At 60.6% G+C, this 115,343-nt stretch carries 99 protein-coding genes, 2 tRNA genes and 2 pseudogenes (2 of these 103 running past the window's edge); 43 read left to right on the top strand and 60 right to left on the bottom strand.

Annotated elements, in window-relative coordinates; translation table 11 throughout:
* Together HUU46_03735 and HUU46_03730 are read left to right on the top strand one after the other, a co-directional pair.
* On the top strand, positions 1-232 hold the 3' portion of the coding sequence (locus HUU46_03735; protein ID NUM52733.1) for an ABC transporter permease. 1,025 nt of this gene lie to the left of the window's left edge; the window shows 232 of its 1,257 coding nt (coding positions 1,026-1,257); its start codon lies beyond the left edge, outside the window; it ends in the stop codon at positions 230-232.
* A gap of 64 nt (positions 233-296) precedes the next feature.
* Positions 297-833, top strand: coding sequence for a hypothetical protein (locus HUU46_03730; protein NUM52732.1), 537 nt, complete (start codon positions 297-299; stop codon positions 831-833).
* 73 nt (positions 834-906) lie between these two features.
* On the opposite strand, the gene HUU46_03725 is transcribed toward HUU46_03730, so the two are convergent.
* The 4 genes from HUU46_03725 to HUU46_03710 all read right to left on the bottom strand — a co-directional run bounded on the left by HUU46_03725 (position 907) and on the right by HUU46_03710 (position 5,171).
* Positions 907-2,391 (bottom strand): cytochrome ubiquinol oxidase subunit I, encoded by a 1,485-nt coding sequence (locus HUU46_03725; GenBank protein NUM52731.1) that lies wholly within the window; start codon positions 2,389-2,391, stop codon positions 907-909.
* 144 nt (positions 2,392-2,535) lie between these two features.
* A complete protein-coding gene (locus HUU46_03720) occupies positions 2,536-3,630 on the bottom strand; it encodes a cytochrome b N-terminal domain-containing protein (protein NUM52730.1) in 1,095 nt (364 codons plus the stop codon).
* The gene (locus HUU46_03715) at positions 3,602-4,072 is read right to left on the bottom strand and encodes a Rieske (2Fe-2S) protein (protein ID NUM52729.1); all 471 of its coding nucleotides are present in this window, start codon (positions 4,070-4,072) and stop codon (positions 3,602-3,604) included. The genes HUU46_03720 and HUU46_03715 overlap by 29 nt, the downstream gene beginning before the upstream one ends.
* Positions 4,065-5,171 carry a hypothetical protein gene (locus HUU46_03710; protein NUM52728.1) on the bottom strand — a complete coding sequence of 369 codons (1,107 nt, stop codon included), beginning with the start codon at positions 5,169-5,171 and terminating at the stop codon, positions 4,065-4,067. Before HUU46_03710 ends, HUU46_03715 begins: the two co-directional genes overlap by 8 nt.
* Before the next feature lie 274 nt (positions 5,172-5,445).
* On the opposite strand from HUU46_03710, the gene HUU46_03705 reads away from it, so the two are divergent.
* From HUU46_03705 to HUU46_03675, 7 genes are all read left to right on the top strand, one after another.
* Positions 5,446-6,600 (top strand): thiolase family protein, encoded by a 1,155-nt coding sequence (locus HUU46_03705; protein NUM52727.1) that lies wholly within the window; start codon positions 5,446-5,448, stop codon positions 6,598-6,600.
* 453 nt (positions 6,601-7,053) lie between these two features.
* The gene (locus HUU46_03700) at positions 7,054-7,266 is read left to right on the top strand and encodes a type II toxin-antitoxin system HicB family antitoxin (GenBank protein ID NUM52726.1); all 213 of its coding nucleotides are present in this window, start codon (positions 7,054-7,056) and stop codon (positions 7,264-7,266) included.
* Positions 7,267-7,273: 7 nt separating this feature from the next.
* On the top strand, positions 7,274-8,173 hold the full coding sequence (locus HUU46_03695) for a sugar phosphate isomerase/epimerase (GenBank protein NUM52725.1): 900 nt from the start codon (positions 7,274-7,276) through the stop codon (positions 8,171-8,173).
* On the top strand, positions 8,148-8,696 hold the full coding sequence (locus HUU46_03690; protein ID NUM52724.1) for a hypothetical protein: 549 nt from the start codon (positions 8,148-8,150) through the stop codon (positions 8,694-8,696). Before HUU46_03695 ends, HUU46_03690 begins: the two co-directional genes overlap by 26 nt.
* A 209-nt stretch (positions 8,697-8,905) precedes the next feature.
* Complete coding sequence (locus tag HUU46_03685) at positions 8,906-10,438, top strand: Gfo/Idh/MocA family oxidoreductase (protein NUM52723.1); 1,533 nt, start codon at positions 8,906-8,908, stop codon at positions 10,436-10,438.
* A 199-nt stretch (positions 10,439-10,637) separates the two neighbouring features.
* The gene (locus tag HUU46_03680) at positions 10,638-11,987 is read left to right on the top strand and encodes a HAMP domain-containing histidine kinase (GenBank protein ID NUM52722.1); all 1,350 of its coding nucleotides are present in this window, start codon (positions 10,638-10,640) and stop codon (positions 11,985-11,987) included.
* Positions 11,988-12,042: 55 nt separating this feature from the next.
* Positions 12,043-13,383: a sigma-54-dependent Fis family transcriptional regulator gene (locus HUU46_03675; GenBank protein NUM52721.1), complete on the top strand. Its 1,341-nt coding sequence runs from the start codon at positions 12,043-12,045 to the stop codon at positions 13,381-13,383.
* Between the two features lie 4 nt (positions 13,384-13,387).
* Here HUU46_03675 and HUU46_03670 read toward each other — a convergent pair whose 3' ends face one another.
* Positions 13,388-13,984 carry a sigma-70 family RNA polymerase sigma factor gene (locus tag HUU46_03670; protein NUM52720.1) on the bottom strand — a complete coding sequence of 199 codons (597 nt, stop codon included), beginning with the start codon at positions 13,982-13,984 and terminating at the stop codon, positions 13,388-13,390.
* 507 nt (positions 13,985-14,491) lie between these two features.
* Between HUU46_03670 and HUU46_03665 the strand changes: the two genes are divergently transcribed.
* Positions 14,492-15,103 (top strand): hypothetical protein, encoded by a 612-nt coding sequence (locus HUU46_03665; GenBank protein ID NUM52719.1) that lies wholly within the window; start codon positions 14,492-14,494, stop codon positions 15,101-15,103.
* Between the two features lie 1,019 nt (positions 15,104-16,122).
* On the opposite strand, the pseudogene HUU46_03660 reads toward HUU46_03665, so the two are convergent.
* The 7 genes and pseudogenes from HUU46_03660 to HUU46_03630 form a co-directional block, all read right to left on the bottom strand.
* Positions 16,123-16,242: pseudogene (locus tag HUU46_03660) on the bottom strand (prepilin-type N-terminal cleavage/methylation domain-containing protein).
* Between the two features lie 79 nt (positions 16,243-16,321).
* Positions 16,322-22,126, bottom strand: a complete 5,805-nt coding sequence (locus HUU46_03655; GenBank protein ID NUM52718.1) for a hypothetical protein — start codon at positions 22,124-22,126, stop codon at positions 16,322-16,324.
* Between the two features lie 14 nt (positions 22,127-22,140).
* Positions 22,141-23,793, bottom strand: a complete 1,653-nt coding sequence (locus HUU46_03650; GenBank protein ID NUM52717.1) for a hypothetical protein — start codon at positions 23,791-23,793, stop codon at positions 22,141-22,143.
* Entirely contained in the window at positions 23,790-25,862 is a 2,073-nt protein-coding gene (locus tag HUU46_03645) for a hypothetical protein (protein ID NUM52716.1), read from the bottom strand. Before HUU46_03645 ends, HUU46_03650 begins: the two co-directional genes overlap by 4 nt.
* Before the next feature lie 9 nt (positions 25,863-25,871).
* Positions 25,872-28,130: an NAD(P)-binding domain-containing protein gene (locus tag HUU46_03640; GenBank protein ID NUM52715.1), complete on the bottom strand. Its 2,259-nt coding sequence runs from the start codon at positions 28,128-28,130 to the stop codon at positions 25,872-25,874.
* Positions 28,131-28,264: 134 nt separating this feature from the next.
* Positions 28,265-28,465 carry a hypothetical protein gene (locus HUU46_03635; GenBank protein NUM52714.1) on the bottom strand — a complete coding sequence of 67 codons (201 nt, stop codon included), beginning with the start codon at positions 28,463-28,465 and terminating at the stop codon, positions 28,265-28,267.
* 289 nt (positions 28,466-28,754) lie between these two features.
* Positions 28,755-28,846 (bottom strand) — tRNA-Ser (locus HUU46_03630).
* Positions 28,847-29,232: 386 nt separating this feature from the next.
* On the opposite strand from HUU46_03630, the gene HUU46_03625 reads away from it, so the two are divergent.
* Positions 29,233-29,589: a GntR family transcriptional regulator gene (locus HUU46_03625; protein ID NUM52713.1), complete on the top strand. Its 357-nt coding sequence runs from the start codon at positions 29,233-29,235 to the stop codon at positions 29,587-29,589.
* A 222-nt stretch (positions 29,590-29,811) separates the two neighbouring features.
* Complete coding sequence (locus HUU46_03620) at positions 29,812-30,348, top strand: NUDIX domain-containing protein (protein NUM52712.1); 537 nt, start codon at positions 29,812-29,814, stop codon at positions 30,346-30,348.
* Positions 30,349-30,569: 221 nt separating this feature from the next.
* On the opposite strand, the gene HUU46_03615 is transcribed toward HUU46_03620, so the two are convergent.
* The 3 genes from HUU46_03615 to HUU46_03605 all read right to left on the bottom strand — a co-directional run bounded on the left by HUU46_03615 (position 30,570) and on the right by HUU46_03605 (position 35,371).
* On the bottom strand, positions 30,570-31,637 hold the full coding sequence (locus tag HUU46_03615) for a cellulase family glycosylhydrolase (GenBank protein NUM52711.1): 1,068 nt from the start codon (positions 31,635-31,637) through the stop codon (positions 30,570-30,572).
* A gap of 291 nt (positions 31,638-31,928) precedes the next feature.
* Positions 31,929-34,832 carry a VWA domain-containing protein gene (locus HUU46_03610; GenBank protein ID NUM52710.1) on the bottom strand — a complete coding sequence of 968 codons (2,904 nt, stop codon included), beginning with the start codon at positions 34,830-34,832 and terminating at the stop codon, positions 31,929-31,931.
* Positions 34,833-34,846: 14 nt separating this feature from the next.
* Positions 34,847-35,371 (bottom strand): sigma-70 family RNA polymerase sigma factor, encoded by a 525-nt coding sequence (locus HUU46_03605; GenBank protein ID NUM52709.1) that lies wholly within the window; start codon positions 35,369-35,371, stop codon positions 34,847-34,849.
* Between the two features lie 470 nt (positions 35,372-35,841).
* Here HUU46_03605 and HUU46_03600 point away from each other — a divergent pair, with 470 nt between their 5' ends.
* Both HUU46_03600 and HUU46_03595 read left to right on the top strand, forming a co-directional pair.
* The gene (locus HUU46_03600; GenBank protein ID NUM52708.1) at positions 35,842-36,033 is read left to right on the top strand and encodes a hypothetical protein; all 192 of its coding nucleotides are present in this window, start codon (positions 35,842-35,844) and stop codon (positions 36,031-36,033) included.
* On the top strand, positions 36,024-36,254 hold the full coding sequence (locus HUU46_03595) for a hypothetical protein (protein ID NUM52707.1): 231 nt from the start codon (positions 36,024-36,026) through the stop codon (positions 36,252-36,254). Before HUU46_03600 ends, HUU46_03595 begins: the two co-directional genes overlap by 10 nt.
* Positions 36,255-36,326: 72 nt before the next feature.
* On the opposite strand, the gene HUU46_03590 is transcribed toward HUU46_03595, so the two are convergent.
* Positions 36,327-37,643: a hypothetical protein gene (locus tag HUU46_03590; GenBank protein NUM52706.1), complete on the bottom strand. Its 1,317-nt coding sequence runs from the start codon at positions 37,641-37,643 to the stop codon at positions 36,327-36,329.
* 195 nt (positions 37,644-37,838) lie between these two features.
* Here HUU46_03590 and HUU46_03585 point away from each other — a divergent pair, with 195 nt between their 5' ends.
* Positions 37,839-38,720 (top strand): ThuA domain-containing protein, encoded by an 882-nt coding sequence (locus HUU46_03585; GenBank protein ID NUM52705.1) that lies wholly within the window; start codon positions 37,839-37,841, stop codon positions 38,718-38,720.
* A gap of 121 nt (positions 38,721-38,841) precedes the next feature.
* Here HUU46_03585 and HUU46_03580 read toward each other — a convergent pair whose 3' ends face one another.
* From HUU46_03580 to HUU46_03560, 5 genes are all read right to left on the bottom strand, one after another.
* Positions 38,842-39,099 (bottom strand): hypothetical protein, encoded by a 258-nt coding sequence (locus HUU46_03580; GenBank protein NUM52704.1) that lies wholly within the window; start codon positions 39,097-39,099, stop codon positions 38,842-38,844.
* 62 nt (positions 39,100-39,161) lie between these two features.
* Positions 39,162-39,335: a hypothetical protein gene (locus HUU46_03575; protein ID NUM52703.1), complete on the bottom strand. Its 174-nt coding sequence runs from the start codon at positions 39,333-39,335 to the stop codon at positions 39,162-39,164.
* 26 nt (positions 39,336-39,361) lie between these two features.
* Positions 39,362-39,607 carry a type II toxin-antitoxin system HicB family antitoxin gene (locus HUU46_03570; GenBank protein NUM52702.1) on the bottom strand — a complete coding sequence of 82 codons (246 nt, stop codon included), beginning with the start codon at positions 39,605-39,607 and terminating at the stop codon, positions 39,362-39,364.
* Between the two features lie 200 nt (positions 39,608-39,807).
* Complete coding sequence (locus tag HUU46_03565; GenBank protein NUM52701.1) at positions 39,808-40,296, bottom strand: hypothetical protein; 489 nt, start codon at positions 40,294-40,296, stop codon at positions 39,808-39,810.
* Complete coding sequence (locus HUU46_03560; protein ID NUM52700.1) at positions 40,293-41,717, bottom strand: hypothetical protein; 1,425 nt, start codon at positions 41,715-41,717, stop codon at positions 40,293-40,295. The genes HUU46_03565 and HUU46_03560 overlap by 4 nt, the downstream gene beginning before the upstream one ends.
* Positions 41,718-42,049: 332 nt before the next feature.
* Between HUU46_03560 and HUU46_03555 the strand changes: the two genes are divergently transcribed.
* The 3 genes from HUU46_03555 to HUU46_03545 all read left to right on the top strand — a co-directional run bounded on the left by HUU46_03555 (position 42,050) and on the right by HUU46_03545 (position 46,149).
* Positions 42,050-44,449 (top strand): 3-hydroxyacyl-CoA dehydrogenase/enoyl-CoA hydratase family protein, encoded by a 2,400-nt coding sequence (locus HUU46_03555; GenBank protein ID NUM52699.1) that lies wholly within the window; start codon positions 42,050-42,052, stop codon positions 44,447-44,449.
* 105 nt (positions 44,450-44,554) lie between these two features.
* Positions 44,555-44,911, top strand: coding sequence for a GxxExxY protein (locus tag HUU46_03550; GenBank protein ID NUM52698.1), 357 nt, complete (start codon positions 44,555-44,557; stop codon positions 44,909-44,911).
* A gap of 77 nt (positions 44,912-44,988) precedes the next feature.
* On the top strand, positions 44,989-46,149 hold the full coding sequence (locus tag HUU46_03545) for a thiolase family protein (GenBank protein ID NUM52697.1): 1,161 nt from the start codon (positions 44,989-44,991) through the stop codon (positions 46,147-46,149).
* A gap of 51 nt (positions 46,150-46,200) precedes the next feature.
* On the opposite strand, the gene HUU46_03540 is transcribed toward HUU46_03545, so the two are convergent.
* Positions 46,201-46,704, bottom strand: coding sequence for a DNA-binding protein (locus HUU46_03540; protein ID NUM52696.1), 504 nt, complete (start codon positions 46,702-46,704; stop codon positions 46,201-46,203).
* 499 nt (positions 46,705-47,203) lie between these two features.
* Here HUU46_03540 and HUU46_03535 point away from each other — a divergent pair, with 499 nt between their 5' ends.
* Positions 47,204-48,070 (top strand): zinc metallopeptidase, encoded by an 867-nt coding sequence (locus HUU46_03535; protein ID NUM52695.1) that lies wholly within the window; start codon positions 47,204-47,206, stop codon positions 48,068-48,070.
* Positions 48,071-48,264: 194 nt separating this feature from the next.
* On the opposite strand, the gene HUU46_03530 is transcribed toward HUU46_03535, so the two are convergent.
* From HUU46_03530 to HUU46_03520, 3 genes are read right to left on the bottom strand one after another with little or no spacing between them, the layout of a single operon-like run.
* Positions 48,265-49,998 carry an MBL fold metallo-hydrolase gene (locus HUU46_03530; GenBank protein ID NUM52694.1) on the bottom strand — a complete coding sequence of 578 codons (1,734 nt, stop codon included), beginning with the start codon at positions 49,996-49,998 and terminating at the stop codon, positions 48,265-48,267.
* Positions 49,999-50,012: 14 nt separating this feature from the next.
* Positions 50,013-50,546 carry an ATP-dependent protease subunit HslV gene (gene hslV / locus HUU46_03525; protein NUM52693.1) on the bottom strand — a complete coding sequence of 178 codons (534 nt, stop codon included), beginning with the start codon at positions 50,544-50,546 and terminating at the stop codon, positions 50,013-50,015.
* A 45-nt stretch (positions 50,547-50,591) separates the two neighbouring features.
* Complete coding sequence (locus HUU46_03520) at positions 50,592-51,113, bottom strand: helix-turn-helix domain-containing protein (GenBank protein NUM52692.1); 522 nt, start codon at positions 51,111-51,113, stop codon at positions 50,592-50,594.
* An 88-nt stretch (positions 51,114-51,201) separates the two neighbouring features.
* Here HUU46_03520 and HUU46_03515 point away from each other — a divergent pair, with 88 nt between their 5' ends.
* Positions 51,202-51,546 carry an antibiotic biosynthesis monooxygenase gene (locus tag HUU46_03515; GenBank protein NUM52691.1) on the top strand — a complete coding sequence of 115 codons (345 nt, stop codon included), beginning with the start codon at positions 51,202-51,204 and terminating at the stop codon, positions 51,544-51,546.
* Between the two features lie 583 nt (positions 51,547-52,129).
* Here the strand turns inward: HUU46_03515 and HUU46_03510 are convergent.
* The 4 genes from HUU46_03510 to HUU46_03495 all read right to left on the bottom strand — a co-directional run bounded on the left by HUU46_03510 (position 52,130) and on the right by HUU46_03495 (position 56,916).
* Positions 52,130-53,257, bottom strand: a complete 1,128-nt coding sequence (locus tag HUU46_03510) for a peptidyl-prolyl cis-trans isomerase (protein NUM52690.1) — start codon at positions 53,255-53,257, stop codon at positions 52,130-52,132.
* The gene (locus tag HUU46_03505) at positions 53,254-53,577 is read right to left on the bottom strand and encodes a hypothetical protein (GenBank protein NUM52689.1); all 324 of its coding nucleotides are present in this window, start codon (positions 53,575-53,577) and stop codon (positions 53,254-53,256) included. The genes HUU46_03510 and HUU46_03505 overlap by 4 nt, the downstream gene beginning before the upstream one ends.
* 108 nt (positions 53,578-53,685) lie before the next feature.
* Entirely contained in the window at positions 53,686-54,567 is an 882-nt protein-coding gene (locus HUU46_03500; protein ID NUM52688.1) for a metallophosphoesterase, read from the bottom strand.
* A 9-nt stretch (positions 54,568-54,576) separates the two neighbouring features.
* On the bottom strand, positions 54,577-56,916 hold the full coding sequence (locus HUU46_03495; protein ID NUM52687.1) for an acetylxylan esterase: 2,340 nt from the start codon (positions 56,914-56,916) through the stop codon (positions 54,577-54,579).
* A gap of 159 nt (positions 56,917-57,075) precedes the next feature.
* On the opposite strand from HUU46_03495, the gene HUU46_03490 reads away from it, so the two are divergent.
* The 3 genes from HUU46_03490 (at position 57,076) to HUU46_03480 (ending at position 60,695) form a co-directional block, all read left to right on the top strand.
* Complete coding sequence (locus HUU46_03490; GenBank protein ID NUM52686.1) at positions 57,076-58,149, top strand: hypothetical protein; 1,074 nt, start codon at positions 57,076-57,078, stop codon at positions 58,147-58,149.
* Positions 58,150-58,755: 606 nt separating this feature from the next.
* Positions 58,756-59,049, top strand: coding sequence for a hypothetical protein (locus HUU46_03485; protein NUM52685.1), 294 nt, complete (start codon positions 58,756-58,758; stop codon positions 59,047-59,049).
* The gene (locus HUU46_03480; protein ID NUM52684.1) at positions 59,046-60,695 is read left to right on the top strand and encodes a TolC family protein; all 1,650 of its coding nucleotides are present in this window, start codon (positions 59,046-59,048) and stop codon (positions 60,693-60,695) included. The genes HUU46_03485 and HUU46_03480 overlap by 4 nt, the downstream gene beginning before the upstream one ends.
* 21 nt (positions 60,696-60,716) lie before the next feature.
* Here the strand turns inward: HUU46_03480 and HUU46_03475 are convergent, their stop codons facing one another.
* The 5 genes from HUU46_03475 to HUU46_03455 all read right to left on the bottom strand — a co-directional run bounded on the left by HUU46_03475 (position 60,717) and on the right by HUU46_03455 (position 66,939).
* The gene (locus HUU46_03475; GenBank protein ID NUM52683.1) at positions 60,717-61,598 is read right to left on the bottom strand and encodes an S-methyl-5'-thioadenosine phosphorylase; all 882 of its coding nucleotides are present in this window, start codon (positions 61,596-61,598) and stop codon (positions 60,717-60,719) included.
* A gap of 67 nt (positions 61,599-61,665) precedes the next feature.
* The gene (locus HUU46_03470; GenBank protein ID NUM52682.1) at positions 61,666-63,498 is read right to left on the bottom strand and encodes a DUF4340 domain-containing protein; all 1,833 of its coding nucleotides are present in this window, start codon (positions 63,496-63,498) and stop codon (positions 61,666-61,668) included.
* On the bottom strand, positions 63,495-65,186 hold the full coding sequence (locus HUU46_03465) for a GldG family protein (GenBank protein ID NUM52681.1): 1,692 nt from the start codon (positions 65,184-65,186) through the stop codon (positions 63,495-63,497). The genes HUU46_03470 and HUU46_03465 overlap by 4 nt, the downstream gene beginning before the upstream one ends.
* A gap of 2 nt (positions 65,187-65,188) precedes the next feature.
* Positions 65,189-66,013: an ABC transporter permease subunit gene (locus HUU46_03460; GenBank protein NUM52680.1), complete on the bottom strand. Its 825-nt coding sequence runs from the start codon at positions 66,011-66,013 to the stop codon at positions 65,189-65,191.
* Positions 66,010-66,939 (bottom strand): ATP-binding cassette domain-containing protein, encoded by a 930-nt coding sequence (locus tag HUU46_03455; protein ID NUM52679.1) that lies wholly within the window; start codon positions 66,937-66,939, stop codon positions 66,010-66,012. The genes HUU46_03460 and HUU46_03455 overlap by 4 nt, the downstream gene beginning before the upstream one ends.
* Positions 66,940-67,284: 345 nt before the next feature.
* Between HUU46_03455 and HUU46_03450 the strand changes: the two genes are divergently transcribed.
* Entirely contained in the window at positions 67,285-67,482 is a 198-nt protein-coding gene (locus HUU46_03450) for a hypothetical protein (GenBank protein ID NUM52678.1), read from the top strand.
* A gap of 110 nt (positions 67,483-67,592) precedes the next feature.
* Here the strand turns inward: HUU46_03450 and HUU46_03445 are convergent, their stop codons facing one another.
* The 7 genes from HUU46_03445 to HUU46_03415 all read right to left on the bottom strand — a co-directional run bounded on the left by HUU46_03445 (position 67,593) and on the right by HUU46_03415 (position 77,086).
* On the bottom strand, positions 67,593-68,375 hold the full coding sequence (locus tag HUU46_03445) for a phytanoyl-CoA dioxygenase family protein (GenBank protein ID NUM52677.1): 783 nt from the start codon (positions 68,373-68,375) through the stop codon (positions 67,593-67,595).
* 143 nt (positions 68,376-68,518) lie between these two features.
* The gene (locus HUU46_03440) at positions 68,519-69,199 is read right to left on the bottom strand and encodes a hypothetical protein (protein ID NUM52676.1); all 681 of its coding nucleotides are present in this window, start codon (positions 69,197-69,199) and stop codon (positions 68,519-68,521) included.
* Between the two features lie 42 nt (positions 69,200-69,241).
* A complete protein-coding gene (locus HUU46_03435; protein ID NUM52675.1) occupies positions 69,242-72,463 on the bottom strand; it encodes a DUF2341 domain-containing protein in 3,222 nt (1,073 codons plus the stop codon).
* Positions 72,464-72,506: 43 nt separating this feature from the next.
* Positions 72,507-74,030: a glycine hydroxymethyltransferase gene (locus HUU46_03430; GenBank protein ID NUM52674.1), complete on the bottom strand. Its 1,524-nt coding sequence runs from the start codon at positions 74,028-74,030 to the stop codon at positions 72,507-72,509.
* A gap of 165 nt (positions 74,031-74,195) precedes the next feature.
* A complete protein-coding gene (locus HUU46_03425; protein NUM52673.1) occupies positions 74,196-74,600 on the bottom strand; it encodes a type II toxin-antitoxin system VapC family toxin in 405 nt (134 codons plus the stop codon).
* Positions 74,597-74,824, bottom strand: a complete 228-nt coding sequence (locus tag HUU46_03420) for a hypothetical protein (GenBank protein NUM52672.1) — start codon at positions 74,822-74,824, stop codon at positions 74,597-74,599. Before HUU46_03420 ends, HUU46_03425 begins: the two co-directional genes overlap by 4 nt.
* Before the next feature lie 120 nt (positions 74,825-74,944).
* The gene (locus HUU46_03415; GenBank protein NUM52671.1) at positions 74,945-77,086 is read right to left on the bottom strand and encodes a hypothetical protein; all 2,142 of its coding nucleotides are present in this window, start codon (positions 77,084-77,086) and stop codon (positions 74,945-74,947) included.
* A 347-nt stretch (positions 77,087-77,433) separates the two neighbouring features.
* Between HUU46_03415 and HUU46_03410 the strand changes: the two genes are divergently transcribed.
* The 6 genes and pseudogenes from HUU46_03410 (at position 77,434) to HUU46_03385 (ending at position 84,508) form a co-directional block, all read left to right on the top strand.
* Positions 77,434-78,036, top strand: coding sequence for an NYN domain-containing protein (locus tag HUU46_03410; GenBank protein ID NUM52670.1), 603 nt, complete (start codon positions 77,434-77,436; stop codon positions 78,034-78,036).
* Positions 78,037-78,286: 250 nt separating this feature from the next.
* A complete protein-coding gene (locus HUU46_03405; protein ID NUM52669.1) occupies positions 78,287-78,580 on the top strand; it encodes a hypothetical protein in 294 nt (97 codons plus the stop codon).
* Positions 78,573-79,136 carry a nucleotidyl transferase AbiEii/AbiGii toxin family protein gene (locus HUU46_03400; GenBank protein NUM52668.1) on the top strand — a complete coding sequence of 188 codons (564 nt, stop codon included), beginning with the start codon at positions 78,573-78,575 and terminating at the stop codon, positions 79,134-79,136. The genes HUU46_03405 and HUU46_03400 overlap by 8 nt, the downstream gene beginning before the upstream one ends.
* Before the next feature lie 86 nt (positions 79,137-79,222).
* Positions 79,223-81,343, top strand: coding sequence for a hypothetical protein (locus tag HUU46_03395; protein NUM52667.1), 2,121 nt, complete (start codon positions 79,223-79,225; stop codon positions 81,341-81,343).
* Between the two features lie 84 nt (positions 81,344-81,427).
* Positions 81,428-82,243, top strand: a pseudogene (locus tag HUU46_03390) (PQQ-binding-like beta-propeller repeat protein).
* The gene (locus tag HUU46_03385) at positions 82,187-84,508 is read left to right on the top strand and encodes a DUF4091 domain-containing protein (GenBank protein NUM52666.1); all 2,322 of its coding nucleotides are present in this window, start codon (positions 82,187-82,189) and stop codon (positions 84,506-84,508) included. Before HUU46_03390 ends, HUU46_03385 begins: the two are co-directional and overlap by 57 nt.
* A 23-nt stretch (positions 84,509-84,531) precedes the next feature.
* Here the strand turns inward: HUU46_03385 and HUU46_03380 are convergent, their stop codons facing one another.
* The 4 genes from HUU46_03380 to HUU46_03365 all read right to left on the bottom strand — a co-directional run bounded on the left by HUU46_03380 (position 84,532) and on the right by HUU46_03365 (position 88,613).
* Entirely contained in the window at positions 84,532-85,527 is a 996-nt protein-coding gene (locus tag HUU46_03380) for a hypothetical protein (GenBank protein NUM52665.1), read from the bottom strand.
* Positions 85,520-85,855 (bottom strand): helix-turn-helix transcriptional regulator, encoded by a 336-nt coding sequence (locus tag HUU46_03375; protein NUM52664.1) that lies wholly within the window; start codon positions 85,853-85,855, stop codon positions 85,520-85,522. The genes HUU46_03380 and HUU46_03375 overlap by 8 nt, the downstream gene beginning before the upstream one ends.
* Positions 85,856-85,920: 65 nt before the next feature.
* Complete coding sequence (locus HUU46_03370) at positions 85,921-87,657, bottom strand: hypothetical protein (GenBank protein NUM52663.1); 1,737 nt, start codon at positions 87,655-87,657, stop codon at positions 85,921-85,923.
* A gap of 122 nt (positions 87,658-87,779) precedes the next feature.
* Positions 87,780-88,613: a hypothetical protein gene (locus HUU46_03365; protein ID NUM52662.1), complete on the bottom strand. Its 834-nt coding sequence runs from the start codon at positions 88,611-88,613 to the stop codon at positions 87,780-87,782.
* 436 nt (positions 88,614-89,049) lie between these two features.
* Here HUU46_03365 and HUU46_03360 point away from each other — a divergent pair.
* From HUU46_03360 to HUU46_03350, 3 genes are all read left to right on the top strand, one after another.
* A tRNA-Ala gene (locus tag HUU46_03360) sits at positions 89,050-89,125 on the top strand.
* Between the two features lie 45 nt (positions 89,126-89,170).
* Entirely contained in the window at positions 89,171-89,320 is a 150-nt protein-coding gene (locus HUU46_03355; protein ID NUM52661.1) for a hypothetical protein, read from the top strand.
* Positions 89,321-89,339: 19 nt separating this feature from the next.
* On the top strand, positions 89,340-89,537 hold the full coding sequence (locus HUU46_03350) for a hypothetical protein (GenBank protein NUM52660.1): 198 nt from the start codon (positions 89,340-89,342) through the stop codon (positions 89,535-89,537).
* 164 nt (positions 89,538-89,701) lie between these two features.
* Here the strand turns inward: HUU46_03350 and HUU46_03345 are convergent, their stop codons facing one another.
* Positions 89,702-90,238: a hypothetical protein gene (locus HUU46_03345; protein NUM52659.1), complete on the bottom strand. Its 537-nt coding sequence runs from the start codon at positions 90,236-90,238 to the stop codon at positions 89,702-89,704.
* A gap of 216 nt (positions 90,239-90,454) precedes the next feature.
* On the opposite strand from HUU46_03345, the gene HUU46_03340 reads away from it, so the two are divergent.
* Positions 90,455-92,599, top strand: a complete 2,145-nt coding sequence (locus tag HUU46_03340; GenBank protein ID NUM52658.1) for a carboxypeptidase regulatory-like domain-containing protein — start codon at positions 90,455-90,457, stop codon at positions 92,597-92,599.
* 65 nt (positions 92,600-92,664) lie between these two features.
* A complete protein-coding gene (locus tag HUU46_03335; protein NUM52657.1) occupies positions 92,665-94,158 on the top strand; it encodes a DUF1501 domain-containing protein in 1,494 nt (497 codons plus the stop codon).
* A 321-nt stretch (positions 94,159-94,479) separates the two neighbouring features.
* Here the strand turns inward: HUU46_03335 and HUU46_03330 are convergent, their stop codons facing one another.
* Both HUU46_03330 and HUU46_03325 read right to left on the bottom strand, forming a co-directional pair.
* Positions 94,480-95,562 carry a methylated-DNA--[protein]-cysteine S-methyltransferase gene (locus HUU46_03330; protein NUM52656.1) on the bottom strand — a complete coding sequence of 361 codons (1,083 nt, stop codon included), beginning with the start codon at positions 95,560-95,562 and terminating at the stop codon, positions 94,480-94,482.
* Positions 95,528-96,298 carry an alpha/beta fold hydrolase gene (locus HUU46_03325; GenBank protein ID NUM52655.1) on the bottom strand — a complete coding sequence of 257 codons (771 nt, stop codon included), beginning with the start codon at positions 96,296-96,298 and terminating at the stop codon, positions 95,528-95,530. Before HUU46_03325 ends, HUU46_03330 begins: the two co-directional genes overlap by 35 nt.
* 180 nt (positions 96,299-96,478) lie before the next feature.
* On the opposite strand from HUU46_03325, the gene HUU46_03320 reads away from it, so the two are divergent.
* The gene (locus HUU46_03320) at positions 96,479-97,432 is read left to right on the top strand and encodes a serine/threonine-protein phosphatase (protein ID NUM52654.1); all 954 of its coding nucleotides are present in this window, start codon (positions 96,479-96,481) and stop codon (positions 97,430-97,432) included.
* Between the two features lie 84 nt (positions 97,433-97,516).
* Positions 97,517-98,659, top strand: a complete 1,143-nt coding sequence (locus HUU46_03315; protein ID NUM52653.1) for a VCBS repeat-containing protein — start codon at positions 97,517-97,519, stop codon at positions 98,657-98,659.
* Positions 98,660-98,811: 152 nt separating this feature from the next.
* On the opposite strand, the gene hemW is transcribed toward HUU46_03315, so the two are convergent.
* Together hemW and HUU46_03305 are read right to left on the bottom strand one after the other, a co-directional pair.
* Positions 98,812-99,906 (bottom strand): radical SAM family heme chaperone HemW, encoded by a 1,095-nt coding sequence (hemW, locus tag HUU46_03310; GenBank protein ID NUM52652.1) that lies wholly within the window; start codon positions 99,904-99,906, stop codon positions 98,812-98,814.
* 79 nt (positions 99,907-99,985) lie between these two features.
* Positions 99,986-101,677, bottom strand: a complete 1,692-nt coding sequence (locus HUU46_03305) for a carbamoyltransferase (protein NUM52651.1) — start codon at positions 101,675-101,677, stop codon at positions 99,986-99,988.
* Positions 101,678-101,784: 107 nt separating this feature from the next.
* On the opposite strand from HUU46_03305, the gene HUU46_03300 reads away from it, so the two are divergent.
* Positions 101,785-102,081, top strand: a complete 297-nt coding sequence (locus HUU46_03300; protein NUM52650.1) for a hypothetical protein — start codon at positions 101,785-101,787, stop codon at positions 102,079-102,081.
* A 47-nt stretch (positions 102,082-102,128) separates the two neighbouring features.
* A complete protein-coding gene (locus HUU46_03295) occupies positions 102,129-102,353 on the top strand; it encodes a DUF4926 domain-containing protein (GenBank protein NUM52649.1) in 225 nt (74 codons plus the stop codon).
* Here HUU46_03295 and HUU46_03290 read toward each other — a convergent pair.
* The 9 genes from HUU46_03290 to lexA all read right to left on the bottom strand — a co-directional run bounded on the left by HUU46_03290 (position 102,350) and on the right by lexA (position 110,118).
* Entirely contained in the window at positions 102,350-103,201 is an 852-nt protein-coding gene (locus HUU46_03290) for a GNAT family N-acetyltransferase (GenBank protein NUM52648.1), read from the bottom strand. The genes HUU46_03295 and HUU46_03290 overlap by 4 nt on opposite strands.
* Before the next feature lie 56 nt (positions 103,202-103,257).
* Positions 103,258-103,983, bottom strand: a complete 726-nt coding sequence (gene rlmB, locus HUU46_03285; GenBank protein ID NUM52647.1) for a 23S rRNA (guanosine(2251)-2'-O)-methyltransferase RlmB — start codon at positions 103,981-103,983, stop codon at positions 103,258-103,260.
* Between the two features lie 19 nt (positions 103,984-104,002).
* Entirely contained in the window at positions 104,003-104,455 is a 453-nt protein-coding gene (locus HUU46_03280) for a hypothetical protein (protein NUM52646.1), read from the bottom strand.
* A 9-nt stretch (positions 104,456-104,464) separates the two neighbouring features.
* The gene (locus tag HUU46_03275; protein NUM52645.1) at positions 104,465-104,815 is read right to left on the bottom strand and encodes a hypothetical protein; all 351 of its coding nucleotides are present in this window, start codon (positions 104,813-104,815) and stop codon (positions 104,465-104,467) included.
* Positions 104,816-105,215: 400 nt separating this feature from the next.
* Positions 105,216-105,977, bottom strand: a complete 762-nt coding sequence (locus HUU46_03270; GenBank protein NUM52644.1) for a hypothetical protein — start codon at positions 105,975-105,977, stop codon at positions 105,216-105,218.
* Complete coding sequence (locus HUU46_03265; GenBank protein NUM52643.1) at positions 105,977-106,606, bottom strand: RNA polymerase sigma factor; 630 nt, start codon at positions 106,604-106,606, stop codon at positions 105,977-105,979. Before HUU46_03265 ends, HUU46_03270 begins: the two co-directional genes overlap by 1 nt.
* A gap of 120 nt (positions 106,607-106,726) precedes the next feature.
* Positions 106,727-108,250, bottom strand: coding sequence for a hypothetical protein (locus tag HUU46_03260; protein ID NUM52642.1), 1,524 nt, complete (start codon positions 108,248-108,250; stop codon positions 106,727-106,729).
* Positions 108,251-108,435: 185 nt separating this feature from the next.
* The gene (locus HUU46_03255) at positions 108,436-109,104 is read right to left on the bottom strand and encodes an OmpA family protein (GenBank protein ID NUM52641.1); all 669 of its coding nucleotides are present in this window, start codon (positions 109,102-109,104) and stop codon (positions 108,436-108,438) included.
* A gap of 396 nt (positions 109,105-109,500) precedes the next feature.
* Positions 109,501-110,118, bottom strand: coding sequence for a transcriptional repressor LexA (gene lexA / locus HUU46_03250; protein ID NUM52640.1), 618 nt, complete (start codon positions 110,116-110,118; stop codon positions 109,501-109,503).
* A 155-nt stretch (positions 110,119-110,273) separates the two neighbouring features.
* Between lexA and HUU46_03245 the strand changes: the two genes are divergently transcribed.
* Positions 110,274-110,957, top strand: coding sequence for a hypothetical protein (locus HUU46_03245; protein NUM52639.1), 684 nt, complete (start codon positions 110,274-110,276; stop codon positions 110,955-110,957).
* A 437-nt stretch (positions 110,958-111,394) separates the two neighbouring features.
* Here the strand turns inward: HUU46_03245 and HUU46_03240 are convergent, their stop codons facing one another.
* Positions 111,395-112,897 carry a multicopper oxidase family protein gene (locus HUU46_03240; protein ID NUM52638.1) on the bottom strand — a complete coding sequence of 501 codons (1,503 nt, stop codon included), beginning with the start codon at positions 112,895-112,897 and terminating at the stop codon, positions 111,395-111,397.
* A 135-nt stretch (positions 112,898-113,032) separates the two neighbouring features.
* Here HUU46_03240 and HUU46_03235 point away from each other — a divergent pair, with 135 nt between their 5' ends.
* The 3 genes from HUU46_03235 to HUU46_03225 form a co-directional block, all read left to right on the top strand.
* Complete coding sequence (locus HUU46_03235) at positions 113,033-113,569, top strand: NUDIX domain-containing protein (GenBank protein NUM52637.1); 537 nt, start codon at positions 113,033-113,035, stop codon at positions 113,567-113,569.
* 113 nt (positions 113,570-113,682) lie between these two features.
* Complete coding sequence (locus HUU46_03230; GenBank protein NUM52636.1) at positions 113,683-114,090, top strand: transmembrane 220 family protein; 408 nt, start codon at positions 113,683-113,685, stop codon at positions 114,088-114,090.
* 2 nt (positions 114,091-114,092) lie between these two features.
* Positions 114,093-115,343, top strand: the 5' portion of a protein-coding gene (locus tag HUU46_03225) for a hypothetical protein (GenBank protein NUM52635.1). 111 nt of this gene lie beyond the right edge of the window; the window shows 1,251 of its 1,362 coding nt (coding positions 1-1,251); its start codon is at positions 114,093-114,095; its stop codon lies beyond the right edge, outside the window.

The following is a 115,343-nucleotide window of genomic DNA, read 5'->3' as shown; positions in this document are numbered from 1 at the left end:
GATCGCGTTTATCGGATCGGTGATCGGTTTCTTCGTATACGGAGCGATCTTCGGCGCGGCGACCGTTGTGGTGCAGGCGCAGACCGGCGTCCTGCTCGATATTAGGTCGGTGCATCCGGCGTTGTACCTCACGCCGTTGAGCATGACCATCATCGGCGCCTGCGCGGGAATTTTGCCGGCGTATAAAGCGTATTCCACTGATGTCGCCACAAACCTGACACCGGCGAGTTAGGAATATAACGACACAGGCAACGCTACCCAACCACGGAGAAATGGAGTTCACGGAGAGTATGAGAATGCGCGTTTCTACTGCGATCGTCTTGCTGTGTGTTGTCGCAATAGCCGGCTGCTCCCAGCAATCGTCGGCGCCGCAGCCGCCACCCGCGCCGCCGCCGGCAGCCGCGCCGACAGGCTCTGTAGAAGCAAGGGCCGAACCGGAGCACGACGATCACGAACATCACCACACCGCACCACACGGCGGCACGTTAATCTTAGTAGGCGATCACGCCGGTCAATTGGAGTTCGTTCTCGAGCCGGCGACGGGCGCGCTGACGATGTACGCACTCGACGGCGAGGCTGAGAACGCCGTCCGCCTTAATTCCCTCGGTATCGCGATGAACATCACGATCCCGGGCAAGCCGGCCTTCGACATCCAACTGAAACCTGTCGAGAACGTGCTCACCGGTGAAACTACAACCTCGACGTCGCAATACGCCGCGCAATCGGACGACCTGAAAGGCGTGACCGAGTTCGGCGCGGTGATTCCCGAACTTTCCTTCCGCGGCATGGAATTCGAGAATGTCGAGATCGCTTTTCCGGAAGGAAACGAATAGGTTTCGCCGCATGGCGAAGTGATGTGCCCGCGCCCGAGTGCGGCGGGCGCGGGCGTTGCATCGTAAACGGCGGTCAGGGTTGTGTGGCAAGCGCAACCTTGTCCACGCCGGTAGCCGCATCGGCAGCTTTCGTTTCAACGAGTCTTGCGAGGCAATCGCCGAGCGCCTCGATTTCGGACGATGTACCGACAAGCGGCGGCATGTACGCCTTGTACGGTGAATCGTCTTTGTAATCGTGCAGCATCTTCAGAATGTTGCCAATGGATTCGCGATCGCGGCCGGCGAGCAGCGACTTAAACGCTCGGTATGCGTCGCGCGTGTGGCACGCGAGGCATTGCCCGCGCAGCATTAATTCACCCCGTTTCAATTGCGCGGCGGCCAACTCTGGCGCCGTCGAATCCGCGGCCAGTACTGCGCCGGCCCCCGCTGCGTCGATCTTCGCCCACAGTTCCCGGTCTGCATCCGTCGCCCACGGCGAGTGCGTGAGGTATCCTTCTGAATTGAATTTTGCAACATCCGATTTGCGGATGCCGTTCGAGAACATGTGCTCGGCAATTACGTACGGCTTGCGAAGCATCTCGCGCGCATGTTCGGTCGACGCCGTCGCGGCGAGCGCGAGCAGCAACACGCCGAATGCGTGCCCGAACCCAAAGCTCCGCGGGCTGCGGTACGCGAGGAAGTACACGACAACCGCGATGGTGGCCGAAGCCATAACCGACACGAGGACGGCGCGCGTCACGTGCGTAAACACGCCCTGTCCAATCGTGCCGATCCCGATTTGCAGCAGTTCGCGACGCCCCTCCGGGACCATGTACAGGTACCACATCATGGACGCAGGAAGCAGGATGAACGATGGCAGCAACCATTTGCACGACCAGCGCACTACGTCCGTTTTGAGTTCCGGTTGTTTGTATCCGTCCAGCCGGCTCGAGGTCAACAGCGCCCACACGCCGGCGAGCGAAATGCAGATGAGCGTGCGCACGATCAAGCTTGGCCAATATGTGGGATTGAAAAACGCGTTCCAAAACATGCTCGCCTCGTTGCCGGTCCCTGCGACAGACAACCAACCGGGCCCGGGCGTGAGCATGAACGTCAGAATTCCATTGATAATTACGAGGCTTAGCCACGCTGAAATGGCATAAATCCAGCCAATCGTCATGTGCAACCGATCGGATACTCGGCCCCAGGTGTAGTAATAGACCGCAGCCGCCGTGGCCGTGATCTCCGTGATGAAGAAGGTCCACTCGATCGCCCAACCGAACACGAAATTGTGGATGAGCGTGCTTGTGCCCTCGGGATTGGCGAGGCCGATCGAGAACCAAATGCCGACGCCCGTTACCGCCCCATAGACGCCGGTGAGGATGAAGAAAAACTTTGAGTGGCGCCGGAGTGCTTCGAACCAATCCGCACGCTTATTGCGCAACAGTTTCCGCTCGGCGACCACCAGATAGAAGCCGCCGCCGATCGCGAAATGCGACACCAGCACATGGAAGATCGCGATTAATCCAATCACCCATCCGCTGCCGATGTGCGGGACGTCCCAAAACGGGTAGTTCATGTGCGTGCTCCTGAACAAAGATAGGCGGGTCGGAATTGATACCCGCCGCCGGATTCGCCGCCGTAAACGCAAAAGGGAAATGCGACGACGGTCGCGCTGAGTCCACGATTACGAAGAATCGCGGGCGTGCGAAAGTAGCATTGCCTAGACATCCGCATATCCCCAAATCGTCAGCGCAATCAAGCCCACCAACATAAACCAGCCGAACCACGTCGCGGTGCGCGCGCGTCGCTCGAACGCGCTGTTGCGGTCAAACAATGGGATCAATGCCCACAACAATCCCGCGATCGTGAACAACACGAGGCCCGCCACTTCACCCGCCAGGCCCGGAAGCCATTGTCCAACGACCTTTAACAACTGAAACTGGCTCATGAAATACCACTCGGGGTGAATGCCGGCCGGCGCGGGGGCCGCGGGGTCCGCTTGCACGCCGAGCGGCCACGGGTAGAGCGTGGCAAGAATCGTGAGCACGTTCAGCGAAATTAGCCAAAGCGCCAAGTCCTTCGCGAAAAAGTCCGGGAAGAACGGCATCGAGCGGCGGTCCGGCGCGGGCTTTGCCTCCTCTGACGGCGGCAGCGCATTGCCGTGTTTCTGCACGAGCCATAGGTGAAACGCGAGGAACGCCATGAACACGATCGGAAGAACTGCGGCGTGCAGTGCGAAGAAGCGTTGTATGGTTACGCCCGTGACGCCTTCGCCGCCCTGGACGATCTCGACGATGAACGGTCCCACGCCGGGAATGATCCGGGGAATTTCGAGCCCGACTTTTGTCGCGAAGAACGCGAGTTCATCCATCGGAAGCAAGTAGCCGCTGAATCCGAACACCAGTGTGAGGCCGGCCAGAACGCAACCCGACCACCAGCCGAATTCGCGCGGTTTGCGGTAGGCCTTCATGAAATACACCGAGAACATGTGCACGAACACGGCGAGGACCATCAGGTTTGCGGCCCACGAATGTGCGGAGCGAATGAGCCAACCGAACTCGACGTCGTAGGTTATTTGTCGTACGGACTCGTACGCCTGGTCGCCCGGACGGTAATACACCAGCAACAGAAAGCCGGTGAGCAATTGAACGATAAACAGAAACAGTGAAATCCCGCCCCAGTAATACCAGAACGAGTGCGCGTGGACGGGAACCTCTTTCTTCGACGCGAGTACGCTTATCGCGTCGAGATCGAGGCGGTCGTCCAGCCACGTGTAAAACCGCGACCTAGACGCGGGTGACGATAATCTGGCCATCGCGCTGCTCCACATTGTGCTGCCGCAGAGGCTTCGGGGGCGGCCCCGCCACGTTCTTGCCGGTCGCTGGGTCGTACACGCCACCGTGGCAGGGGCAGAAGATGCGCCCGTTCTGCGGCTGGTATTGCACCGTGCACGCGAGGTGCGTACACACGGCGTCGAAACACGCCACTGTCCCGTCTGCGTGATGGATCAACACTGCCGGACGTGTACCGAACATGAAACTCAGCGCCGTGCCCGGTTTCGGCATGGTTGCCTCGGGAAGTGCCACTTCGGTGACGGCCGGTGCAGAAGCTTCGCGCCGCGCGGGCGTCGCGAGATAGCGGTAGACGGGGTAGGCCACCGCCGCTGCGTAGCCCGCGCCGACGACTCCGACCAATGTTTGTACAAATATCTTGCGCGGCACCGGCACGGCCGGTCCATCCGCCATCGAATCAGCCATAGTGCGCACTCTCCCGTTGCGCCGACATCAGGACCTTGCCCATCCAAAGGACAAGACCTACGGCGATGACAAACAAGATCAGAAACAAGCCGATCGTGGACCAGTTCGCCACGACTTCCCGGTCCCACACATTCATCCCATGCGCGTCCAACGCCACATCGCGGATACCGTCCCGCACCAACACCATCGCGAGAACGTTTACGAAGGAAAACGCCGCGCATACAATCGCCGTGGCGTATCCAGCGCGGTACGTCGCGGCCATTCCACCGCCTATCGTCGCGAGGGCTGTGACGAACCACAGACCAATAAAGATCAAATAAATGGAGTTTTCGGTGAGCCCCGCGCGAACGGCGTCGGGCTGCGAGCAGAACACCCATGCGCCCAGCGCGATCTGGATCGTCGTGAATATGGCGAGGATTCTTCCGCCCCACGCGCGCAGCAACGTGCGCGCCGCGTGGTCCGCATCGAGGCGCGCGGGCAAAAACATCAGTGCGATTCCCGTCACGCCGACTGACCCCAGCATCATATACAGCCAGCGCGGCGCCAACGTGGGATCGCCACTTGGAAGATAAAGCCCTCCGCCGCTCGCCGAATACATCGCGTTCCATGCCTCGGGACGAAGCATCAGTGTCATGTTCGAGGAATAAATCGCGCCTATCTTGATCACGACGATCAGCGCGACGAGCGCGATCCATCCCCATGCCCCGTTGGTGTCCGCACGCTTCGCCATCGCGTAAAGCAGCGCATACGAGAAAATGACCATGAAGACGACACCTATCCACCAGGCGCCGATCAGGACACTACTCGTGTACAGTGCGCGGCCGTAGAGCACTTGTGTGAACAACAGCGGCGGGATGCCGAGATTGATCACGTAGGTCATCGCCAGCGGCAGGCGGCGCACAATCTCGTCCGACCCCGTTAGCATCGGCGCCGACGCGCGCCGGCTCCCCAGCATGCGCCAAAGCAGCGCCACGAACAGTCCGCCTACGAGAAAATGGACTGCATAGAAATGAAGGACCAGCGTGACGACGTTCAAGAGTTTGAACAGCCAGACGGGCGCCGGCAATGGGATCGGGTCGACTGCTGGAAACGCCCCCATATCGAACCTCCATAATTCGGATGCGGCCGCGCATTGTTCGGTCCCCCGACCGAAGCGGGATAGTCGCGGCAACTTTATAGTGGACGGGATAGGCCGAATTCAAATTCGTGAAAGATTTCACGATTATACATCTTTATGCGCTCTTCACTTGTGATTGGCGGAGGTGGCGAAGATCGACATGCCCGTGGTAGCATGGCTCGATTACGACCGAACTACCGGTCGATAGACTGGGCTGCCACCCTGCCGGGCCAGGCATTTTTGAGGAGGTATTTCCATGCGTGACGTGTTTATCGTTGAGGCGGTGCGGACACCCATCGGCCGGGGCCGGGACGACGGCGCGTTGCATTCGGTCCATCCCGTCGATTTGTTGGCGCAGACCCTTGGCGAATGCGTGAAGCGCGCCGGCGTTCAGAAGTCCGACGTGGAAGACGTGATCGCCGGGTGCGTAACGCCGATGGGCAAGCAGGGTGCAAACGTCGCGCGGCTCGCCTTATTGAAGGCGGGATTTCCGATCGAAGTGCCGGGGGTGCAACTTAACCGCATGTGCGGGTCCGGCCAGCAGGCGGTCCACTTTGCCAGCCAGGCGATTTCCGCGGGTGACATGAATCTCGCGATCGGCGGCGGCGTCGAGATGATGGGCACGGTGCCGATGGGCAGCGATTGGGGAGTGCTCGACGACGAATTCCTGGCCAGCTATCCCTATTCGCTCTCGCCGATGGGCATCTGCGCGGAGAAACTCGCGGAGAAGTGGAACATCACGCGCAAGGAATCGGACGAGTTCTCCGCGAACAGCCACATCAAGGCAGGGAATGCGATCGCGCAGGGATATTTCAAGTCCCAGATTATGCCGGTCGAAGTGAAAATCAACGGGTCGACAAAGATCGTCGACACCGACGAAGGCGTTCGCACACCGAACCTCGAGAAGATGGCGCAACTCGCGACCGTGTTCAAGGAAAATGGCACGGTGACGGCCGCAAACGCCAGCCAGATTTCCGACGGCGCGGGCGCGGTGCTGCTGGCGTCGGCGGAAAAAGCCGATGCGCTGGGCCTCAAGAAACGCGCCAAGATCGTCGCGCGCGTGGTCGTGGGCAGCGATCCCGATCTCACGCTCACCGGCCCGATCCCCGCGACGCAGAAAGTGCTCGAACGCTCGGGTATGAAGATCGGCGACATCGACGCGATCGAGATCAACGAGGCCTTCGCATCGGTCGTGCTCGCGTGGGCGCGCGAGATTAAGCCCGACATGAAGCGCGTCAACCCGAACGGCGGCGCGATTGCCCTCGGGCATCCGCTCGGCGCGACGGGAGCGATCCTCATGACCAAGCTCGTCCACGAACTCGAACGCACGGGCGCCCGCTACGGCCTGCAAACCATGTGCATCGGCCACGGTATGGCCACTGCGACGATTATCGAAAACTGCGCGGCGTGACGCAGCAGGACAAGATTATCGCCGCGGTACTATCCCGCATTTCTCACCGCCGCACGACGCCGCAGTGGATGCAAAATCCTTCGGTGCGGTGAGAAATGCTCACGAGTAAGCCCTCGAGCGCATGGCGAGAGGATTTTTCACGCGAACAGCCTGTATAGACCGGGAGCCTATGGAACTTCATGTGACGCAACGGATAGCACACGTTTTGGCTGTTCGCGTGAAAAATCCGGGCTACCCGGCGATTCCGATGCGAGCATTGGGTTCGAGGATTAGTGCGCGCTCTTGAGGCAACTTGGATTTGTGGAACGCACGCGTGGCAGCCATCATGTCTTTCGTCGCCCCGGTATACGCGGTCTGATTAACCCTGCAGTCCGATAAAGGCAAAGCAAAACCGTATCAGGTGAAGCACGTACGTCGAATCCTGATAAGATATAGGCTTGGAGAGCAGCGCTAATGCACCGGTACGAAATCATCATCTACTGGAGCGACGAAGATGACGCGTTTGTTGCCGTTGTGCCCGAACTGCCCGGGTGCATGGCGCACGGCGATTCACGCGATTCGGCCCTTGAGAATGTGAACGATGCCGTACAGCTTTGGCTGGATACGGCCCGCGAATTCGGGGATCCGATCCCTGAACCAAAAGGTGAGCGCCTGATGCTGGCGTGACTCGGTTATGTACCTCTCCATCCGCGACGCCATGATCGCCGGCGGGGACTTCGAGACCCCGGTCGCGGGGTTGCGCCACTTGGGCATCGACGCCGTCGAGATTCGGCTCGACGACGAATTCCGCGCGATTGCGCTGGACTCCCCCGACAGCTACGTCCTGTATGATGCGACCGAGGCGCAGGCCTACCGCTCGCACCTCGATGGTCTCGGCATCCGCTGTTGCAGTCTCCTCACGGCGCGTGACCTGTCCGTCGGAAAACAGGACGAGCATGTCGAATGGCTCAAACGGGCCGTCGAGACCGCGGGCCCTCTCGGCTGCGACTCCATTCGCATCGACTCTATGTTAAGCCGCGAGAAAGACTTAGCGTATGGATTCCGGGTCGAGCTTTTCTGTTCCGTACTGGGTGAGGTCATCCAGGAGACGGGAACAAGTGCCGTCGCCCTCGCCATCGAAAATCACGGCGTGGCGGGGAACAGTCTCGGGTTCCTGCTCCACATACTCGAGGAGGTCGATTCCGATCGCCTTGGCCTGACCTTGGATACCGCCAACTTTTATTGGAGGGGGTATCCTTTGAGCGAGGTGTATGGTATCCTGAAACTCTTGGCACCGTATGCCCGGCATACGCATGTGAAGAATATTGCGTATCCTCCGGATAAGCGGGAAGTGCACCGCGATATTGGCTGGGAGTACGGTACCTATACGTGCCCGATGGACGAGGGTGACATCGATCACGGGCGCGTGCTGCGACTGCTCGCGGGAGCGGGCTACAGCGGCGATGTATGCATCGAGAACGAGTCGCTCGAGAAGTTCGCGCCGGGCGCGGAACGCATTCGGGTACTCGAACGCGATGCCGCGCACGTCAGGGAGTTGATCGCGAGCTGTGAGCAACGAGGTCCCGACAGGTAGCTATCTCGCCAGGAACTGGATGCAACTCGCCATGATGGCGGTCGGCGTCGCGCTGGTCATTGCCGCCGCGTGGATCGGTAACAAGAACAATATCGTCCGCCAACTCACCCTTGAAGCGACCGGTACCCACGGCATGGCCACGGCCGAACCGCTTGCCGCCGGGGAATACCGGCTGCGGCTGTCGCTCGAGTCCGCGATATACGCTCGTAGCTATAAAGGAGAACTCCGCGGCGGCGACGCGAACAGCAACGCGGAGTTTTCCGTACCCGTCGTATTCGATCCAACCGATCCCGCGCGGTTTCTCCCCTCCGGGCAATCCTATGCCCCAGCGATCGTGACTGCGCTGCTCTTTGTTTTGGGGATGACCTGCGCGCTACTTGCCCGACGCGCCGCGTTCGCGGCGCAACGCGTTCAGCGGCTCGCGCGCCTCAAGGCCGAGGAAGACCGCAAGCACAAGAAGCACCGGCACAAGCATCGGCATCAACACGGACACCATCACGGGACCTCGAACCGGCCAGTCTGATTCGACTGTCTTATGGCGGGTGTTCATCGCCGCGGTTGCGGCGAACTTCGGCGATCGTTTCCGGCTGAAGCGGTAACCGAAACGATGGGGGACGCCAGGAGGCATTGCAGCTTCTCCGCGCCTTTATACTCACCTCAGTCTTCGGAGGAATTCCCATGGGACACCAACCTTCGCGTCCCGAGCGCAGCAGGGTGAATCGCGGAAGCGCCCTGCCGGACAGCATTTCACGGCGGCAATTCATACGGACCGGCGGCGCGGCCGCAGCCACGTTCACGATCGTTCCGCGCCACGTCTTGGGCGGAGCGGGACACGTCGCGCCGAGCGAGAAGATAACGCTCGCATGCATCGGATTCGGTACCCAGGCCATCCGCGAAATCGGCGGCATACTCGCCAGTCCGGAGATTCAGGTCGTAGCCGTCTGCGACGTCGAGAAGGATGGCCTCAACTATCTCGAATGGGACAGGGGAGAGGTGCGCAACAATGTTCGACTGCTTCTCAAGGACCCCGCGTGGCGCGAGGGCAGCGACGTTCCTCCCGGCGGCCGGGACGTGGGCAAAGAAATTGTAGAAACGTATTATGCGCAACAACGCGGCAGGAGAAGATTCAAAGGCTGCGCGACGTACGTCGATTTCCGGGAACTGCTCGAGCAAGAAAAAGACGTAAGCACGGTGAAAGTGATGACGCCGGACCACACGCACGCGGCCATCGCGGTCGCGGCGATGAACAAGGGCATGAATGTGATCATGCACAAGCCGTTGGGAAATCGCGTGCTCGAAGCAAGGGCCGTCGTCCAGGCTGCGCGCGCGAAGAACATCGCCACGCACTTCCTGGCTGCGAGCGACGGATCGCGGTTGAAACCGGTGTTGGACATGATCAGGAACGGTGCGATCGGCACGTTGCGCGAAATTCACAATTGGTCCTCGCGCCCGATGTGGCCGCAATTCGCAACAGTGCCTGCCGATACACCTCCGGTGCCGGCGGGGTTTGACTGGGACCTGTGGCTTGGTCCCTCCACGGACCGTCCGTATCACCCGAACTACACCCATACCAACTTTCGCGGCTGGTTCGAGTTTGGCGGCGGGGCCATCGCGGATATGGGACATTACAGCCTGTGGCCCATTTTCCAGCTTCTCGAACTGGATTCTCCCTTCAGTGTGGAATCTTCACCCAGTCACCTTTGCACTGCGTCGGACCACGTCTGCCGGCGGATCAAGAACGACTTTTCGTTTCCCGCGGCGTGCACCGTGCGCATGCGATTCGCTCCGAAGGGCGACCGCGGCGCGCTGGACATTTTCTGGTACGACGGCGGCGTGAAACCTTGCACTCCCGAAGAGCTAATCGCAGACAACAAGGAGCTGGACGGAGAAGGAATGTTGTTCGTCGGCGATCGGGGTAGAATTCTGGGTGGGTTCCACGGCGAAGACTCACGGTTGATTCCCGAATCGAAGATGCTCGCGTATCGCGCGGCGCGCGACATCGCCCGGGAGACGTCGAATCGGGACGATGCAAGGCGCCGGCGTGATCGAAACGCCGACTGGATTAAGGCGTTTCGAGGAGGCCCGCTGAGTCCCGGCGACTTCCGGCTCGCGGGCCCGATCTCCGATGCCATCAATCTGGCAGCGGTCTCCTTGCGAATGGGCGGGCGCAGGCTGCTTTGGGATTCTACCAACGCGAAAGTCACCAACATCCCCGACGCAAACTGGTATCTGACCCGCGAGTATCGACCGGGTTGGGAGATGTGATCGGCGGACTGCCACCGCTTCGGTGGCTGTCCCTACAAGGGCCGCACCAACCATTCGCCGTGGGATGGACCAGGAGGCGTGCAGCGAATCGGGGCCACGATCCGTTGTCTACCGGTATAGAGCAATGTTGCAGCGGCGCCCTCGAACTCGCCCGTGCGGAAACGCCGGCGCGAACCCGCGTTCACGGTATTGGCGGTCAATGCGATACACTCTCTCGGGGGCAAGCCTGGTTCCGATGGGGGACGCATTATTGTCCGGGAAATACGATGCTGGCTCGTCCGGCGCGCGCGTGGAAGAGTTCCGATACCAGGAACTCGTCTTTATTGGGCTGAACGTCTGCGCGCTGGGATTCATTGCGCTAATCCATCTCGCATTCGCGCATTGGGTTTCCGCGACGCGCTCCGTGCTCGTCTATGTCTTGTTGCTGTCGCGCATGTCGGAGCAGGGCATCGAAGCATACCTGCTTTGGCGGCGCGTGTTTGCGTTGACGAAACGCGGCGCCGCCACGTACTCGTTCGTCTCCTTGTGCGCAAACACAGCATTCGCGTTCACCGTGAGCATTCTTTCGGAGACGGACGAAGCGCACTTCATCGCATTACTGATGGTACCGCTCATCCAGGCCTGTTTTCGTTACAGGCTGCGGACCGTGATCGCCGTGGCGTTGATGGCTATGGTCCTGAATTTCCTCGAACTGTGGACATTCTATTATCTCCACCCGAAGGCGTTTCCCACCCATAAGCCTCTTGAACATCAATTCGAGTTGGCAACAATGGCGCTGATCTATCCCTTCGTCGGGATTCTGGTACATATTCTCGTTCAGAGGACTGTCAAGTATGCGGACGACTCGCGCCGGATGCTCGACGATCTCCGCGCGACGCAACGCCATCTGCTCGAGAAGGAAAAACTTGCTGCGGTGGGGCAATTGGTCAACGTCATCAGTCACGAATTGCGGCACCCCGTCGCCGTCGTTACGAACGCATTGGACGCGGCGCTGCGCAAGGGGGACGCGTCGGACCCGGAGCGTCAATTCATTGGACTAGCGGCCGTCGAGTCCAAGCGGCTTGACAAACTTACAAAGGACTTGTTGACGTTCGCGCAACCGAAGGAGCCGCAGAAGAAGCCGACTTCCGCCCGATTGACGTTGACCTACGTGCGTGATCTGTTGGCTGCACAACTGCCGGCCGAAGGACCGCGAATCGACGTCGCTTGCGACGAAGATTTCGATATCGAAATCGACCCGTTTCAGATGCACCAGGCGTTGCTGAATTTGGGAATCAATGCGATCAATTACACCGAACCCGGCGGACGCGTACTGCTCGGGGCCGATCGGGCGGCGGACTGCGCCAATCTCTTTGTCGAGAATTCCGGTTCTCCAATACCCGACGAGATCGCGGAACGAATCTTCGAACCGTTCTATACGACGCGGCAGGAGGGCTCGGGTTTGGGGTTGGCGATCAGCAGGAAGATCGCGGAAAGTCACGGCGGCGGCATAACGCTTGCCGCAAACAAGCCGGGCCAGGTGCGATTCGTCGTGAGCGTTCCGCTCTAAAGGCAAAGTGACATAAACAGTGGCGCGAATTCTATTAGTCGATGACGAAGAAAGCATGCGGCGCGTGCTCGCCCTGCTGCTGGCGGAGGACGGCCATACGATCGTGCAGGCCGAGGGCGCGCAACAGGCCCTGCGGTTCCTGTCCCAGGAAATGTTCGATGTTGTGCTCACAGACCATCGCATGCCCGATGGAAAGGGGTTGGATGTCATCGACGCGTGCACGGACGTGTCTCCTTATCTGCCCGTCATCATGATTACTTCCTTCGCGTCCATCGATCTTGCCGTGGACGCGATGCGTCACGGCGCGTTCGATTTCATCGCGAAGCCGTTCGAACCGGACGCGGTGCGCGCCGCGGTGCGCCGGGCAATCGATCACTGCAAGGTGCAGCGCGAAAACTCTCTCCTTCGTTCGGAGGTACACCGCATCAAGTCGGGTGGCGACGAATTCCTCGGAACGAGCGCGCCCATACGGTGTCTGCGCGAACAAATCGTTCGGGTCGCGCCTACGGATACAACGGTCCTTATTCTTGGCGAGACAGGAACAGGGAAAGAACTCGTGTCGCGCACGATCCACGCGATGAGTCTGCGGGCGCAAATGCCGTTCATCGCCGTGAACTGCGCCGCGATGCCGGAGTCGTTGCTCGAAAGCATTCTCTTTGGCCACGAGAAAGGGGCTTTCACCGGCGCGAACCAGGCGAAGCAGGGCTTGTTCGAAGCGGCCCACGGCGGCTCGCTGTTTCTGGATGAAATCGGCGAAATGCCCTTTGCCCTCCAGGCGAAATTGCTCCGCTTCTTCACGAACGGCGAGGTGCTACGCGTCGGCGCCCATACACCGCGCCACGTTGACGTCCGATTACTTCTCGCTACGAATCGAAACCTCGAGGACATGGTTAAGACCGGTGGCTTCCGGCAAGACCTGTATTATCGAATCGCCGTAGTCCCGCTTACGGTTCCGCCGCTGCGCGATCGGCGAGACGATATACCGGGTTTGGTCGAACACTTCCTGCGCATCGTGCGCACGGAACTGAACCTGCCGGTTCGATCGATCACACCGTCCGCGCTCGCCGCGTTGCAGGCATACTCGTTCGCGGGCAATGTTCGCGAGTTGCGCAATCTAATCGAGCGCGCGTATATCCTGGGGTCCGGCGACGAGATTACGCTCGAAGATTTGCCAATTCCGCAAGCGGCCGGCGAGGATGGGGAAGCGCCCGCGAGCGAACCGCCCGAGGGGGAGATCAATCTCCGCGAGTACATTGACCGCACCGAACGCACGATCGTCGAACGCACGCTGCGCGAGTGTGCGGGCAATCAGTCCGAAGCCGCGCGGCGTTTGTGCCTTTCGCGAAGCGACATGAACTATCGCGTGCGCAAGTTTGGGCTGCACGGCGTCCGTTAACGCGCTACTGGACCGTTTCAACCGGTGCAACGAGTTGCAGCGCAACGAACTTGCGCATGCGGTCCAACGCGCGCGAGTTCTCTACCGACACAGTACCCATCGGCCGATTCGTCAGTTCCGCGATCTCCTTCAGGGTCTTTCCGCCGAGCCGCAGCCTGACAATCGTCGCTTGTTTGTCCGAGACCGCGCTGAGAGCGGAAAGCACGGTCTGTTCGCGCAAGGCGTCCCACTCGCGCTCCTCGACCGGATTGCGGTACGGCACATGGTCACGGTCCGCCAGGGACAATTCTTCGCAACGCAGGGACCGTGCGCGAGCGGACGTGCAATAGTCTCGCACCAGATTACGCGTCACGACGACGAGATACGTCGAAAACCGGGATTGAAGGCGCCACGCGCGCAAGCGGTGACAATCGTTCTCGAGCAACTTCTCGTATACGTACGACTCGAGTTCGTCGGCGTCCGCGCCGACTACACCCAGTTTGACGCCGGCGCAACATGCGCTCGCGCGAATCGTGCTCCGGTACGTTTCGACAAAGCGCTCCCACGCGCCATCGTGTCTTAGAATGCAGGCTTCGATAAGCCCCCGATCGCGTTCTGGCATTCCGCTCCCCATTCGAGCGCGCGATACAACTGTGGACCGAGATCGAAGATTTGCGTGTTCCGGCTGCGCGCACGCGTGGCGTGCGAAAACGAATCAGCAGGTCAACGATTCACCCGTTCGGACCAGTCAGTCCTATCGCCGTGTTGGCAGGCCCCCGCACCACACGAGCAAATTAGGTGCCATGGTGAAAGCTGCGATATGAAAAGAATGTTCCGCAGATTCAGGGGCTCGAGCGGACACAATGTACGAAGTTTGCGACAACGCGTATGAAATTTCGGATGTAAGAAGCCCGCCGGCCAAACCATTCGCGTTACGGAAGTGGGGTGGAGGAATTCTCGAGGAAGCAAGCCGGTGACGCCATCCACGGACTCGATTCCGGAACGGTGTAATCGTTGTTCCGTACGTGACCCGAATTGCCCTCTTGTAAGAGTCAAGCTCCAGCCGTAGAATCAGCAGCGAACGTTCCGGGGCACATGGCAGAAGGGGCCGTTTTTGGGGGAGGCACGAATGGGGGCGAATTCCGGCGGCGGGGGTGGCGATTCCGATTTCCAGCAACTCGTGAATAAGGCGATGCAGGAGCTTGACAGCACCAAACGCTCCAACGCCGAAGCAGCATTGCCAAGCGCCACATCAACATTTCTGAGACGCGCCATTCTGGCGTCCGCGATCATCGTGAGTGCAGGCGCCTGGTTATTCGTGATCGCATATTGGCTGCGCGCTTCGGGTTCGGGTCTGACGGGTCCAAACGAAGTAGCCGCCCGAGACGAAGTGGAGGCAATTGTCGCGGCGGAAATTCGCTTCCGCACTAATCGCTACTACGATGCAAATAACGATGGAATCGCAGACTACGGGAAGCTACATCAACTCGTCGACCCGAGTGGTGTGGGAAAAGGCCCGGCCTTGATTGATTCCGTGCTCGCCTCGTCTGAAGCGCACGGATACGTCTTCACCGTGCTGACCCGGGATAGCGCGCCTGGCCGCGATCCCACGTTCAAGGTAATCGCCGCGCCGCTGCTCACTGCGACAAACGCGCGCGCCATACTCGCTGACGAATCCGGTAACGTCCGAACGCAGGACGCGTCGGCGGGCAAGAAGCGACACGATATTGCCGCGGAATAGTCCCACTTCTCGACCGACAATGACCGCGCGGCATTGCGCCGAATCAACTGCCGAATCCCTGAAGTAGGAACGGGGTCGCCGCAATGTGCGGCGGAACGCTAAAGCTGTTTGGAAGCCGCATTTGGAAAGGTGCCATCCGATGTTTGCCGAATGACACCAGATGAGTCAATGTAGAAACCTCGACCCCCATTGCGCGGATTCGCCGGCTTGCACGTCACTTCATACCAACCCGGGTCCTGGTCTGACTGCACCATAGTGGTGAATTGAAACCGATAACCGTAAAGGATTCCGTTTTCTAGGAGGGATGAACTTACACCCTGTAGGAACGCGGGGCCCGTAGCTCCGGCGCCGCCACTTGGCCCGCTGTTGTCACCTTGGTCGCCGCCGGACCCGCTGCTTCCGTCGTTACCGCCCTGACTTCCGCCTGCGCCCGGATCGTCTGCCGGCTGATCGCCCGAAGGATCGTCGGGCCGGTCATTGTCGTCGTTGTCCCCTCCAGTGTCCGGCTTGTCGCCATCATGTCCGCCGCCCGGTTTATCGCCATCATGTCCGCCGCCCGGTTTGTCGCCGGTATGTCCGCCGCCCGGGCCATTGTCATTATCGTCGTCTTCGCCATGTCCGCCGGAGCCCGGCTTTCCACCCTCATGGTCGTTATCGTTGTCGTTTTCAGGTTTCTCGCTCTCTGGATTCTTGTCTTTCGGGGGCTTCTCTTTCTCCTTCACCGGCTTTGGGTCCTTGCCCGGTTTGGAGTCGGCGTACGCGGCTGGAAGACAGAAATCGCGCAGCAACGAGCCGGCGCGGGCCAGAGCCGGTCTTGATGCAACGGAATCCGAATGATCCATTGACCGGGCATAGATGTTTGCGTCGAGAAGGTCTTGCAGCGTACCGAAATCGCCAATGCTGTCGCTGTTCGTGTCCTTTATGCCGGCAGCCTGAAACTGAATTTGCGCGATATGGTATTGCCGCAGGAAACCGATTACTTGCGCCTCTCGCGCTTGTGTCCGGGATCGCGCAACACTCGGAACGCTAAGGGCCACCAGCGCGGAAATGATGGCGACTACGATCATGAGTTCCAGCAGTGTGAATCCGTGCCGTTGCGAGTATCTCATGCCGCGATGTCCTTGCGTCCTTATCCCCATTACCGGCTGGCGAAATCGATTATCGCACGACCGACAACCGGCGTCCAGGGTCTTGGCGCGTGTGAAAAAATAGTAGTGTTCATTTGCGCTTCAAAATCAACTTGAACAGTTCCTGCAACCCATCCGGGTCCGGTCCGGTGAGACTGTCGTCAACTGGCGATGACAGGCCACGGCTGCGGCCAGCATCCGGGTTCGTCAACGAGCGGCTGCGGCCCCGATCAGGACCCGTCAACCCGCGGCTGCGTCCCGGGACCTTGTCGCGCAGGTTGTTTATTGCCCGGCGGCGCCCGGCGCGATCCTCCATGTTTTCAGGCACGATGCCCCCGGCTTTATGGCGACCGTTGGGATGGCAATCTAGGCAGGCGGAGCTTTGCCAGACGTATCCGTCCACGTCCTTGTGTTCTTTATCCGCCTCGGACTTGCGGTGTTCGTGGCAATGCGTGCAGCTAAAGATCGACGAATTGCCCGGTGTCGTATGGCAGTCCGCGCACTCGAGGCGGCTGTGCGGTCCTGACGTAATCGGGAACGGGTGGTTGAAGACCGCACCTTGCCACGTCGTAGTCGTATGGCACTCCGTACAATCGAGCGGGAACCCCGATGCCGCGTGATTGGGGTCGGTCGCCTGTTGATAGTCCGTCAGGTGGCAGCTCTGACAATCGGTCGGCAGCGGGCCGATTCCACCCTGATGGCATTGCGCGCAGTCGAGGCCTCCGTGGCCGCCGGTCAGCGGGAAACTGGAGGGATGGATAAATGACGCCCCTTCCCACGATGTCGTCGAGTGACACTGGGTGCAGTCCTGTGGGAAGCCGGAGGCTTCGTGATCCGGATCCGTCGTCTGCTGGTAGTCGTCCAAGTGACAGTTCGCGCAGTCCGATGGCAACGGCCCGATTCCGCCCTCGTGGCACGTCGAACATGCAATGGCAGCATGCCCGCCCGAGAGCGGGAAACTCGCCGGATGCTGGAAAGTCGCTCCGTCCCAGGTCGTCGCGGTGTGGCACTGCGCGCAATCCGTTGGGAAACCCGCCGCGGCATGGTTTGGATCGGTAGTCGACTGGTACTCGTCAAGATGGCACGCGCTGCAATCAGTCGGCAGCGGCCCAATCCCATTGGTATGGCAATCCGTGCAGTTTAATCCGCCGTGTGCGGCCGTCAACGGGAAGCTGGTGGGATGCGTAATCGTCGCACCCTGCCACGCCGTTGTCGAGTGACACTGCGTGCAATCCGTGGGGAACCCGGACGTAGCGTGGTTTGGATTGGTTGCCTGCTGGAAATCGTCCAAATGACACGATTCGCAATCCGTGGGAAGCGGCCCGATCACGCCGACGTGGCACTCCGCGCAGTTCACGTTACTGTGACCGCCGGTCAATGGGAAGCCGGCCGGGTGCACAAAACGCGCCCCTTCCCAAGTTGCCGTCGTGTGACACTCGGTGCAGTCCGTCGGGAACCCGGCCGCAACGTGGTTCGGGTCCGTCGTAGCCTGGTAATCCTCAAGATGGCAACTGGCGCAGTCCGTCGGCAACGGTCCGAGCCCGCCTTGGTGGCACGCATTGCACTCCAGTGCGCCGTGTCCCTGGGTCAATGGGAAGTTCGTGGGATGCACAAAGGTCGCGTCATCCCACGACGTCGTCGTATGGCACTGCGTGCAGTCCGTTGGGAACCCCGATGCTGCATGGTTCGGATCGGTCGCGCTCTGGTATTCGTCCAAGTGACAGCTCGCGCAGTCCGCCGGCAACGGCCCGACCGTGCCCTGGTGACACTCCGCGCAACTGAGGCCACCATGGCCCGCCGTGAGTGGGAAGCTCACCGGGTGCTCGAACGTCGCGCCTTCCCACGACGTGGTCGTATGGCATTGCGTGCAATCGGTCGGGAAGTTCGTTTGCGCGTGGTTTGGATCGGTTGCGCTCTGATAGTCGTCGAGGTGACAACTCGCGCAGTCCGCCGGCAACGGCCCGACATTTCCTTCATGACACTGCGAGCAATTCAACCCGCTGTGTCCGCCTGCCAGCGGAAAACTCGAGGGATGTGTGAATGTGGCGCCCTGCCACGTGTTCGTCGAGTGGCACTGCGTGCAGTCGGTCGAGATTCCCGTTGCCGCATGGTTCGGGTCCGTCGTTGCCTGATAGTCGTCCAGGTGGCAGCTCGCGCAATCCGTCGGCAACGGCCCGATACCCCCTGCGTGGCACGCCGCGCAGGTTACGCCGCTATGGCCTCCCGTGAGCGGGAACGTCGATGGGTGGACGTACGTTGCCCCTTCCCACGTTGACGTGGAATGGCACTGCGTACAGTCGGTCGAGAAAGCCGCCGATTGGTGATCGGGGTCGGTCGTTGCCTGGAATTCGTCGAGGTGGCAACTGGCGCAGTCCGCCGGCAAGTCGCCGAGTTGGCCGACGTGACATACCGAACACTGCAATCCGCCGTGGCCTGCCGTAAGCGGGAAGGTCAGCGGATGTGCGAAAAGCGCCTCGCCCCAGTTCGACGTGCTGTGACATTCCGTGCAGTCCGTCGGGAACCCGGCGGCTGCATGGTTCGGATCGCCCACGTCTTGGTAATCGTCCATATGACAGCTTGCGCAGTCCGTGGGTATCGCGCCAATGGTTCCCGTGTGACATTGCGAACATTCCTGTATTCGATGTCCCTTCGTCAGCGGGAACGAATTCGGATGGGCGAACGTGGATTCGCTCCAGTCGCCGGTTCGGTGACATTGCGCGCAATCGAGCGGAATACCCGCCGCGGTATGGTTTGGCTCAGACGCCGCGTCGTAGTCGTCGCGGTGGCAGCTCGCGCAATCCGCGGGGATCGGTCCGGTGCCGTTGACATGGCATTGCGAGCATTCCAGGTTCTTGTGTCCGCGCGTCAATGGGAACGACGCGGGATGGTCGAAGACCGCCCCTTCCCAGCTTTCCGTCGAATGGCACTGCGTGCATTCCGTTGGGTAGCCGGAAGCTGCGTGATTGGGATCGGTCGTGGCGTCGAAATCGTCGCGGTGGCAGCTCGCGCAGTCCGATGGTATGGGGCCCGTACCGCCCTCATGGCATTGCGCGCAATCGAGACTGCCGTGGCCCAACGTCAATGGGAACGACGCCGGGTGCTCGAAGTCCGCACCTTCCCATGAACGCGTCGAATGGCATTCGGTGCAGTCGGTCGAGAATTCCGATGCTGCGTGATTGGGGTCCGTCGTGCCGTTGTAGTCGTCGCGGTGGCAGCTCACGCAGTCCGTCTGCAACGGACCAATCCCGCCCGTATGGCATTCTGCGCAGTCAAGGTTCTTGTGCCCGCGTGTCAATGGGAACGTGGCGGGGTGCGCATACGTCGAATTCTCCCAATTCTCGGTTGTGTGGCATTGCGTGCAATCCGTAGTGAAGTTCGACGTTGCGTGGTTCGGCTTTGTGACCGAATCGTAGTCGTCACGGTGGCAACTCACGCAATCCGCGGGAATCGGTCCGGTTCCGCCTTCGTGACACTGCGCACAGTCGAGATTGCCGTGGCCCAAGGTCAGTGGGAATGACTCGGGGTGCGTGAATTCCGCACCTTCCCACGAGCGCGTCGTGTGACACTCGGTACAGTCTGTCGAGAACTGTGACGCCACGTGGTTGGGATCGGTCGTTTCGTCAAAGTCATTGCGATGGCAACTTACGCAGTCCGTCGGTAACGGCCCGATGCCGCCTTCGTGGCATTGGTTACAGTCGAGGTTCTTGTGGCCGCGCGTGAGCGGGAACGTCGTGGGATGCTCGAATGCCGCCCCCTCCCAGCCTTGCGTCGTATGGCACTGCGTGCAGTCCGTTGGGTACCCGCCCGCCGCGTGGTTCGGATCGTTCGTGGCGTCGAAGTCGTCGCGATGGCAACTCACGCAATCGGATGGGATTGGTCCCGTGCCGCCCTCGTGGCATTGTGTGCAACCGAGGTTGTCGTGACCCAACGTCAACGGGAACGACGCCGGATGCTCGAAATCCGCGCCTTGCCACGATCGCGTCGAATGGCATTCCGTACAATCGGTGGAAAATTCCGATGTCACGTGGTTCGGATCGGTGGTCGCGTCGAAGTCGTCGCGATGGCAGCTTACGCAGTCGGAGGGAAGCGATCCGATCCCGCCTTCGTGGCATTGCGAACATTCGAGATTGCGATGCCCCTTCGTCAACGGGAATGACGACGGGTGATCGAATTCGGCGCCTTCCCAGGTCCGCGTCGTGTGGCACTCGGTGCAATCCGTCGAAATCTCCGCCTGCGCATGGTTTGGCTCGGTCGTAGCGTCGTAATTGTCGCGGTGACAGTTCACACAGTCCGTTGGCAAGGGCCCGATGCCGTCGGTATGGCACTGTGTGCATTCCAGGTTTTTGTGGCCTTTCGTCAACGGGAAAGTAGACGGGTGCTCGAACGTCGCGCCCTCCCAACGCTCCGTCGTGTGGCATTGGGTGCAGTCCGTCGAGAAATCCGACGTGACGTGGTTCGGTTCGGTCACGCCGTCGTAATCGTCACGGTGGCAACTCACACAGTCCGCGGGAATCGGGCCGATGGGTTCGTCGTGGCACTGCGCACAGTCGAGGTTGCTGTGGCCCAGCGTCAGCGGGAACGTGTCCGGATGGGTGAAGGTCGCGCCTTGCCACGTCCGCGTCGTGTGGCACTCCGTACAGTCCTTCGAGAAGTTTGCGGATTCGTGGTTGGGATCCGTCACCGCTTGATAATCGTCGAGATGGCAACTCGCGCAATCCGCGGGGATCGGGCCCACCTCGCCTTCATGACACTGAGCGCACTCGAGTCCGCCGTGTCCCAGGGTCAGCGGAAACGTCGACGGATGGTCGAATGTAGACCGCGTCCAGGAAGTCGTACTGTGACACTGTGCGCATTCGGTCGAGAATTGCGATTCCACGTGGTTCGGATCGTCCGCCCGCTGGTAATCGTCCATATGGCACGCGGTGCAGTCCGTCGACAAACCCGGCGCGATACCCTGCGTGTGACACTCCGAACAGTCGATGTTCTTGTGCCCGCCGCGCAGGGGGAACGTCGCGGGATGTTGAAACGATACGGCGTTCCACGCCGTCGCCGTATGGCATTCGGTGCAGTTCGTGCCGAAATTGTTCTTCTGGTGATTGGGATTGGCCGCGCGCACAAAATCCTCGAGGTGGCACGCCGAACACTGGTTCGATATGGTCTCGAGATTCGCTTCCTTGTGGCAGGCGGCGCACCGCACCGACTTGTGCGCGTCGCGTAACGGAAACGACGCGGGGTGATCGAACTTCGCGCTGTCCCACCCGAATTGCGTGTGACACTTCTGGCAGTCTTCCGTGAATCCGACCGAATTGTGATTGATCAGCGCGACGCGGTTAGCGTCGTCGATGTGGCAGCTCGCACATGCCGTATCGAGACCGGTGTACTGGCCCCGTTCCGCACCGTCGTGACAAAGCACACACTCGACCGCGGTGTGCGCGCCCACGAGCGGAAACCGCGTCATGTCATGCTTCGCGATCGATGCACGCGGCCTCCAGGTTTCCTCGTTGTGGCATTCCAGACACGCCGCCCCAAGCTCGCCCTTGTGAACGTCTTCGTGGCAACCCGCGCAACCGCGCGCGGCGAACGTTTCCACCGGCCCCCGATCGTTGTGACAACGCAGGCACGAAGCGCTTTGGTGCGCGCCGCGAAGCGGATACTCGGTTTCCTTCTCGTGATCGAACGCAAAGTCCGCGCGCAGTTCGTGCCAGTCCTCCGTTGTATGGCATAGCGAACAATCGGCGGGAAACGTGTCGTGCGGAACGACAGGACCAAACGCCGCGTCCCACTCCTGCGGTTTCAACACGTACGCGCACGAAGCGGCAATCAGGAGAAGAATGCACACGGTCCCGGCCACTCGAGCGGTGCGTCGTTTGGCTGGTTCGTTCCGCAGGTCGTCCATGTTCCACCCTCTTCCTAGAAGCGGTACTCGAGGTACAGTTCGGTCCCAAACGCGTCGTCGTCATCGCCGAAGTCGTAGTGTTCGCTGAGATTCAGCGCCCAGTTTCCGAAGCGCCAATCCAGCCCGCTGCGAAGCGTCTGGCGTGTGTATTCGCTGCTCGTGTCGTCTGTGTTGATCGTTTCGTAGTCGTAGCGGTCGTACGCGAGATACGTGTAAATGTTCTTGAAGTTCTTCCGCAGTTCGAGACGGTAACCTAGCCCTTCCGTGAACGATCCCGTCGTGTACCGCACGGAGGAATGGAGGGAGAAGTCGTAACGCGAGATGTTGGTCCAGTCAAAACCGATCTGCCCGCCGTATCCGTGGTCGCGATGATCGTTCCACGCGTTGACGCGGCCGGTTACGCGAAAATCGGGCGTGAGTTTGTACCATGCGGAGAGCTCCGCGCGGTCGACGCGGCCTTCGTCAATCAGTTCGGGGTCCGGTTCCCCATACTCTTCGCGCAGGATATCCGGCCACTCGAAGTGCGATAGCGACAAGCCAAACCCGTACCTGTCGGAGGGCGTGTACCGCGCCTGAAGATATGCCTGCGTCAGGCCGATACCGCTGTTGTACGCGTCGCCCGACGAGTAGATGTCTGCCTTGAACGAGCCATACAACCAGAGCGACTGCGTCGGTTGCAGGCTGATACGGCCAAGAATCAAGTCGCGATCGGCTTCACCCTTGTGCCACGTCTTCTCGTACGCGAGCATGTACGACAGCGAATCGCCGCGTTTGGGCTGCTTCGCAAGAAACACGTTGACGCTGAAGTCGTCGCCCGTCTTGCGTTCGCCCGACGGTAGCGGCAGGAAGCCCATCGATCCGCCGATGCGCAGTCCGTTTGGATACAACACGGCCGCTTCGGCGCCATCGAGTAAACCGATTTCGGGTACGTCGGCGGGATAGAAGCGTCCGAGTTCGAGCCGGTACGGCGAATACTCGTAACCGCCAAGCATCAACGAAAGGCGGTCAAGCCGCCAGCGCCGATCCGTTTCGCTTCCGCCGCCGGATTCTTCATCCCCTTCCTGGTCGTATCCGCGGACCGACGCTTGTGTCGAAAGCTGAAACCGTTCGCCCCAGCCCAATTGGTTCGTCGCGGACATGGTCACGCCCATGCGCGCGTAGTAATACTCCGCGAGCCGGTCGTCGCCGCGGTCCCACGTATAGTCGAACTGCGTGTACGCGCGGCCATCGATCTCCGGCGGCCGGTCCGACGCTTTCTGCCGTTGCACCGGCGACAACAGCGGCACATTGGGATCTTGCGGTTCCATTTGCCGCGTCCATGGCGCGTGGCTCGGTACGCCCGGTTTCGTCGCTTCCTTCGGTTTGGTGGGCGTACCCTCTGGGACGCCTATTTCACCCTGCGTGCCAATCGGGATGGCGATGTCGTCCCAAACCTCGACACGCGCCGTATCCGGCAACGCCCCGCGCACGACACCTTCGACCTCACCCGCGCCCGCAGGGAAAAACCGCGCAACCTGACCAGGCCGTATTCCGTCGTTGCGTCCGCGATCGACAAATACGCTCTTGCCCGAAACAGCGGTAACGGTTACTTGCGCCGTCGTATCTTCGGCCGACCCCTGCACCGCCAATGCGGCCATTAAAAAAATGCTCAAGGACATTCGCGTCATTTCGGCGCGCCTCCCACCGGTTCGGTGAAGTTGTGGCAGTCCTGGCATTTGAAGCCGAGGGGCCTGTACCGGATTGCCGAACCTCCATCGTCCAGCCGGAACGGCTGATGGCATTCCCCGCAGTCGAGCTTTCCATGCTGGGCATCGAGTGGGAATCGAGAGTCTTGTTCGTGGTTGAAAATGGACTTGCGGAACGGTTGAGCGATCGAGTGACACCGCGCGCAGTCGTTCGTGCCGTCCACAGCGAACTGGCCGGCGTGCACGTCTCTGTGGCACGTCGCGCACGCCTTCGAGGCGACGCCAAATCTCCGGTTCGCGAATCCCGTTGTTGTGGACGGTGGGTGGCACTGCGCACAGTCCACCCGCGCATGCCCGCCTTCCAGCGCATATCCTGTCCACGTTGCATGGTCCTGCTGCGTCCATCTCACGCCGGCGAAATCGGCCGTGGTGTGGCACCGCGCACAGTCGCTCTTTCCTGTCGCCGCTTTTGCAGCAGCGAATATGCCGCGATGCACGTCGTCGTGACACGCCGCGCACTCCTTTGGCGTGGATGCAAACTTCTCCGCATACGGTTGGCCGGGTTTGTGACAGTCCGCGCACGACGCCGTACCGTGTCCGCCTTCCAGCGCGTACCCTGTCCACGCAACGTGATCGGCGGCGCTCCATTTCACCGCATCGAAGCGTTCCGTTGTGTGACACTTCGCACAATCCGCTGCCGGACCCGCGGCGCCGAACCGGCCCTTGTGAATGTCGTCGTGGCATGCCCTGCATTCGGTGGGCGTTGGGATAAAGCGATCGATGCCGCGCGCGGTGTCGTGACATGCATCGCACGCGATGCGTCCGTGAGCGCCACTCAACGCGAATCGCGTCTTCGCGTGAACCGCCGGCGTCATACCGGACGGCACAAAGTGCGTGAGTTCGTGGCACTGCGCGCATTCGCCCTTCGAAAAGCCCGCGTTAAACCCGCCCTTGTGCGGGTCTTCATGGCACTGCCGACAATCCCTTTGGGCGCGCCCGGGGTAGATTTCCAAGAAGCGCTGCCTGGCATCCGCCGCTGCGTCCGGCGCCTCGCGTTGACCGTAGGACTTATGGCACGCGGCGCATTCCACCTTCTCGTGGGGCGCCGCAAGCGAGAATCCGGTCGCGGCGTGTTGTACTACTGTCAACGTTGCCGACGGAGCGAGAAACGTCTGGTGTTCCGCGTTATGGCATGCCGCGCACGTTTCCGCTTCGCTTGAACGCCGTTCCGCCGCAATGGCCGCGATGAACGATGGACGGTGCGGCGATTCGTGGCACTCGCCGCACCCGCGCGCTACGCCTCCTTGCACCGCCATGAGTGCCGCAACGGACCGGTCCCCATCCGCCTCGTGGCACTCGGAACATTTCAAGCCGGCATGGCCTCCCGCCAGCGGGAAGGCTTTCGTATGATCAAAGGCCGCGACGATGTCGAATGCCTTTTCCTGACCGTGACACGACGCGCAGTCCGCGCTGAACGTGCCCTTATGAACGTCCTCGTGACACGCCGTGCAGGCCTGCGAAAGCCCGAGATAGCGCTTCTCGCCTTCCTTCAGCTCCGGCGCCCCGGAAAGCGAGTGGCACTTGCCGCACGCCAACGTCGCATGCGCGCCCGTTAGTACGTACGACGCTAAGCGTGAATGGTCAAACGACCCGGAAGAGGTCGCGCCGGCTTCTGTAAAGCTCTCGGTCGTGACAAGAGCGACCTCGCCGCCCGTGTGCTCCACGTGACACGCCTTGCATTCGCGCAATTGCTCCGGCGCCAATCGTCCGTGCAGCCCGACTGTACGCGCGCGCTGCTCTTCGATGTCCTTGTGGCAGGCGTTGCACGCGTGATCCATCGAAACGTGCTCGTCACCGTGGCATTGAATGCATCCATCGTTGCCCCGAAGCCGTGCGATGCCGATATGGCTCGGATGAATGTCGCCTGGCGAAATCCGCTCCTGTGATTCCCACCAGGCGACCAACACGACCGCCGCGAACGAGAGCCCGCCCACAATTACACCGAGAACTTTGTCTCGTGTGCGCCAGTGTTTCTTCTTCTCGTGACTCACGCTGTCATCTCACCGTGTCACGTGTCCGAGCCAGGCAAGGTCCGCAAAGCGCAGCGCCACGTAAATGTGTATGAGCGCGAGAAGGACCATGAGCACTGCCAACCACCGGTGGTAATAGCGCCACGTCGCGAGGATCGCGCGGATGTCCTCGAAGTGACTTGTCTGCAAGGTAAGCCGATACGTATTTCGCGCGAGATCGAGGAAGTGCCTCGCTTCGTCGTCCGGCACGCTCTCGCGCCGCGCTTCTTCGCGCAATTCGCGAACCAATCGCCGCAACCGAAATTGCCCATTGATCAGCGCGTAAATGCGCTCGAAGAAACTGCCGCGCCATCGCGCGGAACCGGCAAGCCGATCGATTTCCCGCCGGACTTGAACGCCGAAATTGCGGCCGCTTCGGTCCCAATCCGCGGATAGCGCGGCCAGTTCGGATCGCAGTGTATCGAGATTGGCTTCGGCGCCGTTGACCGCGCGCGGCACAAACGCGTACAGGTACCGGCCGATACTCCCCGCGATGACCACAATGAACAATGCAATCAAGGCATGGCCGCCGCTCGTGTTCTTGATGGTGAACCCGGAGTGCGCGAGCACGCACAACAAGGCAAAAAGCCCGGTGAAAACGTGCGAGCCCATCCATACCTTGAGCGACCCGCCGAGGAACGATCCCCAGCGCAACGATCGCCGTACCAGGTACAGCAGGTTCCAAATGAACAGTGCACACGCAAGGCACGCCAACACGAGCCCGAACGGTCCCGCGGGCCGCAGGTAATCATGCATCGGCGACATGGCGCGCAAGTACGCTCCGAGCTCGTAGTAGCTGCCGTACCAGTGCGTCCACACCATCATCCCAATTGCGCAGGCGAGCGCCAGGCACAATGGCACGAGGAGCCCCGTCCCCTTGTCGACCGTCTCTACGACGGCGGGGCGATCGGCTGGGTCGAACGAGACTCCCGCTTTCTCGAGTAGTTCGAACGGCGGTATCCCTCCCGCGAAAATGAACACCTCGCCGTTCGGAATGGAAATCGTCCTTGCGCGCTCGCCTTCGCCCACCGCGAGCACGACAGCGTCTTCCCGAATCTCCGTCGGTTCGCTCTCGAAAATGCAGTCCAGTTGGCCGCGTTGAATCGCATTCTCGATGGCCACGATATTGCGCGACTTGAGGCGAAAGAACGCTTTCTTCCGGTACGAAAGCGTTACGCGATTGCCCGGTTGGCTCGAAAGCCCCACCGCCGCTTCAACCGCGCTGTCGCCGCCCCCCACAACGAGAATGTTGAGGTCCCGATACGACTCGACATCCAACAGGCTGTACGAGACCTTGGGTAGTTCTTCACCGGGTATTCCAAGCTTCCTGGGGGTCCCGCGGCGTCCCAGCGCAAGACAAATATTCTTCGCGACGATGTTTCCAATCGATGTCGACGCGGCGAGGAGACCGTCGGCGCGCCGTGCGACACCGGCGACTCGCACGCCCGTCTCAATGGGCAGACCGTGTTTGTCCTTGAGCTGGTACCAAAGGTCGATTAGCTCTTCCTTCTGGTACGTAAGGCGTGGCAGGCGCCCATGAAGCGGCAAATCCACGGGTTGCGTCATCACCATCTTGCGCCGCGGATAACACGCCACCGTCCCGCCAAGGCGCTCCGCCTGATCGATCATTTGATAGGGTATGCCGAGTTCCTTGGCGCGCAGCGCGCACGCCACCCCCGCGGGACCCGAACCGACGATCAGCAAGTCGAGCGGCGCGGCCGACTTTCCATTTGTGTTGGGCCGCGCCGCCAGACGTCTTGCGACAGCGTCCGCAACCGCAACCCCTTGCGTCACTGCTGTCCGCACCAAGGCAAAGCCGGTAATTTCGCCGGCCAGAAACAGCCCCGGCACGCCCACCGCCTCGAAGTCAGCCTGCACCGCGGGCAGGTCACGCCGCTTGGACAGGTCCCCCAGCGTCACAGCAATGGCTGCGGCCGGGCAGGCCTCGGCGCAACGCGCGTGGCCCACGCACCGAGCTCCATGAACAACGACCGCCTGTCCATACACAATGTCCAGCACGCCGTCTTCCGGACATGCGGCGACACACAGACCGCAGCCAATGCATTTCGACAAATCGATATTGGGATGTTGCAGACGCGCGGCGTGGCTGCCGTGTTCCTTCGCGATCGAAAGCTCGCGGACGCTGTCGCTGAATCGCTTCAATTCCGCGCGGCGCCGCAACAACAACGCACATGCCAGAGATAGCGCGAGGACCGGCAGCGCCGACAATATCCAACTCGAACTAAGCATCAACGGGCTTCACCTTTGCTGACGCTGCTTCTCGTCAGTGTTCGTGGGAAAGCACGGTGTGCCGGTACCGCTGACTTGGCCGGCCAAGCCGGCCCTACCCCCAGAGTCACTGGTCAATCGAAAGGAATTCGCGCTTAGTTCGTAGTGTCGGGCTGAAATCTCTGCAAGAAATCCAAAATGGTGCCCACATCCGGAAACAGGTTCGTAACGACCCCCACCAAACTGAACACCCGCGTCAACAAATCGACAATGTTGAACAGAATCGAGAACACATCGTCAACGCTCGATGCCATCGCGGGTTTAGTACGCCGCCCGCCAGCCCTGCCTGGTTTCATATCCGTATTCCCTCTCATCCCACTACGATGCTCAGTCAACCGGTGTGCCGCCGATCGCCTGCGTAACACGCTCTCCAAAATCGCCAGAATCGCTGGCGTAACCCCCTATCTCTCCGCAAGCAACATAGGGGCCGCCCCGCCGCTCGGACGGGACAAAACTCTACCTGCACTGGAATAGACGGGAAACACGGGCCGACTCTTACATCCGGCGGAGCGGGCCACCCGAGATATCAGGCAGGGACGCACATGCAGAACTATCGGGATTGGCTTAACGACGGGGAAAACAGTATGGCGGAGAGGGCGGGATTCGAACCCGCGGTACACCTTTCAGCGTACACACGCTTTCCAAGCGCGCGCCTTCAACCACTCGGCCACCTCTCCGCACGGTGGAATTAAGGCGGGAAACACAGGATTGTAGTCTCCGCACGCCAAAATTGTCAAAGGGACAAGACCCTTTTGAGCAATCCGATGCCGGAGCCGCCTGCGATCCTGCGATTTCGTGCTCGTTCTCACGATCGTCATCGTAACCGTAATCGTAATCGGGCGCCTGACTTACGCACCAACAGCACGCGGTTTCTCCAGTGAACAGCGCCAACACCACTCCGTTCATCGCCACGGTTCGCGTATGACGGGTTAGCTTGTGACGAATATGTTGACAATTTACTGTATATACCTTATATATACAGATAATGCAATTGCAGAACAACCAAAAACTTCTACTACCGCCGATTTCCTCCGCTGCGCCGGGCACCCTGTACGAGCAGGTCGTGGACGGCGTAAAACGCGAGGTCGCCGAGGGCCGCCTTCTTCCCGGCGCCGCGCTGCCCTCGTTCCGCGCCCTCGCCGAGGACCTCCTCGTCAGTGTCATCACCGTCAAACGCGCCTACGAAGAACTCGAACGCGAAGGCATCATCTACCGCAAACAGGGCCTTGGCACCTTCGTCGCTGACCGGGGCGGCGAAACGGCCCGCGAAGCCAAACGATCGGAGGCGATGGCGCAACTCCGCGAAGCGCTGACCGCCTGCGCGGACCTGGAGGTACCGCTTTCCGAAATCGTACGCGACGCGCACGCTCTTTACGACGAACACGCCGCGATGCGAAACGATCCGGCCACCGGGGGATAGCCCTCCTCAACGGCCTCCGGGCCGAGAACGGATCGGCGTCGTACCCACTGAATTCGTGTCCGTGGCGTCGTGCGGTCTTCCTCCTCACCCTATTGCCCACCGTGTTGCATTGGCGCGGGCGGATTGCCACACTCGGCGGATTGGATGTTGGGCGTCTTGGACATGTCGGACGAGCTGGAATCGTCGGACAGGCTGGACTGTGCGTGAGCGAAGGAAATCAGCGTGAAGTTTACGTTTCGCTATTGTCCGCGGTGCGGCGCGGAGTCGGAGGAGCGGGAGGTTGGTGGGCAGGTGGCGCCGGTGTGCACGAGCGATGCGTGCGGGTACATCTTCTGGCAGAACTCGAAGCCGTGCGCGTGCGTGGTGTTGGAGAACGACCGGGGCGAGGTGCTGTTGTGCGAGCGCGCACACGCGCCGGACAAGGGCAAGCTCGATCTGCCGGGCGGGTTCCTCGAGTGGGCGGAGCATCCGCTCGATGCGATTCACCGCGAGGTCGAAGAAGAACTGGGCGTCCAGATCGAGGTCGAGGCGTTTCTGGGGTTCGTCATGGACCGCTACGACCACGAGGAAGTGGCGACGCTAAACATTCCGTTTCTGGGACGGATTGTCGAGGGCGAGCCGGCGCCGGCGGACGACGTGGCGGCGGTGCGGTGGCGGAGGCTGGAGGACATTGACCGCGGCCGGCTGGCGTTCCGAAACAACGAATTCATCCTGTTCGACCTCTATGCGAAGTATCGGGCCGGGCGGGAGGCAACGTAGGCGCGCCTGTGGAATCAGCGTCCTTCACTGTTGCTACCGTGTTGCGCTGGCAATCAACCGCGGAGACACGGAGATCACGGAGCCGGGCGTTCCCCGCGCGAAACGACCTGTAAGAGCAAAGCGGAGCTTTTCAAGAGCGCGTTACCTAGTGGAAACTAGGTAACGAGAAGCCGTTTCACGAGCGCGTTACCTAATGGAAACCAGGTAACGAGAAGTAGTCCCTAATTCGTTTGCAGCAGTTGGAGCATGGCGCGGTCGAGTTTGTGCCCTTGAAAGTCCTCGTAGGTCACGTCGGCGCGCTCGGAATCGACGATGCCCATGCTGCCGCGCAGGTTCCACATGGCCCAGCCCCAGCCAGCCTCTTTCCACAGGTCGAGGAAGTCGCGCATCCATGCGAGCGTGACGGCGTGCGGCGTCTGGTTGAACGCGCCGAACTCGCCAACGTGTACACCGACGCCCTGCGCCTCGATCTTCTTCCACGGATCGACGTGGAACTTCCGCAGGCGGTCTTTGTTCCACTCGCCGCTTTCCGCGGGGAACGGCCACGTGGGCACGGGCCACTTGTCCGCGCCATTGATCCAGCTCGCCTTGTAGTGCGAGATGCGCATCGGCTCGTAGCCGCGCGTGCTCTGGGCCACGTCGTGGTTCGCGAGCGACGGAATGGGCACACGCGCCCACTGACGCCCGTCGGCGATGATCAGGCGCGTGGCGTCCTCTTCGCGAATCGCCTCGATGGCACGGAGCAGCGGTCGCACGCATTTGTCCTCCGCAATGAGGTCGGGTTCGTTGACAAGGTTGAAACTGACGCGGGCGTTCGGCACGCCGGCGTAACGCTTCGCGAAGGCCCGCCAATGGTGCGCGAACGCCGCCTGCGCGGGTTCGTCGTGCCACAGCGATAGCGTTTCCGGCGCGGCCTTGTTCACCGAGTAGCCCGGCGCGCGGTGAAACGCGACGTTCACGTGCACGCCGTACTTTTCGCCAAGCGCGACCGCATCGTCGATCTGTTTCAGTTCCGCGTCGTCGATGGTGAGCCAATCATCCTGCCGGGCCCAACAGCGGTAATCCAACGGGAGACGGACGAAGTCGAACCCCCATTCCTTGATCCATGCGAAATCGCGTTCGACGAAGGGTTGTTTCGTCTCCGCCACAAACTTCTCGAGCAGGTTAAACCCGCGCCAGCGGGGCAGCTTCGACGGGGTGACTTCCGCCGCCGGATTCTCAGCAGCATGCGAAGACGTAGCGACAGATGCCGTTGCGAGTGCGGCGCGCAGAAAGGTACGGCGGTTCATGTTGGCTCCCCCGGTAGGCCCAGACATTGTAGCAGGAATCGCACGGCGGCCGGCGTGCGATCTGCTGTACGCGGCAAAGCAGCGAGCATACGAAGTCAATTTGGAGTGCGGTAGCAGAGTCCGCTTCGGACGGCGCTACCGCTTTGGCTTCCCGCGGAGCCGGAGTCCTTGGCGATAGCCGCCGGCAAGCTACCCGACGCAGCGCCGTGAGAGCCAAAGCGGCAGCGCCGAAGACTCTGCTGCCGCACTCCAAAATGGCACCAATGCTTTCTTATTGCGTTTGGCGGAACGCTACCGCACCTTGAGTTCGAATGACTTGTCGTGCGCGCTGGAATATATCGTAACTGACCTGTTCGCTGGGTCTATCGACATCAGCTTAAAGTTCTCGAATACTTCACCTTCTTTGTATCGCTTCGATTTTCCCGTAAGCTTCGTCGTTATTTCCGCACGATATGCGCCGTCGGACCACTTAATGATGTTATCCAAAGTCACATCAGTCGATAGACTGTAGTTGTCGCTTCCAACAGATCCGTAGATACTAAATGGGTTTTCGCGCACCAACGATCGATAGCTCGGCGTAGACTTGGAAAGCTGCGACAACTGTCGCGATATTAGGGGCTTCGCGGCGACGACGAGCGAAACGAATTCCGTGCGGTCCGCCGTGCCAGAGGCCGACGCTTCGGCGATCTGTTGCACCATGTCAAGTGTTGCGCTTCCTGCATACTGCGAGTTGCGGAGGAGCATGGCGAAGGCCGCAGCGGCGGACGCGAACTGGAAATCGCCCGGCGTGTTCTCGAACTGTAAACCGGTGTCCGTGAGCGGCAGATCGATGCGTTTGCTTTCGTTGGCGTTGGGTTCTTTGTAGCGCAACTTCACGGTCATTGTTTCGGGATTGTCGTTCGTGGGCGGCACGGGCGTGGGCTGATATTTCAGATCGTCTACGCCCGGCGCGCCAATGGACACGCCTACGGGAACGAGTTCGTACAGCGCGGTGACGGTATGCCCCGCGCCGAGGTCGCCGGCGTCCTTTCGGTCGTCGTTGAAATCCTGCGCGGCGAGCGCGCGATTCTCGTAGCCAAGCAACCGGTACGCACCGATCTTCGCGGGATTGAACTCGACCTGAATCTTCGCATCTTTCGCGGCGACGGAAATGGTGCCCGCCATGCGATCGACGAGCACCTTGTTCGCCTCCGCGAACGAATCGATGTAGTAGTAGTTGCCATTGCCCTTGTTGGCGAGCCCTTCGAGACGGTCGTCCTTGAGATTGTCGATTCCGAACCCCAACACGGTGAGGAACACACCGCTCTTGGCGTGTTCTTCGATGCGGCGGATCAATTCCGCGTTCTCCGTTTCGCCGACATTGAAATCGCCGTCCGTCGCGAGGATGACGCGGTTCAAGCCTTCCACGTTGAACTGTTCCTTCGCGGCGGCGTAGGCGAGTTCGATACCGCCCGCGCCATTAGTCGATCCTTCCGCACACAGCGAATCGATCGTCGCGCAGATGCTCTCCGCGCTGCTGCACGGCGTGGGACTCATCACGCGCTGCGCCATGTCGCGGTAGGTGACAATTGCGATTTGGTCGGAGGGACGCAGCTTCCGCGTGAGCGCCTTCATCGACTCGCGCAACAGCGGCAGCTTGTTGTTGTCCTGCATCGATCCGGACACGTCGATGAGAAAGGTCAAGCGCAGCGGCGGCTGCGACTCGAACGGAATTTCCCTCGCTTTTACCGCAATGCGCGCGAGCCGGTGCTCGGGATTCCACGGGCACCCCGCGATTTCGCCGCGCACCGCAACCGAGTGCCCATCCGTCGGCGTTGGATACTCGTACTGGAACGCGTTCACAAATTCTTCAACGCGCACCGCATTCGGCGGCGGCAACTGCCCGTCGTTCAAGAACCGCCGCACGTTCGCGTACGAGGCGGTATCGACATCGAGCCCAAACGTCGACAACGGTAGCTGAGAAACCTGGATGAACTGGTTCTCGACGATTGGCGCGTAGCTCTCGCTTTGCCTATTGGCGTCCTGCCGCGCCAAGAACGAAAGAGTTTCAGGCGGGTTCACATAGAGCTCCACTCTTTCATTTATCCCATCTCCGTCCAGATCCGTCACGGCATAGCCGGTAATCTTACGGTGGAGATTTCGTGACTCCGCTTCGTTTCTATCGCCGAAATAGCCAAGCGATTCAAGCTTGCTCATCTCCTCGAGCCCCAGCGCTCGCGCGCCGGAACTGTCGTAGGCCCAGCCGCTTTCCGTCTTGTTGGCGTTGGCACCCAGACTCCCCGCCGCGACACCGGCGTTCGTCGTCCCGCCGTACCCACCACCGCCCAGGCTGTCGACCGCTTCGCTTACAGCACCAACGCTTGGTTTCCCGAAGAGGTTTGCTTCGTTTCCCGGGGCAGGAGCAGCGCCGCCTGGCCGTCCGTTCGCGGTAACGCTCGGATCGAATTGTCCGTTCGCGTCTGTTTTTGCGTCTGGGGTAAGATTCGAGTAGTAGCTCCCCCGAATCCGACTAGACCCTCCTACCTGGACATTCTGAAGGTTCCCTTTGGCAATTCGCGGCTGTGCCTGTGGCTCCTCTAGTTGTCCTACTCGTGTTTCCAGACTTTCTGTTTCCACGGACAGGCCATCGCGCCCTCCACTGGCGCTGCTGCCGCTTGCACTTAATTGAAACTCATCTAAACTCCCCAGCGCATCATTGGGAGTCGCCGCCGGAGCATCGGCAGGTCCGCTCGCCGGTGATCTGAGCAGTCCCAGAGATGAAGGTTCGGAAGCTCGCGGAGCGGGAGAGGCAGCCGGAAAGCGCGCCGGCTTTGCGCCCGCGACGCGCAGGTCCTGGCCGACTTTGGCACGTTCGATAACGCCCGGCACCGTGAGCGCAGTGACAATCGTCAGTGACGCGGCAACAGCAAGCGTGGCGTACACGAGTCTTCGGCGCACGCGCGCGCGCCGCGGTCGTGCCACCGCCGCGCGCAACTCGACGTCTGCCCGCTGCTCCGGCACCAAACAGTCGTCCACCGCGCTCGCATTCTTCAATGTGTGTTCCAGCGTGCGAGACGCGTTCGCCAATTCATCCATCGCCGCGCGTAATGCAGCGTCGTTTTCCAATGCCGCATCCATCGCCGCGCGCTCGTTCGGGTCGTCCATCTCATCGAGCACATACGCGGTGAGGCGCGGGTCGTTGTTGTCGAAACTCATGTTCGTGTCCTCGTTCACGGCGCGGCGCTGTGCGCACGCAGCCGTTCGGCAATGCGCGTAAGTAGCGCGTGCATTCGGTAGTTGATCGTGGCGACGGGCGTGCCGGTGATTTGGCTGATCTCGCGGTAGGTCAGCCCGTCGTGAAACTTCAGCAAAATCGTTTCGCGTTCGTTCGCGGGCAGGCGGTTGATTTCGTCGTACACCAACGAACGCGATTCGTCGGCCTCAAGCGCGGCGCCGGGCGGCGGCATGGGACTCTCGATGTGCCGCTCGACGGCCGGGTCGAGCGGTACGCTGCGGCGGGCCTTGCGCCGCATATCGAGGGCGCGGTTCCGGCAGACGGTGAACAGCCAGCCGGCTAGTTTGCCGTTCAGCGCCGCCGGGTCCGCCAGGCAGAGTTTCAGGAACGTGTCCTGCACGGCGTCCCGCGCGGACTCGAGGTCCCCGGCGTAACGCAGGGCGTAACGCACGAGCGGCCGCTCGTAGCGGTCCAACGTTTCCCGCACCCACGCCGCCTGGTCTGGATTCTGCCTGTCCATTCGCCGGCCCTTACCGCGTTCTGTTGGTATAACGTGTGGCGCGGCGATTTGTACAACCGGGGCAACGCGTAGCAACACTTCTTACTTCATAGCCCACGGCGTTGCATTCGCGAGTGCGAAACGCGGAACTACGGATCTCGCGGATCACGCGGATGGGGATCGCGGGAATGCGAATTCAATTGGCCGCGGAAGATCAGAAGGAGTCCAAAAAAGGGACTTGGCGCCGCATGCGAAGCGACCCCCGTTTGATTGACAACTTTACGAATACTTGTTGGTCGATTCGGGGAACGAGGGTGATTTATATGACAGATGGCGGGGTGAGGTAAGTAAATCGGAGAATCTTGTGGGCGAGGCATGCCCGCCCCGCGAAAATCGTTGAGCAAACGATGCACGCGATCAAGTACGCTCAAGTAGCTCATGTACTCGCGGATGTATTGCGGACGAGGGAATTGCATGCGGAGGTGTCAGCAATGGTTCGAATGATCGGGGCCGTTGCGGCAGGTTTGGTAGTCCCCTTCGTACTCGCCGCGTGGTTTCTGGTGGGACGGACGCCGGAACCCGTTCCACCCGCGGCCTTACCCGCGCTGGCGCGGGAATCGACAAATCCCGATTCAGACCTGTCTGCCACACCGGAGCCAGCGGTGGACGCCGAGTGGACATAACCGCGCGCCTTATTGATAGCGGCCGGCTGACACCAAACAATCCTCTGAGCGAACTCAGCGAGAGCTATCTCCGCAGCATTACTCCGCTGGTGGCGGGGCAGTACGACGCGCCCGTCACCGGCGATACGCTGGCTGGGCGCAATGTACTTTTCGTCGATGGGCACGTCGAGTATGTGCGAAACAACGAATGGGCCGCGCGCATCGCCCCGTTTGAAATGTGAGCAACCGTTGCGGTGGGCAACGTACGGACGAACCGCGACGTTCACCCAACGAGGGATTGAAATGGACGATACTTACTCGTCCCCCCCGACGATTCCCTCGTACCGCAGCAGCCAGTAGCCGATTAGGTAGTCGTGGCCATTGTATTCCTGGCCGGGGTTGGGGTTGCGCTCGCCGGCCTCGTAGGGATTTTGGACCCACGTGGACCAGGTGTTGGCGCGTCGGTCGATGGGGACGACTTCGCCGGGGCCCGGTTCGGGGCTTTGTACGGAGGGGTCGTCGGTGAACCCGAATTGGTCTTCGTAGTCCTCGATGGTTGCCGCGGACCACTTGATGCCGAAGGGGAACCAGTTGAGCGTGTTCACTGCGTCCATATTGCCGCTCGTGTCGTCGAGGAAGACGTCTGCCGTTGCCGCGTAGAGGGGACACTGCTTTTCGCTCAGGCCGGCGAATCCGTCCGCGCCGTCCCACGAGCGTTGAAGGCTTGCGATGTATTTCGCGCGAAGCGCGGGATCGGTCTCGAGCTTAAGTAGCGGGTAGTAGGCAAGGAACTGCAGCACGTCGTCGGAGTGGTTCACGTCCTCAATCGGATCGCCCATGACGCGGGCGGTGATCGCGATATCCGCGTAGCCTTTCTTGATCGCGTACTTTTTGTAGAGTTTGCGGTATTTCTTCTTGCCGGTGACGTGTTCGGCGATCTTGAGGTGCTGCAAGAGCAGCAGCGCGTTCATGTTCTCGTAGTTCATCACGTATTCAGGTTCGTAGTGGCCCCAGGTGGTCGGTTCGCCGTCGATATCGATGATGCTCAGATCGCACGCGACGAGGTAATCGATTAGGTTCTCTACGTTCTTCCGAATCTTCCGCTTCTGGTCGTTGTCCGCGACGTGGTCGTACGCGAGGGCGAAGCCGAAAAACACGCCATCCATCTGATCGCTGCTGACGTTGCCGCGCCAGACGTATTGGTTGTCCGGCGACAGGCTCCATTCGCCATCGTCCTGAATTGCCGCGGGCAGCTTTACCGCCGCTCGCGCGAGCAGGCCCTCGATGCCGGTGACGTTGCAGAGCAGGTCGAGTGCTTTGAGCGCGTCTCCCGCCTGTTTGCGGGTGTCGGCGTCCTGCGTAACCGCGTATTTCAGCGACAGCGCGCCGAGGTAGATGCCGGTCATGTACGCGTTGTCCGGCATGTTGTACGTGACGAAGGGCGTCTGGTCGGTGGGCACGTTCAGCTTGCACATGGCCTGGCCCTTGATGACGAAACGGTCGAGCATGTCGGCGAGGTAAATGCGTTCCTTGAAGGCAAGGGGGCCTTCCTGCCCTTTCGCCGGATCGGCCCAAGCGGGACCGCAACCAATGACGACGGCAAATGAGATCAATACAAGTGTGCGTTTCATGGCGATGACGCTCCCATTACGGCCGATACCGATCCGAAGCAAAATGTGGTTCCTGACATGCGCCGGGCCGGCGGCCAACGCGTCCGCACCCCACATTGACGTGTGCGCCGCCGCATCCCTAAGATAGCACGGCCTGCTTGGGCCAGGCTATCGCACCATTTCGTAGGACAGCGCACCTGACGCGAGGGACACACCATGATACTGCGACTGCTGACTTCACTCGGACTTGCCACCACGCTCGTTGTTGCGGCCGGCGCCGCGGAAGGCAAGACCAAAATCCTGTTCATCGCCGGCAACCCGAGCCACGCCCCCGGTGACCACGAACACCGCGCGGGCTGCATGTTGCTGGCGAAGAAGCTGATGGAAGCCATGCCAAGCGTGGACGCGCAGGTGACCTGGTACGGCTGGCCGAAGGATGCGAAGATTTTCGATGGCGCGTCGTCGGTGGTGATGTATTGCGACGGCGGGGACGGGCATTACGTGAACCCGCATCTGGACTTCGTGCAAGGCCTCGTGGACAAGGGCGTGGGCGTGGTGTGCATTCACTACGCCGTCGAAGTGCCGGCGGACCCGAGCGGCAAGAAGTTTGTCGAGTGGATCGGTGGATACTTCGAGAAGGACTGGTCCGTGAACCCGCATTGGACGGCCACCTTCGACAAATTCCCGGACCACCCGATCTGCACGGGCGTCGCGCCGTTCACGATCAACGACGAGTGGTACTACCACATGCGCTTCCCCGAGGGCATGAAGAACGTCACGCCCATCCTCACCGCGTTGCCCGGCCCCGACACGCTTACGCGGCCCGACGGCCCGCACAGCGGCAACCCACACGTGCGCAAGGCCATCGAGAACAAGGAACCTCAGCACGTGGCCTGGGCCATCGAGCGACCCAATGGCGGCCGCGGCTTCGGCTTCACCGGAGCCCACTTCCACCGCAACTGGAAAGACGACAACTTCCGCAAGATTGTACTTAACGCGATCGTCTGGACGGCGAAGTTGGATGTGCCGGCGGAGGGCGTCGTGACAACGACGCCGACGGATGAGGAGATGAAGGCGAATTTGGATGAGAAGAACTAGTAGGCGATTGTCTGTGACAGGACAAGAAATTCACGATACAATTTAGTCAACTTACCAGCCAGTGCTCGCCAAAGGCTTCGGCCGAGGGGACTGCTGGCGTTTCATTTTCGCGGGGAAAAACCTATGACGACACCGAACCCGCCGCGTGCGCCATGGACTGCTCATCGAACTGGTAAACAGGGGTCTCGACGGTATGGTGCGGCGGCATACCGCTCAGAATGGCTTCTTGAAGTCGTTCCACTGTTTCGGGCGCGAAATATTCCTCGCCCGTCTCCACGTCTACGCGCGCAGGCACATTCTCGACGATGTAAAAACAGCCCCGATGGTGCAAAGTATAGGTTACGGACCGCTTGACCAGCCTTTCTTGAGGATAATTCATCAGACTCCTGTACCTCACAAATAACGGCCTGTGTACATCGTTGAGTTGATATAACTCGAATCCTATTTGGGATCGGTATCCTGCAACTGCGCCGACGATTTTCGTGGGCGCAGTTTGATGTTTTTCTTGCGCCAGTACTCGACCTGCTCGTCCCGTGATTTGCCCTTCAGGGCGTCATAGATGCGCTTTGAGCCTTCGCGTTTCATTTCTACGCAATCAAGTCTCTTCGTTTTCATCTATAATCACCTCATTATGAGCGTTATTAATGGAGTGCCATCGCGGGTTGGTTCTGAATCAAAATCGTTGGATTTGAATTTTGATCGGGCACTTGCTGTCCCTGCTCGCGCATAATTTGTACGTGTTCGGCCATTCCCGCCCGGGCGCGAAATACACAATCTTCTATGGAGTGGCCTATGCCCGCGAAGCCTTCAAGATCGGGCGAATAGAAACCAAAGAAATCGTCCTCATCCGTGGCTTCAATTACGAGTGAATACGGCAACTTGATCATGTCATTTCCTCGATATGCCTGCTGGTCTAAGGATAGCATGGTCGGAATTTCTTTTGAATCGTGACCGTCACGGGTGTGCGTACCGCGGCACGAGGCCCTTATATGCGATTATTGGGCTGCGATGCTTGGCTTCCGGTGATGTGATTCGCCGCTAGGGCTTCAGCGCCGCCGACATTGGACGAGAAAAGAAGTAGTGGAACTCAGTTGGGTCGCACAATGCGAACTTGTTTGCGCTGGACTAATTCCACTGACGGATAACAAATATCAAAACTGCAGACCTGACACTTGACGTGCACGGCAAGATCGCGAACTTCGCGGTCGATTTGTCCGTCTAGCCTGAATGATTGCCGAAATGAAACCGTCTGAGGCTCATCTTCATCGCGTTCTATAATGACTGCGCTTGTAGCCGTAGCGTTTTCCAATTCAAGGCCGTTAATCCCCGAATTTGCGGTAGTGGAAATTGGTTCGGACGTATCGACACTAATTTTCAGTCCCGGAGCGAGTACAAGTTTGACTGTCACGCTAAAGTCATTTGAAATGTTTATTGGCGATGGGATTATTTCAATTGAGTCGATACGGACTCGCTGATTCGCAGCGTCTGATTTTGGGGTTTCGCCTTGTAGAGCTGCACAACCGGTCAGCAAACTAGTGCAAATCATTCCAGACAGTAGTAAATAGTAGCGAATCATTGCTTAGTCGTGCCGGGCGCAGGCCGTGACGCACGCAATGATCCACGGAGCGTTGCGGTCGGAACATTTCTCTTTGACGCGAGCGAATCGATGTACCACTGGTATCCACCGCAGTCACTAAAGAAAACAAAATCTCGGTTTGTTTCCCACCACGAGGCCCATTGAGCCGCGGTTGCAGATGCATCCAGTGCATTGTGTACATAGTGGGCCAGAAGTTGTCGTGCACGTTGCTCGCCGTCTGCTCCCACTTTAATTGCGTCTATGTTTCGCGGAATGAATTCCATTGAATCAATGGGTACGCCTAGCTCTTGCGCATTATTATCGAGTGCAAGATGGCCGTCTATTTCTGCATAAAGAAATGGCCGGTTCGCTTCGTACCACGCCACTAGGGCCGGTTTGTCCATTGATGCAAGCGCGGGACTAAGTGATTCGTGAAATATTTCCAAGCATTGTTTTGTGTCGAGTTCAGGCATGCGAAGTATCGATGCCACGCGTTGACGCAGTTGCGGGGCTTGATCGTCTTTGAAAATTGAGGAAGCAATCGCTATGGGGCGGTCTTCGGTAAAGCCACTAATATAAACAATCGAGTTTATGAGTAATGCCTTTCCGGCGTCATTGAGCTGCGGCGGAGTCTGATGAAATCCGAAATGCATTAGATTGCCCTGACGCCAAAGGGCACCATGATAGGGCGTTTTACTGTTAATACCGCCGGACATCACTTCCACATCAGGCGCCTGTTCAAACTGATAGGGCGCGGTACACCAACCGGCTTCATAAGAATTGACCGAGGGTTGTCCATCCGGGCGTTGAATCGTGACGCCTGGCCCGGGAATACCGCGGCGAACCGGCCTGGCCCCAGCTGTATTTTCCTGAGCAAGTTTGAGTACAGCAATGGTGCCGTCTGGCTTAAGTAAATCCCCCAAATCTTTCTCCTGTCCCTTCCAATCTTCGTATAGAGGTATCGTTTCCATCTTTGACATGTCGATCGGAAGCGGTGTCTTAAAGACGTCGTGGTCGCGCATATGAAACGCAAACGGATATAAACATGTGCAACCGTAGCCGCCAAGTGTATCCGCGGCGACCGCATGTTGAAGACTTGCACTACCCAAGAGCACTACCGGTACGGATATTTCGCCATGTTTACCTAGCGGCGAGTATTCGGGAGGAAATTCTTCTTCCCCTTGTGGCCAGTCCAGGAGAACGACATCCGCGCGCTTGGCATCGGACAACTTGAATGCATGCCGACCGATCGACTCTACGCTTAAAAATTGTTGCGACAGAAAATCCAAGTACTCGGGCGTACGCTTTGAATCGAGGTTACTTACGAGGATTAATTTAAGCGGAAATCTTGTCGCTGGTTCCTGCGCCACCGCCGAGACGAATATGGATACAAAAACCAGAACCCATTTGAATGATCGCATAGCTTATGCTCCTCAGCGCAATTTTGTCTCATAGATGGCCAATTAGGGAAGAGCCGATCAGAGATTGTTGTAATTCCAGAAGGCAAGGGTGTCCAGTGCCGTTCAATCGGTGGTTTGGAAGGGCGAGACGCAGTCCCTACAGACCTCCCATCATGATCCGATGGTACTGGATCACTCGAATGGCAGATTTGCTTTAGTGGTCGAGTTTGACTATACCTATCGGTAGGTCTGCGAGACCGGGCGATCGGGTATATTTATGTGTTAGGGATATTTGTGTGCGTTTGGCGTGTTCGCGCGGGGTGCGCGAACGCGTGCAGCGGTTGGAGGTGTATATGAGGGACATACGGCGGGTCGCGGTGTTGGGGTCGGGGGTGATGGGGGGCGCGATTTCGGCGCACCTGGCGAATTGCGGGATTCCGAGCGTGATGCTGGATATCGTGCCGCCGAACCTCGATGAAAAAGACAAGGCGAATCGAAAGAAGCGGAACTCGATTGCGGACGGGAGCAAGGCGAATCTGCTGAAGATCAAGCCGTCGCCGATTTATTCGAAGGGCGTGCTCGAACTCATCGAGACGGGAAACTTCGAGGACGACATGCACCGCGTGGCGGAGGCGGACTGGATCATCGAGGTGGTGAAGGAAGACCTGGCCATCAAGAAGAAGGTCTTCGAGCAGGTGAAGAAGCACCGCAGGCCGGGGACGATCACTACAACGAACACAAGCGGCATTCCGATTGCCTCGATGCTTGACGGGATGGACGACGATTTCAAGAAGCATTTCTTCGGCACTCACTTTTTCAATCCGCCGCGGTACCTGAAGCTGCTCGAGATCATTCCGCATCCGGGCACGGACAAAGCGGTCATCGCGTTCATGGCGGATTTCTTTGAAAACGTACTGGGCAAGGGCGTGGTGTACGCGAAGGACACGCCGAATTTCATTGCGAACCGCATCCTCACGTTTGGCTGCCAGTACATTGTGCACGAGATGACGAAGGACGGGCTTTCCGTTGAGGAAGTCGACGCGGTCACGGGCCCGGCGGTGGGGCACGCGTCGTCGGCGACGTTCCGCACCTTCGATCTCGTGGGACTCGACACCTATCTCAACGTGCTGGGAAACGTCGCGAACAATTGTCCTAATGACGAGCGGCTCGACCTGATGGTGGCGCCGGAGTGGTTGAAGAAGATGGTCGAGAAGGGCCTGCTGGGCGCGAAGTCCGGCAGCGGGTTCTACAAGGCGACGAAGGAGAAGGACGAGAAGGGCAAGCGCATTATTCTTGGCCTCGACCTGAACACGCTCGAATACCGCGCGCCAATCAAGCCGCGTTTTGAGTGCACCGGCGCGGTGCGCAACGCGGAGACGATCGAAGAGAAGATCAAGATTATGAACAACGGCACGGACAAGGGCGCCGTATTTGCCTGGAAGTGTTTTGCGAACACTGCCATCTACGCGGCGAACCGCATTCCCGAGATTGCGGACGACATCGTGAATATCGATAACGCCGTGAGGTGGGGCTTCGCGTGGGAGATCGGCATTTTCGAGTCGTGGGACGTGCTCGGCTTCGACGAGGTCTGCGCGCGCATGGAGAAGGACGGCCTGAAGTTGCCGCCGATCGTCGCGGCGATGAAGTCCGCCGGCGCGAAGTCGTTCTACAAACGTGAGAACGGCAAACAGCTCTATTTCGATCTCGCGTCGAAGTCGTACAAATCGGTGCCGAGGAATCCGAACGAGATTTCGCTCGCGAGCGTGAAAGCCTCCGGTGGCGTGGTGAAGGAAAACGAGAGCGCGAGCCTCATCGATCTCGGCGACGGCATCCTCTGCGCCGAGTTTCATACCAAGATGAACGCGATCGACACGGACCTCGGATTGATATTGCAGGACGGCGTGAACCTGTTGAACGAGGGCACGTTCGAGGGCATGGTTGTTGGGAACCAGGGGCCGCATTTCTGCGCGGGCGCGAACATCTTCGTGGTGCTCGGCGAAGCGATGCAGGAAAACTGGAAAGCGATCGACGAGGCGGTGAACGGGTTCCAGCAGATCAACCAGGCGATGCGGTTCTGCCGCAAGCCGGTCGTGTCCGCGCCGCACCACTACACGCTCGGCGGCGGCACGGAAATCTGCCAACACACGGCGAAGGCGGTCATCGCGGGCGAGACCTACGGCGGGCTGGTGGAGGTCGGCGTTGGGCTGGTGCCCGGCGGCGGCGGGTGCAAGGAAATGCTGCGGCGCGCGCTGGCGTATTTACCCGCGGGAGTCGAGGACACCGATCCGCTGCCGTACCTGCGCCGCGCGTTCGAGAACATTGCGACCGCGAAGGTGAGCACGAGCGGCGGCGAATACGTCGAGTTGGGCTACCTGACCGACGACAACCCGATCGTTGCGAGTTTCGACCAGCAAATCAAGCGCGCGAAGGACGTGTGCCTCGGCCTGAACAAGATGGGTTACCGCCCGCCGAAGCCTGCGTCGCTCGTCGCCTTCGGCGAACCCATGCGCGCGGCCTTCCGCGTGGCGCTCTACGGATTCAAACTCGGCGGCTTTGCGAGCGACCACGATGTACTCATCGCCGAGAAGATCGCGCACATCCTCACCGGCGGCGACCGCGCCCCGGGAACGAAAATCACCGAACAGGATGTTCTCGATCTTGAACGCGAAGCATTCCTGAGCCTGGTCGGCACGGAAAAAACGCAGCAACGGATTCAGGCCATGCTGACAACAGGCAAGCCGCTAAGAAATTGAACCACGGAGACACGGAGAGCACGGAGGCGATACAACACTACGAACTTCTTCAAATGCAGAAAGGAAAGGGAAACGCAGCAACCGCTAGTTGAAGCGTCCGATGAATTGATCGAACGAGTACTCGGCGCAGCCATTGCCGCGCACGCCGAGCTTGGGCCTGGGCTTTTCGAGACAATATATGAACACGCACTGCTCATTGAACTGGAAGAGCGGGGTGTTTCAGCGAAGAACCAGGTACCGATTAACGTCGTTTACAAGGGCAGGGACCTTGGAATCGGCTTTAAGGCGGATATCATTGTGGACGGGCAGTTGCTTCTCGAACTCAAAGCCGTAGAGGAACTTAATGATATTCATATGGCGCAGGTGATTACTTACTTGAAGCTTTTGGGTATCAAACGAGGATTTCTGCTGAATCTTAATGAAAAGCTGTTAAAGGACGGCGTGAAGCGAATCTCAATTTGAAGCGATCGGCGATTTCGGTGGCAGGTTTTACTCCGTGTTTTCCGTGTCTCCGTGGCTAAATCTTGGAGGTGATGGCGATGAACGATGTATACGTGGTATCCGGTGCGCGGACGGCGGTGGGCAAGGCGAACCGCGGGACGCTGGTGAATTACCGTCCGGACGATATGGCGGCGGAGGTCATTAAGGCGGCGGTCGAGCGCGCGGGCATCAAGCCGGAGCAGGTGCAGGATGTCGTGCTCGGCTGCGCGATCCCGGAGCAGGCGCAGGGCATGAACATGGCGCGGATCGCGGCGTTGCGCGCGGGGATGCCGGACACGACGAGCGCGTTGACCATTAACCGCTTCTGTTCGTCCGGGCTCGAAGCGATGGTCATCGCCGCGGCGAAAATCAGCAGCGGGCTGTTCGACATCGCGATCGGCGGCGGCGCGGAGAGCATGAGCATGGTGCACGGCCCCGGCGCCCGGCCTGCGCCGAATCCCTACCTCACGAAGAACTATCCCGAGATTTACATCGCGATGGGCAACGCGGGCGACAACGTCGCGCGCGATTTCAGGATGACGCGCCAGGAACTCGACGAGTGGGCGCTGATGAGCAACCAGCGCGCCGTCGCGGCAATCGACCTCGGCAAGTTCAAGGACCAGATCGTTCCGCTGCAAGTGCCGGTGAACGGGAAAACGATCACGTTTGACACTGACGAAGGCCCGCGCCGCGATACGACGATGGAGGGGTTGCTCGCGTTGAAGCCCGCATTTGCGGCGTCGCCGGAACTCGGTTTTCACACCGCCGGCAATTCGAGTCAGATGAGCGACGGCGCGGCGGCCTGCGTGCTCATGAGCGAGAAGGGTCTGAAAGAAACCGGCGCGAAACCGCTCGCAAAGCTCATCGGCTACAACGTCGCTGCCGGTTCGCCGAAGTACCTCGGCCCCGCGCAATTGACTGCAATCCCAAAAGCCATCGAGATCGCGGGTATCAAACTCAGCGAGGTCGGCCTCTTCGAGATTAACGAAGCCTTTGCGTCCGTAGTGAAGTTGGTCGTGCGCGAACTCAAGCTCGATCCGGAGAAGGTCAACGTCAACGGCGGCGCAATCGCGCTCGGGCACCCGCTCGGCTGCTCCGGCGCGAAGCTCTCCGTCCAAATCATCGACGAAATGCGCAAACGCGGTGTGAAGTACGGCGTCGTCACCATGTGCATCGGCGGCGGGATGGGCGCGGCGGGCGTGTTTGAGTTGTGCGAGTAGTTGCCGAACACGCTTCGGTTTTGTTGCACATTGGTATGCCTTGCTGGCTTCCTATTCGAGAGCTTTAATTGCGTCCAATAGGAGGTCGCGCTTGATGTGAAGCGTGGTGCGGAAGGGAATATCATGAAGCAATTCTACTGCCGCTGATCGGCTGCGCTGCCCGCGTCGAACGGCGCGCAACAGTACTCCAAGTGTCCCGTGCACGCGGATGCTCAGGTTGGTGGCCGCTAGTCGCGCTGCGTTATCGTCCGTGAGCAACAGCGAATTCTCCGTCGATTTTGCGAGTGCAAGTGCATCTATTTCGCCCTGATGCAAAGACAGGAGACGGCCCAGTCTGACGGCAGCGCTTGCCGCAGATTCGGGAGGTGCTACACAACGTATCGATACAGATTTCTGTGTAAAGACAGTCGGACGGTGGCGACGGACTTCGCTGCAAAATGAATTTGGCGCCAATATCCGATCAAAATCGGCTAACAAATCCAGCGCGTTCAACTCGTCGAGGTGAATCAACGGCCCCGCGTCGCATATAACGACGACCGGTGCGACATTACTCACTCCCGCGCATACCCCACTCTATATCGTCGCGTACATGCTCCTCGGCGATTCGCGGCCCGTGAGAATCGAGAAATCGGCGAAGCGCCTCTGTAAGTACGGCGTCAAAGTCACCCGCCCACCCTTCATCTACAAACTCACGAGCTTGCTGCACCAGTTCGTCGGGCAAGTTGGCTTGAATCGTTGTCATGGTTTAATGATAGCACACTCGCAACCGTCGGCCTGCGGCTTTGTCGGGTGTGTTACAATCGGATCGCTGCTTTCGTGCGAATGGCTGTGCCCTTGGAGACAGGAGAGGTGAAGGGAATTTCCTACATTTGTTGACGCCGGAGGCCGCCGCATCGGCGTCATTATCGACCTCAAGCGGCATGGCGCATTATGGGAAGGTTTCTACGACAGTCTCCACGTAGAGCAACGCAAGAATGAACCGCGCGTGCCGTTGGCATCGGTGCAGCGAAGAGAGAGTAGGAAGTCCGTCCGCAAGTAGGTTTGGAGGCCCGCCATGCGTTGGAAAGGACGGCGCGCGAGCGCGAATGTCGAGGACCGGCGGTCGATGCGGGGGCCGGGGCTGGCGGGCGGCGGCATCGGCACGCTGGTTATCATCGGGCTGATGCTGTACATGAGCGGCGGCGACCCGACGGTGTTGCTCGAGTCGGGCCTGCTCGAGGAGCAACTCGGGGGTGGGCAGATTCTCGACGGGCCGGTCAGTCCGCAGGACGACGAACGCGCGGAGTTTGTGAAGGTCGTGCTTGCGGACACGGAAGACGTGTGGCACGCGCTGTTCCAGCAGGCGGGCGACGACTACATTGAACCACGACTCGTTCTGTTTCGCGGGCGCGTGCAGTCCGGTTGCGGCGGCGCGAGCGCGGCGGTGGGGCCATTCTATTGTCCAGCCGACCAGCAGGTCTATCTCGATCTTCAATTCTTTGACGAGTTGCACCAACGATTTGGCGCGGCGGGCGATTTCGCGCAGGCGTATGTCATTGCGCACGAGATTGGGCACCACGTGCAGAAACTCATCGGCACGAGCGACGAAGTCCACACGGAACAACAGCGCCTGGACGAAGTGGAAGGGAACCGGCTTTCCGTGCGGTTGGAGTTGCAGGCGGACTATCTCGCGGGCGTGTGGGCGCACCACATTCAAAAGACGAAGCAGGTGCTCGAGCCTGGCGACATCGAAGAAGCGCTCGATGCGGCAAACGCAATCGGCGACGATCGTTTGCAGCAACAAAGCCAGGGAACTGTGGTGCCCGATTCGTTCACGCACGGAACGTCCGCGCAACGCATTCGTTGGTTTAGGGAGGGGTTTGAATCCGGCGATTTCCGCGCCGCGGATCGGTTGTTTACGGAGGGGTACAAGCAGCTATAGGTATACCCGGCACGCACAGGGACGCCGTTTGGGAGGTGCAGTAGGGGCGCTACCGCTTTGGCTCACACAGCACGACGTTTCGACGTGAACCTGCGTCATTTGCCAGGGATCCGGCTCCGCCGGAAGCCAAAGCGGCAGCGCCGTCCGAAGCGGACTTTGCTGCCGCACTCCATACGCCGTGTTGAATGGTTGTGTTACCGCTCGAAGTAGCGTAGAAACGCGATCACATTCGCGACGCCGCCATCGACCTGAATTTCGCCCGACGCATACGCGCCTGCAGGGTTCGTCTTCTTGCTCGCAATCCGTTTCCACGTCTTCGCCGTCGTCGTGATCTTCATCGCTGGGTTCGCGACAGTGCGCTTGCGGACTTCCGCGACGCAGTTGCGCACGTGTACGGTGTAATCCGTCGCGATGTCCGTGAACGAGAATTGAACGAGTGTGTTGGCGTCCTTCGCCGCTTCGGGATTCAGCCGAACGGCTAGGCCGCGCATAAATCCGTCAATGGGCAGTTCGTCAATGAACGAATCGGGCACGCTCGAGGGATCGTTCGGCTCGACTTCGAGATCGCCGCGCCACTCGAGCGCTTGCGTCAGGTAATAATTGCGCGCGTTTGCGTTCGATTGCGCCGCTCCCAGCGCACGGAAACAATCCGCGAGCGTGTCGCGCGCCTCGACGGAATCCGGCTCCACGCGCGTCCATTCCCGTGCAAGCTCCGCGGCCCACTGGTAGTCCTTCGCGGCGAGGGCACTCTTCGCCTGTTCCGAGATTGGCTTTCCCAGCGCCAGCGCGTCGGCAAGTTTTCGCGCGCGTTCGGTTGGTTCCGATGGATTTAGCGTTGTCGCATCTCCGTTGAACCAGCCGAGATATCCATCGTAGATGCCGCGTACGGACCACGCGACGGTTCCATAATACTGACCGAGCCACGGGTGGTTCGCGAGGTTCGCTGGCAGTTTGACGGTCGCAACCAGTTCATCCGGCGTCTTGCCTTGGTTGAGCCCGCGGACCGTCTGATCGTGAACATACTGAATCGCGTCGCGGTACGCAGTGAGCACGTCCGCTACGGCTTCTTTACCGGCGACCGGCCGCGTATGCGACGGCACGAGGAACTCCGCGTCGAAGTCGCGCATCCGGTCGATGCTGTCCACCCACTCCATCACGTCGCGGTACGATGTCCCGCGAATCGTGTACAGGTTCGGGAACGCCTGGTACACGTTGTCCGCGGGCAGCAGCACTTTCTTGTCCGGCAGCCACACGACGATTTGGTCGGGCGTCTCGCCGGGCGCGTGAACGAGATGGAAGCGGACGCCGGCGATCGTGATGTCGAGCGTGTCCGAGAATGTCTGCGTAGGCCGCGCAAGCGCGATGTTCTCGGGCCGATAGTCGAGCCGCATGCCGATGCCGCTGTTCGCTTCGTCTACGGGCGGCAACAACTGTCCGAACATCCGCATGCTGCGCACGTAGATGTCGTCACGGACGACGTTGATGATGCGGTCGATGTGCGATGCGGTGGACTCGTGCGCGATCACGGGGACGTTCGGATCGCCGCCGGTGAACACCGCACCGCCAAACACATGGTCGGCGTGATTGTGCGTGAGGATGACGGCCTTCACCGGTTTCGAGGTGATTCCATCGAATGCGGCTTTCACCGCTTCCGCCTGCGGGCGGCCTTCGAGCGTGTCGACGACGATGACCCCGTCGTCACCTTCGATCAGGATCGAATTGGCAAGCCCGAATCCGATTGCGACATAGATTCCGTCGGCAACCTTCTCGACACCTTTGCGAAACAGTTCGGATTGCGCGGCGAGATCGGGCGGTTTTGGTGGAGTTGGGGTCGGCGCGGGTTGGCCACCCCCGCAGCCCGCAAGGAGAAACAGTGCACTGAACGCGAGAGTTCCCGCGGCGCAACGCATTCGATCGGTCTGCCGCATCCGCTGCGCTCGCGCTACAACATCTCGACGGTGATGTTGGTATTCGTGTAGATGCAGATGTCCGCGGCGGTCGACAACGCTTCGCGCACGATCGCGTCCGCGGGCAAGTCGGTGTGCTTGAGCAGCGCACGCGCCGCCGCGAGCGCGAACGGCCCACCCGATCCAATCGCCATGATGCCGTCCTCCGGCTCGATGACTTCGCCGCTGCCGGCGACGACCAGCGAGGTCTCCGAATCGCACACCGCGAGCAGCGCCTCGAGATTGCGCAGGTACTTGTCCGTACGCCATTCCTTGCCCAGCTCGACCGCCGCGCGCACGAGGTTCTTGTTAAACTCGTTGAGCTTTCCCTCGAACCGGTCGAAGAGCGTAAACGCGTCCGACACGGCGCCCGCGAACCCTGCCAAGACCTTGCCTTCCGCAAGCCGGCGAATCTTGGTTGCGTTCTTCTTCATCACCGTGTTGCCGACGGTCACTTGTCCGTCGCCGCCGAGGGCGACCTTGCCGTCTCGCCGAACGCCAATGACGGTTGTTGCGTGCCACTGCTCCATGCCGATGATCAACTCCGACTGCGCAACCGTTGTTGCGGCGTTGTATTAGAAGAAATCCCAGATCGCCTGACCGGTCTTCGCGTCGTCGCCCTTTTGAGCGTCTTTATCGACGGTGGGTGCGCTCGCTGACTTTTTCGCCGGCGCTGGCGCGGGTTCTATGCGCGAAGGTTCCTTGGGCAAGGCCGGTTCGGGTGAGGGTTGGGTCTTTTCCACCGAGGGCGCGACGCGGGCCGGTTCTGCAACCGGCGGGGCCGCTGCCACGCTCGGCTCGCCGACCGGCGCAGCAGGCGCCCGCTTCTTGCGTCCACGCTTGGGCCGGTTCGCGTTTTCGCGGGCCTCCTGCTCATAGTCGAACCCGGGCTGCAAGTAAAAAATATAGTCCACCGGCTCACGCAGCAGCTTCGCGATCTTCAGGGAGATCAGAATAGAAGGGTTCAATCGGCCCTTTTCGATCGCAATGATCGTCTGGCGCGTGACCCCGGCCTCGCGCGCCAGCTCGGACTGGCGGACGTTCAATCGTTCGCGGAGTTCTTTGACCCGGTTGCGCAGCGGCGTGTTGCGAGACATGCCGGAAGGATACCGGCCTGCAGATGAAACATCAAGAGGATGGCGTCATGTAAACTGTACCATCGCATTTGCTGGAGGAGGACAAACCATGAGCGAATCTCCGTTTGCCATTCTGCCCGAGCCGCCGTACTACGCCGTCATATTTCCGTCGCAGCGGACGGACGGGGACAACGGCTACGAAGCGATGGCCGCGCGCATGGTCGAGCTGGCGAAACAACAACCCGGCTACCTGGGAATCGAAAGTGCACGCGGCGCGGATGGCTTCGGCATCTCGGTCTCATACTGGGAATCGCTCGAAGCCATCGCCGCGTGGAAGCGCAACGCCGAGCACCGCGCCGCGCAAGATTCGGGCAAACGAATTTGGTACAGCCGGTTCGAACTGCGCGTCGCCAAAGTTGAACGGGCACACGGATCGAGTGAAACAGCTACGTGACCCCCTCCCGGTTGACGCGGCGCCACGGGTGGCTGCCGAATCTGCAACACCACTTCCGCGACTTCAGCCAAACGCGTTGTGCTTGAAGTTGCGAGCCTGCATCATTACGAAGCAGTAGGGATGCCAAGCCATTTCCAGCAATCCCTCCGCGTGGGCCGGCGTTCTGGACTCGAGATCACGCGGATGGACCCTCTGAACGCATCGTGAGAATGGGCGAATTCTGCGAAGAACAGAAACTGTTCGGAAATGTGCGAACCAGAGGCGCGCCGCGCCGTTCTTCGCCGTCCCCTTCCGGGATGCGGGAGTTGCCGTTCAAATTTGTCCGTGGTCGATTTTGAATCGCCGACTTGATACTGTGCCGCAGCCGAACAGCAACCGGGTGGTGCTGAACACAACACTCTGCTCGCGCCCGCGACAGGATGAAACGCTTAGCTGCGCACTGCTGGGGAGCCTGCTGCGAACGCTCGTTCGAGTCCGCAAGTTGATTGGCGGCAATGCATTGGTGGACAGTACGACCGTTCGTACCGAAAATGAATTCGCGATCATGTAGGATCTCGTTCGCGAAAAAAGCGATCAGCCCGACTTAATTCTCGCGGTTGCGGCGATTCTCAGAGGGGGGCGTGGCGGACGCCTGGGTTTCGTTCCCGAGGCGCTGCACCAGGTCAGGCCGGAGTCTGAGCTGGGTTTCGAGGTCGAGGTAGACCTGCACCTTGGCTGGGTCGCCGGTGACGATGCTGCAAAAATCGTTGATAGCGCGCGCGCCCTTTTGGGCGAGCAGCATCTGATGGATTCTGTCGCGGGCCTTATCGAGGGTCCCTTCTTCGCCGGGGATAGCCTCGACCAGTTTGAGGATATGCCAGCCGTCCTTACTTTCGATTGGCTCGCTGATGTCGCCGGCCTTCATCTTGGCGACAGCGGCCTGAACAAAGGGCGGGAACTGGTCGGCGGGAAGGACAGGCCACTCGCCGCCTTTGTCCTTGTACTGCCCTTCGGACATTTGGCGGGCAACGCCCTCGAAGCTTTGGCCCGACTTGATCTTGTTGTAGGCCTCCGTGGCCTTCTGTTTCGCGACCGACTGTTGTTTGTCCGAGCGGGACGTGTCAGGCCTAAAATAAATCTGCTGGATACGGAGCATGTCCGGCCGCCGCGTCAGGTTCTTGTTCTTCTCAAACCACTCCGTCACTTCCTGATCGGAGACGGTGATACCCTTCTCCTCGATGATGGCGTCACGAACTTTATCCACCATCATGGCCTGCCGGAGTTCGGTAAGCGCTTCTTCACGGGTTGTATGCGCCTTCTCGAGAATTTGCGCCTCGCTCAGCGGCGGGTCTCCCTCCTTGGTGACCCGCTTTTTCAAGTCTTCGAGTTGCTCGGCCCATAGGGCCTGTAATTCCGCATCCGTTACGGTCAATTTCCGGCGCACCGCTTCCTGATACAGGACTTCCCGCTCGACGAGCATGCGCAGGGAGTTAATCGCGATACCCAAGCGCTCGTCGTCGGGGACGTTGCGGCCGTTGAGCTGCGCCCAGCCCAACACGTCTCGCATGTACACGTCCTTGAACATCTCCGCCGGAATGGGGCTTCCATTTACGACAGCGACCGGACCGTCCGGCACGGACTTGAGGACGATGTCCATCTTCGACAAATCGGGCGCCTGTGCCAACGCTATCCACGCGCCGGCCAGCAGCGCGAAAACCACAGTGCGAATCATTCCTGATGCTCTCCTGGAGGCTGTTCCGGTCCGGGGGTTTCGTCCAACCCCATTGGACCAAGCGGACGGATGGAGCGTTTCGGCGTCAGCTCCGGCCCCGCAACCTGTTGAAACACGTAGACCAAGAAGAATGCCGCCAGATAGGCGACGGCAAACGTCAGTCCGACCCGGAACACGATTTCGTAAATGTCCGCGTACGACCAAAACACACACGCCGCTAGAACGATCAATCCGAAAAACGCGCCTGAAAACAGACCTACCCGGTCCTTGTCCATGTGCAAGATAAGACGCGCTTTGCGGGCCGCTCGCGATTCCGGCATGCGGCTATGCTACCACATTTTGCGGTGCGGACGCATGGATGGAAGAAGTTGATAGGCGAGAAGGTTTGGTCGTCAGGAAGCAAGAGGAAAAACGACGTGAAGACACCGTTAGCCGCAATTGATCTCGCGGCGATGCCAGGTCTGGGCGTGGGTATGGCGGAAGAGTGCGAAACTGCTTTCAGACACATGAAGCTCCGAAAACTCGCCGTCGATGTTTTCGCGGGGGTTGCGGCCGAAGAAGGTGCCGGTGGTGAGGTGGGTGAGCGTGGGGTAGACGGCGTCAACGACGTAGCTGAACCGATGGACATGGCCGGCGATATACAGGATGCGTTTGCCGGATTCGCCGAGGGCGCGGCGCAGGGCATCGGCGTTGCGGAGGCGACGGTCGGGGTTCGTTTCGTACGTCGGTGTCTTATCGAGTACCGGATAGTGGCCCGCGACCACGATTGGTTCCGGGGCATCAGCCAGAAGCGCTTTCACTTGGGCGACTTCGCGGTCGCCGATGCGCCCGCGCGACGAGACGAGGTTTGGGCAGACGGTGGGCACAAGCACGAGCGGGGTCCCGCCGGGCAGCGTGACGCGCGCGGGAAAGCTTTCTCCCGGAAGCCACTCTGAAAAGTATTTCTCGAAGCGGCGCTTGCGCACCGACTCGAAGGTGTACACGTCGTGGTTGCCGGGTAAGAGATGGATCGCGAATCCCCGATCGCGCAACGCATTGACGAAGTGGCGCGCGCGCACGAATTCTTCGTCGAGCGACGTAGACGCGGAATCGCCGGTGAGCAGGAGCGTGCGCGGGCCGGCTGCATCGAGCGCGTCGACGAACGGCAGCGCGTTACCCATGACAAACTGATGGCGCCGCCGCCACCAAACATTAAGATTACCGAGTGCGCGCTTGTTGAGCAGGCGCAGCGGATTGGCAGTGACGTGCCAGAAGTGCAGGTCTGCCACGTGCAATAGCGCGTCGCGAATATCCGAATTGCCTCCTGGCACCACGAACTCTTATTGAAGTGCGGCCACGATGGACTCCGGCGTCGTTTCGCCGGAGACCACCACGGCATCCGCGGCCTTGCCGGTGATCGTTGCGTACGGCTGCGCCGCGGCGAGCCATGCCTCCGTTGCGTTGAACACCGCCAGCGCGCGCGGCGCCGCCAACGTCAAGGCCGTCGCGATATCGCCAAGCGATCGAATGCTCGGAATGTACGGGCCCGCGGCCCACGCCGCGTCGTCGTCCGCAGCAAAGCGGTTTGCATCCACAACAATTGCGCGCACCTCGCTGTCCACGGCCGCCGCGAACGCGCACCACAAACCGCCGTTGCCAATGCCGATCAGATCGACAGGACCACGCGCATACTCGCCGCCGCGCGCATACGCAATCGCAGTTAGCGTGTCCTGCACGCAGTAGGCCGTGTCGGTGGGAAGGAACGTATCGGGAAAACTCTTCTTGAGCCGGTCGGTGCGCTTGCCCGGCGCGTGATGTTCGCCGGTGAGGAACGCATCGAACGCAAGCACGGCGCGGCCATCGGCGAGCAACGCCTTCACGAGCGGGCCCGGACCTCCGTTTTCGAGATCGGCCAGTGCGGCCTTGCCCGCGCCATGCGCGATCACGACGGTGCCCTTCATGGCCTTGCTTGCGGGCACATACAGCAGAACCGGCAGCGCCTCCTTGCGCGCATTCGCGCCGATACGGAGGCGGACGAGCGTGTAGTCGCCGCGCTCTTCCTTGCCGACCGGGCGCACATTCAGTTCGCCCACGTTCGGCAATGTCAGCCCCATCGCATTCACGAGCGCGGGTTGCGCAACGCGCCGGAACGTTTCGAGTCCTGCGGCGTCCTTTGGAAGCGTTGCGGCCCACTTTGCGCGCCGCGAATCCTTGATCCGCGCGACGATCTGCTCGTAGGCCGGATATCCCTCCGGCGCAGCCTCGCCGGGGAAAACCTTCAGCGTGTCGACCGCCTCCATTTCAAACGGAGGTTCGGTGAAGTTCCCCCAGTTGTCGCCGCCGAGGAGGTGCTTTCCGAAGAAACGATAGACTCCTTCGCGGCTGTCCTTGTTGTAATTGTGGCCCGCGTCGATCTGAATACTTTCGACGTTGTCCGCCGCGCCATAGAGCGCGTAGACACTCTTGATCGCAGGAAACTCGACCGTTGGCGTATCGCGCGTCCAATCGCCGGTCGCGGCGATCATCATCATCGGTCGCGGCGCCATGAGGCTGCCGACCTCCATGTTTGACGCGTTGAACCGGATGATGGGCGCGTTCTCGCAGGGGCAACCGCCCTGCATCGAATGCGAGATCATATTGACGGGCGCGGAGACCTTCACGCGATCGTCAATAGCACACAACGCAAACGTCTGCGTGCCGCCGCCGGACGCGCCGGTGCACGCGAGCTTTTCTTTGTTCACGTACGGCAGCGATTCCATGAAATCGAGTGCGCGCACGGCGGACCACAATTGCATCGCGAAGGGATGAATGCCCCAAAGCCCCTCGAGCCGCCGCGTTTCTTCGCTCACATTGCCGCCGGAATGCCCCCACCCCTTCGGGAACTGGTGGCTGTCGTTGTAGCCGACCATGTCGTAGCTGAACGCGGCCATGCCCATGCGCGCAAACGTGATGCAACGTGCGGACACCGAGCACGTCTCCGTATTCTCGAAGCGGCCGGTTGCCCAATGTCCGTGCGGACAAATCACGCCGGGGTACGGGCCGTTACCCACGGGCCGATACAAGTTACCCGTGACGAGGAAACCGGGATAGGCCTCGAACGAGACTTTCTCGACGATATAATCCGGATGCTTTGCGACGTCTTCGATCTTCGCGTTCAATGGCGTGCGATCCGGCAGCGGTATGAGACCGCAGGAAATCAAGAACTTTTCGCGCAACGGCGCGGCAAACCGCTCCCAATCCTCCTTCGACCTGAAATCGGTCATCGTGTAGAGCGTGTTTGTATCGCGATCGATGGATGCGCGCCCATCTCCGATGGCGTTGGGCTGATCGTTCACACGCATGTCCGCGGCGGCTTTTGCAGGGTCGAATGCATCGAGCGTTGTGAGCGCAATGGCGGCGACATTGCTCGAAAGTGCCACGCCGATCTTCCCCTGCGGGAGAGTTGCGGTCCCGGCGCGTTTCCATTGGTAGCCGCTCTGCGCAGGGTCGGCGGCGAGCGAAAGCGTCACGGTGCCCAGCGTGATCTCCGAGGCGTCTTTCAGCTCGGCCCACGCCCACACCTGGTACGTCTGCGCCGCGCCGAGGAGAATCCCGCTCTCGCGCGCCTCGAACGCGTCGGCCCAAATCACATTCGGTGTTTGCAGCGCCGTGCCAAACAATGCGAGCAACATGGGTATCATCGCAGCCTCCCTTCAGGATAGAAAGCGTAATCCTAATACGAAAAGGTAGGCCAATGAAATCGGGCGTTACCGAGGCATAACCAACGCCGGGTGAATGTTATGCCCGGTGGCCGGACGCCATATTGGCATCGTGTACACTTGCGCAGAAGACTTACAAACGTGGCCGCGGAACTCGGCGAGGCTTTCGTGAACAGATTCATGTTGGCGCACCTGATCTGGGCCGTTGCGGCCAGTGCCGATGGCGCGAAAAGCGTGGACCCCGGCGCCTGGGTGCCCGTCGCGCCGATGAATCTGGCGCGGCAAGAGATCGGCGCGGCGCGTGTCGGGACCAATGTGTACGTCGTGGGCGGGATTATCTCCGGCCCGCCGTCGGTAAATACCTCGACGGTCGAGCGCTACGATACGACGCTCGACCAATGGGACTTCGTCGCGCCCTTGCCGGAAGGCCGCGATCACACGGGCTGTGCGGCTGCGCGCAGCGAGGTATACTGCGTCGGCGGCTTCAATGCCGCTCGCGAGCCAACCGATACCGTTTACGTGTACTCGCCCGGGCCGGACATGTGGCGCGAATCAACGCCGCTCCCTCTTCCGCTCGCATCGTGTTGGGCAGTGGGTTTCGAGGACAAGATATACGTATTCGGCGGGATCAGCACCGCCCGCGTCGCGCTCGCGTCGGCGTACCGCTTCGATCCGTTAACCGGCGAGTGGGAACAACTCGCCGATATGCCCACGCCGCGGGAACATCTCACCGCGGTCGCGCTGAACACGCACATCTACGTCATCGGCGGCCGCGCGTCGGGCGTGCCCACCACGGCGAACGAACGCTACAACCCCCGCAACGATCGATGGCGCGTACAGGCGAGCATGCCTACTGCGCGCGCGGCCATGTTCGCGGGATCGTACGACGGCCGCCGCATATTCGTCGCGGGAGGCGAAACCCCGGTTCTCCACAGCGTGAACGAAGTCTACGACGTTAAGACCGATACGTGGGAAAACAACACAGCAATGGCAGTGCCACGGCACGGTCTCGCCGCCGTGCCCATTACGGGCGGCATCCTCGCGCCGGCGGGAGGCATCGTGCAAGGTCACGGCGCGACCAATTATGTGGACGTGTTTGTTCCCTCGGAAGCAGTCTTGCCTGCGGCATCGGTCATCGCGCTTGCGCTGCTCGCCGGTGTTGTCGCGTTTGCCGGGGCGTGGATTCGATTGCGCGCGCGACGGACCCGCTTCTGACGGTCCGCCTTTACTAACGCGGAAACTTCGTATATTCTGCCCCTTACTATGCGCAAGTGCAGATTGCAGAAATGGTTTGCATTCGCCGTTGCGACGGCGATGGCATTCGGCGCGGTCCTCATGCCTGCGTGTGCGTGCGCAGCGCGATCCGGGCAAGACGCCAACGCCTCGTGTTGTTACGGCGATGGTAGCTGCTGCGAAAAGTCGGACGCGGCATGCTGCTGCGGGCCGGCCGAAGCACCGGGTCAGGAAAGCGCATCAAACTGCGAAAGCGGCTGCGCGTGTACCGGAGCCCACCCCGAGATCGCGTTGATGTTGCGTGACCTCAATGACCGAACGTACGAGCCGAAGTCCAAACAAATCCCCGCGCAGTACGGTCCGGCGTGTTTCGCTGCGCACAGCAATTCAGTCGCTGTGCACTCGCCGATCATTGCCGGTGCGGGCGCGTACCCCAGCCCCCCTGTCGCACCACAGACCTGCGCCCTGCGCTGCTAAGCGCGACGAGGCGTGCGCCGCGCGTACCGCCGTGCGCTTCTTGATTCAATCGAATTGCCTTAGGGCCGAACTGCATGCGCCGCAGTTCCAGCAACGCAGAGGTCGAATGTCATGCGTTACGTACCACCAGTAGTTCGTTACGGTCCCACCGCGGACGGGTGCGCCGGCGACGGCACGACGCTCGCGACGCCGGCGTTAGCGCCTTTCAGCCGCAATTCCGATATCATGATTCCGAGAGCGGTATCGTCGTGGGGAGGAACGCGTATCGCGCCGCTTACAGCGCCAAATGTGTCCGCCGCGTACTATTTGGCCCGGGCCGCGAGATTCCGCTGGCCGATCGGCCGATACGCGCACGCGGCGGACGATGCGATAAGCGCGCCACAAGAGGAGCACGACCAGTCGTGATCGCCGTTAGCCTGTTCCTGATTCTCGCGGCCGCCGAGCCGGAGGCCGCGCAATTCTACGCGCCCAACGAGGAACTTCGCGCGTACTTGCTCGAAGCGGGCGAGAACCATCCGGAGTTGCGCGCGCTCCACGAAGAGTGGCTGGCTGCGCTCGAGCGTATCCCGCAAGCAAAGTCGCTCGACGATCCGATGTTTGGGTTCACCTACATTCTGCAAGCGCCCGCGGGATGGGGCCGCTACTCCGCCATGCTGTCGCAGATGTTTCCGTGGTTCGGCACGCTGCGCAAGCGCGGCGAGAAGGCCGCCGTCGAAGCGGACGCCGCGCTCGCACGGTTTTGTACCGCGCGTAACATGGTGTTCGGCGAGGTGAAGAAGGCGTACTTCGACTACGCGTACCTCGCCGAAAGCGTTCGCGTCGTCGAGGCGCAGGTCGAGGTATTGAAATTCACCGAGGACATCGTGCGCTCGCGGTATTCGCTGGGCATCAGTCCGCAGGAGGATTTGCTGCGCGTTCAGATCGAACAAACCAAACTGCAAGACCGCTACGACGAGTACAACCAGTACCGCCCGGCCCTATCTGCGCGCCTGTGCGCCATGATCGGTCGCGAGCCCGGCGAAGACCTTCCGTGGCCGCAGGCGGCGGACCTGCCGGCGCCTCCGCCGCCCGCGCCGATCATTCTGGCGCGCATGCGCGTCGCGAACCCGACGCTGAACGAAGCCGACCTGAAGATTGAGAGCAGCGAAATCGAAATCGAACTCGCCAGGAAGAAGCGGTTCCCCGACGCCAAACTCGGCATCGAGTATATGGACATGACGGACGTGCGCAATATGTCCCGGCCCGGCCCGTTTCTCGACGCGGTCGAGGCATCACGCGAATTGTCCATGCCCGCCCGTGTCGCGCTGCCCTCGCTTCCCGACCCGAACGCGACGCCGGTCGAGCGTATCGTCGGCGCAGTCGACGGTGTGCGCACGTTCCGCACGGAAGCCTTCGAACGGTCGATTGGCGGCACGATGAACCTGAACGATCTTGTCATGCTCGAGAACGCGTTCGACAACATCAAGATGAAAGACCAGGTCGGCGTGACACTCGAGTTCAACCTTCCCATATACCGCAAGCGCATCAAGGCGGCGATCGAAGAGGCGCGGCACATGCACGCCGCTTCCCAACACGACAAACAAAAGCGCACTCAAATGCTGAACGCGGAAGCGAAGATGGCGCTCTTCGCCTACCAGGACGGCGCGCGGCGCCTCAAACTTTACGAGGAAAGCCTCATTCCCCAGGCGGAGAAGACCTACGAGGCCGTGCAGGTGACTTATTCGAGCGGCGACATCAACGCGGACTTCCTCGACCTGTTGATGAGCGCGCAAACGCTGCTCGACTTCGATCTCGAGAAGGCCCGCGCCGCGCGCGACGTACAGATTGCCGCCGCCGATCTTGAAGTTGTCATGGGCGGCCCGTGGGAAGCGGCCGTCGCCGATGCGGAGGCGGATTCAATTGCGACAACTCATGAATCCACTACGGATACCAAGCCGGCGGACGAAGAGAAACCCGCAGCTTCTGCCGATACCCAGCCCGACAACAAGTCTGCCGGCGTCTCGAGCGAAGATTCCCCAGAGCCGGTTGCGGAGCCGGAAACAACGAAGTAGCGCCGCGAACACGGCGCGCGTTCATTTCCCGATCACGCGCCCCGCGACGGCGTCGAGCTTTTTCAGTATTTGCGGATCGCGCGCATCCGGCGCGGTGATAAGCGCAAACTCGAGCGCCGTCTGGCACCCCTTCGTGCAAACGCACCCCGGACGCTTCAGAACCGGAATAAGTTTCTTGATGAGGTCTCGCGCGTTGTCCGCGTTGGCGTGCAGAATCTTGACGATTTGATCGACCGTCACATGATCGTGGTCCGGGTGCCAGCAATCGTAATCCGTCACCATGGCGACGGTTGCGTAGCACATCTCCGCTTCCCGCGCGAGCTTTGCCTCCGGCATGTTCGTCATGCCGATCACGTCGCAGTTCCACGAACGATACAGGTGCGACTCCGCCATTGACGAGAACTGCGGACCCTCCATGACCATGTACGTTCCGCCGCGTTCGACTTTCACCGCCAATGCTTTCGCCGCGTCCTCGACACAGTCGCCGAGGTGGCCGCACACAGGATGCGCCATCGATACGTGCGCGACCATGCCCGTGCCGAAAAACGACTTGTTCCGCGCGAAGGTGCGATCAATGAATTGGTCGACGATCACGAAATCACCGGGGTGCAGGTTCTCCCTCAGCGATCCCACGGCGCTGATCGAAAGGACCTGCGTCACGCCCGCACGCTTGAGCGCGTCGATGTTTGCGCGGAAATTTATTTCCGATGGCGGGATGCGGTGGCCGCGCCCGTGCCGCGGTAAGAATACAAGCTGTTCGCCCTCGAACACGCCAAACAAGAGTTCGTCCGACGGCTCGCCGAACGGCGACTCGACCTTCACCCAATGGCGGTCTTCGAGCTCGGCGAAGTCGTATACTCCGCTCCCGCCGATGACGCCCAGCAATGGTTTGCGTTTAGACATGCCCGGTAACCCAAACAATTCCCATTGCTCCCATATCTCCCATTGCTCCCATCAAGAAACTGCGCGGCTACTGACCCACGACCCCGCGCAGTGCACTCCGCACTGCGCTCACAGGCAATTGCTTCACACGGTACACCTGCGGGCGTCCCGAAACCATTGCGTACCGCAAGTGGTCGTCGTCCGGGCACAGTTTTCCGATCGATACCGGCCCAATCGTCGCCGGCTCGCTCGCACCTTCCTCCTGGGCCGTCGCCGACACCGTAAGCGTCGGCTTATCCAGCCCGAACACCGACAGGTCTTCCGGCGCTGCCGCGGCGTCGACGGATTCCGCGCTGAAGTTCGAAAACACGTCGATCAGGCCCTGCATATCGTCCTGGCTTTCCCAGACCTTGCCCGCGGGCTCGAGAATTTTCCACGCCTGCTCGCCGCGCACGAACACGTACGACACGTCGTCCAAGGTCAATCGCATCTCGCGCACCGCGTTCTTCTTGAACGACATCAGCCCGCGCGCCATGAAGTCCTTCGGCGCTTTCGCCAACTTCTCCGCGGAAAGATTATCGAGCGTAGTCGCCACGCCCGAATCCTGCGTGACGTAATACCGATCCGAGTTCGGCATTGCCGCGCCGACAAGAATCTCCGCGGGCGTATCGACGTCTTTGTACGTCAGCCCGATTCGTATTGCCGGCACGTCGAAACCGAAATCCGGCTTTCGCTCTGCGAACGTCGAGCTGCCTTTCATCTCGAGCATGTCGCCGATGAACCGAGATACCGCGGCCTGGTCCGTCGCCTCTTCCTGCGGCTCCTTCAGTTTCCACCCGCCTTCCTCTTCTTTCACAAGCAGGAACTGCTGCGGGCCCGCCTGATACTTGATCGATGTAATATCGCTGCCCTGTTTCGTAATGAGCCGCTTCTCGCGCCACGCGTCCGGGCCCGATTGCGGGAACCCGTTCACGATGTGCGCATCGACAACAAACACCGACGGACGCCCCTCCTGCATCACGTACACGCCCGCGTTTTCTTTGCTCGACGGCTCGAACCCGCCGAAGAGCGCCGTTTGCATCTCGCCGGCAGGCCCGCTGCGCACGCGCACGCGCGCCATGGGTGGATCGAGCTTGTAGTCCTTCAGGCTTTCCGGCGCGTCGATGTAATCGCGCCCGCGCGCGAACTGCAGGTCGGTCGCGAGTTGGCTGAGCATCGCCTGATCGGCCGTGCCCGGGTGCGGCGCAACAATCGACCACGTTCCCGCGGCGTCCTTCTCGGCAATGACGGAGATCGCCGTCTGCACCTCCGCGTTCTCGCCTTGCGTTCCGGGCTTCACGCGCATGGGGGTGAACTCGACATAGGTGATTCCCGCGTCGCCTTCGTTAAACAGTTCGACGTCACGCAGCCACGTCAGGTCCCGGTCGAGTTCGAAGAACTGGTCCGGGCTGACGAGAAACACTGCGCCGTCGCCGAGTTGCGCGTACCGAAATTTTTGCGTGGGGTCCATCTCGCCGAACCGCACGCCAATCTTCTCGCCGCCCTTGATTTCGGCGGTCACTTTCAGGCGCGGTTCGCTCAACTTGTATACAGCGAGGTCTTTCGGCTCGTCCTCGACGGGACGCTGGTTCGACAACTCGGCGATGTTCTTCGCGACGCGTTCCCAGATCATCGCGTTCGCCGGTACTTCGAGCGGGGCCGTCACGCGCCACGCTCCGCCCTCGCCACGCGCGCCGGTGGTTGCGCGCTCGGCTTCCCGCTGGATTGTGATGCTCGTTACGTCGGCGGGCGCAAACGAAAAGAGCTTCTTGGCCTCGATCACCGCGGCCTTGCGCTCTTCCCCGCTACGCACCATGAACCAGTAGCCCGCGCACAATGCGAGCAACACTGCAAGCAGGACGATGTTCGTACGCATCTTCACGCGTAGCGCCTCCGCATGAAATACACGACGAGCGACGCGATCAGGACGATTTGCACGACGCCCATGCCCGCGATCCACGCGATGGCGGTCTCGTCCGCCGGCGTCAGCGGAATCGGCTGGTTTTCTTTTCCGGTGGGCCGCATGGCGATTAGTTGTTCGCGCTCGGTCAGCCACGCGATCGCGTTCATGATGAAATTCAGGTGACCTCCCAACACCAGGGAATCGCCTTTGATGAAATCCGTATCGCCCACAACAACGGCACGCGCCGCCTTCATCTGTCCCGAGTCGCCGATAGGTATTTCCGTCTGCAGCGTCACCGCGGCAGCCACGCCGATGGACCCCGATTTTTCATGTGGATCGAGCGTAGGCGCCGCTCCTTGCTTCAACGCCAACAGATTCGTTTCCGCGAAGCAGTATGGCAGCGTGCGCGCGATCACGTTGCCGGTCACTCGATCGGGGAGCGTATCGGCCAATGTCACGGAGCGCGCGGCTTCAAGCTGAATCATCTTGTTAAAATTGCGGGTAATTGGATTGCTCTGTTCATAACATCCGGCGAAGTCCACGTCCGGCACCGGGACCTGCCGGAACACGCTCGTCGCGTCCGCATCGGACATCAGCGAGACTCTCCCAAGGCGATCGTCAACGCGCGATACGATCAGATCGTCGCCGACGACAATTCCGAACCGCTGCTGTAACCAGTCCAATATCCGTTTTCGAGGAGTGCCCGGCACATCGGCGAACTGCGGATCGGCCAGCACCATCACGCGCCCGCCACTCATGACGAAGGCATCCAGCGCGGCCAATTCGTCGAGCGTCAGATCGCCACCCACTTCGGCGTTCAATCCATTAATCACAACGAGATCGTAGTCGCCTTCAATCCCGCCTTCGCCGGGACGAATCGCCAAGCTCTCCGCGACGTAGCCTTCACCGGCCAGGAACTGCGAAAGCCCTTTCATCTCGGGCCTTGTGATGTCGGCTTCGCCGTGCCCCGCGAGGAATCCGATCTTCGGTTGGGCCTCTTGCATGATGTTGATCAGCGTGTTCGTGAAGTCGCGCTCTTCGAGACGCGGCTGCGCTTTGCCGCCGCCGAGCGGTATCGTGCGCGTGCGCGACCCCGCTTTCAGCGCAACGGTTCCGCGCGGGTCCGCGTAGGTCATACCCAACGCCTGCAACCGCGCGCGCTCGACCTGCGGATCGATGAACTCGACGGACAAATGCGGCGTCAGCTTCGCGCACTTGTCGAGAAACAGCCGCGCCTTTTCGCGCGCCACCTCGAGTTCGCGCTGATCGGAAGGGATATCGGTGTTAAACAACCCGTAGGCGGTAACGTCTTGTGTCAACCCCTGCAAGACCTGCACGGTCTGCGGCGCAAGGTCCACGCGGCCCTCCTCCGTCAGGTCCCACGCCTGGTCCCATCGGCTGACAAAGGCATATAGCACAATGCAGATGCCGAGGAACGTGAACGACGCGAACACACCGCCGAGGCTCGACGTTTTTCGCTCCGCCGCGCCCTTGCCCGCGCGGTCCACAAGGGCGAGAGCGAGACTCAGCAGGCCCAGCACGACCGCGCCGGCCAGCGGCCACAGCACGGCGGCCGTAAACGCGTCGCGCCGGATCGCGACGACATTCATCGCAAGGATGAACAGCAGGAGCGCGCCAACGCCGGTTATCGCGCGTACCTTTCCCATGCCTAGGCCCTCCACCGGCGCGATTCGAGCGCGCGGAAGGTCAGGAACAGGAAGAACGCAACGAACAGGATGTAGTACGCGATGTCCTGCGGGCGTACGATGCCCTGCGCCATTTGTTCGCAATGCCGGTCGAGCGGCAATTCAATGACGAGCTGGCGGAAGATGCCCCAGAAGAAGTTCACGCCCCGCGTGGCAGTTTCGCCCCACGGCGCGTTCAACGTCGCCGGCAGGTCTTTGCCGTAAGTGCCGAGCACGTACGAAATGAACCAGAGCGCGAAAGTCAGCACGCCCGCCGTCACCGGGGATCGCGCCAATGCGGAGACGAATAACCCAAGGCTCATGAACGCCGCGCTCATCAGGAACAACGAGATTAGACCGAAGACGAGTACCGCCGGCTCGACGTCGGTGTAGTACGCCACCATCGCCATGTGCGCGCCGACGACGGCGATCAGCGTAATGACGATTCCCAATGCCGCGAAATACTTTCCGAGAATGATCTCGCGGTCGCGCAGGGGATAGGTGAGCAGCAACTCCATCGTGCCGCGGCTGCGCTCCTCCGCGAGCAAGCGCATCGTGATGAGCGGACCGATGAACATGATCAATTGGCCGCAAAAGACGAGGTAGGGGCTGAGCATCAACTCTTCGAGTTTCGGTATGCCTTCGTACGCGTATTCGGTCGGCGACACCGTGATGCGGCAAAACAGGATGAACGTCGCCGCGAAGGCCATTCCGGAGATTGCCGTGAAAGTGCCGAGGATAACGTATCCCACCGGCGTCGTGAAGAAGCTCGACAGTTCGCGGCGGCATACGGCAAACGTGCTTCTCATTCGACGCTACCTCGGTCCGCCGCGACGGCCTCGACGAACACGTCTTCGAGCGTCCGCCCTTTCCGCTGCACGCCCACGAGCGAACACTCCGCGTCCGCGAGCGCCTGCACAATTGCGCCGCGCACGTCCTTTCCACGCGGCGACAATACGCGGTACCGTCCGCCGCCAAGCGTTTCGACAGACGAAATTCCGTCGACGCCCTTGAGCCGCGCAACGATCGTTTCCGTCACGCCGAGCGCCTCGACCTCGAGCGATTCCACGTCGCCACCGGTGAGGTTGTGCATCGTGTCCTGCGCGACGATCTGCCCGCGGTTAATGATGATCACGCGCTCGCACACCATGCTCACTTCCGGGAGGATGTGCGTGCTCAACAGAACCGTGTGCTCCGGCGCGAGCCCTTTGATCAGCGCGCGTATATCGACGATCTGTTTCGGATCGAGCCCCGACGTCGGTTCGTCGAGAATCAGTACCGGCGGATTGCCGATGAGCGCCTGTGCGAGACCCAGCCGTTGCCGATAGCCCTTCGAGAGGTTGCGCACGATCCGGTTCGCCATGTCGCGCAGCCCCGCGCGCTCCATCACGCGCTCGACTTCCTTCTGCACTTCGCCGCGCGGCACCGCCTTCACCGTCGCCACGTACCGCAAGAACGAATTCACCAGCATCTCGCCGTAGGCGGGGACGTTTTCCGGCATGTATCCGACCCGGCGCTTCACCTCGATGGGGTGGTCTTCGATATGAAAGCCGGCGACCTTCGCGACGCCGCTCGTGGCCGGGGTGAACCCGGTCAGAATCCGCATCGTTGTGCTCTTGCCGGCGCCGTTCGGCCCCAGGAAGCCGATAATCTCCCCCAGTTCGACACGGAACGACAGGTCACGAACAGCCGTAATGCTGCCGTAAACCTTTGTCAATCCGCCGACTTCGATCAAGGGAGGCTCCTTCGCCCTTAGCCTAACGCATTCGGGCACTTCCGCGCAATTTGTGTCAACCCCTGTCGCGTCTAACTGCTAAATCTGTAATGCCTTGGCGTTCAGCAATCGCCAAATTCCCGTCACCCTGAATAAAGTTTGGCGTCGGATTGGCTCGCCGCCCGGCAATAAATACCGCACGTGCGCAACAAAACGGCGATTCCAGTATACCGTGGCAAGAATATCCACGTGGCCAAGCTTTATCATATCAGTCATTTACATCAATCTGCGGATTTTGCGGGGATTTTGGCATGCGCCATGCTTCTACCCAGCAGAACTCGGGACGGAACCCGGGAGGATGTGACGATGATTGTTCAATGTTGTGTATGCGATAAGGTCCGCGCGGACGGCCACTGGTTCGTTCTGGCGAAGCCGGTCGATCCGCACGAGACGGCCATCAGCCATGGCTACTGCCCGACCTGCGCCGACGCGGCGTTTGGCGAGTTGTACCGCCGGACAAACGCGCGCAACGAGAAGCACATGGAGGTCGTTCCCGCCGCGTAGCGCATTCTATCGAAGGTTACGAGAGGCGCTGGCCCTATGCCTGTACCCCATAGGCCCCGGCGCCTCTCCTGTTTTGCGCAATCGAACCATGATCGCGAGGCCCTTGGCCCCTACTTCAGGAAATCCGTCGCCGCGCCCAGCCATTTCAGCCCGGTCTCCTTTATCGCGGAGTCGCGGACGCGCTTCATCGGCGTGTAGGCGGGGTGGCTGGACTTGCCGTAGGGGCTGTTGCGCTTGGCGTTGTAACAGCAGATAAGGGCCCAGCGCGGGTTCGGCGACGTGTTCTGATCGGACCGGTGGAGCAGGTTCGAGTGGAACCACAGGGCGTCGCCCGGCTCCATCGTCACGAATTCGAGCGGGCACACCTTTTCCGCCGCGCTGCACCGTTCCGGGTCCGCGCCGGTCTGCTGCCCCACGCGGATGTGATCGATGCGCCCGAGGTGGTGCGATCCTTTCAGCACCTGCAAACACCCGTTCTCCATTGTGGACGGGTCGATCGCGATGAAGCAGCTCACCAGCAGCGGAAACAGGCACGTGTCGTTGTACCAGTACCCGTAGTCCTGGTGCCATATCCACGCGCCGCCGACGAACGGCTCCTTCTGCATCATCTTCGAGTGCCAGTGATACACCTCGCCGCCGAGAATCTGTTCCGCGGAAGTCGCCATCCGCTCGCACCTCGAGTACATGCTGAGCACGCCCTCGTTCTCGTCGTTCCACAGGGTGATTTTGCTCCTGCCGCCCTCGCCGTCCTCGCGCTCGAGCGCCTTCTGCGCGATCGCCGGGTCCTGCCGCGCGGCCGTCCGCAACAGTTCCGTCTCCTCCGCGTCGAACAACTGATTGACGATCACGTACCCGTCTTCATTGAACTGCGCCAACTGGCTCGCGGTAAGCATGGGGGAAGCTCCTCTGTTCCACGGTCGAATGGGCAAATAATATCACGATTCTGGCGCATCTCGCGTCAAATCCGTGCAGTACGGAATCCGCCGGATCACTCGCGGATGCGAGCAATCGCCCGAGTCCAATACCGCCCTGCCGGCTATTTCGGAGACTTCTCGGTCGCCTTGCCCCAGACGCGCACGTCGTCGATGCTGCCCGTATCGTCGAAGGTGCCGAAACCGATGCCGCCGTGGATAAAGGTCTTGTCGGTCGCCTTCATGACGGGTTTGGTCATGTCATTGAAATATACGAGAATGGTGCCTTCCTTGGTGTCGCGCACGATGCGAACGGTCTGGTAGTCCGTTCCCCAGTCGGTGCCCTGCGTGCGTTCCTGCGCGATGGACACGCGTGGCGCGCCGTTCACGAGGAAGATCGAGTTCGCATGCTCGTCGGCCTTCGTTGCGAGATGGACGTAGTAGAAATGGCTGGCGTCCTGGTAGCCGAAGAAGATGCACATGTCGCGGTGGCCGTATTCCCTGCCGGTTTGCTTCATGCGCGCTTCGACGACGAAATCGCTTACGTCGAGGTCTTTCACGCGCGCGATGTTCACCGGCGAACGCACTTCCGGTTTGTAATTGCTCTGCTGGTGCTGTGAGTAGACGTGCTTACCGTCTTCTTCGACGATCTTCCACGCGGCGGGATCGGTCTGCGTCCATCTATCCGCGCCCTTCTCGAAGTCTTCGGAGAATACGAGCGGAAGTCCGTTCATTTCTTTCGCGGGTTCTGCGAACGACACAAAAGCAATACAAACACCCATCACCAGCAATGCAGCTTTTGGCATGGTAGGACAACCTTTCTTCGTTAACGTACTCGATGCGCGACCCTATTGCGCGTCTGCGGAGTACGGTATCACTTCGCTAACCGGCGGCGCGGTCGCGCGTAGCCATGTAACGTATTGGTTGCCGGTCTGGCCGGCGCTCGATAGATCGACAACGTGAATCGGCGTGCCGTCAGCCGCGTTGATCGTGCCGTAAATCCACGGCGGGATGGCGTCGCCGTCAAACGTGCCGGGCGTAAATTGTGCCGTCGCGGGATCGATCTTGGGCAGTTCGCTCGGATTGAGCGTGTTGTACCGCGCGTCGTAGGCATAGAGAATCGGACCGCGATAGAACGAGACGGTATTCGCAAACGATTCCTGCCCCGCCCAGAAGTGTGGCGTGAAATCGAACTCGAGCTCGATGACGTCACCGGATTTCCATTCGCGGACTTCGCCGGAATATTGCCCTGGGTTGTAAATCCGGCGGGTTGGTTCATTGTTCACGATCATCGAGAAATGCTTCGACCAACGCGGCACGCGCACCGCCAGCGGAAACGATTCCGGTCTGTCGAGCGTCAGTTTGAGCGTGACCTTGCCGTCCGCGGGATACTGCGTGTCCTGCTCGATGGTAACGCGGTTACCGGATGCAAGAGTTGCCTTCATTGTGCATGGGCCGTAGAAGTTGATCGCGAGGCCGCCGTCCTTCTCCATCAGCGCCCACTCCGAGATCATGCCGAGCGGGCGGTTGGCGTTGACGGAACAGCAATTGAGATCGGGGCCGCCCTTCGGCGCTTGCCAGTGGAGTTCGACACCGAAGAGGCGTGTGCCGTTCATGGGCACGTTATACGCGCAACTGCGCCCGCCGTAGGGAATCGCGCCGAGCGCGCTGTTCAGCGTGCTGAGTTCGATCTCATCGGCGACGCGCGAATCGCCGGTGAGCCGCAGCATGTCGATGGACATCGCGAGCCACGCAACGGTGCAGCACGTTTCGATCGCGCCGGTATTGAACGGCGAGCCGACAAATCCCTCGCCGGAGGTTAGACCGCCGGTATTGTGCCGGTCGCCCTTCACCGCGCTCCACCACATGTGCTCGAAAGCTTTCTTGTACTGCTCGTCGCCAGTAAGCCAGTACAACTCGGGCAGCGCCTGCCAATCGTGGATCGCCTCCCACCGGTGTTGCGGAAACTCCGTGATCGGTTTGCCCGCAAGCGCCGATTCGAGGTAGCGCCCCGCGCCCGCGTCGTTCCACGCTTCGTGCACGATGTACTTCGCCAACTCGAGATAGCGGTCGACGCCGGTTTTCTTGTAGAGCAGGACCAGTCCGTGGCACACGGCCATGTTCATCTGTCCGCCACCGCCGTCGTTAATGAGCGAAGGCCCGCCGGGGCCGAAGGTTTCGAATAACAGATCCGCGGCCTTCTCGCACGCGTCAAGCGCGGGCTCGTACTGCGTGTCTTCGTAGTAGAGCATCAGGCCGAGCATGCAATGGTAGTGCCCCCACACGTCCCAGTTGCCGCCGGTGATGCGAGAGGACTTCGGAAATGGACCGAGATAGCCGTCCTCTTGTTGACAGGCGACCAAATCTTTCACAAATCGATCGATAACCGCCTTCAATTCTTCGTCGCGCGTGAGCCGCCACGTGAGTTGCGCGGCGGTAAGGTACTTGCCCGCGAACTCACCCGCCCATGGCACAAGGGGTTCGCGCAAGGGCGCCTTGTCGCGGTCGCGCAAGACCTGGAGGATTGCCGGACTTGTCGTCGGCGTGCTGATGAGGTATTCATCGATGGCGTTGTCGATGCGTGTGCGAAGATAACCGCGCAAGTCGTACTCCGTCGCCGTTGCTCGTTTGAGCGCCGGTTGCGCCGCATCGGCCGGTGGATGCGTGCCAAGAGCGTCTTTCCACGCGTACACCGCGAGGCGGCGACTCTCGCTGGACTTCGTCGATCCGCCGTTGCCGATCGCCTCGACGGACCAACCAAGCTCCGTGACGTTGGAGGAGTTCAAGTAGCCTTCGGCAAGGCTCTGTTTTCCGCTAGAGGGTTCAATCCCGCGATGCAGTATGAAGGAGGTCCCACGCAGCCCGGTATACGAGTCCGTTCTCGATTCGCCATTTCGGTTCGAGGTGAGTCGTAGCGTGTAGGACTCCGCGCCAACACTCGGTGACCACGATAAGACGATCGGCCCACGTTTTCGCCATTCCGTGCCGTCTTGGGGCCCTACCAGGCGAAATGCCGCCGGCGGCGGCTCGGCTTCTCCGTAACGCTGGGCCTCTCCGACAGGCGCCAAGACGTTAGACTCCGCGAGGCTGCCAGCCTCCGCCTTCAACCACGAATCCGATCGCGCGACAGCGGCGATGCGCACCTCGTCTATCGTGCCGTGGAATTGCCACGGCTCGAAGTGGAGCACGCCCCGGCCGATGCGGAGTTCGTTAATTCGGAGCGGGCCCGTGAGCGCTTCGTCGCGCTCGAACACCGTGCCGTCGATGCAAATCGTGCGCGACCGAACGCGCGCGTCGTAGCGGATGACGGCGGAGTGCCATTCGCCTGGCGCGATGCCCGAGGAATTCATTTCCGCGGCGCGCTTGCCCTCGCTGGTGGCGTTGGTGTGGACGATGTTCGGCGTCTTGATGCCGAAGTTAAACCACTCCTCGGGGCCTTCCGTTTTGCGCCCCGACGCGAGATTTTGCAGGCCGGGGTTTTCGACCATGCGGAAGCGCATGGCGATCGTGAGTTGCTCGCCGATACCTGCCAATGCTTCGGGCGCCACGTTCAAATAGCCGGGCTGTTCAGTGAATTGGGCGCCGCTCTGTTCGAGTGCGACGCTGCCTTCCGCGGTGACGACCGCGTTCTTCCCGGATGCGTCATTCGCATCGTTGCGCAGGTGAAGCACGGCGCGGTACGAATCGTCCCACACTCCGGCAGCGGGAAGTGCGGGCGCATTGGGATTGCCGTAATAAAGGTAAAGGCGTTGTTTCGGTTGGCCCGCCTTAATCGCCGGAACGCGCACGTACAGTTCGATGCCGTCCGCGGTCCAACTCGCAATCTCGATGTCGATCAGATTGCCGTTGCTGTCCACCACGCGCACGTCGCGTCCTTCGGTGGAGGGATCGTGCTTGCAGTCCGGCGCGAGTAAGGCGATGCGAACGGGAAAGTTCTCGAGATCGGAGGTGATGAGATCGGCGTTGATGTCGATGCGGTGGCGGACTCTCCAGTCGGCGTTCCACCATTCGTCGGCGATGGCGGCGCCGAATGAAAAAAGCGTGATGACGGCGAGACACAGTGCGCGCATTCAGTTCCCTCCCAAGACTGCGCCGGGACCGCCCACAATCTTTTTATACGAAGTGTTCCTGCAAGAATGCGAGATCGAGTTCCGGGTACACGGGATAGCGGTCGAGCAATTCCTTTACGCGCGCCTTCGCGGCGTCGAGCGCTTTCGACTCGATCGAGTAATTGATCTTGCTCGGTTTGCCCGCGTTCGCGCCCGATTCGACAACACCGGCTTTCGTATTTGCGAGCGCGAGTTTGATGATTGCCGCGATTTCTTTCATCTCGTCTTTGCCCATGCCAAGCGTAGTGACGGCGGGCGTGCCGAGGCGTAGCCCGCTCGTGACGAGCGGTGTGTTCTGATCGAAGGGGATGGTGTTCTTGTTCAGCGTGATCCCGCACTCGCGCAACGCGCCCGCGGCCTGGCGCCCGGTAAGCCCGAACGTCGAAGCGACATCGATTAACAGCAGGTGGTTGTCCGTGCCGCCGGAGATGACTTTCATGCCTTCGCGGACGCACGATTCCGCGAGTGTCTTCGCGTTCTCGACAATCTTGTGCGCATAGGTCTTGAACGCGGGCGTATTCGCTTCGGTGAACGCGATGCCCTTCGCGGCCATGATGTGCGAGAGGGGACCGCCAAGCACCATCGGGCACCCTTTGTCTACGTACTCCGCAAACTCCTTCGTGGACAGGACCACACCGCCGCGCGGCCCGCGCAACGTCTTGTGTGTCGTAGAGGTAACGATGTGCGCGTGCGGGAAGGGGCTGTAGTCGCCGGTGAACACACCGCCCGCGACAAGGCCGGCAAAGTGCGCCATGTCCACCATGAGTACCGCGCCGACCGCGTCGGCGATCGCGCGCATGCGCTTGAAATCGATCACGCGCGGATACGCGCTGTAGCCCGCGAGCAGGATGAGCGGTTTCACCTCGCGCGCCTGCTTTTCGATGGCGTCGTAATCGAGCAGGTGTGTCTCGGGGTGCACGCCATAACTGAACGCCTCGAACATCTTCCCCGACACGTTGTGCCGGTAGCCGTGGGTGAGGTGCCCGCCCGCGGCGAGGTTGAGCCCGAGCAGGCGCTGATTGCCCATCGCCTGGCGGATGCGTTCCCAGTCCTCGTGCGACAGCGCGCCGGGATCTTTCACGTTAAGTTCGGCCAGTTTCGGCACGGTCACGCGCGCCTGCACAATCGCCCAAAACGCAACCATGTTCGCGTCTGCGCCGCTGTGCGCCTGCACGTAGGCGTGGTCGCAGCCGAACAGTTTGCAGGCCTGCGCGCACGCGTAGGACTCGATCGTGTCGATGTTGTCGCAGCCTTCGTAGAAGCGCGTGCCGGGGAAGCCTTCGGCATACTTGTCGGTGAGGAGGTTGCCCATCGCCGCCTGCGTCGCCAGCGAGCAGTAGTTCTCGCTCGCGATTAGTTTCAGGTAGGCGCGCTGGTCGGCCAACTCCTGCACGATGCCGCGCGCGATTTCCGGCGCGACGCCCGCAACCTGCTGCAGGTTCGCGATGTACGCCAGGAACCCGGGATGAACACGGTCTGGATCGGTCTTGGCAAGGTACGCGGCAACGGCGCTGTCGGCGGCGGAAATGGAAACGGCCACGGGCGGATCTCCTGCGGTAAAGGGTGCGCACAACACGCCGGCTGGCGTGCGTACGCGATCCTACTCGCCGCCCGGTAGCGATTCAATGAACCGGGGGTTGACAGCCACCGACACGTCGGCGCGTCTACGGGACTGTCCAAGTGAATTGAAGATTCAGTCCATCAGCACGTTTTGAAAACCGGCTTGCTCGAAGTGTTTGTCACACGTTAATGCGGTGTCAATCTTCATTTGGTGCATGATGGAAAAGGAAATGCAGTCCGTTATTGACCAATATTTGTCGGGACGTTTGGTGAATAATTCGAACCCTCGGGAAAAATGTTCACTGGCCGCGGGAACGATTCGTGTCAAAGGATCGGCGCGCAATTCCAGAATAAGATCGACGTACACTTGGCGCCAGTGACCGCGAGACATGAGTGCGCCAAGCTCTGTCAGCACCTGCTCGGTTGTAACAATCGTCTCGGAAAACTGTTCGCTAAAATGAACCGCGTGGCTATGCCATGAATCTGCGGGATTGAGTAACGCCTGATAGAATGACGTATCCGCAAATACCTGTCTCACTGGGCATCCCGAAGGTACTTGTCGTGGTTCTCTGCCCAATCCGCAGGCAAGTCGCGCGCCTTGCCAATGACTTTCGCCAACCGTGTCGCGAGCGGCGCGCCGGGCTGCTCGGACGTCGCGGTGTCAGGATCGGCCGGATCGACACGGACGCGTTCACCCTCTTTTAAGGGCGTAGGTTCGTCCAGGACGATGACACCATTTTCGACATGGCCTTTGTACGGCATCTGGCAGACTCCAGAATCTCTTGGCATTTATCGTAGCACATGTCGCCGATTCTGCTCGATTGCACTGGATTCACGTCTGCCTTCCCATCCCAACAATGAGAGTCACAACCAGCGCGGTCCCTACATCCGGGGATCGATAGTCAGCAGCGCGAATTCGCCGCGCTGCAAGCCGGATATGGACTCTCGCCACGAGGTACCATGCCGGTTGCGTTCGGACCGTTGACTTCCTGATTCGTCGAACGTCGTTACTGTGCAGTGTTCCGGTTGGGATGCGAGCCACGATCTCACGTCCATGGAAAGCGTGACCGCACTTTTCTTCGCGCCGGTATTCATTACGATAACCAACACGCTTTCGGGGAGCACATACGCGTTGACTCGCGCGTTGGCGCAGGGTTCGGACAAGATACAGTCGCCAATGGGCAGACCGTTCTCGAAATGGTTGCGGAACTTTTCGTGAAGTGTCGCGCAGGTCTTGAGGGCGCGGCTGAGTTCCGGAAAGTCCGCGATGCGGGCGGAGCCGTTGATGCCCTCGGGTTTCGACGGCATCACGTTCAGGAAGAGATGGTCCATGAACAGCCGCTTTACGGCGCGCGGTGACGTGCCCACGTTAACGTTGAAGCGCGGAGCGGGGTAGGCGTTGACGAGCGCGCGCCAGTCGAGGTCTTCCGAAAACAGCGCCCAGTTCCAGGTGTAGTCGAGCCAGCGGCTGTCGAGGTCGAGGTTGTTGAGGTCTTCCGCGGCGAAAGTCGATTCAGGGTTTCGGGCCTTGGCAGCGGTGCGCACTTTACGGAATATCGTCTCGATGTTTGGCTCGTTTGGCGCGTAACGCGCCTGGTCCCAGGTGATCGACGTCCAATCGTTTTCGACGAGTTTGAGCAAGCTTCCTGTGACGTCGCTTTGCCATCCCGGGTGCGACTGGTCCGCGAACGAACCGCGTGACGCCTTTCCATAGTATGGGCGCAGCATCGGCACGTAGTCGGTGTGGTATCCCCAAAACTCGGCGGCGTCGGTCCAACCATACTTCGCGGGGATGGGATCGAGCATGGTCATTACGGAGACGAACAGAGAAACATTGACGCCATTTGCACGGCACTCGTCGCGCGCGCGGACGAACTCTTCGGCGGTGCCGAGTTCGGGCGAGTGCCGATCGGGAACCTCCCACGGTTGCCATAACCAGAGGACCATTTCGTTCAGCCCATGATCGCGGCATTCCCCGGCCAGTTCGGGCAGGTCATTGAAACGCCAGACAACCGTCGGATCGGCGGGGTCGGCGTTTGCGTATTGCTGCGCCATCCAGACGGTGCGAAAGCCGAGTGTTTCGCGCAGTTGATCCGGAAGGGGATAGGGCCGTTGGACGTTTTCCGCGATCCACGCGCGGAACGGCTCGATCCCCTTCGCCCAGCCCTGGCGATGCGGCGTGAGCACGTAGTCGGGGCTGGTCCACGTTTCGCCCGGGTCGATGGTGACCCTGTGCTCGCACATGAGTCGCAGCGATCCGTCGAGTTGCGACAAATGCAGCAACACATGGTTTGTCGCCGGTTCGCCCGCGTCGTTGAGCGGCCCCCAACTCCACAGCCTCGGGAACAGACTGAACCCGCCTTGAAGACTCCCGAGGTCCAGCCAGCGCGCGGCCATCGACTTGTCGTATGCGCCCGACTGCAAATCGAGCCAGTTTCGGCGCGACGCGTACCAGCGCCCGTCGTCTTCGGCCATTTTCAACTCGAGGAAGGGCTTTTTTGCGAACCCGCACGTGCGCAGTTCGGTCCCGTCTTCCCCCGCGAAGGGTTGCAGGCCATCGAGATCGGGAAACAACACTTGTGGAATGGGCAACGCGGACTGGTTGCTGACGGTGGCGGATAAGTTGATGGATCGACCGTCGGCGGCAGGCTTGATGGTGACTGTCGCCGCGACAGGTCCGTTCGTGCTGAATTCGCGGCTCGCGCCGAGTGCGTCCCACGCAATAACAACGCCCTCGTTCGAGACATCGACGCGCGCGCCGCGGGAATGACGCGTGCCAACGCGTAGGGGATCGAATGCGGTACCGGGATACGCCGCGTCAATCAGGGATGCGTTTGCGGGTGCGGCCTTCAGAAACGTCATCCCGTTGTACGCGAGTTCGCGAAGGCCGCCGGAATCGGGGTCGATTGCGATGCGAAGGCCATTGAGTTCTGCCTGTATCGCCGGTTCGCTCGCTGTTGCGTGAAGCGAGCAAACGTGCAGGACCAGCGTACACAAAGCCGTACAAAATGCCCGATTCATCATGCACCCCCATCCGCGCTCGCAACAACACGCCAAAGCTGAAATGCGCGCCGCCGCCCCGTTCGACCAGTATATTCGTAATCGGAGACACTATGAAATCGAACCGAAGCAACGCAGCAGTGACTTTACCAATCGTTGGCCGCCGGCAGAATCTCCGTTGACCACTTCTACTTACTTCGCCCATCGTGTTGCACTGAATTCTTCATATCTCCGGCGCGAATTGGGCCATATTCAATTGACAATGCAATGGAAATGGCGCAGATTGAACCGATATGTAGCCATAGGCACAGCGACCAGAGGGGCCACATTGGCCGTTGGCAACGCTGTCGTAAAGGCAGGTGAGAGGGCAAATGAACACGAACTACGTCCTGATCGATTTCGAGAACGTCCAGCCGAAGCAGGTTGATCGGTTGAAGGACGGCGCCTTCCGCGTACTCGTCTTTGTTGGTCCGCAACAGACGAAGATTCCGCTCGAGATGGCGTCGGCGCTGCAGGCGCTGGGCAGCGGGGTCGAATACATCAAGCTGGAGAAGTCGGGCAAGAACGCGCTCGATTTTTCCATCGCGTATTACCTCGGCGCGTTGTCGCACCACGATCCGACGGCGCAGTTCCACATCATCTCGAAGGACACGGGGTTCGACCCGCTCATCCAACATTTGAAAGCGAAGAAGGTATCGGTGAAACGCTACGCGGGCATCACAGACATTACTGTGCGCAAGCAGAGCCATGCCCCTGCCGCTGGCAATCCGATTGACCGCGTCATCAAGGACCTCACGCGCCGGAAAACGTCGAAGCCGCGCACGTTAAAAACCCTCCGCAGCTCGATCCTAGCCCACTTCAAAAAGGAACTCGCCGAACAGGAACTTGACGATTTGATGGATGCATTGCAGAAACAGGGCATCGTAAAAGTCGAGGGCGGCAAGCTGGCCTACCATCTTCCGGAGAATGCGTAGCTTAGGTTGAAGTACCGCGTACCCACACTTTCGTGCTACTCTGCATCTCCCCACTCGACCGACTCTTCGTGAGTCGTCATCGTACTCGTGGCTCGGTCCTCGACAATCGATTACGAATGACGAAGCAGGAGCACGAGCACGCTTTCGCCCCAATTCGCATCGACTTCGGGTGATGCTCCGCGTCGCGTCCGTATACGCGTAGCAGGCCTTGGCGGTCGAACGGTCGTAAGCGACTCGCTATAATGTTCCTATGTCCAATACACATTCGCCGTCAGACCTCGGTAACGACCGTAACGAATCTCCGCTTGCGGGCTGGACGCCCGAGCAGATCGAACAAGGCAAGCAGTGGGTAGAGGCGTGGAAGCGCGCGGGCGAGGCGATGGAAAAACTGCGCGCCGAGGAATTGCAGAAGCTCGACGGCTACCGCGCTATCGAGATGCTCTGCGGCGACTACGACTACACGGTCGAACCCCGCGCGCCAAAACCGTACTCGGGGCTGGTCGAACAGCAATACTGGTTCAAGAAAGCCGCCGGTCGTGACTGAGGTCTTGCGGGCAGCGATCGAGGCCCAAAGCGTCTTTGACCGGCAGGACTGGAAATCGTGTGTGATTGGCGGTGTGGCGTTAGTTCGATGGGGCGAGCCGCGCGAGACGGTGGACGTTGATCTGACGCTGCTAACCGGGTTCGGCGATGAAACCAAGTTCGTAGAGGAACTGCTGCGGCACTTTGATGCGCGCGTGCCCGATCCACTGCAGTTCGCACTGGCGAACCGCGTTGTGCTGTTGCGCACGAAGTCCGGAGTCGGGTTGGATGTCGCGTTGGGCGCGCTACCGTTTGAAGAGTCAATGGTTGCGCGATCCAGCTACTACGATTTCCCCACCGGGCGCATTCGCACGTGTTCGGCCGAAGATCTAATCGTCATGAAATCCTTCGCCGGGCGTACAAAGGACTGGGCGGATGTTGAAGGGATAATTCTACGGCAACGCGGGAAACTCGATTGGGCATATGTATTCGATCAGTTGAGGCCCCTCGCCGATCTGAAAGGCGCCCCAGAGCTTGTTGCCGAACTTGAGCGCCGGCGAGACATACTAGGGCGGTAGAATTCACCCACGTGGCAGGTGCGTTAACGTCTTATGACTGGCGCGGGGGTTGAGAAGCGGAGCTCGGGAACGAGTAGGAGGGGTTAATGCGTGCTGTCGCCTGTGTTGGAGTAATCGTAATTGCCTGCCTCTGCACGCCCAGCGGCGTTCACGCGCAAGATGTCCCCGCAGATTTCCCGCGATTCATCGCTCCGGGGAATGAGCAGGTCGCGGAGAGTTTCCGCCGCATGCATTGGCTGCACTATCCCGGGGCGGGGCCGAAGGCGACGTTGTGGGACGAGTGGTTGAGCGCGCCGGGGTTGTGGCCGGGCGTCGCGACGGACAATCTTTCGGAGTCGATGCGGGCGCAGTGGCGGGCGGCGCTGGCCGGGCGGATCATGGACGCAGACGGCTACGTGGCGACGCACCAGCACACCTCGATCGCGCACCAACTCGGTTGGCCGTTCCCGTTCTGGACGCAGGGCAAGGGCGGTTGGGGCTGGCACTTCAATCTTGATGGCATTTCGCGCGCGTGGACCGGCACGGACGTCAAAACGCAGGAGGGTTGGCAACTCGCGGGCTGCACCGACGACACGATTCGCGATCAGGCGTGGCACGTGAAATTGACGGAACCGCATGCGAGCGTCACCGCGCCGGCGATGCAGATCGATCCGTACAACGCGCCGTTTATCCAACTGCGCTGGCGCGCGCAGGAACTTGGCGCGGCAGAGCCGTACCTCGAATGGACGCGTGCCGATGCGCCGGACTACGCGCCGGAGCGCCGCATGCATTTCGCCGCCGCGGTGGGCGACGGTTTCACGTACACGATGGTCCCGGTGTATACGCACCCGGAATGGCGCGGCACGATCACCGGCCTGCGCGTGCAGTTCGGCAACGAAGCGCCGGGCGGAACGGTAGGCGTGCAGGCGTTGTTCACGCAGTACGACACGCGGCACAACATCAACAACCAGAATTTCGTGCGGGGGTGCATCAACTATTTCAGCTATACCGGCGACCTCGCGTTTCTGCGCGAACAGATCGGCCGCATGCGAACCGCGTTGCGCTACGTGATGACGGAGTTTCATGCGGACCGGGAAGACCTTGTGCTGACGACGTGGGTCGGGCACGAGGGCACGAGCGGCATCGAGCGCAAACCCGATGGCGCGAAAGTGCTGCACGCCGGGCGCGGCATCGGCAACAACTATTGGGACTTGTTGCCGATGGGATACAAAGATTGTTACGCCACGTACCAGTATTACGACGCGCTGTTGTCGATGGCGCGGATGGAGCGCGCGATCGCGGAACATCCCGAATGGCAAATCGCCGGTGGCGCGCTTGCGTTCACGCCGGAGGAACTCGAGGCGCGCGCCGCGCGCGTGAAGGAAAAGGGGAACGAGACCTTTTGGAACCCCGCGACGCAACGCTTTTACTGCGCGATCGACAAGAACGGCGTGGGGTACGACTACGGGTTCACATTCCTGAATCTCGAAGCGATCCACTTCGGTTTTGCGAACGAAGAACATGCAAAGGCGATCATGGATTGGATTTGCGGCGATCGCATCGTCGAGGGCGACACCTCGCAGGGCGCGGACATTTACCATTGGCGTTTCGGGCCGCGCTCGACGACGAAGCGAAACGAAGACTATTACCTCTGGGCGTGGTCAAACCCGGAGGGGATTCCGTGGGGCGGGCAGGTGCAGGACGGCGGCGCGGTGATGGGCTGGTCGTATTACGATCTCATGGCGCGTCTGAAAGTGCGCGGGCCGGACAGCGTTGCGCCGCGGTTGAAAGAGATCGCCGCGTGGTTCGACGAGGTGACGGCAGCGGGCGGTTACCGCAAGTACTACGACGGTTCGCGCGAGGGGACCCTGCAAGGCGGTGGCACGGCGGGCGGGTTGGGACTCGACCAGGAATTCTTCGAAAGCGATCTAACACCGCAGATTTTTATCGCGGGTTTGCTCGGCTTTGAAGCGAGACCGCACGGGTTCGCGCTGAATCCGCGACTGCCGGGCGATTGGCCGGAACTGACGGTGACGCGCATTCGGTATCGCAATTTGGTGCTCGATGTGAAGGCGACGCATTCCGAATTCGTTGTGACGATTGTGGAAAGCAGCGGGGCGCCCGGAAGCGATTACACCGTGGTGGCGGGCGGTGCGTGGCAGCCGACGGACCAACCGCTCGCGCCCGACGCGAACGTGGGCACGAAGCTGCGATTCACGCGCCGCTAAGCAAGAGAAGCTTTCCACCACGGGGAGCACGGGGTGCACGGGGAACGGTATCCGCGCTACCCAAAGGAATCATCCAAAGTAAGAATGAAAGGTATCGCCATTATGTGCCGTTTCACTCCGATCCACTTTGCCGCACTGGCGATCGTCGCGGCACATTCTACGTACGCAATGGACCTTGTGTGGTCGCGGGGGACGGGCCAGTACCGGTGCGAAGCGACGCCGGTAATAATCGACATCGATGGCGACGGCTCAGTTGAGTTGTTGACCGTAAACGTCGGCGGGCAGGTGATGGTGTGGAACGCAGACGGCACGAATTACGGCGCAGGGCAGGACGGTACCGTGGCGGAATTGCCGAAGGGGGAATGGTCGTCCGCGCCGGTCGTTGTTGCCGCGCCCGGCACATTCAGAGTCGTGTTCGGGAATACAGACGGCTTGCTCGCGTGCCTTGGCGAATCTTTTGGGCCGTTGTGGACATACCAGCTTCGCGGAAAAACGCAATGGTCGCGGGCCGTTCCCGCGATCATGATGGCAAACGGACGTCCGCACCTGGTCATCGGGGACCAATCGGGCGCGGTCACGTGTTTGGACATGTTCGGTCAGACAAAATGGATACGAACGCTCGATACCCCGATTCGCACGTATGTAACGATCGACGCGCACAGGGATACAGGCCGCGTGATAGTCGCCGCTGGAGCGCGTGTGAATGCCCTCGATTCCACCGGTACGGTCTTGTGGTCGTACCGCCTTGGCGGCGAACAACTCGCGAAGCCGGAAGTTGTACCGACCCGAAACGGGAGGCAGATCGTCTGCGCGAATTCGCTCGGCGACGTAGTCGCGCTCTCGATGGACGGCAAAGAAATGTGGCGCACGAATATCGGCGGAGAGACCGACGCGAGCACCACGTACTGGCCTGATAAAGCCAAGCCACTCATCGTGTGCACGGGATTATGGGGCGATGCGATTGCGCTCGATGTTGACGGAAAGATTGTTTGGCGGCACCACTTCCGATCGAAGAACCGCGCGCGCCCGTTGATTGCGGACGCGGATGGCGACGGCGACACGGACCTCGTTATCGCCGCGTACAACCAGCATGTCTACGCGTTTGACCGCGGCGGCGCCTGCATCGACGACGTGCGTGTTGCGGGATCGGTAAACGCGTCGCCAGTTGCCGTTCCAAACTCGCGCGGCGGCAACGATATCATCGTCGTATCGACGACACTTCAAGCGCATCGCTTTTCTCCCGCGCCCGCGCGCGCAACGTACGGCGGCGAACCCGATCGGCGCGGGCGGATATTCGTGCAACAACCAACCGCGCCCGGCGACGGCGCTCTCGATGCAATCGTGCTGGACAATCCGTCGGCGCGGTTCGCGCGCGTAAACGTTTCGACGACCGATCGGGACGGCACGCATCTCTTTTCGCGTCTGTCGTCCGCGGACCCGATCGTCGCGCGAATACCGGATGGACTGCGCGCACGCCTGACATCAAACAACGCGAAGTTCTCGGTCAACGTTACCGATGCGGACGGATCGACGTTGCTGCAACGAACGGTATCCGTGAAAGCGCGTGATACCGGCGCGCGGAAGGACGACCGTGTCCGCGTGTGGGCGACACCTGCCTACGCGCCGCTCGATGCGCGCGCCGAGCACGAGGCTGCATCAAACCAAGCAGTACGGATCGGCCCGCTCTACCTCGACGAAATCGATCAGGGTGCGTTCGTGATCCAGAACGGCGGCCCGAAACCGATTGACGCCCGCATCGAACTCGACGTTCCGACGCGGGCCGTGCGCGAACGATTCACCGGCAGTATTGCGCTGCTCCAATTAAAGGTTGTGCCCACGCTGAATGGCGAGGAAATCGCGGATGCGCTCGTTCCTGTTGCGGAAAACGCCGTGGATATTGCGGCGGGCGAATCGCTAAAAGTATGGGTGCAGGCTGATGCGCACGGCGCGGCGCCGGGCGTGTACGAAAGCGGAGCAACGATTCGCTTTGACTATGGCGGCCCGCGTTCACTGACGGTGCCGGTAACGATCGCGGTCGACTCGCTGCGCCTGCCGCCGCAACCGCTCACGATGTGCACGTGGGACTACGTGCCGAACAAGTGGTTTCCGGAAAACACACAGGCCGTGTTGGAAGACATGCAGCGGCACGACGTAAACATCTTTCCGCGCACGACCGTGCCGAAAGCAACGTACGACGGACAGCGCCTGATCATCGATTGCTCGAACCTCGACGACGAACTCGCGCGCATTCACGGGCGCGGCACGTTGCTGTTGCAGGTGGCGGCGCCTCCGATCGATTTCGGCGCGCACGCGCCCGCCGACCCGCGGCCGATGCAAATCGAATATCTGTTGGCGTTGCGCGATTACCTGTTTGCGAAAGGGTGGGGTTACGAGACGTGGGCGCTGTATCCCGTGGACGAGCCGGGGCTGGACTACGGCGGCAACGCGCAGCGCCAGGTCGAAGCGGGCGAACTGTTCCGCGCGGCGGACCCGAAGATGCGCATCTACACTGATCCGGTGCCGGGCCTTTCGCAGCGCGACTATGAGCGCATCGCGCCATACGTGGACGTGTGGTGTCCGAACATGCGGCTCGTGTCCGGCCTGCTTGTGAACGACGCGCGCATGACCGCGATACGCGACAGCGGCAAACCCGTGTGGTCCTACGAATGTGTGTCGCAGGTGCGGTCGCTGTCGCCGCTTCGGTACAACCGCGCGAACGCGTGGCGCGCGGACCATTTTGGCATCGACGGCATCGGGTTCTGGACGCACAGCACCACGCAGGTCGACCCGTGGATTGCGGACACGACGAAGAACGACGAGTACGCGCTGGTGTATCCCGGCCCGCTGCCGGTGTCGAGCGTGCGGTGGGAAGCCGCGCGTGACGGCATCGAAGACGTCGGCGCGATGCGCGTGTTGGAAGACGCGATCGAGAAAGCGCGCGCCGCAAGTCCGCGCGCACGGGCGATCACGAACGCGGAGGACGTGCTGCGCCGCGTGCGTTCGAGCGTCATGGAAATGGCCGACGAGGCCTACGTCGAAAGCCGGGACTTTCTAAAACAGGGCGATCGCCAGATTCAGCACACGTGGTGGGATGCGCAGGCGTTCATTCAGTATCGCGAAGAGATCGCGGAGGCGACGCACGCGCTAAAGCCAGCTACGAAGTAGGCGCTGCAGAAGACAATGCGCGGTCATTCCCCGGCTATGTTGCCTGACGACGGTATGCGGTGATACTTCACATACATGAAGCCCGTGAGCAATCCGATGAGCAGTGGCGCGACTACGACAATGAGAAAGACGTTGCTCTGGACCACGACGCTTAAGAGCTTGTTCAGATCGAATGCGAAATAATTCGGGTGGTAATGGAGCGAGTTCTCCGCGGTGAGTAGTAGACTTCCGGAGGGATTCATCATCAAGATCATTAACGACAAGGTGATGAATGCCGCCCACGACAGCACGGCCGCGCGTACGTTTGCCCGCGTGCGCGGCGCCTGATCGCACCACCAAATCCAAACCAGACACGTCGCGGCCTGGTTAGCAATGCCGAGAGTAATCGCGAGGGCTACCAACAGGTTCTGTATTATGGGAAGCGTCTGATTGATCTGCGTGTAATTGGTCGGGACGAAGGTGATGCCCGGCAACATGAACCACAGCAGAAACACGAGAATGGTCGTGAGCCGGTATGTGCGAAGACTCCCTGTCGCGAACGGGCCCACGATCCCGTTGGTTGGTGAGTTTCGTGTCGAACGGAGTACGACGTACATCAAGAGCGGGACACCCAACGCCTCAAGCGAACCGCGTTGTAGAAGGTAGCCCTGATATCCAATGAGCCTCGGCACCTGAAGCAGGACCATCGCGGACATGACGCACCGAAATGCCACGTGCGCGGCGAGCGTCAGCAGCAATACCACTGCAATGCGCCGCCCGAGACTGACAAACATTCGCTTGGGGTGCGCGGTTTGCAGCAACGTTTTGACCGTGAACGCATCGCCGAAATGCTCGCGCGCGAGGACAAACGCATCATCTTCGGAGACGCGCTCTTCGCCGCCGAGATAGCCGAGCACCTTGTCCTCGATGTGACCGCGCAGTTCTTCCTGGACGTCCTCGCCGAGTTGATCGCGCTGCGCGATGGTTTCGCAGAGGTCGCGAATTTGGGACTGAGTTTCGCGCGAGAGCGGCTTATCCATTTTCTACTTCCCCCAATTTCAGCAGCATCCCGTGGAGGGTCGACCACTCCTTCGTCCCCGACTCTAGGGCGGTACGCCCCGTGGCGGTGATGTAGTAGTACTTGCGGCGGCGGCCCGTGTCCGCGTCCTGCCACTGCGCGCGCACCTTCCCCTCCTGTTCCAGCTTATGCAGGATGGGATAGATCGTCCCCTCCTGCCACGTGAACAGGCCGTCGGCTTCGGCGTTGATCTTCTTGATGATCTGATAGCCGTAACTGGGGTCGCGCGCGAGGACGGACAGCACGAGGAGGTTGGTGGACGCGCCGATGAGTTCTTTGGACGGGTTCATACCTTGAACTCCTTGGTATGCGGGGAGTATACCTTGAAGTTCTAGGTGTATCAAGAGGGAGGGGGTCAGGGTTCAGCGGCTGGGTTCGTTGCGACGCATCCGGGCGGGTCCAGATTATCGGTCACGGAAAGCATCAAGTAGTTATTGCAGAAGGTGTTATTGGCGCCGGGAAGGTGCCGGCCGCCGACGGTCGGGGTTTCGAAGGTTCCATCGATCTTGTAGGAGAGGGCAACGGAATTGGCGCTGTCGAAGTAGACGAGGTCGCAACGGCCAGGAGCTACGCCGTTCTCCGGGTCGCCCTCCTCGATGACGAGTCCGGAATCGCGCAGCTTATGGCGAAACGCTTCGCCGCCGTAGCGGCTAGTCGAGCGATCGCCGTTGGTGGCGGCCAGCCAAATGAGTCGGCGCCCGGTGAGGTGTTCGGCGCCGGGCTGCGGTGGCGAATCGACGATTCCCATGCACGCCTTGGGGAATCCCGGGTTGTGGACAAAGTTGTGGACCTGGTGGAGTCCGCCCAGCGCCATGTAAGGATACTTTTGGTTGCTTCCTTCGGTGGACGCGGGAACGAACGGTCCCTCCGCGCTCAACGGCTCCTCGATTAGTTCGATTTGGCCGGGCTTGTGTTCACGCTGGGTGAGGCAGTAGCTCTTGAACTGCCAATCCGGCGTCGTGCCGATTCCCGCATCCTGATAAGAAACCTGCCATCGGTGGGGGCCCGACGCCTTGCTGAGTTCGTGACTATGGACGAGCGCGCCCAACGCGCGTTTGCCGTGGTTGTCCGCGCCGTGCTCCAACAGGAAGAAGTTGCCGTTGATGAAGATGTCTTCGTCCGGGTTGCGATCGATCGCCTCGAAGATGTTCTTGATTCGGCCACGCACGCGATCGTTGTTGGCGTAGTAGGTTTCGAGCACGTTCATTTCCGTGAGGGCGTGCCGCACGACGACGATTTGAAACGTCTCATACGAGCCGTCGTTCACAATAGATTCGCAGCGCGCTTCGTCGAGGAAAAGCTTCGCGGGCTTTCCCGTGATGCGGTCAGGTTCCACGAGGTAATCGAGCGCGGCGGAAAAGTAATTCGGATCGCCGAGCCCGCCCACGGGGAGAATATTCAAAGTGTCTTCCGTGAGCGTTTTCCCGTCGCGCTGCAACGTGACGGTGACCGCGCATTCGGCGTCGTTCACTATCGGTGCATTCAATCGAATCCACACGAAGACGCGGCGTTCATCCCTGTCGCGGTGCGGAAGATCGCCGATTCTTGCGTCGCCCCGCAGCAGCGCCTCCCCGGACATCTTGTCGTCCTTGTAGACCGCGAGGGAGTCTTGCGGGCGAAGGTTCGATCTCACCACGAGCACATCGGACTCGTCACTCAATTGCGGCAGTTGAATCGTCAGGAGTTGAAGGTCGTCGTCGAGCAGCGGCGAGCGGTCATACACGCGGCTGCGCCCGTTCGCAATCGCATCGTTCACACGAACGATTTCGCGCGCGCCGCGCGACCGCGCGGCCGTATCGCTCACGTCGATGACGCCGTCGTCGTTCACGTCGGCCAGAATCACGAGCCGACCCGGCGAAGGCATATCGATGACGCGCACGATCTTCCAAGGCTGAAGCATGCCGCGCCATATCGTGTCGGCTTCCGCGTCGGTGTAGGTCTTCTGAATTCTGCTGGGATGCAGTGGGCTTGCCGTGCGACTCGTCGGCGAAAAATACGGTCGAAGGAGAGCCAACGCGGCGAGAACGAGCAGCGCGATCGGCAAGATGCGCCGCACGAACGCGCCACGAGTTAGCGTTCGACCATCGGGCATGTGTCAGGTCCCGGATTTCCGCGCGCGACAAGTGCGGCGGCGACGGATATGGAAAAACCGAGTCGCCTGCTTTTTGCCTGCACGAGTCGCTCTAGCGCCGCCAATCGCTCGCACGAATCGAATTACGGTTCAAGAAGTGCGCACGGTCCGGGGTCGCTCATGACGCTGCAACCACCCCCTTCAACAATCGTGCAGAAGAATTCGTCACACGGCTCGCACGTGCCGCTTTCGCAGACCAAATCATTGGGTTTGCTGGAACCGCTCAAATTCAACTGGTTCACTGCGAACTCGGCCCGGGTCGCGTACATCAGCGGATGCGGCCCAAAAATCCCCCCCTTTTTTCCTTTCGTGACGGCGAGTACATGCTTTGCGGAAAGATCGCCGGCAGTCTTTGTATAGAGGTCTTTCAGTGTGTCCTTTCCACAATGATTTCCATGCACCAACGTGTCGGTCTTGCTTGTGTCTTCGTCCAGTGCATCTTTCGCACCGTTCCATGTCGATGATTTCTGAAGACAGAACGCCAACCAAATCGTATTCGCGTTAACATCGAATATCTTGCCGGCAAGCTCCAGGTCAACCTCGATCTTTTGCGTGAATAACTTCTTGACCGTCGCCTTCGACACTTGGTCAATGATGCCCTGCAGGACTTCGGAAATTGCCGATGCCTGCGGGCCGGTTAGCGTGCCGGCCGTCGTTGCAGCGTCGATATTGGCTTGGAGTTCCGGCTGTAGCGCGCTCAGCCTTTTCGTAAAAAGGTCCTTGAGCTTGATGTTCCCGTAGACGGCCATCGATCGATCGTACATACCTTTCCACTCGGGAGTGGGTTCCGCTCCTTCCGATCGAACGGCAACACCTGCCGTGCCCGCGGCTACGATAGCGGCTCGCTTGAAGAACTCGCGCCGAATCATGCCAACCAGCGTCGAGCCGCGAACTTCTTTGTCATTCCCGATGTTCATTGTCTTCTCCTTCTTGTGAAATGGGACATGCCCCAGCAAGCAATCACCCCATAAAGAGCGTGGCATTCAAAAAGGCGTCAGATTCAAACGAAGGTTATTCACGAAACCTCTCACGCTGAAGATTTTCTCTGCAAGATGCGCCGAAGCGGTGCCGCGAGAAGTCCGAGAAGCAGGTCTTTGTCTATCATTCGGCATCTGACCCGTGCCAACAGAAGCGGCGAGGGACAGCACCCCCGTGTCTACACTCGTGGCTTAGATTAGCTCGCACCCCGGCGCGACATTAGCATATTATTGCCCAGATGTGAAGCGTTAACTGTTCCGCTTGCCCGTTCACGGCCTGGGACTTGGCAGCGCCCTGGCATCCAAACAGCCACGATTGGTTGACTTCCGGCGGCGCCGTTTGCTAGCCTATCGCACTGTTTCGACCTGTTTTCGTGGGGCGGTAGCTCAGTTGGGAGAGCGCTGCGTTCGCAATGCAGAGGCCGAGGGTTCGACTCCCTTCCGCTCCACCATTCTTGCCTTTTCCGTGCCGCCGGGGCCATTTCGGGAGTCACGCCATGAAGCACATCCGCCGGATAAGTGTCACGCCCGCGCCCGCGTTCGAGGTGCAGCCCAACCTGTTCCTGCGGCTGCTGGAACTCCTGCTGCAACGCGTGGTCGTCGCGCAGTTGCAGGAAAAAAAGGAACAAAAAGCCGCCGCGGAATAGCCGCAGCCACGAGTTCGCGATGGACGGCTCGCGCGTTGGCGCCCCAAGCGGAAACTCGACCACCTATCACTACAACGGCGCCGTCTTCAGCAACTCCCGCCCCATCCCTACCTTCGACAACGACGGCAAACCGGTGAGGACGTATTCGGGCAAGAATTGTGCGCAGATACTTGTCCTGCCCTTCCCGGATGCGGATGGGGACGGTATCTGCGACTAGCGCCCTTGGAGTTCGTGTACGTTTCTCTGCAACAGCGAGTCACGGCACCAAATGTCGCGGAGCTTGGAGCGTAGCGCTGTAGCGCGTTTACATACGATGCGAAGTCGCCGCAGTCGCTTTTCGACGCTGACCGCAGCGTGAATCCTCGCTGATGCCTAGATTCCCTACCGTGATTCTGGCAATGCATCGAATCGATGGAATTCTTCCCAGATTGGCGGGGGACCAACTGCCCGCTGTGGCAGGGTCCGTGCATCCCGTTGCAGGACGATCGGCTTTCGCGAGAGCGGCATGACGATGAAGACGTATGGACTCACCCTGTCGCCCGATGGTCCGGTCTGGTAGGTGAGCAAGTCAAGTCTAATTGTAGTTTCACTTTCACTGTCTGTCGCATCTACCACTTTGATTCCCTCCATGTTCCACGTCGCGCCGAGAAAGACCGCGATGAGCATGTAGTTTGCGAAATCAATGACCGGCGTTTGTTCGGAATCGAAAACTGTTCCCGGCTTGGTTTGATTCGCCCTGTGCCGTTTCCATACCGGCTCCCATTCGTCCTGCGATGTAAGCCGAAGATTCTCCGGCTTTTCAATTCCGCTGGCCGATCCCGTCAAGACCACAATCGGGTGCAGTTCTTTGGAATGGTCGCCGGCCGGTGAGAGCAGCACAAGGCCAAGCAAGCCCAATGCGATACGCGGTGTGATCACTGTGCTGCCCTCCATCGTCGTTCGTGAACTGGCCCCTCGCCGTATCCGCGAACCGCTTGCGCCACCATACACATTGAAGTAGCATACTTCGCACGGTGTCTTCGTTGCACTTCGCAATCGCCGAGTAGTAAGGCGTTCCCGAACTCGAATCGCACTTCGAAAGGGCCGTCCGTCCCCTACCGCTGGACTAATTTGCAGTAATTTGGGAGACCTGTTGTGTGTCGTATCGTGGCGATTGTGATTGCCCATTTCGCGGCGATTGGCGCCCTCAGCGCCGATCAAGCGTTTGTTGTCGACATACCGACAACAATTCGGTTCGTCAATGTACATACGAACAATCCAGTTCCACATCTCCGTTTCCGCTGGATGGAAGGCCGTCCGAGCTTGCCGGAGTATGTGACCGACGCCGAGCGCGCGAAGTGGAAAGCGGCGGTAACCGATCAAAACGGTGAGTACCGCATGTTGTATTCGGGTGAGGAATTGATGTCGGTCGAATCGCTCGAATCCGGCCTCGTCACGGAGCAAAATCCGCCACACCTGTGCTGGTTCCCATCGCGTGCAGGAAAGACTACGTTCACTGTGCGCGTCGGCCCGCCATGCTCGCTTTCCGGACGTGTGTTTGATACGGAAACCGAGTCAGGCATTGCCGGTGTCGTCATTACGCTCGACGAGATTTCAGGTGACTGTGAGTACGATGCCGTGACGGATGCCAACGGACAGTACCAGTTCAAACGACTGCTGCCCGGGCGTTATTACGTCAAGCGTTCTGCGACGGACGGTTTTGACGATGCCCCCAAGTTCCGTGGGTTACACTTTCTGGAGGCGAAGATCGGGTTCAAGATTGCGGACGCCGATTTTCCGCTCGCCCGCACATCGAATGGTTCCATAAGTTCTCATCAGAGAACACGTCTCGAATCCCTCGCTCCACCCACGCCCTCTGTAAGTCCACGAACAGTTCGCGGCAGGCTCTTTGACTCCGACGGCGAACCAGTTGAAAAAGCCAGAGTGTTTTTCCTGGCTAATAGGCCTGCAGTAGTGACAGATGCAGGAGGGCGGTTCACGATTAATGAACTACCTGCCGGAACGTATCCCCTCGAAATCCGTCACGGCAATCACGCTTTTAGAGGCTACCGGCTGGAAACAGGCGCTCGGCGCGTCGCACTCGTTCTTAAGGACCCGGAGCCGCTCGCGCTCACACCTCAGCGAGTTCCGACGATGGACGGCGGCGCGCGCTACCCATTTTCGGTGTTCGTTGTTGACGCCAGAACCCAAATACCGATCCAACATTATGTCTGCGGATCGACGCCACTTTCAGATTGGTTCACTAGGCAAGATCTTTTTGGTGGAGGTCATAATGTGTTTACGGCGGACGGTATGCACACGGTCAGTAACGCCGTCTGGTATTCGCCGTATCGGGTAAGCGTCGCTGCCAGGGGTTACGCAACAAGCAGTCAAGTTCACACGATTAGTCTGGAGCCACAACGTTTCAGCGGGCCAAACTTGTTCTTCAAAATGTACCAGGAAGCCGTCGTGAACGGACGTGTTCTTGCACCGGACGGCAGTGCGGTCTCCGGCGCGCGAATCGTCGCAGACGCACGCCCCGGTCCGGAGTGGTTCCCACCGTTCAGATCGCAACGTTCCATCGCAGTCACCAGCCCGGACGGCACATTCGCCGTCAACGACTTGCCCTTGATACCAGTCACGCTGACCGCCTTCGACGATCAATGGGGTCGCTCGACCATGCAGGTTACTCCGGTGTCCGGTGCCGCGACAAACGTGGAATTCCGCTTCATCCCAACCGGTTTGCTGGACATCGACGTCCTGTGCGGCGATGCCACGCAGTCCGACGCGAGGGTGTATCTTACGTTCGACGACAAACGTGCACAGACCGAGACCGGCGGGGAATACAAAACCGACCTCACGGGCAGTGTCTATCTGCCGCACGTAATTCCGTCCCAAGGCATAGCCCGAGTAGTCTTAAGACCCCCCAACGCCCCGTTCGAGCGCGTTCGCGCGTTTCCCCTTATCGTCTCCGAGAACGAATTCGCGAACCTGCTCTGCGTGTTCGCGCCGGGGTGCGCTGCGCTTATCATCCGGATAGACTGTCCGGACGACGAGCTTCTCAATGCAAACCTATCGTTGCGCTATCCCAAAACAGGGGACGCCCTTATGACCGATTCCCAGAAGGGCGGCGAGGTAATCTTGAACAATTTGCCCGCCGGGCGCGCTACCGCAACGTTCACCATACGAACGAGTTCGGGACTGTACATCCGAACACTTCCGCTAAACCTCAAAGCCGGCTCCCTCGGGCAGGCCGTAGTGTCACTGCCCGGGTACGCCTTGCGCGGGCAAAAGGATTGAAGTAGCATAACGGTGTCTAGCTGTGCCTGTTGAACGCAATCGGTTGACGGCAGAGGGTTTCCGACATGGATCCGCGTTTGGAGAGAGTAATCCAGTCCCGCCGGGAGTTTTTGGCCACGTCGGCGAGCGGGTTGGGCGGGTTGGCGTTGGCGTCGTTGTTGGCGCAGGAGGGGTATCTCGCACACGCGGCGGAGCCGCCGCAAATCGCGAACCCCCTCGCACCGAAATCGCCGCATTTCGCGCCGAAGGCGAAGGCCTGCATTTTCCTGTTCCAGGCCGGCGCGCCGAGCCAACTTGAATTGTGGGACCCGAAACCGAAGCTAAACGAACTTGATGGCCAGCCGATGCCGGAATCCATGACGAAGGACGTCCGCTTCGCGTTCATTCAAAAAGACACCGCGGTGCTGAAAGGCACTGAGCGCACCTTCAAGAAGTATGGCGATTGCGGGATCGATCTGAGCGATCTTCTGCCGCACCTCGGCACGGTGGCGGACGATATCTGCTGGATTCGGTCGATGCACACGGACGCGTTCAACCATCACCCCGGCCAGTTGATGATGAACACGGGTGTGATGACGTTCGGCCGCCCGGTGATGGGGGCGTGGATCAACTACGGCCTTGGTTCGGAGAGCGACAACCTGCCGGGCTACTGCGTGCTCACGGCAGGACGCGGCACGAGCGGCGGCGCGTCGAACTGGTCGAGCGGGTTCCTGCCGTCGACGTTTCAGGGCGTGCTGTTGCGCAACCAGGGCGATCCGATTCTCAACCTCAGCAACCCTGGCAACCTGCCGCACGACTGCCAGCGGCTCGGGCTCGATACGATCCGCGATCTCAACCAGATGCACTACGAGACGATCAACGATCCCGAGATTCTGTCGCGCATCGCGTCGTACGAACTCGCGGGGCGCATGCAGGCCGAAGCGCCGGACCTCATCGACATTTCCGACGAGTCCCCCGCGACGCTCGAGTCCTACGGCGTCAACCGGCGCGAGCCGGAAGAATGGAAGAAATACCGCAGCGGCGGGCCGGACGAGTTCCAGACCTACGCGTTCAATTGCCTGCTGGCGCGGCGCATGGTCGAGCGCGGGGTGCGATTCATCAGCATCTACCACGAGACCTGGGACCATCACGAAGGCATCAGCGAGCGCCTGCCGTTCAACTGCATGATGTGCGACCAGCCTATCGCCGCGTTGATAAGAGACCTCAAACAGCGCGGGCTGTTCGAATCCACGCTGGTCGTGTGGGCGTCCGAATTCGGGCGCACGCCCCTCGGCGAAAACCGCGCAGGGTTCCGCAAACCGAACACGGGCCGCGATCACCATCCTTTTGCGTTCACCATCTGGTGCGCCGGCGGCGGTATCAAGGGCGGCCAAGTCATCGGCGAGACGGACGAGATCGGCTGGAACATTACAAAGGACCCGATCCACATCAACGATCTTCACGCGACTTTGCTGCACCTATTCGGACTGAACCATCTGGAACTCACCTATCGCTATCAGGGCCGGGATTTCCGTTTGACGGACGTTGCCGGCAAGGTCGTGGATAGGATGTTGGCGTAGCGGATTTCCTATACGTCGTATAGGTCTTATACGACCTATTCTTCCCGTTCCCGCGAATACATTCTTGCAATGCCCACGCAAGAACTCATTTGTAGCGAAGTCTGGGGCAGCAACGGCAATGCGAGCATTGACCTCGTGTTGCCGGGCTTGCGCGGCGTGTTGTACTCGCGCACTCGACTACTTATCGTGTTATTCGTGCTCGTGCTCGTGCTCGTGCTCGTGCTCGTCATCGTAATCGATACTCGTCTTTCGATCCGATCGATCCACGATTACGATGACGAGCACGTGGGACTACTGCGCGGAGCTCGATTGTGGGACCCGCTATCCGCGCTGTTCGCGTTTGAGCAGTTCAGCCTTTCGCCGCGTACCCCATCGGTACCCCCCGACACCGCCCACGGCGGGGACGACGCGGTGGCACGGAATTGCGAGGGCGACGCGATTTGTCGCGCAGGCGCGCGCTACGGCGCGTGCCGCTTTCGGAACGCCGAGCAAATCGGCGATGCGCGCGTAGGTCACGGTCTCGCCTTCGGGAATGCTGCGCAGCACGTCCCACACCTTGGCCTGAAATGCTGTACCGCGCACGTCGACCGGCAGCAGGGGCCATGCCGTGCGGCCTTCCACGTATGACGCGAGGGCCTTGGCCCAGTCGCGTACGGCGGCGTCCGCGCGCGTCACAACGGCCTTGGGGAATTCGGTCAGCAGGTCGCGCTCCAAGGTTTGCGCGTCGTTACCCAGGCTGACGTGACAAAGCCCCTTCGCGGTGGCCGCGACGAGGATGTATCCCAGTGGGCATCGCACTGTCGTGTAGCTGAGCCGCTGGTGTTGCGCGCCGCGCAGGTAACGCGCGGGAGACATGCCGAGGCGACGCGACGCCGTCTCGTACACGCGGCTCGGCGCTTCGAACCCGGCGGCATAGATCGCCGTTGTTACGTCCCCCTCGCGGTGCAATGCGGCCCGCAGACGGGCAAAGCGCAGGGCGTCCGCGAACCGCGCCGGTGATACGCCGAGCACCTCGTCGAACAATTCGCGGAGCCGCCGTTCGCTTACACCCGCGCTTGACGCGACCGCGCGAATGCTGACACGCGTGTCGCCGCCGCCGTCGAGTACCGCACACGCCGCCGCGACGATCTTCTGCGCCACATCGCGCGATGTCGCGGCCTCCGGTTTGCACCGTTTGCACGGCCGAAAGCCCGCAGCCTTCGCCGAATCCGTATTCGTGAAAATCACGACACGGTCAGGTCGCGGCCTGCGGCTCGGGCACGTGGGCCGGCAGAAAATGCGCGTCGACGTCACGCCGTAATACACCAAGCCGTCGAGCCGCCGGTCTCGCTCGAGTATGCCCTGCCAGACCGCCGGATCCGGCGGCGTCTCAATCGCACGCCGCGACGATCGGGGCGAATTCATCACGCACCTCCCGAAGTTCCGATGCGACCGCCAACAGATGTTCCGTCAGTATATCGGGTTTGGAGAAATAGGCTGAATGCCCCGCATCAATCGACACGACGCGCTTACACGGCATCGCAGTGTGCATCCTCCGCTGCAGCGTCACGGACACTGCGCGGTCCTGGAGCAACTCGATGTAGTAGCGCGGCACGGTCCCGTACCGCTCCGCGGTCAGGCGCAGCGGCGTAAGCGTCGGCTGCAGTGGTTCCGGCGTCAGGAGCATTTCGCACAGCGCCACGTCATCGTCGCAGCAATCGGCATACAGCGCCGGGCGAAACGCTTCGCGCTTCAGCATGTCCCAGCCTTCCTCCGGGTTGACGACCAAATTCGGGACAATCATCGAGTCCTTGTCCGACCCGCCATACTCCATCACGCGCGCCCCATCCGGCAACAGAAACGCTGCGAGATAGACCAGCGCGCCGATGCGGTCCGGATAACGCTCCGCGGCTTGGGATGCGACGATCCCTCCGCGGCTGTGCGCCACCAGCACCGCTGGTCCGGTGATCGTGTCCAGCGCCTCGCCGACTCGGGCCACGTAATTGTCCAGCGTTACGCCACCGGGTTTGCGCCAGTCCTTGCCGTGCGCGGGCATGTCCGGAGCAAGCACCCGGTGTCCGGCGGCTTCTATACGCGGAACGACCTTGTGCCAGCACCACCCCCCATGCCAGCTTCCATGAATGAGTACAAACGTTTCCATAGCGACCCCTTTCCGGTTGTGAAGTGCAATGTACGCAGCATGCCGCGTCTGGGAATAGCACGGCTATCCGGAATCGGCGGTCAAAGTGGCCGCCGCGCGGGGGCGATATCGGCCGCATCGGACAAGGTCGTGGATACGATGTTAGCGTAGGGAGTCCGCGCACACTCGATTTTTCCTTTCGTGCTCGTGCTACTGCTCGACTTCGCAATCGTGGATCGATCGGATCGAATGTCGAGATTCGACTACGATGACGAGCAAAAGCACGAGCACGTGACACTACTGAGCCGCGCCCATGAATACATGATCGCCATGCCCACGCGAGAACTCATCTGCAGCGAAGTCTGGGGCAGCAACGGCAATGCGAACCTTGATCTCGTGTTGCCGGGGCTGCGCGGGGTGCTGTACTCGCGGGCCTGTGGCGGGAAAAAGGGCGGCGACGTGTACTACGCGTCCGCCTGCGCGGCGGGCGTTATCTCGCGCATGTGCCTTGCCGACGTTGCGGGCCACGGGGAACAGGTCGCGCAGGTCGGCAACTGGCTGCGTGGCGCCATGCGGAGCACGATGGGCCAGCACGAGCCCTCGAAAGTTTTTCACGCGCTGAACAAACGCGCGTCCGTCTTCGGACTTGAGGCGCTCACCACGGCCGTCTGCCTCAGCTTCGACATGATGACCGGCGAACTCCGCTTCTGTTACGCGGGCCATCCGCCGGCGTTCGTGCTGCCCGCCGGGGCAACGGAATGGGCCGTGTTGCACATGAGCGACGATGCGGCCGGCGTGCGCAACGTGCCTCTCGGCGTTTCGGACGCCGCGGCTTTCGACACCGGCGCCCGCGTTATCAACGAAGGCGACCGGTTGTTTCTCTACTCCGATGGCATCCTCGAGGCGCCGGACACTGCGCATGCGCTCTTCGGCTCCGATCGATTGCTGGAAACGCTGAATGGCGCCGCGCGCCATTCAGCGGGCGAACTCGCGCGCACAGTCGAAGCGCGGCTCGCACAACATACCGGCGGCGCGGACTTCGCGCACGACGACGTCACCTTCGTCATCATCGAAGCCGGCCCCCGCGCCCTCGATTCTAAGCTCTGGCAGCTCCTGCGAAACCAATCGCGAAAGATGGTTCGACATCTGGCCTGAGTGCGCGCACATTGTTCCCCCGGATCGTATGAGCTACTATTGTGCCGGGTTGCGAATCGGGCCATTTAACCGGGAGAAGTCGTCATGCTTCACGGCCTGCTCATACTGTCTGTGATCGCCGCTGCCGCGGAGGAAGGCGCGCCGTGCCTCACGTTCGAGCGGACGAAGATATCCGCGGAATCGATCTACGAGTCCGCGTCGGCGTTCGACGTGAACAACGACGGCAACATCGACATTTTCTCCGGTGAATACTGGTGGGAAGGGCCGGACTTCGCGAAGAAGCACAAGGTGTGCTCGATCCAGCGTGTGGACGATTATTACGACGACTTCTCGAATTATCCCATGGACGTGAACGGCGACGGCTATACGGACATCATTACCGGCGGCTGGTTTGGCGAGACGCTCGCGTGGCGCGAGAACCCCAAGGGGCAGCCGGTCGAGTGGACGACACACGAAATCAAGAAGACGGGCAACGTCGAGCGTCCCTGCTTCTACGACATCGACAACGACGGCGATATCGAGATCATTCCGAACACCAAGGGCGTGTGGATTTTCAAACTCATCCGCGATGCGAACGGCAAGGGCACGGGCCAATTCCGCGAGACGTTGATCATGGAAGAAGGCGCGGGGCACGGCATCGGCTACGGCGATCTCAACGGCGATGGCCGGCCCGATATCATCCTCAGTCACGGCTGGCTCGAAGCGCCGGAGGATCCCTACTCAGGAAAATGGGAATTACACAAGGACTTCGCATTCGGCATGGCGAGTTGCCCGATCCTCGCGCACGACGTGAACAAAGACGGCAAGATGGACATTGTCGTCGGCATCGGACACGACTACGGCCTGCAATGGTGGGAACAAAAGATCGACGGCGACGGCGCGCGTTCGTGGGAGAAACACGACTTCGAGCCGAACCGCTCGCAGTTCCACGAAATCCAGCTCGTCGACGTCGATAACGACAACGAACTCGAACTCGTCACCGGCAAACGCTTCCGCGCGCATGGCTGGAACGATCCCGGCGCGCGCGATCCCATCGGCCTCTACTACTACGAACTCAACGGCGGCAACCCCGTCCGCCACACGCTCGACTACGGCGATTACAACAACCACGCCGGCAGCGGCATCTATCTCTGGGTAGAAGACATCGACAAAAACGGGTGGAAAGATATCGTCGCACCGGGAAAGCAAGGACTCTACTTGTTCAAAAATATGGGACCGGTGAAGTGAAGAGATTCGGCTTGGCCCGTACAGCGCTACTGAGCATTACTCGAAAGCCCTCGTTTCTCGCGACCAAGCTCCCTTAGTTTCTCGTGACCAAGCTCTGCGTGGTAACGCGCTCTTGAAAAGCTCCGCTTTGGCCTACGGCCCACTCGCCGCGTTCACAAAACTCCCGCACTCACCAGCGCCAACCCAATCTCATTGTTCAACTCAAACCCGCGTCTTGTCGGGCGCAACGTCTCACCATCGTCGGCCAACAGGTCCCGCGCTGACAACGCGCGAACCGGTTCCGCGAAATCGGCATCGAGTTCCCGATCAAACCGTGCGCGGTACGCGCTCCGCGATATCCCCTCGCGCAAACGCAAGTGCTGAATGACGGTTTCGACGCGAACCTCCTCGTCAGATAGCGGCAACGATTCCGACTTCTCGCCCGGCTTATCGAGATAATCCTCCAATTTCGCGTGGTTGCGCGCGCGGACGCCGTTCACAAACGAATACGCGCCAGGGCCGAATCCGGCGTATTCTTCGTTACGCCAGTAATGGAGGTTGTGGACGCTTTCGCGTCCGGGCTTGGCGTAGTTCGAGACCTCGTAGCGATCAAACCCGTTCAGCATTTCCAAAGTCACTGCGTACTGTTCGAGGTACAAATCTTCGTCGATGGCCTCTTCGGCACGTTTGCCGAACGGTGTGCCTGCTTCGTATGTCAAGCCGTACGCGGACACATGCGTGGAACCCATGCGCGTGGTTTCTTCGAGTGTGGCGCGCCACGCGCCGTAAGGCGGCGCGCCGAAAATGAGGTCGATGTTCCAGTTCACGAAATGCCGGCCGACGATCGCGCAGGCGCGCCGCGCGCCATCCGCATCGTGCCGGCGGCCGAGATAGCGTAACGCGTCCTCATTGAAGCTCTGCACACCAAGGCTCACGCGATTCACCCCGAGATTTGTCCAACGTCGGACGAGTTCGCCGGTGATGTCATCGGGGTTTGCTTCAAGCGTAATCTCGGTATTGTCGCTCAAGGCAAAATGGCGGCGCACCGCCGCGAGGACCGTTTCGAGATCGCGCGGCTCGATGAGACTCGGCGTCCCGCCGCCAAAGAAGACCGAGTCCGCGTTTCGAGGGCCATCGTATGCGGCGATCTCGCCGCACAACGCGCGGATGAATTCGTCCGGTACTACGCCCTTCGTCGGCCGCTTCACGAAGTCGCAATACGGGCAGATGGTACGGCAGTAGGGAATATGAATGTATACGCCGATCATGGCGGCAATTATAGGAGCAAGATTGATGACAAAGAAAGGCGATGCCGTCGCATCGCGCACCAAGGCGCGTCGCACAAACTCAGGGCGATTTCGTGAGAACAAAGTCACCCAAGACGAGTGCATCCATGCCCGTGCTGAAGAAACATCGCGCGGCGTCGGCGGGGGTATTGACGATGGGTTCGCCCATGACGTTGAAGGACGTGTTAAGCACCATGGGAACGCCACGGCGGCGCTCGAAGGCCTCGATGAGCGCGTAGTACTTCGGATTGGCGTCACGCGTGACGGTCTGCACGCGCGCGGTGCCGTCGACGTGCGTGATCGCCGGGACCTTTTCGCGCAACTCTTTTTTGACCGGATACACGAACAGCATGAACGGCGACGACGTGCAGCCGTCGAAGTACTCGCCCGCGCGCTCGGCGAGACAACTCGGCGCGAACGGACGAAACTCCTCACGGTGCTTCACGTACATGTTGATCAGGTCTTTCATGTCCGCGCGCGTGGGATCGGCGAGAATGCTGCGCGCGCCCAACGCGCGCGGGCCGAACTCCATGCGGCCCTGGTACCACCCGACAATCCTTCCCTCCACGAGCAGATCGGCGGTCCGCTCGATGACGTTCGCCGGATGTTCGTATGGGAGCTTTGCCAGATCGAGGAAGCGTTTGATGGATTCGTGCGAGTGCTCAGGCCCCCAGAAGGCGTGCCGCATTTCGAAGCCGCGGGGCGCGCGCGTGAGTTCGTAATGCTTTTGCAGCGCGGCGCCGATGGCGATCCCGTCGTCGCCCGCGGCGGGTTGCACGAAGATTTCGTCGAACGGCCCCTCCCGCAGCAACCTGCCGTTCATCGAGCAATTCAGGGCCACGCCCCCCGCGAGGCACAGCCGCTTCGATTTCGTTGCGTCGTGCAGATGCCGCGCAACGTGCAGCGCGGTTTCCTCGAGCACACACTGTAGCGACGCGGCAATGTTTTGATGCTTCCGTCCGATCGGTTCGTCCTTCTTTCGCGCCGCGCCAAATCGTTGAATGAACTTTGGCGACATATACCCGCAGCGGCTGCCCGCGAGGTAATGGCACTGCAACCACGAAAGGTCGATGCGATAGCGACCGCCTGGCAGCAATTGCACAATCCGTCGGAACTCGTCCGCATACTCCGGCTCGCCGTAGGACGCGAGACCCATTACCTTGTACTCGTCGCTCGCGCGCGCGAAACCGAGGTAATCGGTCAAGCCGGTATATAACACGCCGAGCGAGTTTGGATAGTGCTCCGAGAACAACGGCGTTATTGTCGTACCGCGGCCCACTCCCGCCCACGTCACGTCCCATTCGCCGACGTAATCAATCGAGAGCAGCGCAGCTTCCTCAAAAGGGCTGACAAGAAACGCTGACGCGGCGTGCGCGGGATGATGGTGCATGAAGTGCAGCGCCGCGCGTCTGCCGCAGAGGCCGCGCATTCCCAGGACATATTCCGCGTTGTGCTGCATCTCGTAGGCGATATACCCGGCCGAATACGTGGGCGACTTCAAGATTTGTGTTAGGCGATACGGTATCCGCTTGCCGAGCCGCAGCCCTGGGCGCATGTAACAGCAGACGTGATCAATGTCGTCAATCGAAATGCCGGCGGTATCGAGGCAGAACTGCACGGCCCTTCGCGGCACGCCGCCCTGATGCTTGATGCGCGTCAGCCGCTCTTCCGCTACCGCCGCGACCAACTGCCCATCGCACACGAGCGCCGCCGCGGAATCGTGCGAGTATCCCCCTATGCCGAGAATGTTCACGTGTTGATTTGTAAAGTCTGAGTTATTGTTACGACTTGCCACAGCATACTGTCATGTTGCTGACAAGTCGATCTGGCGGATCTATGGCTGCGCATGGTTCGCGGTAAGTGAAGCTGCCTAACGTTGAAAACGCAGTCGTTCCCGAACGCAAAGTCGTGCAATATCTGCTTTCGAGTTCTCACGCACGCGGGCGGCACAAAGCGGCGTTTTTCGGACAGTTTGGGTTCTCGGTCAGCGCATGGTGGGTCTTGGCGCACGCCATCAAGCGACACGCTCGCGAGCACGATGTCACGATTGTCGAGGAAACATCGTTTGGAATTCCATATACTATTGACGGCCCGCTAGCCGCGCCGGATGGCCGGAGGCCAAACGTCCGGGTCGGCTGGTTTGTCCGCAACGGATAGACTGCCCCAGTACTGGCGACCGCGTTTCCACTGCCGAGGACACGAGCATGATTAACGAACTTGATCAGGTGATACTGGAAGTTGACTTGCCCGAACACGGTCTCGAGAAAGGCGATGTCGGAACGGTTGTGCTTGTCCACGGAAACGAGGGGTTCGAGGTCGAGTTCATGACGTTCGACGGCGAGACCGTTGCGCTCGTTTCGCTCGCGCGGGGGCAGATTCGCGCAATCGGCAGCGGGGAAATCGCCCACGCAAGGTACGTTTCACACTAGCGGCGGGTACTGAACCGAAAGTCCGTGAACTCGCCCATGCGCTCGTAGCCCAGGCGCGTATACACAATATTTGGGCCAACATCCTCCGCGTCGGTAAAGAGGAAGATGTCTCGGTATCCCCTTTGCAGCAGGTGTTCCGATATCGCTCCGACAAGCGCTGTGGCGTATCCACTCCGGCGATGCTCCGGCGGGACGTACACGCCGACTACGCGCGCTGCGGTATCGGATGCAGCTCGAAAACCCGCCGTTGCGACTGCGACATCCGTTCGCCATACGAATATCGTGCCCGCGGCAACCTTATCGAGAAGGTCCGTCTTGTCGATGCGCACGATTAGGCCCAACTCTTCGTCGAGGGCCAACTCCCACGCCAAGAGCAGATCGGCTTCCTTTGGCGTTGCGAGTTCCGCGGTTCCCGGCGGCAGTGCAAACGGAAGCAGCGTATTCAGCTTGTAGAGAAATAATGGTTTGTGCAGCGTAATCGTCAAACCGTGCCGCGTTGTCCAAACCGATGCGAAGCTCGCAGCGAGTTCGCTTGGGCCATGGACGCCATTCAACATGACCGATCGGCTCGAAAGCGCCTCCACCAGCGCGTCAGAAGCGTCCGGGCACAACTGTGTCAGGTTAAGACCATACGGCGGAGTCTGGATCGCCGCGCCAACTACGTCGCCGCCATTGGCGATGATACACAGCAGCGGCGGTTCCACGTCGAGCTGCACTCCGTTCCGCAGTGCTGCCAGCCGGCGGCGCAGCACGCCGAGCATGACATTGTTTTCCGCCTCGTTGCGAAGCAGGAACGGCCGAACGATCGCGTCGAATGTGGCCAGATCATTGTAGAATCGAACGTCCATCCGCGCCTCCGCTCGTCGCGTTGTACGTCATCGAGATTATGCATACCGGATCGAAATCAGACGCGAGGCGGGCGTTGGCGCAGGCATTCGGCGATGGCGATGGCCGCGCTGACCGACGCATTGAGCGATGTAATGGGTCCGGAGAGAGGTATGCGCAGGTGAAAGTCGCAATGCTCGCGCACGAGCCGGCGGATACCCTTGCCCTCGCTGCCGACGACGAGTCCGATACGCCCTTTCAAATCCGCTTCCCAGATCGTTTTGTCGGCATCGGCATCGAGACCCGCGATCCAGAAACCGGCTTTCTTCAAGTCGTCGATGGCCCGCGTGAGATTGGTGGCCTGAACGAGGTCGATGTATTCCATCGCGCCCGCCGCGCTCTTCATTGCGGCGGGGGAGAGCGGCGCCGACCGGTCCTTGCCGAACACGACCGCGTTCGCGCCGCACGCCGCGGCGGACCGCACGATCGCGCCGAAGTTGTGCGGGTCTTCAACGCCGTCGAGAATGACGACGACGGCCTGGTCCGGAAACGCACCTTTGGCCCACGCGCCGGAATCCAGCAACGGTAACGGGTCCGCGTCCAACACGACGCCCTGATGCACAACGCCGCCGGACAGTTGATCGAGCCGGTTGCGGTCGCATTCTTCGATGGGCACGCCGTGCGCCGCGTGGCAGATGTCGTCAACGTCCTTTGCATTGCGCAAAAGGAAAAGCCTGCGCGCCGGTCGCTTTCCGGCGCGCAGGCATTCGAGTACAGGAATACGTCCGACTACACGGTCACGCAACGATCGCAATCCCGCAACGTCACCGCTGACCGACTTCGCCGAGTTCGTGCGTCTCCGCGAGCTTGTCAATTCGGAGGTTTAATACATCGATCTCCGGGACCCGATCGTCCATCGAATGCGCGTTCATGTCGCGCAAACTCGCCAACAACTCGATGCACCCCTCGTAATCGCCCTGCTTTTCTCTGCATTTCGCCAGCCGGTATTGGTTATGCAGATAGTTCTTCCCATTTGGATAGCGCTCCATTGCGTCGCGCAACACCATCTCTGCCGAAGAATATCGAAACGTCTTGATCAAGAAACCCGCGAGGTTCGACAACCCGGCCTCGTTAAATTCGTCCTGTTTCGGATCGACCCCGACCTGCCCCTCGGTGAACTTCCCGCGCAGAAAGCGCACCCCGCCGTCGGTCACCAGCCACCCCAGGCCAACCACGACGATGATGATCAGCGGCCACTTCAAACGACTTAAATCCATGACGCCCTCCTACAGACCGATGCGTCCCCTGACGCTCTCGACCAGCGGCGAGAGCACAGGGATGCTGAATATCGTTCCGACCACACCGAGAACGACCGCAATAATGAGAATAGCGACCGCCCAACCGAGTATTCTGCTGAGGAAATACCCCAGCCCCAATCCGCCCTTCTTCACATCGAGTTCTTGCGCGCGCTTCACGAACACCTCGTGTTTCTGTTTGCACTCCGCGCTGCAAAAGAAACCCGTCGGCCCCTGAATCTTGCACGCATTGCAGAACGGTTTGCTGCACTGCTTGCACCGCCCCACCGCCTCGACTGATGGATGGTTGACGCAAACCGCTCCCACACCTGACAACGCCATAGGCACTCCCTCCTCCTACGGTAACCCACATGTTCGTCGTCCCACACGGACACGCAGGCGCCGCGCTCCCCGTAGCACGTGCCTCGAAGGGCCTTGCAGCCCAAGGCGGTCAGTATACACCGAATTCGTGTTTTTACCAGTGGAGGGCCCGATTCAAATTCGGTTCGCCATATGGGGAAGCAACGGGTGGGGCGAGGCTCCGTCCGAGCCAAGAGTCAGGGCCAGTTGCCCAAGTCGGCTCGGACGGAGCCTCGCCCCACCCGATAATCCCTTCCTGATGTCTTTGTACAGGCTCTACTGGTTCCCGTCAATCGATTTTGTAGATGTTTGTAGCGCCCGGTCTCCGTGCCGGGCGGTATTCCACGTGACTGGGACCGCCAAATTCAAATGACGCAGACCACTACGCCGATTCTTCCGGTTCGGTCAGATAGTCCAGCAGACCCAGCGCCTCGTGCCGGCCGACCAGCGCGGTCACGTAGTCGCCCACGCGGCGCGACACCTGAATGGTGCCCTCGGCCATCGCGTCGCCAATCTCGCGCGCAGTCTCGCCGCCTTTCTTCGCGACGACGACTTTCAGCGGCCGTCCGCAGCAGTTGAACAGCAGTTCCATGACGTCCTCGCCGCGGTTCTTCGCCGGCCGCATTCCGAGCAGCACGCGCGGGGTATGGTGGTCGCCGGGAATCTGCACGTCCGCGGTGGTCATCGCAAGGTCGAAGCCGTGCTCCTTGAAATACGCGTTCACGTCGTCGGTTTCGTGCCCTTCCAATTCCGCCAGTGCCTGAAGCATCTCGACGGTTGTTCCTTTCTCCATCGCAAGGATCGAGGGGGTTTGCGTCGTGTTGTAGTTGATCAGCAGGCCCGCCATCGTCAGCGCAAGCATGGCGGCGAGCGCGGTCACCGCGTACTTCCAGTTTCGCCGTGGCCTGAACTCGGCTACAGGCGACACCTTCGCACCGACGGCCGCCATCGTGCGCTGCCACAACTCGTCCGGGCACTTCGCGCCGCCCGCCAGGCGCTCGCCGATTGCGCGCTCGAACTTGATCTCGCCCGCGAGATTGACCTTTTGCTCCGGCGTCAGCGACTGGTCGAGTTCCGCGGCTTCTGCCGCGGACAATTCGCCGTCCAGGTACGCCGTCACCAGTTTCTCGTGATTAGTCGCCATTACATCGTCCCTCTTTCTGATTGCTGCGTCGCCCCAGGTGTTTGCCGAGGGACCAACCGTGGAAACGACCGGACCACTCCCGCCTCGACGGCGTAATCCAGCAGTTCCTTGCGCAGTTTCGCCCGCCCGCGCGACAGGTGGGTCATCACCGTCCCCACGGGCATTTCCAGAATCTCCGCGATCTCCTGGTAGGAGAACCGTTCAACCGAGCGCAACAGGATGCACGCGCGCTCCGCCGTCGACAGCTTGCGGAACGCGTGTACGATTTCGTCGCCGCACTCCTCGAGGAAGGCGGCGGGGTCCTTGAGCACGTCGCCGTACCCCGGCTGCTCCTGCAGGGCTATCATGCCTGCTTCGGCGGACTCAAGAGGCGCCATCGCCCGGCCGGTCTCCCGGTTCGCGACGTAGCACTTATTCGTAATGATCCGGTAGACCCAGGCGCGGAAGTTCGTGCCGGGAGTAAACTTATGGTAGTTCTCCAGCGCCGAAAGCACGGCCGACTGGAAGACGTCGTCAGCCATGTTCGAATCCCACAGCGTGCGAACCACGTACCGGTAGAATTCATCCCGGTATCGCTCGACCTGGGACATAAACTCCTGCGCGGTCTCGCGCGCAACCGCCGCGCTCATCCGACTAACTCAATCGTTTTCAGTGACATAGCTCGTACCCACGTTTGCGAGACACGTCCGACTGCCACCCATCTATTCAGGAAACCATCCATTCAATGTCGCAACCGCATTTCCCGCCAGTCACCGGGACGGCGTCTGGAAGCCATCGACTTGGAGCTCGGCCCACACAATCTTACGCACTTCCGAGACAGGGGCCGGCGAGACCGTAACGACATTGACGCCGGGTTTCGCCGCCGACTCCGGTACGGCAAACCGCATTACGCGGTTCGCACCCACGATAGATTCCGGGGGAGCATCCACGGAAAGGAAATCGCAGTGTACGCCATTGATCGAAAGTTGGTTTGGCGCTCCGTCCCGATCCGTAACGCCAAGTAGAACGATCGCCTTGCCACCTTCCGGCACATTGCCGATAAAGAATCGAATCTCACCGTGACTGTCGATCGGCAACTGCGCGTTGTTCGACACGCCCTCGGGCACGGTGTCGCGATACGTCGCAACGTACCGGCGCGGTCGCGTCGTGACAAACTCCGGCGTGAGTCCTTTTTCAAGGAGTGCCCGATACGCCTCGACTCCGCCCAGTATCGGCGCGGGGTCCATGTAGTTGAACAGATACAACGCGTCTGCGCCGCGCGCCCACGCGCCCGACGCAAAGCCGTAGACGGACGCAAGATCGTTGAGCACCGCCTCGCCGCCGGGGTACGCCCGCACCAGCACTTCCGTTCCCGGTGCGATCAGGACGCGATCGTCCGCGTCGCCGATGCGCTTCTTCCACTCCTCCACCGGAATGTCGAAATCCGCCGTCGCCCAGAACGGCGTCGGGACGAGCACGTCGATCAACCCTTCGCGCGCCCAGCGCACGCCGTCCATGCCGAGACCGATCGCCGCGTCGGGATCGGCGGGCACGCGTGCGCCGAGTTGAATTCTGTGTCCGCGTTTCCTCGACCATTCGTCCGTCAGCGTGCGCGCATCGCGCATGAACTGCGTGAGGACCTCTGCACCCACGCGTTCGTGGCCCGCGCGAAAGTGATACCCGAAACGCATCCAATCCAACTCGATGCCGTCGGGATCGTAGCGATCGAGCAATTCCGCAACGAACGCCATATTGTGTTCGCGCACCGCGGGCATCGCGTAGTTCAGGGCGCGATCCGTCCAACTTCCTTTTGGTTCGTGCGGCACGCGCCAGCATTCCGGATGCTCGAGCCAGAACGTGCTGTGCATGTAGTTCGTCGTGTCGTCGACGTCGTGCACGTCGTTCATGCGCATCGTGAGCCACGGCGAAATCGATTTCTCGCGGCACCGCGCGATCCACACAGCATACGGATCGAGCCCGCGCTCGTGCAGCAACCGCGCGTTGTCGACCCACGCGCGCGCGAACGGAATGTCCGCGGGCACCACTTGATTCCCTACGTCCCAGATATCGTCGCGCGTATTCGAGTCGAAGCTCGCGCGCATCGCGTTCGGGTTGAGGAAAAGGTGCGTCACGCACGTGTTCGCGTATTGATCGACAAACGCATGCAAGCCCTCAATCGTCATGTCCTCCGCCTTGCGCGATCCGAAGAAATGACTGTTGTCCTCGTTCAGGATGACGATCGGTCTATCGGCTGCGGCGGCGATCACCGCCGCAAATATAAGAATTGCATTCACAGACGGTGTACCTCGGCCCGTTTCATCGTATCGGTCGCACGGGGCCCGCAGGTCTTATGGAGTCCCATCGCTCGCATTGCTCCCATCACTCCCATTCTTCCCGCCGCAGCCTGCCGCGCGCAAAAAAAGAACCGGCCCGGCGGGTGCTGCCCGCCGGGCCGGAGTATCGTTGGCTCGATGCGCGCTTAGTTGACGATCGTGATATCGAACTGTGCGCGACGGTTCAGTTTGCGGTTCGCGGCGCCGTCGTTCGCTACCGCCGGGGCGGATTCGCCCTTGCTCACGGTCGACACGCGGCCCGCGTCAATACCGTTTTCAACCATGTAGCTCTTCACGGCGTCCGCACGGCGCTGGCCAAGGCCCATGTTGTACTCGTCCGTGCCGATGTCGCACGTGTGACCTTCGATCACGACCGTGTCCTTCTCGTGCGCCTTCATTTCGGCAACGACTTGATCCACGACCGCCTTGCCTTCCGGCTTCAACACGGACTTGTCGAAGTCGAACAGGACGTTGTTGAATACCGGCTTGGTGCGGATGGTTTCTGGAGCCGGCGGAGGCGTCGGCGCTGGAGGCGTAGGAGGCGTCGGCTTCTCCCAGCAGTGATACACGACGCCGCGGTTACCCCACAGCTCCGTGTCGCCGCTGTTCGATGCCGGTTCCGTCGGCCACCACCAGTAGCACGAACGCGGCTCGCCGCCGCAAATCGCCGCACCGGTGTCAGGCTGGGGTTCGGGCGTCGCGCCGCTGTTCCCCCACCATGAGAAATCATCCCACTGTTTGGGGCCACAGTCAGCGGCCGATGCAACCCCCGCGAGGAGCATCACAGCCACCACCCCGATAAAAAGCTTCTTCATTTGGTCATCTCCCTTCTTCCGCTGGCAAATTACATTGCGGCTTACATTTAACCACAAAGGAACATGCCTGTCAAGAACGCTGACAGTACCGGAGAAAGATTTTTCCGGGCCAAACAGCGAGGGAACCGACCCCCGATTTTCGGCCACGATTGTCCTTTCCGCGCCACTAGAATACCAAATATATACCGGCAGGTACAAGAGAAAAGTGAGAACGTCAGGCAGTTTTGAAGTGTGAAATATGCGATGACTGGGGGCTTGGGAAGGAACGACCTGCATTCATTGATAGAACAGCGAATTTGCGTGTGGGCATCGAGGGCGTATTGGGGCGGCGGGCCTCGGTGTGGCTGGCGCAGATGAAAGAAGCGCGGCGCTGTCTCGCGACGAATTCCTACATCGTTACGAAAGGCTGCGCTGAAGGCCGACGACGACGCCCTGGATTTGAACCATGCGCGCGGGGAAGTGCATGGGTTGCATGGTCGAGTTGGACGGGCGGAGTTCGATCGTATCGCCATTCCGGTAGAAGCGTTTTACCGTGGCGTCGTCTTCGACGAGCGCGACGACGATGTCGCCCGCTTTGGGCCGCAGTTCGGGATTCACGATGATTGTATCGCCATCGAAGATGCCGTCCTCGATCATACTGTCGCCCTGCACTTTGAGCGCGAACGCCCCGGGCCGGGTCATGGACGCCGCGACGGGGATGTGGGTTTCGATGTTCTCTTCGGCGAGGATGGGTGCGCCCGCGGCGATGCGGCCGAGCACGGGCAGCATGCCTACGTCGGTCTGGTAAACGCCTGCCGCGGCTTTTTCGAGCACGTGGATTGACCGCGCCTTCGACGAGCGCTCGATGTACCCCTTTTTCTCGAGCGCTACGAGGTGGTCGTTCACGCCGTTTGTGGACGTGATGTCGAATTTTGCGCCGATTTCGGCGATTGTCGGTGGCATTCCGTTGTCACGGATGCACTGGATGATGAATTGCAGGATCGCCTGCTGCCGCTTGGTCAACCCCTTGGCCATGTCACATCTCCGTAATCTGAATTAAATTCCAGTCTTATTTAATCAGGTCTTATCGATTTTGTCAAGGCTCGAGGCGAGAGCGTCGCGCCTGAGTCCCGCGGAAAGGGCTGGCACGGGCTTTGCTCGATCCACTGCGAATTCAGGAGGTTTGCGCCATGCCGATTCCGATCATCGAAGGCATCCAGTTGTTTAACGCCGCACGCGGATTGATCCAGGAAATTCGCGGGAAGGGGCAATCCGCGCCGGCGCAAACCACGCCAAAAACTGTGCAAATACCGGAGTCAGCGTTCGCACAGCTCTTGCGCGCGCAGCTCCGATCACAACAGGCGCCGACGGTCGTCTTCGCGCAAAAGGCGGGTGAGACCGATACCACAACGACCACCACCGCAGGGCCGGTAAAGACGCGGATCGAGGAGCTAATTGCCCAGTACGAGTCAGAACTTTCCGAGTTGCGGGAGCAGCTTGGCAGTGCGTTCGAGAACAACCTGATCGACACGGCGCAAGAACTGGACCTGACCCTGGGCGCGGACGGGAGCGTGACCGTCGCGAACGATCATCCAAACAAGACGCAGATCGACGCGCTGTTCGCGGCGCATCCGATGTTGCGATACGGGTTTGCGCGGTTGGCGTCGAGTGCGAGCATGATCGAGACGAGCCTCGATACGTTCCCGCCGGGCCTGCGGAACTTCGGGAATCCCGCGCAGTCGGTAACTGATTTCGGTTCGCTGCTCGCGGGCGAAAATGCGCCGTCGCAATTCCACCTGGTCTTGGGGCCCGAGGGGATTCGGACGTATTTTGGATCGGACACGAGCGGGGAGACCGAGACGGTTGCTGCGTGAGTTTGGGGTAGTCCGAATTGGTAAGCCAAAGGACCGAAAGGGCGAAAACGACCTGAAGGGCGCAGCGCAACTGGTTTTCTGGTGCGCTTTTAGGTAAGGACGGTTACGCGGCTGTACGTAGTCCGGGGAATGCACTGCGCCTCGCGCGGTTCAAGATTGCGTGAACGTATTGCAGGGAAATGCGCCTCAAATGTACATCCCCCTAAATCCCCCGTCTAAGGGGAACTCAATTCCAACCAAACGGCGTCGTTTCGCCAATCCTACTGAACAACACCATGCTAAACGGTTTCGCTGCGCAAAGCTCGCAGTCCCCCTTTGAAGGGGGATTTAGGGGGATGTTACCGCGGCACGTGCATTCTTGAATGGGCTTAGTGGAATACCGCCCGGCACGGAGACCGGGCGCTACAAACATCAACAAAATCGATTGACGGGAACCATTAGAGTTTTTCCACTACTTTGAAGTTCGCCATCATGCCAAGGTCCTCGTGGGTGAGGATATGGCAGTGGAAGACGGACTTTCCGACGATGTCGTTGAACCGGATGCGAATTCGCACGATGCCGAAACCGGGCACAATGACGGTGTCCTGCCAGCGTTTGGGCTTCACAGGGTTGCCGCTGATTTGGGTTACCTGGAACGGGAACGTGTGCAGGTGGAACGGATGCTCGTGCGACGTGGCGCTGGTCACTATCCATTCTTCGACGGCGCCGAGGGGGATGGTCTCGTCGATCCGTTCGGGATCGAAGAGTTGACCATTGATGGCGAAGACGGGGAACATCTCGCCTGGCGGTACGGATTCTACGCTGAACGAGATCGCGCGGATGTTCTCGACCTCGTCGTCCTCGATGAATTCGAGCGATGACGGCGTGGGGAGTCCGGCCGGTAGCGGCATGTCCATGGCGGAACCCTGGACCTTGATCGTCGCCAGGATTTCTTCCTCCATTTCACCGTGACCCTGATCGTGCGCGTGCATGCGCAGGTAGTACGTGCCTTCCGCACCTGCCTTCACGAGCACGTCAGCGCGGTTGCCCGGCGCGAGGAGGATCATTTCCATTTCTTCGGGTTTCTTGAACGAAATGCCGTCCATGGCGATTTGGTGAAACACGTGGTCGTCCAGTCCGAGCGGCGTGAACTGATCGACGCCAGCCTGGACAATGCGCCAACGCTGGACTTCGCCCGGGTGCATGATGATGGTCGGGTTCACCTGACCGTTGATCGTGTGCTGGAGAACGCTGCCGGGAAACGACGCGTGTTCGCCTTCGTGGAAGGCGTGTTCGTCGAGGAGGGGTGTTTCACCGTTTTCGTCGATGCGGATTTCCTGGAGAATAAGGACGTGTTCCTTGGCTTCCGCAACCTCGGGGACTTCGTCGGCGCCGCCTTCGATGATGAGCGCGCCGCCCATGCCGCCCAGCATCTGTACCGTGACGGAGCCGTGGTGGTGGGGATGGTACCAGTAGGTACCGGTGGGATGATCCTCCGGGATAGCGATTTCGACCATGTTGGTTTCGCCAGGCATGAACTGGCGGTATGGATTGTCCGAGATGCCTTTGGGGGATACGTGCAGGCCGTGCGAGTGGAAGTTTGTGATGTTGAACCCGCCCGGAATGTTGTGATCCACCATGCCCTTCATGTGTCCGCCGTCTTCATCGTCGGGCAGGGCGTTGTGGATATGCAGGCGCAGAGTGTCGCCGGGTTTCACGCGCAAGGTCGGGCCGGGAATGCAGCCCTCGTAGGTGCGCGAACGCAGCCACATGTCGCCGATTCGATTTCGCGCAAAACAGACGCGCAGGTCCGTATCGAGGAGGCCGCCCACCGAACGGCGGGCACGAACGGTGCGGAGCAGATCGGCAAGGGGGCAACCGCTTAGGATTGGCAGCGCGATACCGGCGATGACGAATTGGCCACCGCGCTTGAGAAATTGACGACGATTCATGTCCACCATGGAATAGCTCCTCCCGCCCCCCGCAAGGCAAGTTTATCGCGACCGGATCACTACTATTTCACGTGGGCGAGGCGGTCCGCAAGGGCACGCAGGTCCATTGTGTTTCGGACCGGCCGGTTGTTAGCATGACGGCGTATGAGCATGACTTTTACGCCGCTGGCTTGGAACTTTTGCCCGATTTGCGGTGCGCCGCTCGAACCGGCGCACGACGGCCAGAGCGACCGGCCCCACTGTTCCGCGTGCAATCGGTTTTACTACTCCAATCCGACGCCTGCGGCGTGTTGCCTGGTGACGCGGGGCAGCGAAATTCTGTTCGTGCAGAGGGCGGTCGAACCGTGCAGGGGGATGTGGAGTTTGCCGGGTGGCTTCGTCGAACTGTACGAATCGCCGGAGGAAGCGGCGCGGCGCGAACTGGAAGAGGAAACAGGGTTGCGGGCACAGCGGCTGCACCTGTTGGGCACGAACGCGCAGAAGAGCAGGTTCGGCGCGGTCTTGGTTATCGCCTATACCGTGGACGAATGGGAAGGCGACCTCGTGGCCGGGTCTGACGCGATGGACGCGGGGTTCTACGCGGCGGACGTACGCCCGGCGCTTGCGTTTCAGGCGCACCGCGATTTTCTCGCGCGGTACGATGCGCTCGGAGAGGCGGGGCACCCGCTGTTGCCGCTGTGACAGGCGCACGGGCATCTTGCCCGTGATTGTGGGGCAGTACGCGCGTGCGAGGACCCGCGTGCGAGACGCCCGTGCTCCTTTGCAGACACATAAGGCGATATGGGAGAAACGCAATGCGAATCGTTTCGATCATCATGTTTGTACTGCTGCTGTTGTGTATCGCGGTGCAGTACAACGATCCCGACGGATGGGTTTGGGTGCTCATCTACGCGGTCGGGACCATTGTGACGTGGCAGGCGATTCGCGGGAAATACACCGCGTGGGCGCCGGCGGCAATGATCTTCTATTTCGCGGCGGCGCTGTTTTGGACACCGAAGGAAATGGTCGAGCATCCGGAGAATCTGTTGCTCGATTTGCGCATGCACGAGAAGGGCGTCGAAGAAGTGCGCGAAGACATCGGGCTGTATCTGTGCGCGATTTGGATGCTCGTGCTGACTGTGATGTGGTGGCTGAACCGAAAAAAGACCTCGCCGTCTCCGCCCGATCCCGCGCAGGATGACGCGATAGACAAGGCAGCGTGAGCATGCGCATGCGCGTGGCTGCGTGTTTGCACATGCTGTTCGCGGCGCTGCCCGCGTGCGCGGCGTTCGAGCTTGCGGCATTTCGCGCGGACGTGACGATTCCGCTGGGGCACGCGTGCATGGGCGGCGGCATATTGCCCGCGCAGCAGATTATTGATCCGCTCGAAGCGTTGGGCGTTGTCATCCTCGGCGGCAAGAAGCCGATCGTTTTGGTGTCGGTGGATTGGTGCGAGATTCGCAATGACGCTTACGACCGCTTTCGCGACGTGCTCGCCGACGCCGCGTCCACGTCGCGCGATCGCGTGCTGATATCGTGCACGCACGTTCACGACGCGCCCGTGGTGGATTTCACCGCGCAGAGACTGCTCGACGAACAGGGACTGCACCGGTCGTTGTGCGACGCGAAATTCGCGGAGGAGTGTTTTCAACGCACGGCGGCGGCGCTGCACGAGGCGATGAACTCCGCGCAGCCGATCACCCACTACGGCGTGGGAATGGCGGAGATCAAGGAACTCGCGTCGAACCGGCGCTGCGTGATGCCGGACGGGACAGTGAACTACCACCGGACCAGTTCGACCGCCGACCCGGCCTTGCGCGCGACGGATGCCGGCGAAAACGATCCGGTGCTGCGGACACTGAGTTTTTGGGACGGCGACAAACCTGTTGCGGCGCTCCACGCGTTCGCCATCCATCCGATGAGTTACTACGGGAAGGGTGGCGTGTCCGCGGATTTTCCGGGCATCGCGCGGCGCGCGCGGCAGGCGGAAATGCCGGATGTGTTCCAAATCTACTTCTCCGGGTGCAGCGGCGATGTTGTCGCGGGGAAGTGGAATGACGGCGCGCCGGAAAACCGTCAGGTGCTCGCGGACAAGATTCACGGCGGCATGAAAGCGGCGTGGGACAACATGGAGAAATTTCCGATCGAGACGATCGCGTTTCGCGCCGCGCCGATGACGCTCGAGCCGAAATCGTCCGCGGGATACACGGAAGCGGAGTTAAGGGCGCAAATCGGCGACGCTTCGTTGAAAACGTTTAAGCGCAATCTCGCGGCGATGGGATTGAGCTGGAAGATGCGACACGACGCGGGTCAACCGATCGAGACACCGTGCGTCGATTTTGGCAAGGCGAAATTCTTACTGATGCCGGCGGAGGCGTTCGTCGGCTATCAGCTCATGGCGCAACACCTGGATCGCAACAGTTTTGTGTTTACCGCCGGTTACGGCGAATGTGCGCCGGGGTACATTCCGACCGCG

This window comes from Candidatus Hydrogenedentota bacterium (assembly GCA_013359265.1).
In the GTDB taxonomy this organism is placed as follows: domain Bacteria; phylum Hydrogenedentota; class Hydrogenedentia; order Hydrogenedentales; family SLHB01; genus JABWCD01.
Note: the sequence above shows the minus strand (reverse complement) of the source record. Positions and strands in the feature narration are given on the sequence as shown.

What these genes read in the sequence shown, in the direction of transcription:
- HUU46_03245 (NUM52639.1), top strand. Translation starts at nt 110,274, where the DNA reads ATGCCGATTCCGATCATCGAAGGCATCCAGTTGTTTAACGCCGCACGC.
- HUU46_03725 (NUM52731.1), bottom strand. Translation starts at nt 2,391, where the DNA reads ATGAACTACCCGTTTTGGGACGTCCCGCACATCGGCAGCGGATGGGTG.
- HUU46_03375 (NUM52664.1), bottom strand. Translation starts at nt 85,855, where the DNA reads ATGAACCCGTCCAAAGAACTCATCGGCGCGTCCACCAACCTCCTCGTG.
- HUU46_03295 (NUM52649.1), top strand. Translation starts at nt 102,129, where the DNA reads ATGATTAACGAACTTGATCAGGTGATACTGGAAGTTGACTTGCCCGAA.
- HUU46_03335 (NUM52657.1), top strand. Translation starts at nt 92,665, where the DNA reads ATGGATCCGCGTTTGGAGAGAGTAATCCAGTCCCGCCGGGAGTTTTTG.
- HUU46_03230 (NUM52636.1), top strand. Translation starts at nt 113,683, where the DNA reads ATGCGAATCGTTTCGATCATCATGTTTGTACTGCTGCTGTTGTGTATC.
- HUU46_03720 (NUM52730.1), bottom strand. Translation starts at nt 3,630, where the DNA reads ATGGCCAGATTATCGTCACCCGCGTCTAGGTCGCGGTTTTACACGTGG.
- HUU46_03605 (NUM52709.1), bottom strand. Translation starts at nt 35,371, where the DNA reads ATGGACAGGCAGAATCCAGACCAGGCGGCGTGGGTGCGGGAAACGTTG.
- hslV (NUM52693.1), bottom strand. Translation starts at nt 50,546, where the DNA reads ATGGAGCAGTGGCACGCAACAACCGTCATTGGCGTTCGGCGAGACGGC.
- HUU46_03730 (NUM52732.1), top strand. Translation starts at nt 297, where the DNA reads ATGCGCGTTTCTACTGCGATCGTCTTGCTGTGTGTTGTCGCAATAGCC.
- HUU46_03275 (NUM52645.1), bottom strand. Translation starts at nt 104,815, where the DNA reads ATGGCGTTGTCAGGTGTGGGAGCGGTTTGCGTCAACCATCCATCAGTC.
- HUU46_03570 (NUM52702.1), bottom strand. Translation starts at nt 39,607, where the DNA reads ATGATCAAGTTGCCGTATTCACTCGTAATTGAAGCCACGGATGAGGAC.
- HUU46_03485 (NUM52685.1), top strand. Translation starts at nt 58,756, where the DNA reads ATGCGTTACGTACCACCAGTAGTTCGTTACGGTCCCACCGCGGACGGG.
- HUU46_03325 (NUM52655.1), bottom strand. Translation starts at nt 96,298, where the DNA reads ATGGAAACGTTTGTACTCATTCATGGAAGCTGGCATGGGGGGTGGTGC.
- HUU46_03650 (NUM52717.1), bottom strand. Translation starts at nt 23,793, where the DNA reads ATGACGCGAATGTCCTTGAGCATTTTTTTAATGGCCGCATTGGCGGTG.
- HUU46_03715 (NUM52729.1), bottom strand. Translation starts at nt 4,072, where the DNA reads ATGGCTGATTCGATGGCGGATGGACCGGCCGTGCCGGTGCCGCGCAAG.
- HUU46_03240 (NUM52638.1), bottom strand. Translation starts at nt 112,897, where the DNA reads ATGGTGGACATGAATCGTCGTCAATTTCTCAAGCGCGGTGGCCAATTC.
- HUU46_03565 (NUM52701.1), bottom strand. Translation starts at nt 40,296, where the DNA reads ATGATTCGCTACTATTTACTACTGTCTGGAATGATTTGCACTAGTTTG.
- HUU46_03495 (NUM52687.1), bottom strand. Translation starts at nt 56,916, where the DNA reads ATGATACCCATGTTGCTCGCATTGTTTGGCACGGCGCTGCAAACACCG.
- HUU46_03370 (NUM52663.1), bottom strand. Translation starts at nt 87,657, where the DNA reads ATGCCCGATGGTCGAACGCTAACTCGTGGCGCGTTCGTGCGGCGCATC.
- HUU46_03415 (NUM52671.1), bottom strand. Translation starts at nt 77,086, where the DNA reads ATGATGAATCGGGCATTTTGTACGGCTTTGTGTACGCTGGTCCTGCAC.
- HUU46_03255 (NUM52641.1), bottom strand. Translation starts at nt 109,104, where the DNA reads ATGAAGAAGCTTTTTATCGGGGTGGTGGCTGTGATGCTCCTCGCGGGG.
- HUU46_03600 (NUM52708.1), top strand. Translation starts at nt 35,842, where the DNA reads ATGGTTCGAATGATCGGGGCCGTTGCGGCAGGTTTGGTAGTCCCCTTC.
- HUU46_03465 (NUM52681.1), bottom strand. Translation starts at nt 65,186, where the DNA reads ATGGGAAAGGTACGCGCGATAACCGGCGTTGGCGCGCTCCTGCTGTTC.
- HUU46_03555 (NUM52699.1), top strand. Translation starts at nt 42,050, where the DNA reads ATGAGGGACATACGGCGGGTCGCGGTGTTGGGGTCGGGGGTGATGGGG.
- HUU46_03575 (NUM52703.1), bottom strand. Translation starts at nt 39,335, where the DNA reads ATGAAAACGAAGAGACTTGATTGCGTAGAAATGAAACGCGAAGGCTCA.
- HUU46_03290 (NUM52648.1), bottom strand. Translation starts at nt 103,201, where the DNA reads ATGGACGTTCGATTCTACAATGATCTGGCCACATTCGACGCGATCGTT.
- HUU46_03530 (NUM52694.1), bottom strand. Translation starts at nt 49,998, where the DNA reads ATGCGGCAGACCGATCGAATGCGTTGCGCCGCGGGAACTCTCGCGTTC.
- HUU46_03395 (NUM52667.1), top strand. Translation starts at nt 79,223, where the DNA reads ATGCGTGCTGTCGCCTGTGTTGGAGTAATCGTAATTGCCTGCCTCTGC.
- HUU46_03545 (NUM52697.1), top strand. Translation starts at nt 44,989, where the DNA reads ATGAACGATGTATACGTGGTATCCGGTGCGCGGACGGCGGTGGGCAAG.
- HUU46_03680 (NUM52722.1), top strand. Translation starts at nt 10,638, where the DNA reads ATGCGATACACTCTCTCGGGGGCAAGCCTGGTTCCGATGGGGGACGCA.
- HUU46_03560 (NUM52700.1), bottom strand. Translation starts at nt 41,717, where the DNA reads ATGCGATCATTCAAATGGGTTCTGGTTTTTGTATCCATATTCGTCTCG.
- HUU46_03440 (NUM52676.1), bottom strand. Translation starts at nt 69,199, where the DNA reads ATGCCAAAAGCTGCATTGCTGGTGATGGGTGTTTGTATTGCTTTTGTG.
- HUU46_03520 (NUM52692.1), bottom strand. Translation starts at nt 51,113, where the DNA reads ATGTCTCGCAACACGCCGCTGCGCAACCGGGTCAAAGAACTCCGCGAA.
- HUU46_03420 (NUM52672.1), bottom strand. Translation starts at nt 74,824, where the DNA reads ATGCCGTACAAAGGCCATGTCGAAAATGGTGTCATCGTCCTGGACGAA.
- HUU46_03535 (NUM52695.1), top strand. Translation starts at nt 47,204, where the DNA reads ATGCGTTGGAAAGGACGGCGCGCGAGCGCGAATGTCGAGGACCGGCGG.
- HUU46_03380 (NUM52665.1), bottom strand. Translation starts at nt 85,527, where the DNA reads ATGGATAAGCCGCTCTCGCGCGAAACTCAGTCCCAAATTCGCGACCTC.
- HUU46_03585 (NUM52705.1), top strand. Translation starts at nt 37,839, where the DNA reads ATGATACTGCGACTGCTGACTTCACTCGGACTTGCCACCACGCTCGTT.
- HUU46_03505 (NUM52689.1), bottom strand. Translation starts at nt 53,577, where the DNA reads ATGCCGGAATCGCGAGCGGCCCGCAAAGCGCGTCTTATCTTGCACATG.
- HUU46_03700 (NUM52726.1), top strand. Translation starts at nt 7,054, where the DNA reads ATGCACCGGTACGAAATCATCATCTACTGGAGCGACGAAGATGACGCG.
- HUU46_03665 (NUM52719.1), top strand. Translation starts at nt 14,492, where the DNA reads ATGGGGGCGAATTCCGGCGGCGGGGGTGGCGATTCCGATTTCCAGCAA.
- HUU46_03475 (NUM52683.1), bottom strand. Translation starts at nt 61,598, where the DNA reads ATGTCTAAACGCAAACCATTGCTGGGCGTCATCGGCGGGAGCGGAGTA.
- HUU46_03510 (NUM52690.1), bottom strand. Translation starts at nt 53,257, where the DNA reads ATGATTCGCACTGTGGTTTTCGCGCTGCTGGCCGGCGCGTGGATAGCG.
- lexA (NUM52640.1), bottom strand. Translation starts at nt 110,118, where the DNA reads ATGGCCAAGGGGTTGACCAAGCGGCAGCAGGCGATCCTGCAATTCATC.
- HUU46_03655 (NUM52718.1), bottom strand. Translation starts at nt 22,126, where the DNA reads ATGGACGACCTGCGGAACGAACCAGCCAAACGACGCACCGCTCGAGTG.
- HUU46_03270 (NUM52644.1), bottom strand. Translation starts at nt 105,977, where the DNA reads ATGGCGACTAATCACGAGAAACTGGTGACGGCGTACCTGGACGGCGAA.
- hemW (NUM52652.1), bottom strand. Translation starts at nt 99,906, where the DNA reads ATGATCGGCGTATACATTCATATTCCCTACTGCCGTACCATCTGCCCG.
- HUU46_03235 (NUM52637.1), top strand. Translation starts at nt 113,033, where the DNA reads ATGAGCATGACTTTTACGCCGCTGGCTTGGAACTTTTGCCCGATTTGC.
- HUU46_03355 (NUM52661.1), top strand. Translation starts at nt 89,171, where the DNA reads ATGAAGCACATCCGCCGGATAAGTGTCACGCCCGCGCCCGCGTTCGAG.
- HUU46_03445 (NUM52677.1), bottom strand. Translation starts at nt 68,375, where the DNA reads ATGCTTACCGCGAGCCAGTTGGCGCAGTTCAATGAAGACGGGTACGTG.
- HUU46_03280 (NUM52646.1), bottom strand. Translation starts at nt 104,455, where the DNA reads ATGGATTTAAGTCGTTTGAAGTGGCCGCTGATCATCATCGTCGTGGTT.
- HUU46_03670 (NUM52720.1), bottom strand. Translation starts at nt 13,984, where the DNA reads ATGCCAGAACGCGATCGGGGGCTTATCGAAGCCTGCATTCTAAGACAC.
- HUU46_03265 (NUM52643.1), bottom strand. Translation starts at nt 106,606, where the DNA reads ATGAGCGCGGCGGTTGCGCGCGAGACCGCGCAGGAGTTTATGTCCCAG.
- HUU46_03615 (NUM52711.1), bottom strand. Translation starts at nt 31,637, where the DNA reads ATGAACCGCCGTACCTTTCTGCGCGCCGCACTCGCAACGGCATCTGTC.
- HUU46_03450 (NUM52678.1), top strand. Translation starts at nt 67,285, where the DNA reads ATGATTGTTCAATGTTGTGTATGCGATAAGGTCCGCGCGGACGGCCAC.
- HUU46_03350 (NUM52660.1), top strand. Translation starts at nt 89,340, where the DNA reads ATGGACGGCTCGCGCGTTGGCGCCCCAAGCGGAAACTCGACCACCTAT.
- HUU46_03435 (NUM52675.1), bottom strand. Translation starts at nt 72,463, where the DNA reads ATGCGCGCACTGTGTCTCGCCGTCATCACGCTTTTTTCATTCGGCGCC.
- HUU46_03315 (NUM52653.1), top strand. Translation starts at nt 97,517, where the DNA reads ATGCTTCACGGCCTGCTCATACTGTCTGTGATCGCCGCTGCCGCGGAG.
- HUU46_03330 (NUM52656.1), bottom strand. Translation starts at nt 95,562, where the DNA reads ATGAATTCGCCCCGATCGTCGCGGCGTGCGATTGAGACGCCGCCGGAT.
- HUU46_03515 (NUM52691.1), top strand. Translation starts at nt 51,202, where the DNA reads ATGAGCGAATCTCCGTTTGCCATTCTGCCCGAGCCGCCGTACTACGCC.
- HUU46_03385 (NUM52666.1), top strand. Translation starts at nt 82,187, where the DNA reads ATGGACGGCAAAGAAATGTGGCGCACGAATATCGGCGGAGAGACCGAC.
- HUU46_03695 (NUM52725.1), top strand. Translation starts at nt 7,274, where the DNA reads ATGTACCTCTCCATCCGCGACGCCATGATCGCCGGCGGGGACTTCGAG.
- HUU46_03580 (NUM52704.1), bottom strand. Translation starts at nt 39,099, where the DNA reads ATGAATTATCCTCAAGAAAGGCTGGTCAAGCGGTCCGTAACCTATACT.
- HUU46_03365 (NUM52662.1), bottom strand. Translation starts at nt 88,613, where the DNA reads ATGAACATCGGGAATGACAAAGAAGTTCGCGGCTCGACGCTGGTTGGC.
- HUU46_03410 (NUM52670.1), top strand. Translation starts at nt 77,434, where the DNA reads ATGAACACGAACTACGTCCTGATCGATTTCGAGAACGTCCAGCCGAAG.
- HUU46_03640 (NUM52715.1), bottom strand. Translation starts at nt 28,130, where the DNA reads ATGCTTAGTTCGAGTTGGATATTGTCGGCGCTGCCGGTCCTCGCGCTA.
- HUU46_03635 (NUM52714.1), bottom strand. Translation starts at nt 28,465, where the DNA reads ATGAAACCAGGCAGGGCTGGCGGGCGGCGTACTAAACCCGCGATGGCA.
- HUU46_03460 (NUM52680.1), bottom strand. Translation starts at nt 66,013, where the DNA reads ATGAGAAGCACGTTTGCCGTATGCCGCCGCGAACTGTCGAGCTTCTTC.
- HUU46_03610 (NUM52710.1), bottom strand. Translation starts at nt 34,832, where the DNA reads ATGAGTTTCGACAACAACGACCCGCGCCTCACCGCGTATGTGCTCGAT.
- HUU46_03590 (NUM52706.1), bottom strand. Translation starts at nt 37,643, where the DNA reads ATGAAACGCACACTTGTATTGATCTCATTTGCCGTCGTCATTGGTTGC.
- HUU46_03710 (NUM52728.1), bottom strand. Translation starts at nt 5,171, where the DNA reads ATGGGGGCGTTTCCAGCAGTCGACCCGATCCCATTGCCGGCGCCCGTC.
- HUU46_03675 (NUM52721.1), top strand. Translation starts at nt 12,043, where the DNA reads ATGCGGCGCGTGCTCGCCCTGCTGCTGGCGGAGGACGGCCATACGATC.
- HUU46_03705 (NUM52727.1), top strand. Translation starts at nt 5,446, where the DNA reads ATGCGTGACGTGTTTATCGTTGAGGCGGTGCGGACACCCATCGGCCGG.
- HUU46_03405 (NUM52669.1), top strand. Translation starts at nt 78,287, where the DNA reads ATGTCCAATACACATTCGCCGTCAGACCTCGGTAACGACCGTAACGAA.